The organism is Burkholderia sp. Bp9015, from assembly GCF_003853505.1.
Classification (GTDB): Bacteria; Pseudomonadota; Gammaproteobacteria; order Burkholderiales; family Burkholderiaceae; genus Burkholderia.
This window is the reverse complement of the sequence record NZ_QTPZ01000015.1, coordinates 54,539-168,138: the sequence shown is the minus strand read 5'-3', so window position 1 is coordinate 168,138 and position 113,600 is coordinate 54,539. Positions and strand designations below refer to the sequence as shown.

Below are 113,600 nucleotides of genomic sequence, written 5' to 3'. Positions count from 1 at the left end.
TCGTAGTGCGCGAGCGGGTTGTCGGGGTTCCCGAACTGATCGAGGATCACGCCCTTGCCTTCGCGCTGCATCTGCTCCGCGAGGTCGCGCGCCAGTTCCATCCCGCCCTTTACCGGCGTCAGGATGATTTCGGCACCGTAAGCGGCCATGCTCTGGCGACGCTCGACCGACAGGTCCTCCGGCATGATCAGCACCATCTTGTAACCGCGGATCGCCGCGGCCATCGCGAGCGCGATGCCCGTATTGCCGCTCGTCGCCTCGATCAGCGTATCGCCCGGCTTGATGCGGCCGCGCGCCTCGGCCTTGTTGATCATCGACAGCGCAGGGCGATCCTTCACGGAACCGGCCGGATTGTTGCCTTCCAGCTTGGCGAGCAACACGTTGTTGCGTGCGCGAATCTCGTCGTCCGGCAGGCGGACCAGTTGCACGAGCGGCGTGTTGCCGATCGTGTCTTCGATAGTTTTGTAAGCCATGGAGATACCGTGAGTGCGAGGCTGATCAATCGATTGATTGTAAACCAGCGCCGGGGCTCGCGCCGGCAACCCCCATTGCGACGGTGGAATAGGCGTGCCCGCGATTCACGATCGTGCGCGTGCAGCATGCACGCAAAAAACCCGCGGCATGCCGCGGGAAGCCGTCGCAACGACGGCGACTGAAGGAGCCCTTCGCCTCGCGAGCGTTACTTCTGCGCAGTGCGGGCGGGCGCCGCGGCAGGTTTCACTGCCGTGGGCTTGCCCGCGGCGGGTGCCTGCGCACCCGAGCCTGCTGCGCCGATCGTCAACCCCTCCTGCTGAAGGCGCTCGACCGTATGGCCGCCCATGCCTTTCACGCGCGATGCAAGATCGTCTGCATTCCTGAACGGGCCGCGTGCGCCGCGCTCGTCGAGAATCGCCTTTGCCCGCGCGGGACCGATGCCCTTGATACCGACGAGTGCATCCTCGTTCGCGGTGTTGACGTCGACGGCCGCCCAGGCCGACGCGATCGCGCCGAACATCGCTGCGGCGGCAAACCATTTCCTGATCATGTGCTGGATCTCCGATGAAAAACGGTCGGCGGCTGCCGACCGTGAGACCCAGTCTAGCGATGCGACGCGCGGACTTAAACCTGGCCGGACAGCCAACGCACGTAACGGTCGACACCTTCCTGCACCGTCAGGAACGGCGCGTCGTAGCCGGCAGCACGCAGCTTCGTCTGGTCGGCCTGCGTGAAGCACTGGTACTTGCCGCGCAGCGCATCCGGGAACGGTACGTATTCGATCAGCCCCTGCTCGACCTGCTGCGCGAGCGTCAGCGGCGGCAGGCCGTCGAGCGCGCGCAGCGTGTTCACGACCGTCGACGCGATGTCGTTGAACGGTTGTGCGCGGCCGGTGCCGAGGTTGAAGATGCCCGACTTCTCCGGATGATCGAAGAAGAACAGGTTCACCTTCGCGACATCCTCGATCGACACGAAGTCGCGCGTCTGCTCGCCCGGCGCATAACCGTTGTACTCGCCGAACAGCTTGACCTTGCCTTCCGCGCGGAACTGGTTGAAGTTGTGGAACGCGACCGACGCCATGCGGCCCTTGTGCGTCTCGCGCGGGCCGTACACGTTGAAGTAGCGGAACCCGGCGATCTGGCTCTTCGCGCTCGGCAGCACGCGCCGGATCACCTGGTCGAACAGGAACTTCGAATAGCCGTAGACGTTCAGCGGCGCCTCGACCTCGCGCTCCTCGACGAAGCGCGTCGAGCCGCCGTAGGTCGCCGCAGACGACGCGTACAGGAACTGCGCGCCCTGCGCGAGGCACGCATCGAGCACCGCGCGGCTGTAGCGGAAGTTGTTGTCCATCATGTAGCGGCCGTCGGTTTCCATCGTGTCCGAACAGGCGCCTTCGTGGAACACCGCGCGTACCTTGCCGAAATCGCCGCGTGCGAAGCGTTCGACGAATTCCGTCTTGTCGAGATAGTCGTCGATCTCGCAATCGACGAGATTGCGGAACTTTTCCGCGCGCGTCAGATTGTCGACCGCGATGATGCGCGACTCGCCACGCTCGTTGAGCGCCTTGACGATGTTCGCGCCGATAAAACCGGCTGCGCCGGTGACGATGATGGTCATGGTCGTCCTGCCTGAAAAATGGGAGCCGTCCGGCCGGCGCGTGCGCCGCCCGATGCGCTCAGTGAAACAGTTCGTCGTAGCCGACGGTCGCCGTGCCGAGCTTGCCGACCACGATACCCGCGGCACGGTTCGCCAGCACGACGGCGTCGACGAGCGGCACGCCTGCGCCGAGCATCGTCGCGACGGTCGCGATCACGGTATCGCCCGCCCCCGACACGTCGTACACCTCGCGCGCGAGCGCCGGCGCGTGCAGTTCGCCCGCGGCGGAAAAGAGCGTCATCCCCTCTTCCGAACGCGTGAGCAGCAACGCATCGAGATCGAGTTCCGCGCGCAGCTTCGCGACGCGCGCGCGAAGGTCGTCTTCCGAATGCCACTGACCGACGACTTCGCGCAACTCCGCGCGGTTCGGCGTGATCAGCGAGGCGCCGCGATAGCGCGCCCAGTCGCCGCCCTTCGGATCGACGAGCACCGGCTTGCCGGCCGCGCGCGCCTTCTCGATCATCGTCGTCACGTGCGTCAGCCCGCCTTTCGCGTAATCCGACATCAGCACGATGTCGTGCTGCGGCAGCAGCGCGTCGAACCGCGCGAGCCCGGCGAGCAGCACCTCGTGCGTCGGCATCGCTTCGAAATCGACGCGCAGCAGCTGCTGCTGGCGCGCAAGCACGCGCAGCTTGATGGTCGTCGGCAGCGCCGCGTCGCGCTCGAGATGGGGCGTGACGCCACTGCTGCCGAGCAGCTCGACGATCCGCTCACCGGGTTCGTCGCAGCCGACCACGCACAGCAGCCCGGCCTGGGCGCCGAGCGTCACGGCGTTGCGCGCGACGTTGGCCGCGCCGCCGAGCCGCTCTTCCTGGCGCTGCACGTGCACGACGGGCACCGGCGCTTCCGGCGAAATACGGTCGACGTTGCCGAACCAGTAGCGGTCGAGCATCACGTCGCCGACCACGAGCACACGCGAACGCGCGAGCTGCGCGCGCGGGACCGGCACCACTTCGCGAAGGGTCGTCATCGTGCGCTCATCCACGGGAGGGGGACTGCGGATCGACGTGCGGACGCCCGATCGCATGGTAGTCGAAGCCGAGTTCGGCCATCGCGTCCGGTTCGTACAGGTTGCGCCCGTCGAAGATCACCGGCGCCTTCAGTTCGGCCTTCAGGCGCGTGAAATCCGGGCTCCGGAATTCCTTCCACTCGGTGACGATCACGAGCGCATCCGCGGCGCTCACGGCCGCGTCCTGGGTATCGACGAAATGCAGACGCGCAAGCGCGTCGGAAGCCTCGCCGAGATCGAGCGCGAACACGCGGCGCGCCTCGTCGATCGCGACGGGATCGTACGCGCGCACGATCGCGCCACGCCCGAGCAGCGCGGCGATCAGCCGACGGCTCGGCGCCTCGCGCATGTCGTCCGTATTCGGCTTGAACGCGAGGCCCCAGACCGCGAATTCGCGACCGGTCAGGTCCGCGCCGAAGCGCTGCTCGATCTTGCCGATCAGCACGTCCTTCTGTGCGGAGTTGGCCGCTTCGACGGCCTCCAGGATGCGCAGCGGCTGGCCGTTCTCGCCGGCGGTGCGGATCAGCGCCTGCACGTCCTTCGGGAAGCACGAGCCGCCGTAGCCGACGCCCGCGTACAGGAAGTGATAGCCGATGCGCGGATCGGAACCGATCCCGCGGCGCACGGCTTCGATGTCAGCACCGACCTTGTCGGCGAGATTCGACATCTCGTTCATGAACGAGATGCGGGTCGCGAGCATCGCATTCGCCGCATATTTCGCGAATTCCGCCGAACGCACGTCCATGTAGATCGTGCGCTCGTGATTGCGGTTGAACGGCGCGTACAGCTTCTTCATCCTCTCGCGCGCCACCGTGCCCGTCTCGTCGTCGTCGACGCCGATGACGATCCGGTCCGGGCGCATGAAGTCCTCGACTGCCGCGCCTTCCTTCAGGAATTCCGGATTCGATACGACCGAGAAACGGTGCGCGACGCTGCCCGCAAGCCCGCGGGCGCCGAGCGCCTCGTCGACCACCGCGCGCACGCGCTGCGCGGTGCCGACCGGCACCGTCGACTTGTCGACGATCACCTTGAAACCGGTCATGTAACGACCGATGTTGCGCGCGGCCTCGAGCACGTATTGCAGGTCGGCCGAACCGTCCTCGTCGGGCGGCGTGCCGACGGCGATGAACTGGATCTCGCCGTGCGCGACGCTCGCCTCGATGTCCGTCGAGAAGCGCAGACGCCCTGCCGCGCGATTGCGCGCGATGATGTCCAGCAGGCCCGGTTCGTGAATCGGCATCCCGCCGTTGTTCAGGATCTCGATCTTGCGCGGATCGACATCCAGACAGAAGACGTCGTGGCCGATCTCGGCGAGGCAGGAGCCTGTGACAAGACCGACATAGCCGGTGCCGATGATGGTGATTTTCATAGATGTTCCGGTACGTCCCGGTAATTGACTAACTTGCCCGCCGGGCCGGACCCGGCGGGAACCGCAGTGCGTCGGCGCCGCGCCCCGGGATCAACCCGGCATCGCAGGTTCGACGCGGCGCGGCGCATAGGTTTCCCAGCCGCTGCATCCGGGGCACTGCCAGTAGAAGAGCCGTGCCCGGAAACCGCAATTCTGGCACGTATAGCGTGGCAGATTTTTGGTGCGCTGCTTGATCAGCGCGCGCATCATTTCAAGTTCCTTACGGCGCGGCTCGTCGGCGGCCGCGATCTGCGCATCGAGCAGGTGCAGCATGCCCGACAGGTTCGGCGACTTCTCCATCTGCGTGCGCGCGAGCGTATGCGCCGCGTCCTGGCCGCGCAACCCGGCGATGTGCTGATACGCAGTATCGAGCAGGTCGTTCGACGGATAGCGATCGACGTAGCCCATCAGCAGCTCGGCGCCCTCGACCGGCTTGTCGAGCGCGACATAGGCCTTCATCAGCTTGTCGGCGACGAGCGGCAGATAAGCGGGATTTTGCGCCTCGACGCGCTTCCAGTGCTCGATCGCGGCCGCGTGATCGCCCGCCGCCTGCGCGGCATCACCGGACAGGATCGTCGCGCGGACGTTCTGCGGGTTCGCGGCAAGCGCGAGCTTCAACTGGTCGGCCGCGGCAGTGGCGTTCTTGCGTTGCAGCGCGTCCTGCGCGAGTTCGCAGTGGAACTGCGCTATTTCGGTGCCGAGCGGCTTGTCGCTCATCGATTCGATGCGCTTCGCGGTGTCGATCGACTTGTTCCAGTCCTTCTCGATCTCGTAGATCGTCAGCAGCGCCCGCTGCGCGCCCAGCGCGTAGTCGCCGTCGGCGAGCCGGTGGAAGGCCTCCTCGGCACGATCGAGCAGGCCGGCCTTCAGGAAATCCTGGCCGAGTTCGTACAGCGCATGGTCGCGCTCGTTGACCGGCAGGTCCGTGCGGCTCAGCAGATTCTGGTGCACGCGGATCGCACGGTCCGTTTCGCCGCGACGGCGGAACAGGTTACCGAGCGCGAAGTGCAGCTCGACCGTCTCGGGGTCGAGTTTCGCGACCTCGATGAACGCGTCGATCGCCTTGTCCGGTTGTTCGTTCAACAGAAAGTTCAGGCCGCGGAAATACGATCGCGGCAGGTTGGCGCTCTCCGACAGGAGGTTCTTCAGGTCATAGCGTGACGCCGCCCAGCCGAGCGCGAACGCCACCGGAATCGCGAGCAACCACCAGAAATCCAGATCCATGCGAAATATCGAAGCAGAGACGAAAACCGCGCGGGAGTCGCGCGGCGTCCGTGTTAAATGACGGGCGGCATCGGCGGCTGGTCGACGATGGCCGGGGTTTCGCGCGCCGCACGCAGATCGCGCTTCAGGCGCCCGTTCTCGAGGCGCAGGCGGAACATCGCCGGCAGTGCCGACAGCAGGCCGGCCAGCAGCCCGACGACGAAGAACGCGAGGCCGATCAGGATCAGCGGCGCTTGCCATGCGTAGCCGGCAACGAAATTCAGCGTCGCGGTTTGCGTATTGGCCAGTGCGAGCACCAGCAGCAGCACGAACACCAATACCCGGATCAGCCAGACGATAAACTTCATGTAGCCCTCTCTTTGTTGAGGTTTGCCGCGGCGCGCGACTCCCCTTCGCGGCGCCGAATCGACCCGTATTGTAAAGGAAGCGTTTCCGCGTCACCGCACATCCTGCGGATGCGCATTGCCGCACGGCAGCCGGAAATGAAAAAAGCGCCCGCAAGGGGCGCTTTTTTCTTCAGCCTTCGCCGGACGGATTCCGGGCAAGCCGAACGACGTTCAACGTTCGTCGTCCGGATCATCAGCTTTCAGCGGCTCGCCGGCGCGGCCGTCGACGCGTTCACGCAATTCCTTGCCGGGCTTGAAGTGAGGCACGAACTTCTCGGGCACCTGCACCTTCTCCCCCGACTTCGGGTTGCGTCCGACGCGCGCCGGGCGACGGTTGAGGCCGAAGCTGCCGAAACCCCGAATTTCGATGCGATGCCCTTTCGCCAAGGCGTCGGACATCGCATCGAGCATCGTTTTCACCGCGAAATCCGCATCCTTGAGGACAAGTTGCGGAAATCGCAGTGCCAGCTGCGCGACCAACTCGGATTTGGTCATACTTCAGCAGACCTCGTGAGGCTTACTGGTTCTGGCCGTCGAGCTTCGCCTTCAGCAGCGCGCCGAGGTTGGTCGTACCGGTCGCAGCAGCGCTGGTGTCCGACTGCAGGCCGCGGATCGCTTCCTGTTGTTCAGCCGAATCCTTCGCCTTGATCGACAGGTTGATGCCACGCGACTTGCGATCGATGTTGATCACCATCGCGTTGACCTTGTCGCCTTCCTTCAGCACGTTGCGTGCGTCTTCGACGCGATCCTGCGAGATTTCCGATGCACGCAGGTAGCCTTCGATGTCGCCCGTCAGCGTGATGACAGCGCCCTTCGCATCGACCGACTTCACCACGCCGTCGACGATCGAACCCTTGTCGTTCATTGCAACGTAGTTGCTGAACGGGTCGCCTTCGAGCTGCTTGATGCCGAGCGAAATACGCTCCTTCTCGACGTCGATACCGAGCACGATCGCTTCGACTTCGTCGCCCTTCTTGTACTTGCGAACGGCTTCTTCGCCGGCTTCGCTCCACGACAGGTCCGACAGGTGGACCAGGCCGTCGATGCCGCCCGGCAGACCGATGAACACGCCGAAGTCGGTGATCGACTTGATTGCGCCCGTGATCTTGTCGCCCTTCTTGAAGTTGCGGCTGAAGTCATCCCACGGATTCGGCTTGCACTGCTTCATGCCGAGGCTGATACGACGACGGTCTTCGTCGATCTCGAGGACCATGACTTCGACTTCGTCGCCCAGCTGGACAACCTTCGACGGTGCAACGTTCTTGTTGGTCCAGTCCATTTCCGACACGTGGACGAGGCCTTCGATGCCCGATTCCACTTCGACGAATGCGCCGTAGTCGGTGATGTTCGTGACCTTGCCGAACAGGCGCGTGCCCGACGGGTAACGGCGCGAGATGCCTTCCCACGGATCGTCGCCCAGTTGCTTGATGCCCAGCGAGACGCGGTTCTTCTCTTGGTCGAACTTGAGGATCTTCGCGGTGACTTCCTGGCCAACCGACAGGACTTCGCTCGGGTGACGCACGCGACGCCATGCGATGTCGGTGATGTGCAGCAGGCCGTCGATGCCGCCGAGGTCGACGAACGCGCCGTAGTCGGTGATGTTCTTGACCACGCCGTTGACGATCGCGCCTTCCTTCAGCGTCTCGAGCAGCTTCGCGCGCTCTTCGCCTTGCGTTGCTTCGATAACTGCACGACGCGACAGCACGACGTTGTTACGCTTGCGATCGAGCTTGATCACGCGGAACTCGAGCGTCTTGCCTTCGTACGGGGTCGTGTCCTTGACCGGACGCGTGTCGACCAGCGAACCCGGCAGGAACGCGCGGATGCCGTTGACCATCACGGTCATGCCGCCCTTCACCTTGCCGGTGATCGTGCCGGTGACGAGTTCGTTGTTGTCGAGGGCCTTTTCCAGCGACAGCCACGATGCAAGGCGCTTCGCCTTGTCGCGCGACAGGATCGTGTCGCCGTAGCCGTTTTCGAGTGCGTCGATCGCGACGGACACGAAATCGCCCGACTGCACCTCAACCTCGCCCTGATCGTTCAGGAATTCCTCGATCGGAATGTAAGCCTCGGACTTCAGGCCTGCATTGACGACCACGAAGTTGTGGTCGACGCGCACGACTTCGGCGGAAATCACTTCGCCGGCGCGCATGTCTTGACGGGTCAGCGACTCTTCGAACAGAGCCGCAAAGGATTCGGTATTCGGGGTGGAGGTTTGCAGGTCGGACATAAAAATCTGATTGTGCATGGCTCGCTGTGCCACGCCGGCCGGAATGGCAGGCTGAAAGGGCCAGATCGAGGTCCATACGGGGTTAAGGGTTCGAAACACGCTCCGCGCTGCCCGCGCGACGCACCTACTGCCGCCCGCCTTCTCAGGCGGGCTGGCCGAGCGCCCGGTACCACTGCAGCACCTGGTCGACCGCTTCATCGACCGAAAGCGCCGACGTATCGAGCAGCTTGGCATCTGCCGCGGGCCTCAGCGGCGCGGCGGCGCGATTGCTGTCGCGCGCGTCACGTTCACGAAGATCCCGGAGCAAGTCATCTATATTAGCAGAAAAACCTTTTTGCATCAATTGCTTATGCCGTCTGGCCGCGCGCGCCTCGGCGCTGGCCGTCAGAAACACCTTCAGCACGGCGTCCGGGAAGATCACGGTGCCCATGTCGCGCCCGTCGGCGACGAGGCCCGGCGTCTTGCGGAATGCGCGCTGGCGCGCGACCAGCGCGGTACGCACCGGCCCGTGCACGGCAATCGCCGACGCGCGGTTGCCGACCGCTTCGGCGCGGATGTCGTTCGACACGTCGACGCCGTCGAGCTGCGCGCAGCCTTCGCGAAACGTGATGTGAAGATCGTCGATCAGCTTCACGAGCGCGTCGATGTCCTCCGCCGCGATGCCGTAGCGTACGCTCGCGAGCGCGGCGAGACGATACAGCGCGCCGCTGTCGAGCAGGTGGAAGCCGAGATGCGCGGCGACGAGCGCGGCGACGGTCCCCTTGCCGGAAGCGGTCGGACCGTCGATCGTGATGACGGGGGTCGGGTGAAAGGGTCGGGTGGATTTCATCGGTACGGTGGGTCAGGCCTTGGCGAGCGCGGCGAAGCGGTCGAAATAGTCGGGGAACGTCTTGCCGACGCACTTCGGATCGTTGATTCGCACGGGCACGCCGCCCAGACTGACGAGCGAGAAGCACATCGCCATCCGGTGATCGTCGTACGTGTCGATCGCGGCGTTCGGCGTGAGTTGTTGCGGCGGCGTGACGACCAGATAGTCGGGGCCTTCCTCGACGATTGCGCCGACCTTGCGCAACTCGGTCGCCATCGCGGCGATGCGGTCGGTTTCCTTCACGCGCCAGCTCGCGATGTTGCGCAGCGTGCTCGTGCCGCTCGCGAACAGCGCCGCGACCGCGATGGTCATCGCCGCGTCGGGAATCAGGTTGAAGTCCATGTCGATCGGCTCGAGCTTGCCATGGTCGTGGCCGATGCCGCGCACCTCGATCCAGTCGTCGCCCATCGATACGTTCGCGCCCATCTGCATCAGCGCATTCGCAAAGCCGACGTCGCCCTGGATGCTCGCGCGCCCTACGCCCTCGACGCGCAGCGGGCCGCCGCCGAGCGCGCCGGCCGCGAGGAAATACGAGGCCGACGACGCATCGCCCTCGACCATGATGCGCCCCGGCGAACGGTAGCGGACGCCGGCCGGCACGACGAAGCGCTGCCAGCCGTCGCGCTCGATGGTCACGCCGAAGCGCTCCATCAGCCGGATCGTGATGTCGATGTACGGCTTCGAGATCAGTTCGCCGTCGACTTCGACGACGATCCTGCCGTCCTTCGCCTTCACGAGCGGCAGCGTCATCAGCAGCGCGGTGAGAAACTGGCTCGACACGTCGCCGCGCACGCGGATCGGCGCGTCGACCGCGATCGCCGCAGGCTTGATCCGAAGCGGCGGAAAACCGTCGTTCTGCTCGTAGTCGATCTGCGCGCCGATCTGCCGCAGGCCGTCGACGAGATCGCCGATCGGCCGCTCGTGCATGCGCGGCACGCCATGCACGCGATAGTCGCCGCCATTGACCGCGAGCGCCGCCGTCAACGGTCGCACCGCGGTGCCCGCGTTGCCGAGGAACAGGTCGGCGGTCTTCGCGGTGAACGCGCCGCGCGTGCCGGTGACGACACAGGTGTCGCCCTCGCGCGCGAGCTTCACGCCGAGCTTGCCGAGTGCATCGAGCATCACGCGGGTGTCGTCGGAATCCAGCAGGTTGGTGATCGTCGTATCGCCTTCGGCAAGCGCCGCAAGCAGCAGCACACGGTTCGAGATGCTCTTCGAGCCGGGCAGGCGCACGGTGCCCGACGCACTGGAATACGGGCCGAGATCGAGATAGTCCATGGGAATCGTCCTGTTTCCTGTTATTTCTTGACCGGTTCGGCAGCGGGCTGAGCGCCGCGTTCCTGCCATGCCTTGCGGGCCGCGCGCGAGCGCGTGAACACGGCTTCGAGCGCCGCGCCGTCGCCGGCGTCGATCGCCGCACGCAGCCGGGCGAGCACGCGCGTGTAGCCGTCGAGCTCGTCGAGCAGCGCCGCGCGATTCGCGACACACACGTCGCGCCACATTTCCGGGCTCGACGCCGCGATCCGCGTGAAGTCGCGGAAGCCGCCCGCCGCATACGAGAATTTCAGTTCGGCATCCGTCTCGCCGAGGATCTGCTCGACGAGCGCGAACGACAGCACGTGCGGCAGATGGCTGATCGACGCGAACACGCGATCGTGCTGCGCCGTGCTCATCGTGCGCACGTCGGCGCCGGTCGCCCGCCACATCGCGTCGATCCGCGCGACCGCGTCGGGTGCGTTCTCCGGCAGCGGGCACAGCACGACGTTGCGGCCGACGTACAGATCCGGCAGCGCGGCCTCGACACCGCTCGACTCGCGCCCGGCGATCGGGTGGCCCGGCACGAATTGCGCGATCCGCGCACCGAGCACCTCGCGCGCCGCCGCGACGACATCGGACTTGGTGCTGCCCGCGTCGGTGACGAGCGTCGCGGCCTCGAGCCACGGCGCGATGCGCGCGAGCAACGGGCCCGTTTGCGCGACGGGCGCGGCCAGCAGCACGAGATCGGCGCCGGCAAGCGCGTCGCGCAGTTGCGCATCGTCGTCGAGCGCCGCCGCGCGATCGATCACGCCGAGCGCGAGCGCGCGCTCGACTGACGCACGGGAACGGCCGACGCCGACGACTTCGCCCGCGCCGCCCGGTGCGCGCTCGCGCAGCGCGCGCGCCAGCGATCCGCCGATCAGGCCGACGCCGAAGATGACCAGTTTGTTGAATGCAAAGCCTGACACGACAAGAGCCAAGTGACGCGCGCGGAACGATGCCCGCGCGCGGAAGTCCAGATTCCGGGCAACGGGCCCGCACCCGGCACGACCTGCACCGGATACCTCCCGAGCCCGCCTTGGGCAGCGCCGCCCGGCCTGCCCTGCCCGCTTCGCCGCGCCGCCTGCGCGGTGCAGGCGACGGGCCGCTGCGCGTCAGCGCGCGCGCGGATACGAACCGAGTACCTTCAGGAACGCGGCCTTCTGGCCGAGCTCCGCGAGCGCGGCGGCCACGGCTGGCTCGTCCCGGTGCCCTTCGATGTCGATGTAGAAGTAATACTCCCACGTGCCGACGCGCGCCGGGCGCGATTCGAAGCGGGTCATCGACACCCCGTGCCGCGCGAGCGGTTCGAGCAGCTTGAACACCGCGCCCGGCTCGTTCTTCACCGACACGATCAGCGAGGTCTGGTCGTGACCGCTCGGTCCGGCCGGCTGCTTGCCGATGATCACGAAGCGCGTGCGGTTGTGCGGATCGTCCTGGATCAGCGAGAACGCGATCTGCAGCCCGTAGTGCGCGGCCGCGCGGTCGCCCGCGATCGCCGCGACGCTCGGGTCGGCCGCCGCGAGACGCGCGGCCTCCGCGTTGCTCGACACTGCTTGCCGCTCGAGCTGCGGTGCGTTCGCGGCGAGCCACTGCTGGCATTGCGCGAGTGCCTGCGCATGCGCGCAGACGCGCTTCACGCCGTCGAGCGTGCCGCTCTGCGTGAGCAGGTTGTGATGGATCGGCAGCGCGAGTTCGCCGCTGATCAGCAACTGCGTCTGCAGCAGCAGGTCGAGCGTGCGCGACACCGCGCCTTCGGTCGAATTCTCGACCGGCGCGATGCCGAATGCGGACGCGCCCGCCTCGACCGAGCGGAACACCTCGTCGATCGACGGACACGGCAGCCCTTCGATCGACTGGCCGAAATACTCGAACATCGCCTGTTCGCTGTACGTGCCGACCGGCCCGAGGAACGCGACGTGGATCGTCTGCTCGAGCGCGCGGCTCGCGGCCATGATCTCGCGCCAGATGGCGCTGATGTGCTCGCTCGCGAGCGGCCCCGCGCTCATGTCCTGCAGGCGCGCGATCACCTGCAGTTCGCGTTCCGGCCGGAACACCGGCGCATTGAAGTGCTTCTTGACCTCGCCCACCTCGAGCGCCACCGCGGCGCGCTGGTTGAGGAGCGCGATCAGCTGCGCGTCGATCGCGTCGATGCGGTCGCGCAGCGGTTTCAGGCGGGAATTCAGTTCGTCGTCCATGCGTAGTTGCCGTGCTGTTTGAACAGCGCTGCGCTCAGGCGCCGCGCCGTTCGAAGTCCTTCATGTACTCGACGAGCGCTTGCACGCCCTCGAGCGGCACCGCGTTGTAGATCGACGCCCGCATGCCGCCGACGGACTTGTGGCCCTTCAGCTGCAGCAACCCGCGCGCCTTTGCGCCGGCAAGGAAGTCTTCATTGCGCGTTTCGTCGGCCAGGAAAAAGGGCACGTTCATCCGCGAACGCGCCGCCGGCTCGACCTTGTTCAGATAGAAGCTGCTCGCATCGATCGTGTCGTAGAGCAGCTTCGCCTTCTCGATATTGCGGGCCTCGATCGCCTCGAGGCCGCCCTGCCGCTTCAGCCACTGGAACACGAGGCCCGCGACGTAGATCGCATAGGTGGGCGGCGTGTTGTACAGCGAGTTGTTCTCGGCGACGGTTTTCCATTCGAATGCGGACGGGCAGATCGACAGCGCGCGATCGAGCAGATCCTCGCGCACGATCACGACCGTCACGCCGGCTATCCCGATGTTCTTCTGCGCGCCGCCGAACAGCACGCCGTACTTCGCGACGTCCATCGGGCGCGACAGGATGTGCGACGAGACATCGGCGACGAGCGGCACGTCGCCGAGGTCGGGAATCTCGAACGTCTCGACGCCGTCGATCGTCTCGTTCGTGCACAGATGCACGTAGGCCGGATCGTCCGACAGCTGCCACTCGGCACGGGCAGGCGCGCGCGTGAAACCGTCGGCCGTCTTGCCGGAGGCGGCCAGATGCGGCGTGCCGTATTTCTTCGCTTCGTTGAACGACTTCTGCGACCACGAGCCCGTCACGACGAAGTCGGCGGTCTTGCGCGAGCCGAGCAGGTTCATCGGCACGGTCGCGTTCGCGCCGATGCCGCCGCCCTGCAGGAACAGGATCCGGTGGCTGGCCGGCACATCGAGCAGTTCGCGCAGGTCGGTCAGCGCCGCCTCGTGGATCGACATGAATTCCTTGCCGCGATGGCTCATCTCCATCACGCTCATGCCGCTGCCGTGCCAGTCGAGCATTTCGTCGGCGGCCTGCCGCAGCACTTCCTCGGGGAGCGCCGCAGGACCGGCGGAGAAATTAAAGACGCGCATCGTGAAAACCTCGGGAGGGACGCGACCGGCTTGCGACCGGCTTGCCGCCGGCAGAAAGAACCGCGCCTGAAAAGAAATGGCCGCTTGCGCTCGCGCGCAAACGGCCATTATCGCACTGTCATCAGGCTCCCGCCAAACCCGGCCGGACGGCCGGGCGGCGTGCCCGGACAGCTTACTTGCCCGGCTTGACTGCCGCGACTTCCTTGTCAGCCTGCGCGCGCGTCGCCTGGATCGCTTGCGGCATGTACTTCTGCATCAGGCCGTTGACCACGTCGCGGCCGACCTGATCCTGAACCTGGATGAACTTGCGGCCCGTCGGGCTCTTGTAGAACGTCGTCAGATCCTTGATCTCCGACGTGCTGTAGTACTTCGCATAGGCGTCGTACTGAGCCGACATCGCATCGTTCTGGAACTGCTGCGAGCCGAACACCTTGCCCGCGCCGTCAACCAGCTTCGGCACTGCGTTCTTCTGCAGCGTCGGCACGGCAGCCTGCTTCTGCTTGTCGTTCAGCGACTTGTTTTCCGACAGCGCGTCCGACAGGATCGCCGGCACGAGCTGCTTTGCCTGCATCTCGGCGCTGTTGCCGATAGCCGACACGAGCTTCGGCGCGTCGATCGCGTCGAGCAGATCCTTGATCGCTGCCTTCTTGTCGGCGTCGATCGGCGCAGCTGCCGCGGTCGCAGCCGGTGCGGAATTCGACAGCGCTTGCGCCATCGCGAACGTCGGCACCAGTGCAGCCAGCAGAACCAGTTGCTTGAATTGCTTTTGCATCATCACTCCCTTTTGGAAATATGAATGGTTGCTCGCCGACCGCGGCGCTTTTCGCCCGCGGCGGCTCGAGTCTCATCCGTTCTTCAGGCTTCGCCGTCCGACGCCTCGTCGGCCTCGCCATCGCCCTCTTCGGCTTCCGCGATCTGCTGCAGGCCGGAGAGCTTGGTACCCTCATCGAGACTGATGAGTGTAACACCTTGCGTGGCGCGCCCCATTTCGCGAATCTCGGACACACGCGTCCGGATCAACACGCCGGCGGTCGTGATCAGCATGATCTGATCCTCGGCGTCGACGAGCGTCGCGGCGACGACCTTGCCGTTGCGCTCGGACGTCTGGATCGCGATCATCCCCTTCGTGCCGCGGCCGTGACGCGTGTACTCGGTGATCGGCGTGCGCTTGCCGTAGCCGTTTTCGGTCGCGGTGAGCACGGTCTGCTCCTCGCTGCCGGCAACCAGCAGCGCGATGACCTGCTGCCCGTCCTCGAGCTGCATGCCGCGCACGCCGCGCGCTTCCCGGCCCATCGGGCGCACGTCGTTCTCGTCGAAGCGCACGGCCTTGCCTGCGTCAGAGAACAGCATCACGTCGTGCGCGCCGTCGGTGATCGACGCGCCGATCAGGTAATCGCCCTCGTCGAGGCCGACCGCGATGATGCCCTTCTTCATCGGGCGGCTGAATGCCTCGAGCGGCGTCTTCTTCACGGTGCCGAGCGACGTCGCCATGAACACGAACTTGTCGGCCGAGAACTCCTTGACCGGCAGCACGACGTTGATCTTCTCGCCTTCCTGCAGCGGGAACATGTTGACGATCGGACGGCCGCGCGAGTTGCGCGAGCCTTGCGGCACTTCATAGACCTTGACCCAGTACACGCGGCCGCGGTTCGAGAAGCACAGGATGTAATCGTGCGTGTTCGCGATGAACAGCGTCTCGATCCAGTCGTCTTCCTTCATCTGCGTCGCCTGCTTGCCGCGACCGCCGCGCTTCTGCGCGCGATACTCGGACAGCGGCTGCGACTTCACGTAGCCCGCGTGCGACATCGTGACGACCATGTCCTGCGGCGTGATCAGGTCTTCGGTATTCAGCTCGGTCGCGTTCAGCTCGATCTTCGAGCGGCGCGCGTCGCCGAATTCGGCCTTCACCGACGTCAGCTCTTCGCCGATCATCGTCGTGATCCGCTCCGGGCGCGCGAGGATGTCCAGCAGGTCGGCGATCTGCGCCATCACTTCGCGGTACTCGCCGATGATCTTGTCCTGCTCGAGACCGGTCAGGCGCTGCAGACGCATCTGCAGGATTTCCTGCGCCTGCGTGTCGGACAGACGGTACAGCCCGTCGGTCTGCATCCCGAACGCCGGGTTCAGGCCTTCCGGACGGTACGCGGAGCGGCCGCCCGCGGATGCGTTCTCGGTCTCGGCGCGCGTCAGCATCTCGCGCACGAGCGACGAATCCCACGGCTTCGCCATCAGTTCCTGCTTCGCGATCGGCGGCGTCGGCGCGGCCTTGATGATCGCGATGAACTCGTCGATGTTCGCGAGCGCGACCGCGAGACCTTCGAGCACGTGGCCGCGTTCGCGGGCCTTGCGCAGTTCGTAGATCGTGCGGCGCGTCAGCACTTCGCGTCGATGCGACAGGAAGCACTGCAGGATTTCCTTCAGGTTCAGCAGTTTCGGCTGGCCGTCGACCAGCGCGACCATGTTCATGCCGAACGTGTCCTGCAGCTGCGTCGCCTTGTACAGGTTGTTCAGCACCACTTCGGGCACTTCGCCGCGCTTCAGCTCGATCACGACGCGCATGCCGCTCTTGTCGGACTCGTCGCGGATGTCGGAGATGCCCTCGAGCTTCTTCTCGTTGACGAGCTCGGCAATGCGCTCGAGCAGCGAGCGCTTGTTCACCTGGTACGGCAGCTCGTCGACGATGATCGCCATCCGCTGGCCGCGGTCGATCTCCTCGAAGTGCGTGGCCGCGCGCATCACGACGCGGCCGCGCCCGGTGCGGTAGCCGTCGCGCACGCCGGCGACGCCGTAGATGATGCCGGCCGTCGGGAAGTCCGGCGCCGGGATGATCTCGATCAGCTCGTCGATCGTCGCTTCCGGGTTGCCCAGCAGGTGCTGGCACGCGTCGACGACTTCGTTCAGGTTGTGCGGCGGGATGTTGGTCGCCATGCCGACCGCAATGCCCGACGAGCCGTTGATCAGCAGGTTCGGGATGCGCGACGGCAGGACCGACGGCTGCATCTCGTTGCCGTCGTAGTTCGGCTCGAAGTCGACCGTTTCCTTGTCGATGTCGGCGAGCAGCTCGTGACCGATCTTCGCCATGCGAATTTCGGTGTAACGCATCGCCGCGGCGTTGTCGCCGTCGATCGAGCCGAAGTTGCCCTGCCCGTCGATCAGCATGTAGCGCAGCGAGAAGTCCTGCGCCATCCGCACGATCGTGTCATACACCGCGGTATCGCCGTGAGGGTGATACTTACCGATCACGTCACCGACGATACGCGCCGATTTCTTGTACGCGCGGTTCCAGTCGTTGTTCAGTTCGTGCATCGCGAACAATACGCGCCGGTGCACGGGTTTCAGGCCATCGCGGACATCCGGAAGGGCACGTCCGACGATCACGCTCATCGCGTAATCGAGATACGAACGGCGCATTTCCTCCTCTAGGGAGGTGGGCAGGGTCTCTTTGGCGAATTGATCCATGTATCCGTATCGTTTCGGAGCGAAGACGGCGAACGCCTTTCGCGTGGGCGCTGCATGCGCAACGCAACGCGAGATTCTAACATGCGCCCATCAGCCGCCGATTCGCCACCCCCTCTATATGTAAACAGCAAAAATCGCGACCACGGCAGCGGCACCGCGAACCGGCCGCGATCGCGCCCCTTCAGGCGGCTCGGGGGCCGCGCGGATCCGAGTCGCGCACGCGGGTAAACATTTGCGGCCTTTCGCGCAATTTCGCGGACCCACTCTTGACAATCTCTAAAAGTTACGGCAGGCCGGTGTTGCGCATGCACCACAAAGTTGAAGCGATCTTAGGGTGGGGAGGATTTTTTTTCGTAGGAAGGGAACGATATGGCAAAATGCCAACGCACTGAAAGTTAGACGCTGCTCGAAGTCTACACAGAGCGGTGCCGCGTTTTTTGTGCCGCACCAATGTTATACTTCGAGCAATGTATGACTTGTCACCGTCAACAGGCTCGCAGTAAACCTGCGGTAATCTCAATTTCGAGAGGAGAAATATGAATAAACTTTCAAAGCTCGCGTTCATTGCAGCTACCGCAGTTATGGCTGCATCCGCTTCGGCACAGTCGGTGCCGGCGTCGCGTCAAGCCGTCAACGACAACTGGGTGAACGGCACGGGCGAATGGGTGTGGATGAACGGCACGAACGAGCTCTGCTGGCGTGACGCGTTCTGGACGCCGGCCACCGCCAACGCGAAGTGCGATGGCGCACTGGTCGCCCAGGCACCGGCTCCGGCTCCGGTCGCACCGGTCGCTCCGGCAATCACGAGCCAGAAGATCACGTATCAAGCCGACGCACTGTTCGACTTCGACAAGGCAACGCTCAAGCCGCTGGGCAAGCAAAAGCTGGACGAACTGGCTTCGAAGATCCAGGGCATGAACACGGAAGTGGTCGTCGCTACGGGCTACACGGACCGCATCGGTTCGGACAAGTACAACGACCGCCTGTCGCTGCGCCGCGCGCAAGCCGTCAAGTCGTACCTGGTCAGCAAGGGTGTCCCGGCCAACAAGATCTACACGGAAGGCAAGGGCAAGCGCAACCCGGTCACGACGGGCTGCAACCAGAAGAACCGCAAGCAACTGATCGCCTGCCTCGCACCGGACCGCCGCGTGGAAGTCGAAGTGGTCGGTACGCAAGAAGTCCAGAAGACGACCGTTCCGGCACAGTAAGCCGCGGTTTTCGACTGCTTCAAAGCCCCGCTCCGGCGGGGCTTTTTCTTTGATGCCCGTCCGGGCGCTCGCCGCTTCGCCGCTCGTCCGCTTCTTATATACTCGGGTCTGACGAACCGCAGCACCGCCCTCCTTCCGTAGCCCGTTTGCCGACATGACCAACGCCGATCCGCACGAACTCCAGAAATTCAGCGACCTCGCCCATCGGTGGTGGGATCCGAACGCCGAATTCAAGCCCCTGCACGACCTGAACCCGGTCCGGCTCGGCTGGATCGATTCGCATGCGCACCTCGCCGGCAAGCGCGCGCTCGATATCGGCTGCGGCGGCGGCATCCTGTCCGAATCGATGGCCGGACTCGGCGCGCAGGTGAAAGGCATCGACCTGTCGACCGAAGCGCTCGGCGTGGCCGACCTGCACAGCCTCGAAAGCGGCATCACGGTCGATTACGAGGCGATCGCCGCCGAAGCGATTGCCGAACGCGAGCCGGGCACCTATGACGTCGTCACGTGCATGGAAATGCTCGAGCACGTCCCGTCGCCGGCCGGCGTCGTCGCCGCGTGCGCGACGCTCGTGAAGCCGGGCGGCTGGGTGTTCTTCTCCACGCTGAACCGCAACCTGAAGTCCTACCTGTTCGCAGTGATCGGTGCGGAGTACATCGCGCAGATGCTGCCGAAGGGCACCCACGACTACGCGCGCTTCATCCGCCCGTCGGAACTGGCGAGCTTCGTGCGCGGGACCGATCTGCATATCGTGGAGATCAAGGGCATTACCTATCACCCGATCGGCAAGCGCTTCGCGCTGTCGAACGATACCGACATCAACTATCTCGTCGCGTGCCGCCGCGGCGCGTGACCTTCCGACCGGCATGACGACTTCCCTTTCGACCGGGCGGCCCGCACTCGACGAGCCGCGCCTGCTGCACTGCGATGCCGTGCTGTTCGACCTCGACGGCACGCTCGCCGACACGGCGCCCGATCTCGCCGCCGCCGTCAACAAGATGCAGCGCGTGCGCGGCCTGCCCGAAACGTCGCTCGACGTGCTGCGGCCGCTGGCATCGGCCGGCGCGCGCGGCCTGCTCGGCGGCGCATTCGGCATCGGCCCGCAATCGGCCGGCTACGAAGCGATGCGCGACGAGTTCCTGACCAATTACGCGACGGACATCTGCGTGCACACCGTGCTGTTCCCCGGCATCGGCGACGTGCTCGACGAACTCGATGCGCGCGGCGTGCGCTGGGGCATCGTCACGAACAAGGCGATGCGCCTCACCGCGCCGCTCGCCGACCTGCTCGGCCTTGCGCCGCGCGCGGCCTGCATCGTCGGGGGCGACACAACGCCGCACTCGAAACCGCATCCGGCCCCGCTGCTGCACGCGGCCGGACAGATGACGCTCGCGCCCGAGCGCATCGTCTATGTCGGCGACGATCTTCGCGACATCCAGGCCGGCAGCGCGGCAGGGATGGCAACCGTCGCGGCTGCCTATGGCTACTGCGGCGACGGCGCCGCGCCGGCCGACTGGCAGGCGCAGCATCTCGTCGGCTCGACGCAGGAACTGCGCGAACTGTTGCGCGATGTTGGGCTATAATGTTTGATCTTATCCGCGGGGGCGACCTGGTTTCGACAGGGGTTGTGAAGCGGCTAGGGCATGTCGAGGACCCGTCACCTCGTTAATCAATGGGAAAATCGTAACTGCAAACGACGATACGTTCGCACTGGCAGCCTAACGGCCGCCGTCCTCTGCCTAGTTCACTGACGGGCTAGTGTCGCAAGACCGGTAGCAATACCGCCAGAGGTCATTTACGTCAGTTAAGCCCTGTCGGCGTCGCGACGCCAGGGTCGAAAACCTAGCGAATCGCCGTAGTGCAGCGTGTTCGTCCGCGTCGCTGCGGTTAAATCAAATGACTGAACTAAACATGTAGAACTAGTCGTGGAGCGCTTCTGGACGCGGGTTCGATTCCCGCCGCCTCCACCAAATTCCGCGCTTGACGCACGAACCCCGCACGACGCGAGTCTGCGGGGTTTTTTGTTGCCAGTGCGCCCACCTCCCGCGCCCTCCGAAAAAGCGCCCGGCCCCGAGCGGGCCAGGCGGAATGCCACCGATACGCCGGCGACAGGAGGTGACGGAGGTTCGGCGCCGTCCGCGCTGCGCTCGAGCGCAGCGGACGACGCCCTGCCCGGCACCGCGACCGGACGCGATGCATCGTCGCACCGGCCGCGTGGCCCCGCCAGGCAATGCGCAGCTTAGCTGCCGCGATACAGCGACTTCATTTCTTCCGCGCTGGCCGGACGCACGCCGATCGCACGCGAGCCCGCTGCCGATGCGCCCTGCACCTGCGCGCCGTAGCCGCTGGCGTCGGCGCCTTGCGCCTGGGCCAACGCGCTGCGCTGCTGTTCTGCAACACGCGCGGTTGCGGCCTGGATCGCTTCCGGATAGTGCGGATCTTCGCCGCGGGCGGTGTTGTAACCGGCCTGCTGGAGCTGAACCAGTTCGGCGCGAACCTGTGCGCGGGTGAGTGCCGAGCCGGACTGCGCAAACGAAACGACCGGAGCAACGAGAGCGGCAGCAACGACAACGGCTTGAACGAGCGACTTCATGATGACCTACCTCCAGATTTGTCTGATTTCGCGGTGAACACCCGTTCATCGCTGACAAACCGAAGTTTATGTAGGCGGATGCTTAAGAATAAGGCAGGTTTCAGGAAGACATCCTTCCTGGATTACGGGTTAACCCTAGAATCCCGACAGGCACCCGATCCGGCATCGCACGATCGCACTGGACTACGACCGGCCATAAAGCACGAGCCCCGCAAGGCAGCATGCCCTGCGGGGCTCGAAAAGAATCGCGCGGCATCGGCGCGGCACGGCGGCACGGCCGCACAGACGCGTCGACGACGACCCGGCGCGTCTGCCTTGGTTTATTGAGTGTCCAGCGGGCACTTCAGGTTGCAGCCGTTCGGATCCCCCATATCGCCCTTGCGGCGCAATGCCGACTTCTTGCCGCTCTGGTATTTCTGCGACGGCGCAGACGCCGCGAACGGCATCTGCGGATGCTCGTTCAGGCGGAACTGTTCGCTCAGGATGCCGCCAGGCACGCCCGGGGAATTCTGCGCAAGCGCAAACGGCGAAACAGCGACGAGAAGCCCTGCGGTCAACGCTGCCGCGGCGAAGGGAACGGAAAGTTTCATGGCGGGATGACGCCTGAACGGCGTGCTTGTTGGAACGTTGATCAAGCGGCAAGCGTAGCGCAAATCCCTCGCTGCTGCAGCGCGGCTCGCGTGCATTCCCGTTACCGTGCGTTGCCGTCCGGCGTACCGGCCGCGACCGTACCGGCGAAGCCCTCCGCGACACCGGCCAGCGTCCCGCACGCCGCCGGATCGTAGCCGTCGAGATGCGCGACGCGCTCGACGAAACGTGCATCGCGCAGCAAGGCGAGCACGCCGGCGAGCGGCCGCGAGTCGAGCTGCGCGCGTTCGCACGCGAAGTAGTAGTCCTCGTCGACGACCGGGATGAAATCGAGCCCGAAATGACGGGCGGCCGGCTCGACGCCGAAGCCGAGATCGGCCATCCCGCTCGCGACGAACGCGGCGATCGCCGAGTGCGTGAGCTCGGCCGACGCGTAGCCGTCGATACGCTCGGGATCGATGCCGATCGCGCGCAACGCGAGATCGAGCAGCATGCGCGTGCCCGACCCCGGCTGCCGATTGACGAAGCGGATGTCGTGGCGGGCGAGATCGGCCAGCCCGCCGACCTGCTTCGGGTTGCCGCGCGGCACGAACAGCCCCTGCTGGCGACGCGTCAGATGAATCAGCACGTGACGCGTGTCGTCGAGCCACGGCCGGTAGATCTGCGCGCACCGTTCGCGGAACGCGCCGCGCGGCAGATGGAAGCCGGCCAGCTCGCATTCGCCGCGCGCGAGCGCCTGCACGGCCTCGACGCTCTCGCGATACTTGATGTCGACGGCGGCCTGCGCATCGACGAGTGCGGAAACGAGCGCCGCAACCGCATAGCCGTGCGACGCATGGATGCGCACGGCGCCGTCGCGCTGTGCGAGCCGCCGGTTCAGGTTGCTCGCCACCTCGGCCGCCAGCGCGCGCAGGTTCCCGTCGAGACGGCTGCGCGCGAGCCGCTGCGCGTCGACGACCGCCTGCCCCAGCTCCGACAATGTCGATCCCTTGCCGCGCGCGGTCTCGATCAACTCGCCGCCGACGCATGCCTCCAGCGCCCGCAGCATGCCCCACGCGTGCCGATACGACAGCCCTTTCGCCTGCGCGGCCTGTGCAATGCTGCCCGTATCGGCCACGAGCTCCAGCAACGGGGCGACATCCGACAGGCTCGCCGTGCGGCCCTCCGTGTCGCGTACGGTCAGATACGCGTCGCATTCGATTCGAATCAATTATGTACTCCGATTTCCTATTGCGACTGCGAAATCTTCCGCTTATCGTTGCTCAAAATCAATCAGGACGAAGTCCCGGTGTGCACTATATGAATCAATGGCACATATGAGACTTTGGAGGAGCACAACGATGTCCCCGAATTCCCCCGCGCCCGACGCGCTCGTCGAGCGTCATGCGCGCGCCGGCCGCTCGCTCGTCGCGATCCTGCATGCGATCCAGGACGAGGCCGGCTACGTACCGGCAGGCTGCGTCGCGCCGCTCGCGAAGGTGCTGAATCTGTCGCGTGCCGAAGTGCACGGCGTGCTCACCTACTATCACCACTTCCGCACCGCGCCGCCCGCGCGCGTGACGATCCAGATGTGCCGCGCCGAGGCGTGCCGCAGCATGGGCTGCGAAGCGCTGGCCGCACACGCGGAAGCGCGCACGGGTTGCCGGTTCGACGCCGCGCACGGCGATGGCGCCGACGCGCACGCGCCGGGCGACGTCGCGCTCGAGTCGGTCTACTGCCTCGGGCTGTGCGCACAATCGCCGTCGATGACGGTCAACGGCGTACTGCACGCAAAGGTCACGCCGGAGAAGTTCGACGCCCTGCTCGCCGACGCGGCCGCCCACACCCCGGAGGCCGCATGACGACCCGCATCTACGTTCCGCGCGATTCGTCCGCACTGGCGCTCGGCGCCGACGCCCTCGCCGCCGCGATCGTCGCGGAAGCCGAGCGGCGCGGCGTCGCGATCGAACTGATCCGCAACGGTTCGCGCGGGCTGCTGTGGCTCGAGCCGCTCGTCGAGGTCGGCACGGCCGCCGGGCGCGTCGGCTACGCGAACCTGTCGGCGGCCGACGTGCCCGCCCTGTTCGATGCAAACTGGCTCGACGGCGGCACGCACCCGAGCGGCGTCGGCCTCGTCGACGCGCTGCCCTATCTCGCGCGCCAGCAGCGCCTCACGTTCGCGCGCATCGGCCTGACCGATCCGCTGTCGCTCGACGACTACCTGAAGCATGACGGCCTCGCCGGCCTGAAGAACGCGCTCGCACTCGACGGCGACGCCGCGTGCGAGCTGCTGATCGAATCGGGGCTGCGCGGCCGCGGCGGCGCGGCCTTCCCGGCCGGCATCAAGTGGCGCACGGTCCGGCAGGCGCGCGCCGCGCAGAAGTACATCGTCTGCAACGCGGACGAAGGCGATTCGGGCACGTTCTCCGATCGCCTGCTCATGGAATGCGATCCGTACTGCCTGATCGAAGGGATGATCATCGCGGGCATCGCGACGGGCGCGACGCTCGGCTACATCTACGTGCGCAGCGAATACCCGCATGCGATCGCGGCACTCGAAACGGCGATCGAGCGCGCTCGCGAAGCCGGCTGGCTCGGCGAACGCGTGCTCGGCTCCGCGCATGCGTTCGACCTGCACGTCGCGAAGGGCGCCGGTTCGTACGTGTGCGGTGAGGAAACGGCGCTGCTCGAATCGCTCGAAGGCAAGCGCGGCGTCGTGCGCGCGAAGCCGCCGCTGCCGGCGCTCGCCGGCCTGTTCGGCCAGCCGACCGTGATCAACAACGTGATCACGCTCGCGACCGCGCCGGTGATCTTCGCGCGCGGCGCCGCGTTCTATCGCGACTACGGGATGGGCCGCTCGCGCGGCACGCTGCCGTTCCAGCTCGCGGGCAACATCCGCCACGGCGGCCTCGTCGAGCTCGCGTTCGGCGTCACGCTGCGCGAGCTGCTGTTCGACTACGGCGGCGGCACGGCCAGCGGCCGGCCCGCGCGCGCCGCCCAGGTCGGGGGCCCGCTCGGCACCTACCTGCCCGAACACCAGTGGGACGTGCCGCTCGACTACGAGGCGTACGCGGCGATCGGCGCGGTGGTCGGCCACGGCGGCATCGTGCTGCACGACGACACGTCGAATCTCGCGGAGCTCGCCGAATACGCGATGAAGTTCTGCGCGATCGAATCGTGCGGCAAGTGCACGCCGTGCCGAATCGGCTCGACGCGCGGCGTCGAGACGATCGCGCGGATTCGCGAAGGCGATACGTCGGAGCGTCAGGTCACGCTGCTGCGCGACCTGTGCGACACGATGCTCGCCGGCTCGCTGTGCGCGATGGGCGGGATGACGCCGTATCCGGTGCTGTCCGCGCTCGACCATTTCCCCGAAGATTTCGGGCTCGCCGCCGGCAAGCAAGCCGCGTCGGGTCCGGTCAAGGCTGCGGCCTGACCCAGAAGGAGCCCTGCATGTCCCTCGACACGAACAACGTCCGCCAAGGCGGCTGCGGCTCGGGCCAATGCGCGTGCAAGAGCGCCGCTGAAGCGCGCGCGCGCGATCCGTTCGACGAAACCGACTACGGCACGCCGCAACGGCATGCCGATACCGACGTCACGCTCGAAATCGACGGCCAGCCGGTCACGGTGCCGGCCGGCACGTCGGTGATGCGCGCCGCGATCGAAGCCGGCGTCAACGTGCCCAAGCTCTGCGCGACCGATTCGCTCGAACCGTTCGGCTCGTGCCGTCTGTGCCTGGTCGAAATCGAAGGCCGGCGCGGCTATCCGGCATCGTGCACGACGCCCGCCGAAGCCGGGATGAAGGTGCGTACGCAGTCAGACCGGCTGCAGTCGCTGCGCCGCAACGTGATGGAGCTGTACATCTCCGACCATCCGCTCGACTGCCTCACCTGCCCCGCCAACGGCGACTGCGAACTGCAGGACATGGCGGGCGTGGTGGGCTTGCGCGAAGTGCGTTACGGCTTCGACGGCGCGAATCACCTGCGCGACCAGAAGGACGAATCGAATCCGTACTTCACGTACGATCCGTCGAAGTGCATCGTCTGCAACCGCTGCGTGCGCGCATGCGAGGAAACGCAGGGCACGTTCGCGCTGACGATCGCCGCGCGCGGTTTCGAATCGCGCGTCGCCGCCAGCGAAGGCGAATCGTTCATGGCATCGGAATGCGTATCGTGCGGCGCGTGCGTCGCCGCGTGCCCGACGGCCACCTTGCAGGAAAAATCCGTCGTCCAGCTCGGACAGGCCGAGCATTCGGTCGTCACGACCTGCGCGTACTGTGGCGTCGGCTGCTCGTTCAAGGCCGAGATGAAGGGCACGCAGGTCGTGCGCATGACGCCGCACAAGAACGGCCTCGCGAACGAAGGCCACGCGTGCGTGAAGGGCCGCTTCGCGTGGGGCTACGCGACGCACAAGGACCGCATCACGAAGCCGATGATCCGCGAGAAGATCACCGACCCGTGGCGCGAAGTCAGCTGGGAAGAGGCGCTCACCTACGCGGCGACGCAGTTCCGCAAGCTGCAGCAGAAGTACGGCCGCGATTCGATCGGCGGCATCACGTCGTCGCGCTGCACGAACGAGGAAACCTACCTCGTGCAGAAGCTCGTGCGCGCCGCGTTCGGCAACAACAACGTCGACACCTGCGCACGCGTGTGCCACTCGCCGACCGGCTATGGCCTGAAGACGACGCTCGGCGAATCGGCCGGCACGCAGACCTTCGCGTCGGTCGGCCAGGCCGACGTGATCGTCGTGATGGGCGCGAACCCGACCGACGGGCACCCGGTGTTCGGCTCGCGCATGAAGCGGCGCATCCGCGAGGGCGCGAAGCTGATCGTGATCGACCCGCGCCGCATCGACGTGGTCGACGGCCCGCACGTGAAGGCCACGCACCACCTGCAGCTGCGCCCGGGCACCAACGTCGCGATCGTCAACGCACTCGCGCACGTGATCGTCACCGAAGGGCTCGTCGCCGACGCATTCGTCGCCGAACGCTGCGACATGCGTGCGTTCGAGCAATGGCGCGACTTCGTGTCGCGTGCCGAGAACTCGCCCGAAGCGACCGCCGACGTAACGGGCGTGCCGGCCGCGCTGGTGCGCGACGCCGCGCGCCTCTATGCGACGGGCGGCAACGCCGCGATCTACTACGGCCTCGGCGTGACCGAACACGCGCAAGGCTCGACGACGGTGATGGGCATCGCGAACCTCGCGATGGCGACCGGCAACATCGGCCGCGAAGGCGTCGGCGTCAATCCGCTGCGCGGCCAGAACAACGTGCAGGGTTCGTGCGACATGGGCTCGTTCCCGCATGAACTGCCCGGCTACCGGCACATCAGCGACGAAGTCGTACGCACGCAGTTCGAACAGGCATGGTCGGCCACGCTGCAGCCGGAACCGGGGCTGCGCATCCCGAACATGTTCGACGCGGCGCTCGACGGCAGCTTCAAGGGCCTCTATTGCCAGGGCGAGGACATCGTCCAGTCGGACCCGAACACGCAGCACGTCGCGGCCGCGCTGTCGTCGATGGAATGCATCGTCGTGCAGGACATCTTCCTGAACGAAACCGCGAAATACGCGCACGTGCTGCTGCCGGGCTCGACGTTCCTCGAGAAGGACGGCACGTTCACGAACGCGGAGCGCCGCATCTCGCGCGTGCGCAAGGTGATGCCGCCGCTCGCGGGCTACGCGGACTGGGAAGTGACGCTGCTGCTGTCGCGGGCGCTCGGCTACGACATGCACTACACGCATCCGTCGGAAATCATGGACGAGATCGCGCGGCTCACGCCGACCTTCTCGGGTGTGTCGTACGAGAAGCTCGATGCGCTCGGCAGCATCCAGTGGCCGTGCAACGAACAGGCGCCGGACGGCACGCCGACGATGCACATCGACGCATTCGTGCGCGGCAAGGGCCGGTTCGTGATCACGCAGTTCATTCCGACGCCGGAAAAGGTCACGCAGCGCTATCCGCTGATCCTGACCACGGGCCGCATCCTGTCGCAATACAACGTCGGCGCGCAGACGCGCCGGACCGAGAACGTGCAGTGGCACGAAGAGGACCGTCTCGAGATCCATCCGCACGACGCGGAGGACCGCGGAATCCGGACCGGCGACTGGGTCGGCATCGAATCGCGGGCGGGCCAGACCGTGTTGCGCGCGCTCGTGTCCGACCGCATGCAGCCGGGTGTCGTGTACACGACGTTCCACTTCCCCGAATCGGGCGCGAACGTGATCACGACGGACAGCTCCGACTGGGCGACGAACTGCCCGGAATACAAGGTGACGGCCGTGCAGGTGATGCCGGTCGCGCAGCCGTCGGACTGGCAGCGCGCGTATGCGCGCTTCAACTCGGAGCAGCTCGACCTGCTCGAGCGCCGCGCCGCCACGCCGGCCGTCGTGACGACGGGCAAGTGAGGAAGCGATGGACAACGGACACCTGGTCGACATGGCCAACCAGATCGGCGCGTTCTTCGAATCGATGCCCGATCGCGAAGAAGCGCTGAGCGGGATCGCCGAGCATATCCGGCGCTTCTGGGAACCGCGGATGCGTCGTGCATTGCTCGCCGCGCTAGACGATCCGTCGAGCGAGGCCGGACAACGCGCGGCGCCGATCGTGCGCGACGCGATCGCCGCGCACCGCGCATCGCTCGTGCCGGCCGCGGCCTCCGCCTGAGCACCCCGCTACGCGGGCACCGACATGCCCGCGAACCAGCTTTCGCAGTGGCGCAGCAGCGCGTTCGCGTCGGTGGCGGTACGGCCGCGCACCGCGATGTAGCCATCGGGCCGCAGCAGGTAGAACGACGGCCTCGAGCGGCCGTATACCTGCGCAAGCCCGTCCGTGCCGTCGCTTTCGGCATCGGCGACGCGCCATGTTCGCACGGCGCCCGGCATGATCCGCTCCAGCCCCTGCACAAGCGCCTGCGCATCCGCGGGCATCGGCGGCACGTCGCCCGTCTCGCCGGCGTCGGCACCTGCCGGTTCCTCGAGCAGCAGCAGCGTAAAGCTCGCGGGGTCGTGCAGGTCGTATAGCCGCGCGGTTCCGGGCGCCCGCCCGAGCGGCCCGTCGACCACGTGCACGAGCGCGTCGGGCGCGCGCTCGCCTGCGCGCGGCCCGCCGTCGAGCACGCGTTCGAGCGTGAGCGGGCTTTTCCGGTATTGCACGCCGAGCTCGCTGACGGTGCGGCGTACCGCGTCGCGCACCGGCCCGAACGACGCCAGCAGCGGCACGACATGATCGCGCAGCAGCTTCATCGCGCCGTGGTCGGCTTCGACGATCTGCGTGACGAGGCCGGTCTGCCGCAATACGTCACGCTCGATCGGGTGGCGCTCGGCGTGATACGTGTCGAGCAGGCGCTCCGGCGTGCCCGCGCCGAGCACGCGCGCGAGCTTCCAGCCAAGATTGAACGCTTCCTGGATGCCCGTGTTCATGCCCTGCGCGCCCGCCGGGCTGTGAACGTGCGCGGCGTCGCCCGCGAAGAATACCCGCCCGTGACGCAGTCGCTCGACCATCCGGCTATGCAGGCGGAAATACGTCGACCACGCGAGATCGCTCGGCGCAATCGACGCACCGACGCGCGCGCGCACGATCGCCTCGCATTCGTCGAGCGACGGGGTCGAGGGCGTGAGTCCGTCGGGCGATGCGTCGCTGCCGGGCGGCCGGTCGGCAACGAGCCGGTAGCGGCCGCCGCCCATCGGAAACAGCCCCGCGATGCCGTCGGGCGTCGTGAACAGATGGATCTCCTCGTCCGGCCAGTCGGGTATCGCCGCGAAATCGGCGAGCAGGAAAGTCTGCTCGAACGCATGCCCGGCGAAGCCCAGGCCAAGCAGGTGGCGCACCGTGCTGTGCGCGCCGTCGGCGGCGATCAGGTACGAGGGCGCGAACGCCTGTTCACGACCGTCCGCATCGCGGATCGTCACGTCGAGCGACGGTCCGCCCGCATCGCATGCGGTGAGCGTGACGCCGCGTTCGACGGTCACGCCGAACCCGGCCAGATGCTCGGCGAGCAGCCGCTCGGTGATGCTCTGGTCGAGAAACAGCAGATACGGATAGCGCGTTTGCAGCGGATCGAAATCGAGCCGCGCGATCACGCGGCCGTCCGCGTGCAGCGCGGCCGCATGGGCGCGATGACCCAGCGCGAGAAACGGTTCGACCGCGCGATGCTGCTCCAGCAGTTCGAGCGTGCGTGCCTGGATACCGATCGCGCGCGAGTACGGCGCGGGCACGGCGAGCCGGTCGATGATGCGCACCGGCACGCGGGCACGCGCGAGACTCATCGCCGCGGCAAGGCCGGTGGGGCCTGCGCCGACGATCAGCACGGGCGGGATATCGAGCAGTGTGTCAGCCATGAGAACCTCGATGACACGCGATTGTGCAAGTCTACGCCGCTCCGCGTGACGGGGCCATATGCCGACCGGCCGATCTGGGGTGCCCGCGCGCAGTGTGGGAAAATACGCGCTTTCCGTCAGTTTTCGCGTCATGGAATCCGCATTCGACCGAGCGTATGCCGCGCACCGCGCGGGCCGCCTCGCCGAGGCCGAGCACGGCTATCGCGCCGCACTCGCCACTCATCCCGCCAACGCCGACGCGCTGCATCTGTTCGGCGTGCTGCGGCATCAGCAGGGCCAGCATGCCGAGGCGGCCGATCTCGTCGGGCGTGCGGTCGAGTTGCGCCCGAACGACGCCGCGCTGCAGCTCAATCTCGGCAACGCGCTGAAGGCGCTCGGCCGGCTCGACGAAGCGATCGACCGCTTTCGCAACGCGCTGACGCTCGCGCCCGAATTTCCGCTCGCGCACTACAACCTCGGCAACGCCTATGCGGCACTGCAGCGCCACGAAGATGCCGTCGACGCATTTGCCCGCGCACTTCGGCTCACACCGGACGACGCATCGATCCACAACAACCTCGGCAACGCACTGAATGCGCTCGGCCGTCACGACGATGCGCTCGCCGCGTTCCATCGCGCGCTCGAGCTGCGGCCCGGGCATGCCGGCGCGCACAACAATCTCGCGATGGCGCTGAACGCGATGGGCCGGGCCGACGACGCGATCGCCCATTTCCAGGCTGCGATCGCCGCGCAGCCGCGCTTTGTCGCCGCGCATTTCAATCTCGGCAACACGCTCGAGGCGCTCGGCCGTCATGGCGAAGCCGCCGCCGCATTCGAAGCCGCGCTCGCGCTGCACCCGCCGTTTCCGCTCGCCCTCTTCGGGCTCGCGAACGCGCTGTGCGCGCAGGCACGCCAGCGCGAAGCGCTGCCCTACTACGAACGCGCGGTCGGTCTCGATCCGTCGTTCAGTCTCGCGTGGTTGAACCTCGGCAACGCGCATCACGCACTCGGCGCGCACGAGATGGCGCTGCGCGCGTTCGACCAGGCGCTGCGCGTCGCCCCCGACCTGAAACTCGCGCAGCTGCACCGCGCCGTCACGCTGCTGACGCTGGGCGACTTCGCCCGCGGCCTGCCCGCGTACGAAACGCGCCACGACACGCCGGGCGCGACGCCGCTCGGCACGCTGCCGCGCTGGCAAGGCGAGCCGATTGCCGCGCGCACGCTGCTGATCCGCGCGGAACAGGGCTTCGGCGACACGCTGCAGTTCGTCCGCTTCGTGCCGCTCGCCCGCGCGCGCTGCGCGCGCGTCGTGCTCGAAGTGCAGCCGGAACTCGTCGCGCTGCTCGCACCGGCCGCGGCACGCTGGCGCGTGACGCTCGTCGCGCAGGGCGCCGCGAAGCCGCCGGCGGCGGACGTCGCATGCACGCTGATGAGCCTGCCGTTCCTGCTCGGCCTGCAGCCGGCCGACATCGTCGCGGGCACACGCTACCTCGACGTGCCGGACAGCACGCAGCGGCGCTTTCGCGGCTCGCTGGGCGGCCAGTCGAAGCGCAAGTTCGGCCTTGCGTGGACGGGACGCCGGCAGGCACAGGAAAACCGCTCGATGCCGTTCGACGCGCTCGCGCCGCTGCTCGCGCTGCCGGACATCGACTGGATCGTGCTGCAGCCGGCACTCGACGACGACGAACGGGCACGCGTCGACGCGCATCCCCGCATGCATCGCCTCGACGGGCGGCTGAACGACTTCGCCGACACGGCAGCGCTGATCGAACGGCTCGACGGCGTCGTCACGATCGATACGGCGGTCGCGCACCTCGCGGGCGCGCTCGGCAAGCCGCTGTGGATCATGCTGCCGTTCGCATCCGACTGGCGCTGGTTCACCGGCGACGACTGTCCGTGGTATCCGCGAGCGAGGCTCGCCCGCCAGTCCGCACCGGGACAATGGCTCGACGTGGCGGCGGCGGTCGCCGCCGCGCTGCGCGACGCCTGAATACCCGAGCGCAGACAAAAAAAGGGAGCGCGGCGCGCTCCCTTTTTTCAGTCGATGTGATGCGATACAGCGGCGTCAGGCCGACTTGTACTGGTTGCGCGCTTCGCGCGTGCGATACAACACGAGCGTCGCGATCAATCCGCAGAATGCGGCGACGCTCAGCCACAGCCCCGGTGCCGCCTTGTTGCCGGTCTGGTGGATCAGCAACGTCGAGATCGCCGGCGTGAACCCGCCGATCGTCGTCGCGAGGCTGTACGCGAGCGAGAAGCCGGCCGTGCGCACATCGGCCGGCATCACTTCGGTCAGCGCGACGACCATCGCGCCGTTGTACGAGCCGTACAGGAACGACAGCCACAGCTCGACCGCGAGCAGCCGCAGGAACGACGGATCCGCCACGAGCCACAGCACGGCCGGATAGGCCGACAGCAGCGTGAGCACCGTGAACGCGATCAGCACCGGGCGGCGGCCGATGCGATCCGACAACGCGCCGGACAGCGGCAGCCAGACGAGATTGGACAGGCCGACGCAGACGGTCACGACGAGTGCGTCGAGCGACGACAGGTGCAGCACTTCCTTGCCGAACGTCGGCGTGTATGCGGTGATCATGTAGAACGACACCGTCGTCATGATCACCATCCCCATGCCGGCGATCACGACGCCCCAGTTTTCGAGCATCGAACGCATGATCTCGCCCATCGTCGGACGGTGACGCTTCGCGAGGAATTCGTCGGTTTCCTTCAGCGAACGACGGATCAGGAACAGGAACGGAACGATCAGGCAGCCGATCAGGAACGGAATGCGCCAGCCCCACGCGGTCATGTCCTCGGCCGGCAACGCGCGGTTCAGCAGCACGCCGACGAACGCGGCGAACACGACCGCCACCTGCTGGCTGCCCGATTGCCACGACGTATAGAACCCCTTGTGCCCCTTCGTCGCGATCTCCGACAGGTAGACGGACACGCCGCCGAGCTCGACGCCCGCGGAAAAGCCCTGCAGCAGCCGGCCGAGCAGCACGAGCACCGGCGCGAGCACGCCGATCGTCGCGTAACCCGGTATCGAGGCCACCGTGAGCGTGCCGAGCGCCATCAGCCCGAGGGTCAGGATCAGCCCCTTGCGGCGGCCGTGATGGTCGATGTACGCGCCGAGCACGATCGCGCCGACCGGGCGCATCAGAAAGCCCGCGCCGAACACCGACAGCGACAGCATCAGCGACGCGAACGCGTTGCCGCTCGGAAAATACGTTTTCGCGATGGCCGACGCGTAATACCCGTAGACCATGAAGTCGTACATTTCCAGGAAGTTGCCGCTGACGACCCTGAACACGGTACGGAATTTCGATTCCTGCGCGACGGCGTGTGTGGCAGTGGACATGGAGTTCTCTCGGCTCGGAAGGCGCGACCTGCGCGCCGTGGGGATCCGACGATGCGCATGCCGGCATGGTTGGCGAATGATGCCACGCGAAGCCGACAATTGCCTTGTACCCGACCGGCGTTGCGGACGCCGCGTCCGGCTCGTACGAATCTCGGCGAAAGGCGCATCAAAATCGGATTGATCCGATCGACCGATGGCGATCGCCTGACCACAATGTCACGATTCGCGACGCACTCCGCGCCGCGGCCGGCCACGCGGCCCGCGTCGCACCGCACACCGCCCTCATGATTCCATCGCCCCTCGTTTCCGTCGAAGGCTCAATCGCCCGCCCTCGCGTCGCGCCGCTCGACGGCGTGCCGCCGTTCGGCCGCGAATGGCGGTTCGGCGCCGCGTCCGGCAGCCGCTCCGGCATCCGCTGCGTGGCAACGTTGACGACTTCGTGCATCGACGTCGACGCGCCGCATCGTGCCTGCCGCTGGCAACCGCTGGCCGCCGTACAGCCGTCGTCAGCGGGCGTACCGGCCGTTGCGGCCGGCGCCACCGGTCGGCATCGGCACATCGCACGTGCCGTTGATCGAGCACATGACCGGCGGGCACGGCATGCCGCCTGCTGGAGCATCGGCGCACTCGCGATCATCGGCGGGCTGATCGTCGCCCACGAACCGTTTCCGGATGTCGCGCGTTCGCCGGTCATGCAAATCGCCGGCGCCGTGCCGGAGCACGCGACGGAATTCACGGGTCGAGTGCGGAGCGCCGGGGCCGAGCCCGCCACGGCCATCACGCCGGCACGGCACCACGCGGCGCGGGCCGTTGCCAGTACACCTATCACATCGTCGCAGCCCGCACGCGACGCTGCGCTCGCGCCGTCGCCGCGACTCGCCGACGCCGACGGCGCGCCGGACGTACGACGCGCCGCCACCGCGGCGGCACCGTCGCCGAATCGACCGAACGGCACGCACGCGACAGCCGCGCAAGTCCACCCGCCTTCCGCGCCGCGACTCGCCGGCCGCCCGTCGATCACGCACGTCGCATCGCGCATGCCAACGCCCGGTCGCGCCGGTTCACTGCCGGTCCCGGACACCCGGCACGACCAGCACGCTTCGCTCGACGATCCACTCACGCTGATCGCGATGGCGAACGCGCTGCGCGCCGATCGCCCGGCATGGGCGGCCGACGCACCCGCCGCAGACTTCGACTGGACGACGCACCTGTCCCACCGCCGCCTGACCGACACACCCACCACGCTCACCCGCTGACGCGCGGGCAATAAAAAACCCGGCGAAGCACGCTGCGCCGGGTTTTCGTTCGTCGACCGGTCCGTCGGGCCGGCCGCTCATCACTTGTGCGCGGGCAACCCCGTTTCGGCCTGCCGCTCGAGTTGCCGTACCTGCTCCTGCAGTTCGCGCAACTGCAGTTGCGCCGCCCGCTTCTCGACCTGCAGCGCCTGCGCCTGTTCGTGCGCCGACTTCTGCCGCTGCGCGACCTCGGCCTGCTGGCTGCGCGCGACGCTCAGATCGGCCTGCAGTTGCTGCGCACGATTCGCCTGCAGCGCGATCACGCGTTCGAGGAACGTCTTCTGCGCCTGCAGTTCGGTGCGGCGGATTTCGACGTCCGCGAGTTGCGTCGTCTGCTGGACGAAGTTCGCGTACACCATTTCCGCTCGGCTCTTCTCCTGCGACTTGACCACGCGCCACAGATGCTTGTCCTGGAACAGCGCGACGTAATACGTCATCTCGCGCGGATCGAACATCAGGCTCGCGCCGTAGCTGCCGTTGTACGTGGTGCGCATCTCGACGATTCGCCCGTCGTGCAGCATCTGCGTGAGCTCGGCGACGTTGCCTTGCGCGGTCGCATCCGTCGCGGAGGCGGCGGACGCGTCGGAAGGGGAAGCCGCCTGCGCGGCATCGCCGCGCAGGCTCGTCACCGCGGGGCGCGAGCCCGCGACCGGCGCGGTCGCGTCGACGGACCACGCTGCGCCCGCGTGCACGCAGGCGGCCAGCGCAACGATCCACGTTGCGCATCGTGCAGGGGAAAAATCTCGGAAGGCCAACGTCAGACTCCGGCGAACGAATCGGGAGTCGCGATTATCGTTCAAAACGAAACGGCCGCATCTCGAATTTAACGGGATGCGGCCGGCCTTCCTGCCCGGCACTGCAAACGCCGCCTACAGGCGCGTTTCGCGTGCCGCGCGCAGGAATGCATCGAGCAGCGGCGTGCAGTCGAGCAGTTCGGCGCCGCCCGCACGATGAAACTCCGGGTGCCATTGCACGCCGACGACGAACGGCGCGCGCCGGTAGCGAATGCCTTCGATGATCCCGTCGCCGGCCGACACGGCCTCGATGTTCAGATCGCGGCCGAGATCGCGGATCGCCTGATGGTGGATCGAGTTCACGATCGCTTCGCTGCGCCCGGGAAACATGCTCGCCAGCGTCGACGAGTCCGGGAAGCGGATCGCGTGGCGATGCTGGTCGTAATGCTCGCTCACGTGCGCGTTCGCGGTCGGTACGTCGGTCGCGATGTCCTGGTACAGCGACCCGCCGAACGCGACGTTGATCAGCTGGCAACCGCGGCACACGCCGAGCACCGGCTTGCCGGACTCGACGAACTCGTGAAACAGCTCGAGCTCGTACATGTCGCGCACGCGGTCGCCCGGCCATTCGGGGCGCGCGTCCGACGCCGCGTACGTTTGCGGCGACACGTCGGCGCCGCCTTGCAGCAGCAGGCCGTCGAGATGCTTCGCGTAGTCGCGCAGGCGGATGTTGCTCGGGTGCAGCATGCCCTGGTGACCGACGGTCGGGATCATGAACACGAGCACGTCGCGCGACATCACCCAGTGCGCGATCGATTCCTCGAGATACTGCAGCGTCTTGCCGCGCAGCCCCTTCGCTCCGGGCTCCGGATGGAAGATCCGCGCCGACACGCCGATGCGCAGCGTGCGCTGAGTGATCCGCTGGCCGGCGCGATCGAATAGCCGGCGTGCGCGCGCCGCGACGATCCGGCCGAATACCGACCACGGCGTGTCGCTTTGCTTCAGGTAAGCCGGCGGCACGTTCTGCGCATTCGCGGGCGGCGGGCGCGGCGTGTCGAAATCGGGCTGCGCGCCGAAACCGGGCGGCGCTGCACCGGGTTTCGGCGGCGCTGCACTGCCTTCGGCGGCGGCACCCGCCGTGCCTGCGGCGCCCGGCTCGGCCGCCGCCGTGACCGGTGCTGCGCCATTCGCCGCGACGACCTGCGCAGCGGCAGCCTGCGTGGCAGGCGCCTCCGGCGTGGGCGCCGGACCGGAACGAGGGGAATCGGTGGAAGCGGAAGAAGTGCCGGGCAGACCGGCCGGGGGAGGCGTGTTTTCGCTCATGACGATGGTCTGGTACGTCGCTCGCGCGTATTGGATTGACGAGGATTCATTATGCTTCAGTGCACGATCGCGCGGTAAACCTGCAACATCCTGTCGAAATTGTTGCAAGTCGTCGCATCCCCCGCCGGGCGTGCCGCCGGCCTCCATCCGGCGGTATCGACGGTCGTCCGGGCAAACTGGACATCAGTGATATATCACAATAATATTCACGGATCGTCCACGTTGCCCGATCGCCCGCGCCATGACCGCGCCCCGTCCGACCACCGCGCCCCCGCCTGCATGAACGCCCTGACCGACGCCCTCCACGACCGGCCCGCCGCATCGGCGGTCAGCCTCGCCGACCGCGCGTACGCGCTGATCCAGCGCGACATCATCACGATGCGCCTGAAGCCGGGCGCCGCGCTCAACGAAGCCGACCTCGTGGCCCGCACCGGCATCGGCCGCACGCCCGTCCATCAGGCCGTCCACCGGCTGGTGCTCGAAGGGCTGCTGGCCGTGATGCCGCGCAAGGGGTTGATGGTGCAACCGCTGTCGCTCGACGACATCGTCGCGGTGACCGACGTGCGCCGCATCAACGAAGCGCATTGCGTCGAACTCGCCGCCCGCCATGCAACACCCGACGATCTCGCCCGCATGTCCGCGCTGCTCGACGACGGCCAGGCCTGCGTCGACTCGCACGACGTCGAGGGCATGATGGAGCTCGACCGCGCGCTTCATCAGACGATCGCCGCGGCGGCACGCAACACGGTGCTCGCGGAAATCCTGCGCGCGCTGCACGAACGCTCGCTGCGCTTCTGGTTCGTCACGCTGTCCGAGCCGCATCACCTGTCTGACGTCCAGCACGAACACCGCGAACTGTTCGAGCGGCTGTCCGCGCGCGACGCCGCCGGCGCACGCACGGCCGTCGAGCGCCACATCGATTCGTTTCGCGCCACCCTTGTCCAACACCTTCGCCCCCTGAGCCGCCCATGACCACCTTCACGCCCTTCCCTCCGCTCGCCCAGCTCGCCGCCGATCTCGCCGCCGGCCGGACCACGAGCCGCGCGCTCGTCGACGTCGCGCTCGACCGGATCGCCGATCCGGCCGGCCAGGGTGCCGCCGTCTTCACCGAAGTCGACGCCGACAACGCGCGCGCGGCCGCCGACGCGCACGACCGCCTGCGTGCCGCGGGCACCGTGCTGTCGCCGCTCGCGGGCATCCCCGTATCGGTGAAGGATCTGTTCGACGTCGCGGGCCAGGTGACGCGCGCCGGTTCGCGCGTGCTCGACGGGGCGCCGCCCGCCAGGGCCGACGCGGTCGCCGTCGCGCGGCTCAAGCGCGCGGGCGCGGTGCTGGTCGGCCGCACCAACATGAGCGAGTTCGCGTTCTCGGGGCTCGGGCTGAATCCGCACTTCGGCAATCCTCGCTCGCCGTACCACCGCGACGTGCCGGGCGATGCACGGATTTCCGGCGGCTCGTCGTCGGGCGCGGCCGCGTCCGTCGCCGACGGGATGGCCGCCGTCGCGCTCGGCACCGACACCGGCGGCTCGATCCGCATCCCGGCCGCCCTGTGCGGGCTGACCGGCTTCAAGCCGACCGCGAGCCGGATCCCGACGCAAGGCGGCGTGCCGCTGTCGACCACGCTCGACTCGTTCGGCCCGATCGGCCTGACGGTTGCCTGCTGCGCACTCGTCGACCGGATGCTCGCGGGCCTCGAACCGCACGTGCCGGCCGCGCGGCCGCTCGAAGGCGTGCGGCTCGGCGTGCTGACCAATTATGTGACCGACGGCGTCGACGCCGACGTCGCCGCCGCGCTCGACGCATCGCTGAAGCACCTCGAAGCCGCGGGCGCGATCGTCTCTGAAGTGCGCTTTTCCGCGCTCGACCGGCTGCCGGACATCAACCGCTTCGGCTTCTCGCCGATCGAGGCGTACGCGTGGCATCGCCCCCTGCTCGCGCAGCACCGCGACCAATACGACCCGCGCGTGCTGTCGCGCATCCTGAAGGGCGAGCCGGCGAGCGCGGCCGACTATCTCGACCTGCTCGCCGCCCGCCACGCGATGCTGGAAGAAGCGGCACACACCGTCTGGTCGCGCTTCGACGCGCTCGTCGCGCCGACGGTGCCGGTCGTGCCGCCGCGCATCGCCGAACTCGAAGCGGACGACGCCGCGTTCACGCGCACCAATGCGCTGATCCTGCGCAATCCGAGCGCCTTCAACTTCCTCGACGCATGCGCGCTGTCGCTGCCGTGCCATCCGCGCGACGCGGCGCCGGTCGGCCTGATGCTCGCGGCCGCGCCGCATCGCGACGACGCGCTGCTCGCGATCGGCCAGGCGGCCGAGGCCGTGCTGAACACGATCCGGTGACCGCCCGCGCGGCATGACGGCGGGCTATGGACCGGACGAAGCGGCGGCGGCCGGGTGCCGCACGCGCGCTGTCAGTTTCGTGCCAGATCGTTCGCGCTAAAATCGCGCGATTGTTTATCGGACCGACCAACGACAGGAATCCCGCCGACATGAACGACTCCACGCTCGCACTCCGCCGTGAACGCCGCCTGCTGATGCTGCTCGGCTGGGTGTGCATCGCCCTGCTGGCCGGCGCGCTGTATCTGCAGTACGTGAAGAACGAAGATCCGTGCCCGCTGTGCATCATCCAGCGCTACTTCTTCGCGGCGATCGGGATCTTCGCGTTCCTGGCCGCGGGGATGCGCAACTGGCGCGGCATCTGGGTGCTCGAGCTGCTGATCGCGATCGCCGCGGCCGGCGGCGTCGGCACCGCCGCGCGGCACCTGTCGATCCAGATGAATCCGGGTTTCAGCTGCGGCTTCGACACGCTGCAGCCGATCGTCGACAGCCTGCCGCCCGCCCAGTGGTTCCCCGGCATGTTCAAGGTTGCCGGCCTGTGCGAGACGGTCTACCCGCCGATCTTCGGGATCCTACTGCCCGGCTGGGCGCTGATCGGCTTCGCCGTGATCCTGATTGCCGTCGCCTCGAGCCTCTGGCGCCATCGCCGCAAGCTGGCGGGCTGACCGGCCGCGCCGCGCGATCCGGCCGACCGGTCGAGGCCGCGTGGCCGCTTCGTCCGGCTAGGCCCACGACACCGGCGCGACCCCGATGCGGCCGCACCTGCCGGCCGCGCGTAAACACCTATCCCCGCCGCCGTCCCGATTCCCGGGCGAACGCGCGTCGCGCGACATCCGCGCGCACGCCCCGCCACGCATGCGTTTCGGCCCGACGCCCGCGCGTCGGCGCCCCGATCCCGCGCGGCGGGCCTATGATCGACATGATCGCCGTCTGATAGCCCGGATCACCGCCCGGCAATGTTCCCGCCGCCTTGCGGTGCTATCTTCACGACTGGATGGCGATCTACGTGCGCGAGGCCAGGCGGTCTCACCTCCTGCGTAACGCGCGCCCGATCCGCAATGTCGACTGGATTCATCATGACAACGCAAACCATCCGCATCCGTCACCCTCATGGCGTCCGCACGTTGCGCGGCGTCGTTCGCGCGCGCCTTCGGCGCACGGCCACCGCACTGAACCCGTCGTGCGGCCGGCCCGCCTCGCTCCCGTCCGTCCTCGTTGCCGCCGCGCCCGCCAGCCCGCGCCGCGCGTCGTGCCGAATCGTCCGGAACGGAGCGTGCTGATGGAAGCCTGGCTCGGCGATCTGCAGCAACTGCTCGCACACGGCGAAGCGGCCGTGCTCGTGACGGTCGCGCATACCGACGGCTCCGCGCCGCGCGAGGCCGGCACCAAGATGCTCGTCACGCGCGACACGGCCCGCCATACGATCGGCGGCGGTCATCTGGAATGGAAGGCGATCGAGATAGCGCGGCACCTGCTGAAGGACGGCGCGCACGTGCCCCACGCGCGCCGGCTCGAACGGCTCGCGCTCGGCCCGAGCCTCGGCCAGTGCTGCGGCGGCGCGGTCGTGCTCGCGTTCGAGCGGCTCGACGTCGGCGATCTCGGCTGGATCATGTCGCTCGCGAAGCGCGTCGCGGCGGGCGCCGCGACCGTGCGTAGCGTATCATTCGGCCCCTCGCCGGGCGCGCCGCTGCTGAGCGAGCCCGAATCGCCGGCCGCGCGTGCCGATTGCCTGCTGTGGGAAACCGGCGGTGTAGCGTTGATGACCGAAACGATCGCGCCGTATGCGTTCCCCGTCGTACTGTTCGGCGCCGGGCACATCGGCACCGCGCTCGTGAAGGTGCTGGCAACGCTGCCGTGCCACGTGCGCTGGATCGACGGCCCCGATGCGGTGTTCCCGCCGGCCGAGGCACTCGCCGGGATCGGCAATCTCGCGATCGACGCGCTTGCCAGCCCGGCCGATGCCGTCGACACGGCGCCGCCGCACGCGTACTTCGTCGTGATGACGCACGACCACGCACTCGATTTCATGCTTGCGGAGCGCATCCTGCGGCGCGGCGACTATGCATACTTCGGGATGACCGGCTCGCATACCAAGCGCGCGCAGTTCGATCATCGGCTGGCGGCGATCGGCATCGACCCGGCCCAGGTCGCGCGGATGCGCTGCCCGATCGGCGTCGAAGGCATCATCGACAAGGCACCCGAAGTGATCGCGATCTCGGTGGCCGCGCAGTTGCTGCAGGCCGTCGAGGCGAACGCACCCGTGCAGGCTTCCCCCACCTTCTGACCGACCAAGAACAACGCCATGACCCCGACATTCAAGGACAAGATCGCCCGCGCTCCGAAAGCGGAGCTGCACATCCATATCGAAGGCTCGCTCGAGCCCGAACTGATTTTTGCGCTCGCGCAGCGCAACGGCGTGAAGCTCGCGTACGAATCGATCGACGCGCTGCGTGCCGCATACGCGTTCACCGACCTGCAGTCGTTCCTCGACATCTATTACGCCGGCGCGAGCGTGCTGCTGACCGAGCAGGATTTCTACGACATGACGGCCGCATATTGCGAACGCGCGCTCGCCGACAACGTCGTCCACACCGAGCTGTTCTTCGACCCGCAGACGCACACCGAACGCGGCGTGCCGATCGAGACGGTGGTGGCCGGCATCGACCGCGCGCTCGCCGATGCCGAGCAGCGCGGGCTGTCGAGCAAGCTGATCCTGTGTTTCCTGCGCCACCTGCCGGAAGAAGATGCGCTCGCGACGTTCGACGCCGCGCTGCCGCTGTTCGAACGCTATCGCCATCGGCTGATCGGCGTCGGGCTCGACTCGTCCGAACTCGGCCATCCGCCGACGAAGTTCGCGCGCGTGTTCGAGAAGGCGCGCGCGCTCGGGCTGAAGCTCGTCGCGCATGCGGGCGAGGAAGGCCCGCCCGCGTATATCTACGAAGCGCTCGACGTGCTGAAGGTCGACCGGATCGACCACGGCGTGCGCAGCATCGAGGATGCGGCGCTCGTCGAACGCCTCGCGCGCACGCGCACGGCGCTGACCGTATGCCCGCTGTCGAACCTGAAGCTGTGCGTGTTCGACGACATGGCGAAGCACACGCTGAAGGCGCTGCTCGATCGCGGCGTCGCGGTGACGATCAACTCCGACGATCCGGCCTATTTCGGCGGCTACGTCAACGACAACTACTTCGCGACGGTCGACGGACTGCAGTTGACGGACGCCGAAGTGCACGCGGTGATTCGCAACGGCTTCGAGGCGTCGTTCGTCGACGCCGCGCAGCGCGATGCGCTGATTGCGCGTCTCGATTCGTACTGGCAGGCCGCGTGACGGCCGGCATCGAGGTCTGCTAGACAGATGAAACACCGCAACGACATCCGCTTCGCGACGACCGGCCCGGCGTTGTGCCGCACCGGCCGCCTGCGTGCGCCGGGCACGCAGGCCGGCATCGCGTCCGTCGTACGCGTGGCGACGGCGGTGTGCGTCGTCGCGCGCCGCAGCCTGTCGCTGCGCGTCGTACAACGACTGTTGCGGCTCGCGATGCCGCTCGCCGGCGAGCCGGTCGCCGTGATCGCGATCGCCATCGCGATTGCGGCGCTGTCCGCCGGTACGTCGGCCATCGCGGCCACGGCCGCCGCGCTTGCGTGCGCGAGCGCAGCGCGCGGCGCCGCCTGCGCGGCTCGCCGCATCGCGCAAGCCCGGGCCGCCCCCGCCGCGTCGTCGCCCGCGCGGCACCGACCGTTTTCTTCTGTTCGCCTTACCTTGATGCAGGACCCTTCGTCATGACGCAAACCGCTTTCCGTTCCCAGCTGCTGACCTTCAACGGCGACCCGGCGCAATCGAGCCAGGCCGCGAACCACGAGACCGACGGCCTCCTGATCGTCGATGACGGCAAGGTCGTCGCGGCCGGCCCGCATGCACGGCTGGCCGCGACGCTCGCACGCGACGCGGTCGTCCACGACCTGCGCGACAAGCTGATCGTGCCCGGCTTCATCGATACGCACATCCACTATCCGCAGACGGACATGATCGCGTCGCCGGCCCCCGGCCTGCTGCCGTGGCTCGACAAGTACACGTTCCCGACCGAGCGCCAGTTCGGCGATCCGGAACATGCGCGCGAAGTCGCCGACTTCTTCGTCGACGAATTGCTCGCGTGCGGCACGACGAGCGCGCTCGTCTACTGCACCGTGCACAAGCAGTCGGCCGACGCGCTGTTCGCGGCGAGCGACGCGCGCGACCTGCGGATGATCGCGGGCAAGGTGCTGATGGACCGCAACTGCCCCGAGTTCCTGCGCGACACCGCGCAATCGGGCTATGACGACAGCGCCGAGCTGATCGGCCGCTGGCACGGCAAGGGCCGTCAGATGTACGCGCTCACGCCGCGCTTCGCACCGACCTCCACCGAGGCGCAGCTCGAGGCGTGCAGCGAACTCGCGCGCCGCCATCCGGACGTGTTCGTGCAGAGCCACGTCGCGGAAAACGTCGACGAAGTGAAATGGGCGGCCGAGCTGTTCCCGGGCCACCGCAGCTATCTCGACATCTACGATCGTTACGGGCTGCTGCGCCCGCGCGCGGTGTACGGCCACTGCATCCATCTCGACGACGAGGACCGTCGCCGGATGGCCGAGACGCGCACCGTCGTCGCGCACTGCCCGACGTCGAACTTCTTCCTCGGCAGCGGGCTGTTCGACTTCGACAAGGCCGGCGAATACGACGTGCCCGTCACGCTCGCCACCGACGTCGGCGGCGGCACGTCGTTCTCGATGCTGCAGACGATGAACGAGGCGCACAAGGTTGCGCGGCTGTCGGGCCACCACCTGAGCGCGACGCGGATGTTCTGGCTCGCGACGGCCGGCGCCGCGCAGGCACTCGATCTCGCCGACACGGTCGGCACGCTCGCGCCGCGCACCGAAGCCGACTTCGTCGTGCTCGACCCGCAGGCCACGCCGCTGCTCGCACGCCGCACGAAGCGCGCGGAGTCGCTCGAGGAACTGCTGTTCGCATTCGCGCTGCTCGGCGACGACCGCGCCGTGTACCGCACGTACGCGGCCGGCCGGCTCGTGCACGAGCGCGGTGCCGCACGCCGCGCCGCCGCGTAACCGGCGCACCTGAGCCCCACCCTGCTCCGGCATGCGCTGCGGCGCATGCCGGAGCCGTCGAATTCACCGCGTGCGGCACGCGCCGTGCTAGAATTCGCCGCTCATTGGGGAGTAGCCGCTCCGCTCGATGTCCCGCGCCCCCGGCGCGCATCGTGACGGAGGCGTCCGTCAACAGACTTGGCCGTTCGGCCATGGCGGACGCAGCCACCAAGGCCTGGCGAGACCGATGGTTCACTGCGCGCCGCATCAGGGCCCGGCGCGCGGCGGATCGTCGCTCGCACGCACAACATCGGCCCGTGGAACCCCATACGTGTCCCAAGCCTTCCTGATCTCCACCGGCGCCGTCGCCCTCGCTGAAATCGGCGACAAGACCCAACTGCTGTCCCTCGTGCTGGCCGCGCGCTATCGCAAGCCCGTGCCGATCATACTCGGCGTGCTGGTTGCGACGGTCGTGAACCACGGCTTCGCCGGTGCGCTCGGCGAATGGCTCGGCATTCTCGTCACGCCGTCGATCATGCGCTGGGCGCTCGCGTTCTCGTTCATCGCGATGGGCTTGTGGATCCTCGTGCCGGACAAGCTCGATGCGGACGAAGCCAATGCGAACCGCTCGCGGCTCGGCGTGTTCGGCGCGACGCTCGTCGCGTTCTTCCTCGCGGAAATGGGCGACAAGACGCAGATCGCGACCGTCGCGCTCGCCGCGCGCTTCCAGGATTACATCGGCGTGGTGGCCGGCACGACCTTCGGGATGATGCTGGCGAACGTGCCCGCGATCCTGCTGGGCGACCGTTTCGCGCACCGCCTGCCGACCAAGCTGGTGCACGGCATCGCGGCCGTGCTGTTCGTCGTGCTGGGGGCGCTGGCACTGCTGGGCGTCGGCGTCTGACGCACGCAGGCAAGTGGCGCGGCCGGGCGACCGCGCCGGTGTCGATACCGCGTCACTTCGCGACCGCCGCACCCGATGCCGGCGCCGCCGGCACCGCGCGCTCGTTGGCGGCCGGCGCGGCCGGCCCGCCGCGCTTGTCGACCGGCAGCCGCACCGTGCGGATCGCCCCGTTCGACAACGGGAAATCGGCGAGCGCGCTGCGCGCGAGAAACGGCATCGCATACAGCAGCGCGCCGTTGTCGCCCGTGGTGCGCGCGGTCACGTTATAGACCTCCTTGCCGGTCGCGCGCTCGGTGATCCGGATCCCGAGCGTGTAGTCGAACACCTGGTAGGTCTGCGCGACGTAGCCGGCCGGCATCGGCCCCCAGGGCCCCCACGGGCCCCACGGCCCGCCCCGCCAGTACGGCCCCGGCCCCATGAACCACGGGTCGTAGTAGACCGGCTGCGGCACCGTCACCAGATCGCTGCCGACCCCGTAGGCCAGCCCGACCAGATAGCGTGCCTGCGCGGCCGGCACCTGGCGGAACGCATACGCGGACAGTTCGTTCGCGACGATCGGCTCGTAGGTCGACTGCTCGATGCTGTGCTTCTGCGCGTCGGTGCGCGTGAAGGCGTAAGTGCGCGTCGCGTCGCTGCCGCTCCAGTCGGAGAAGGCCGTGACCTGGGTCGTCACGTAGCTGGTGCAGCCCGTCAGCAGCGCCACGCACAGGGCCGCCGCCCAGCCCGCACCGCGTTGAATCCATTCGTGTTTCATGTCGATCCTCGTCGATCCGTCACCCGTTCGTCGCACCGCGCGAACCGCACGGGATGCCGATAATACGCGGACTGCCGGAACCGGTAAAAAGTTCGCACGGCACGCGGCCGCAAGCCTTTGTACAATGGCCCGGTTCAGCCGGCCCGCGCTGCGGGCCCGATCCCCACTCCACCGATCTCGACGACCATGTCCGACAACGCCTCCTCCACCGTGATCCGCCGCGCCGACTACACGCCGCCGGCCTTCCTCATCGATTCCGTCGCACTCGAATTCGATCTCGCGCCGGCCCGCACGATCGTCAGGAACACGATGCGCGTGCGCCGCAATCCGGACGCGGCGCCCACCCCGCATCTGGAGCTGATGGGCGAAGCGCTCGAATTCCTCGGCGCACGGCTCGACGGCGCGCCGTATGGTCCGGTGCGCGCGCACGACCACGGGCTGACCGTCGAAAACGTGCCCGATGCGTTCGAGCTTACGCTCGACAGCGCGTGCGCGCCCGATCAGAACACGACGCTGTCCGGCCTGTACGTATCGAGCGGCAACTTCTTCACGCAGTGCGAGGCCGAAGGCTTTCGCCGCATCACCTACTTCCTCGACCGCCCCGACGTGATGGCGTCGTACACCGTCACGCTGCGCGCCGACAAGACCGCGTACCCGGTGCTGCTGTCGAACGGCAATCTCGTCGACTCGGGCGAACTGGCCGACGGCCGCCACTTCGCGAAATGGGAGGACCCGTTCCGCAAGCCGAGCTACCTGTTCGCGCTGGTCGCGGGCAAGCTCGTCGCGATCGAGGAGAAGATCACGTCCGGCTCCGGCAAGGAAAAGCTGCTGCAGGTGTGGGTCGAACCGACCGATCTCGACAAGACCCGTCACGCGATGGATTCGCTGATCCATTCGATCCGCTGGGATGAAAAGCGCTTCGGCCTCGAGCTCGATCTCGACCGCTTCATGATCGTCGCGGTCGGCGACTTCAACATGGGCGCGATGGAGAACAAGGGGCTCAACATCTTCAACACGAAGTACGTGCTGGCGAACCCCGAGACCGCGACCGACACCGACTTCGCGAACATCGAATCGGTGGTCGGCCACGAGTACTTCCACAACTGGACCGGCAATCGCGTGACCTGCCGCGACTGGTTCCAGCTGAGCCTGAAGGAAGGGCTGACCGTGTTCCGCGACCAGGAGTTCTCGGCCGACATGGCCGCGGGCGACGACGTCGAGTCGGCGGCCCGCGCGGTCAAGCGCATCGAGGACGTGCGCGTGCTGCGCCAGCTGCAGTTCGCCGAGGATGCGGGCCCGATGGCGCATCCGGTGCGTCCGGAAAGCTACGTCGAGATCAACAACTTCTACACGATGACCGTCTACGAGAAAGGCTCGGAAGTCGTGCGGATGTACCAGACGCTGTTCGGCCGCGACGGCTTCCGCAAGGGGATGGACCTGTACTTCCAGCGCCACGACGGTCAAGCGGTGACGTGCGACGACTTCCGTCACGCGATGGCCGACGCGAACGGGCGCGACCTCGCGCAATTCGAACGCTGGTACAGCCAGGCCGGCACGCCGCGCGTGTCGGTGCGCACCGCGTACGACGCGGCTGCGCGCCGCTACACGGTCACGCTCGCGCAGGGCTACGGCGACGCGTCGCCGGCCGCGCGCGAGACGCAGCAGGGGCCTCTGCTGATTCCGTTCGCGATCGGCCTGATCGGCCGCGACGGCCGCGACCTGCCGTTGCGCCTCGACGGCGAAGCCGCCGCATCGGGCACGACGCGCGTGCTCGACTTCACCGACACCGAGCAGACCTTCACGTTCGTCGACGTGCCGCAGGAACCGCTGCCGTCGCTGCTGCGCAATTTCTCCGCGCCGGTGATCGTCGAATACGACTACGGCGACGACGACCTCGCGTTCCTGCTCGCGCACGACAGCGACCCGTTCAACCGCTGGGAAGCCGGCCAGCGCCTCGCGACACGCGCGCTGCTGACGCTCGCCGCGCGCGCCGCCGCGAACGAACCGCTCACGCTCGGCGCGAATTTCGTCGCCGCGTTCCGCCGCGTGCTGACCGATGAAAACCTGTCGCCCGCGTTCCGCGAGCTCGCACTGACGCTGCCGTCGGAAACCTATCTGGCCGACCAGATGGCGGAAGCCGATCCGGCCGCCGTGCATCGCGCCCGCCAATTCGTGCGCCGCCAGCTCGCGACCGCGCTGCGCGCCGAGTGGCTCGCCGCGTACGAGCAGCACCAGACGCCGGGCGCGTACGAGCCGACGCCTGAAGCCTCCGGCCGCCGCGCGCTGAAGAACCTCGCGCTCGCGTATCTCGCCGAACTCGAGGATCCGGCCGACGCCGTGCGCATCGCGACCGCGCAGTACGACGCGGCGAACAACATGACCGATCGCGCCGCCGCGCTCGGCGCACTGCTGTCCGCCGCGGCGGCCGGTGCGAACGACGCGGCCGCGCGCGCGCTCGACGACTTCTACCGCCGCTTCGAAAAGGAAGCGCTCGTGATCGACAAGTGGTTCGCGATGCAGGCCGCGCAGCGCGGCACGCCGGCCCAGCCGACGCTCGCGAAGGTCCGCACGCTGATGGCCCACCCCGCGTTCAACCTGAAGAACCCGAACCGCGCGCGCGCGCTGATCTTCAGCTTCTGCGCGGCGAACCCGGCGCAATTCCACGCGGCGGACGGCTCGGGCTACGCGTTCTGGGCCGAACAGGTGCTCGCGCTCGACGCGATCAACCCGCAGGTCGCCGCGCGCCTCGCCCGCTCGCTCGAACTGTGGCGCCGCTTTACGCCGGCGCTGCGCGACCGGATGCGCGAAGCGCTCGAGCAGGTCGCGGCCGGTGCCAAATCGCGCGACGTGCGCGAGATCGTCGAGAAGGCGCTCGCGTAACGTCACGCACGCGACTCGCCGCGCGCGCCAGCGCGACGAAGCCGGTGCCGCCCCGTTGCGGCGCCGGCTTTTTTGTCGTCTGAAGGTTGGCGGAACGGGAGCCGGACCATGCGTTCGGCCCCCCGGTTTTACCGCCGCTGCCGGGCCGATCCGCCGCTCCGGGCACGCCGGAACCCGGCCGGACCGGCCGACCGACCATGTAACCGGACGAAAAAAGGCGGCGGCTCGGGAGGCGCGCCGGGTAAAATTGCGGCAATTCAAGGATTCTTTGGCCTCTCGGAGTCTGTCATGTCCATTGCCCGCCGCACCACGCTGTCCAAGTTCCTGATCGAGCAGCAGCGTGAGACCAACAACCTCCCCGCCGACCTCCGCCTGCTGATCGAAGTCGTCGCCCGCGCGTGCAAGGCGATCAGCTACAACGTGTCGAAGGGCGCGCTCGGCGAGGCGCTCGGCACCGCCGGCAGCGAGAACGTCCAGGGCGAAGTGCAGAAGAAGCTCGACATCCTGTCGAACGAGATCCTGCTCGACGCGAACGAATGGGGCGGCAACCTCGCCGCGATGGCATCGGAGGAAATGGAAACGTTCTTCCCGATCCCCGCGAACTACCCGCGCGGCGAATACCTGCTCGTGTTCGATCCGCTCGACGGCTCGTCGAACATCGACGTGAACGTGTCGATCGGCACGATCTTCTCGGTACTGCGCTGCCCGGACGGCAAACAGGCCACCGAGGAATCGTTCCTGCAGCCGGGCACGGAGCAGGTCGCGGCCGGCTACGCGGTGTACGGCCCGCAAACCGTGTTCGTACTGACGACCGGCAACGGCGTGAACTGCTTCACGCTCGACCGCGAAGTCGGCTCGTGGGTGCTCACGCAAAGCAACATGCAGATCCCGGCCGATACGCGCGAATACGCGATCAACGCATCGAACGCACGCCACTGGTACGAACCGGTCCAGCGCTACGTCAACGAACTGAACGCCGGCAAGGAAGGCCCGCGTGGCGACAACTTCAACATGCGCTGGATCGCGTCGATGGTGGCCGACGTGCACCGGATCCTGAACCGCGGCGGCATCTTCATGTACCCGGCCGACAAGCGCACGCCCGATCGTCCGGGCAAGCTGCGCCTGATGTACGAAGCGAACCCGATGTCGTTCATCGTCGAACAGGCGGGCGGCGCCGCGACGACGGGCACGCAGCGCATCATGGAAGTGCAGCCGACCGGCCTGCACCAGCGCGTGCCGGTATTCCTCGGTTCGAAGAACGAAGTCGAGCGCGTGACCGGCTATCACAACGAAGGCAAATAAATTTGCACTGCAGCACTAGACGGAGGTGCGAGACGTCAGTACAATCGCGCCTTCGCGATGTGGCCCTGACAGGCTGCATCGCAGTGAAGTGAAAGCGGGAAGTCCGCCGGATCGAGGGTTTCGCGAAGCAGCAGCAGCAAGCTGAAAAAAATTTCGCAAAACCTATTGCCAAGATCTCGGATTTGACCATATAATTTCATTTCTCTGCTGCCGGTGTAGCTCAGTTGGTAGAGCAGCGCATTCGTAATGCGAAGGTCGTAGGTTCGACTCCTATCTCCGGCACCAAGATATAAAGGCCTGACAAGCATCGCTTGTCAGGCCTTTTCTCTTTTCCGGCCGCAATTCCAGCCACGATCTCCGATGCGCGAAGTCGTGCGCCACCCTCACCGTCATTTCCGCTTGCGGGCATCCCCCGACTCCCGCACCGCACGCCGCCGATTACAATCGCCGGACCACCCGCCCCTCCCCAGCATCATGCGCACCTGGCGTCTCGAGCGACCGAACCTCAGCGGACAACTGGACGTGTCCCGTGCAACCGGTCTCGTCGCCGCGATCGGCGGCAGCGAGCCGAACGCGTTCGCCGCAGAAATCCTGAAGCTGTTCGACGATGCGCTGGCCGTCACGCAGTGCACGATCTTCGCGTACGAGTTCGGCAACCGGCCGCGCACCGTCTCGGTCGCCGACCATCGCGGCGGCCGCTACCTGCGCGACGTTGCCGACACCTATGCGCGCCATTTCTATGCGCTCGACGGCAACCAGCGAATCGTCTCGGCCGCCGGTCGCCGCACGCAGCGCCGCGACGTGCTGCTGCATCAGCAGGCCGGCGACGAGATCGGCCACGACGCGTATCGCACGGCCTGCTACCGTGGCCCCGACGTCTCCGATCGCCTCGCGTTGCTGATGCAGCCGAACGACTCGACCTGGCTGTCGATCAATCTGTATCGCGCGCACCGCAGCGGCACGTTCCAGCCGCGCGAGATCACGGCCATCGAAACGCTCGCACCGCTGATCGCGCAGGCCGCGCAGCATCACTATGCGCTCGCGGGCTCGGCGCAGATCGGCATCCCGCTACAGATGCTCGCGCGGCTGCGCGGCGCATGCCCGACACTGTCCAAGCGCGAGCTCGACGTGCTGCGCGGCGTGCTCGAAGGCCAGACCGCACAGGAGATCGGCGAGACGATCGGCGTGAAGGCTTCGAGTGTCGTCACCTATCAGAAGCGCGCGTACCGGCGCCTCGGCATCTCGAGCCAGCGCCAGCTGTTCGCGCTGTGCCTGCAACCCTGAACTTCGATTGCCGATCCTGAACGCGTCGGGGTAAATCCCGGCCCGCCGCCAGCCGTTCGCCGTACCCGGAATGGGGACAGCGGTGTCCGGCGCGGCTTCCATACTGCATCCAACCTGCCGCACGCATCGCGTCGCCGAGCGTGCGCGTTCGATCAGCGCAACCTGGAAGCCAACGATGGGCATCGAATTCAAACCCTACCCGTTCGTCGCCGTGCGTCATCCCCCGCACCTGCCGACCTGCAGCGCGGGCGTCGATACGCAGCGGCACCGCGTCGCGATCGTCGGCGGCGGCCCGGTGGGCCTCGCTGTCGCACTCGGCCTCGCCAATCACGGCATCCGCAGCGTGCTGCTCGAAGCCGATGATTCGGTCTGTCACGGCAGCCGCGCGATCTGCATCTCGCGACGCAGCCTCGAGATCATCGAGCGGCTCGGCGCGCTCGACAGCTTCATGCGCGTCGGACTGCCGTGGAGCAGCGGACGCAGCTTCCATCGTCACGACGAAGTGCTGCATTTCACGATGCCGCAGGACGAGAACCAGAAGCTGCCGCCGATGCTGAACCTCGCGCAGTATCACATCGAGCAGTTCCTGCTCGATGCCGCGCTGCGCCGCCCCGAGCTCATCGAGATCCGCTGGCAAACGAAAGTCGCGGGCGTCACGCAGCACCCGGCCGGCGCGCGCCTCGACGTCGATACGCCGCTCGGCCGCTATGCACTCGATGCCGACTGGGTCGTCGCAAGCGACGGCGGGCGCAGCACGATACGCGATGCGCTCGGGCTGTCGCTGCAGGGCACAAGCTATGAAGGCCGCTACGTGATCGTCGACATCGCGCTCGACAGCGACCGGCCGACCGAGCGGCTCGCGTACTTCGACCCGGCGTCGAACCCCGGCTCGACGGTACTCGTCCACAAGCAGCCGGACAACGTATGGCGGATCGACTATCAGCTGCGCGACGATGAGGATCCCGAAGCGGCCGTGAAACCCGAGAACGTGATCCCGCGCGTGCAGAGCCTGCTCGACATGATGGGCGAGCGCGGCGACTGGTCGCCGATCTGGATCACGATCTACAAGGCGAACGCGCTGACGCTCGAACGCTATCGGCACGGCCGCGTGCTGTTCTGCGGCGACGCCGCGCATCTCGTGCCGATCTTCGGCGTGCGTGGCGCGAACTCGGGCATCGACGACGCCGACAACGTCGCGTGGAAACTCGCGTACGCGATTCGCGGCCTCGCGTCGGACGCGCTGCTCGACAGCTATTCGGACGAGCGCGTGTTCGCGACGCACGAGAACCTGCGCTACGGCACCAAGAGCACCGAGTTCATGGCGCCGCCGTCGTTCGCGTTCGACCTGATGCGCAAGGCCGTGCTGACGCTCGCGGTCCGGCATCCGGCGTTGCGTTCGCTGATCAATCCGCGCCAGACGTCGGCCATCGCCTACACGGCGTCACCGCTCAATGCGGACGAGCGCGATGCGTTTTCGGCCGGGCCGTCGCCCGGCATGGTACTCGCGGAATGTCCGCTGATGCTGCACGCGTCGGGCGACATCGGCACCGACGAAGGCATGCGACGCGGCCACCTGACGGATCTCGTCGGTCCGCGTTTCACCGCGTTCCGCTTCATGCGTGACGGTGCGCCCGATCCGTCGTTCGCCGATCTCGAACGAAACCTGCACGACGCCGGCATACCGTTCGCGCTGGTCACGCTTGCACGGCACGCGGCACCGCAACAGCCAGGATGCGGCGGCTACGATGCCGACGGCCGGCTGTTCGACCTGTACGGCGCGCGCGACGGCACCGTCTATCTCGTACGTCCGGACGGACACGTGCTCGGCCGCTGGCACGATGCACGCGCCGCCGACGTGACCGCCGCACTCGAACGCGCGCTGCACCCGCGCACGTCGGCCAACATTCAGGAGCACGCATGATCACCGATACCGAACGCGACATCCTCTACACCGACCTGTGCCGCACGATGACCGGCATCGGCGAAACCGATGCGGCGCTCTTTCTCGCCCGCTTCGCGTTGCTGGCGATAGAGGCGATCGGCGATACGGCAACCGTCACCCGCCTGATTGCCGACGCCGGCGACGGCCTGCCCGGCACGGGCACACCGGCGCCGACGCACGGACGATGACGCAGGACGCATGACGCACAATCGTGCGGCCCCTCCTTACAGATTCATTTCGAATGACAGACGAATCCTCTGGAAAAACCCGTTAAGGGTGCATAACATTACTTAACGATTCCGACCCGTCTATCGCGTTACATTGCGTGGGCGGCGCGGCGGGTCGCATGCCGCTTCATGCAGCTTGCGGTGAAACAGCCGACGTCCGGTCATTTCGACTCAACACAAGGAGAGGATCACCATGACTCATGGCTTGATTATGTGGCTCATCATCGGCGCGATCGCCGGCTGGCTGGCGGGCGTGCTCGTCAAGGGCGGCGGGTTCGGCCTGATCGTCGACATCATCGTCGGTATCGTCGGCGCGGTGATCGGCGGCTGGCTGGCCGGGCTGCTCGGCATCACCCTCGGCAGCGGCTTCATCGGCTCGGTGATCGTCGCGGTCATCGGCGCCGTGATCCTGCTGTTCGTGATCCGGCTGTTCAGGCGCGCGGCCTGACGATCTTCTCGCGCGCCTTCGGGCGCGCTTTCGTTTGTCGCATCGAAGCGGCGCGCGGGGCATCCCCGCCGCCGTCCGTTTCAGCGGCGCTTGCCGCGCTGCAACCAGCCGTCGAGCACGTCGGTCGTCAGCAAGCCGCTGCGCGCATCGCGTGCGCCGTCGCGGCCAACCCACACGGTACGCGGCATCTCTCCCCGCCATCCCGCATCGAGCGCCGCCCGCAGACGCTCGGGCATCGGCTCGGCGTTCGCATACTGCGCGACCTGCGGCGGCAGGTTCATTTGCGCGAGCGCCTGTGCGATTGCCGCACCGTTGTCGTCGTACGCGTCCATCGAGACCATCGCGAGCTGCACGTCCGGATGGCGGCGCTGCCACGCGACCAGATGCGCGGCGTTCTCGCGGCAGTAGCCACAATCGAGCGACCAGATCTCGACCGCGAGCGGCCGTTCGTGCGCCGTCGCGTACACCTTCGCGACCTCGGCCGCGCGCAGCGGCTGCAGTCCGCCAGCCCATCCCGGCAGGCTTGCGAACACGGCGCCGATCAACACGATCAGCCGTTTCATTGCGCCCCCTCCACGGCAATCAGCCGGTAGCCGTCGTTACGCGTACGCCACGACAGGTAGATGCGGCCCGCATCGTCGAGCAGTTGCGGGTTGTCGCTCGCGCCCGACGTCGACGCGATCACGCGCGGCGCCGACCAGTGCTCGCCGCGATCGTCCGAGCGGCGCAGCTTGATCTGCATCGTGTCGCCGTCGAACGCCTTCCATGCGAGCCAGACGACCTCGCCGCGCACGACGAGTGCCGCATGCGATGCCTGCTCGGCCGGCACCGCCGGACTCGCGCCGAACGCCCACGGCGTGCCGCTCGGCCGGCCATCGGCGCCGATGCGCGAATAGAACACGTCGGCGCGGCCGTCGACGACGCCGAACCACGCAAGATGGCGCGTGCCGTCCGGCGTGATCGCGAGCGCCGGCCCGTGCTCGGGGCAAGCCTCGACATGCCAGTTCGAGAACGTCGCACGCACCGGCACGACGGACTCCGATGCCGAAACGGGCAACACCGCGAGCGCATGGTCGCGGATCTGCCCCGGGAACACGTTGCGCCACACGGCTTCGATGTGCCCGGCCGGATCGATCGCCATCGCGATGCGGCAGCATTCGCACGTGTGATCCGTCACCTTGCGCTCGGGCTCGAACGACGCACCGCCGTCGCGCGACACCGCGTAGTAGACGGCCGCCCCTTCGTACGCCTGCCCCGCCGCCTTCGCCGCGACGAGATCGCGCTTGTCGATCCACGCGATCGCGATGTTGCCGGCCGGATCGACCGCCATCATGTCGAAGCGGTGCGTGATCGCCTGCCGGTCGCGATGCACGGTGACCGGCACGCTCCAGGTCGCGCCGCCGTCGAGCGAACGCACGAAGCGCACCATGCCGGTGTACGGCGCATCCAGCGGCATCGACCACGATACGTACACCGCGCGACCGTCCGGGCTCGTCGCGATCTTCGGGCGATTCTCCGCGCTCGTGTAGATCGGCTCGGGCATCGCGTTGACGGTCACGGGCGCGGACAGCGTGCGGCCCGCATCGTCCGAGTGCGCGACGACGACGTGCGCGCCTTCGACCCATGCGACCCACAGCCGGTGCCGCGCGTCGAACGCGGCGCCGGTCGCGAGCGGCTGCTTCTGTTGCGCCGGTGCGGCCTGCATGCTCATGTGCGCCGCATGCGGATCGGCGGCTTTCGGCGCGTCGTGCGCGCCGGCAGGCGACAGCGCCGCGAGCCACAGCGCGCAGCCTGCCGCGAGCGATTTCACAGCGACCATTTCAGTTCTCCAAAGAAAGTGCGGCCCGGATACGGATGGAACACGTAGTAGCGGCGGTCCGTCAGGTTGTCGATGCCGACCGACGCAGTCCAGTGACGATCGAACCGGTAACGCGCCTTCAGGTCGACGACCGTGAAGATGCTCGTGCCGCCGTACACGTCCGGATTCACGTCGCTGTTGTCGAGCGTGTTGAACTGGCGGCCCGAGTAGCGGACGCCGACGCTCGCGAGCCAGTGCTCGTCGAAGCGGTACGACGCGAGCAGGTTCGCGCGCATGCGCGGGATGCGCGGAAAGCGCGAGCCGACGTACGCGGGATTCGCGGTGTCGGCCAGGGTCTGCGCGTTGCTCGCCGACACGTTCGCGTCGATGTCGAGCCCGCGCAGCCCGACGTTCTGGCCGCTGAACGCGAGCTCGACGCCGCGCACGCGCACGCGATCGACGTTCGAGATGTTGGTGACGGTCGACGCGCCCGACACCGTCGTCTGGCTGTAGATCGAATCGCGCAGGTCGCTCTGGAACACGCTCGCGCGCACGACGCCGACGCCCACGTCGCGCTCGGCCGTGAAGTCCCAGTCGATCGCCTTTTCCGGCCGCAGGTTCGGGTTGTTGTTGACGATCGCGTTGTTCGAGATCGTGCCCTGGAACAGCTCGCCGACCGTCGGGAAGCGGGTGCCGGTCGCGAACGACAGCCGGAAACGCCAGACGTCCGTCGCGTCCCATTGCAGCGCGACTTTCGGCGACAGCGCATTCGCGCCGCGGTCCGCGTAGCCGAGCGTGCCGTTCGCGTTGCCGAGCGCGCCGCCGTACGCACCCCAGCGCTCGTAGCGCAGGCCGAGGGTCGCGAGCCAGCCGGGCGCGAAACGCCACGCGTCCTGCGCGAACAGCGCCTGCGTGCGCGTGTCGCCCCGGTAGACGCTCGCGAGCGACGTGGTCGGCCCGGCCAGCCAGTCGGCCGTGTTGTACGTGACGTTGCGCAGGAAGTAGTTGTCGTAGTGATAGCCGAACGTGAGCGTGTGCCCCTTCACTTCCGGCGCCTCGGCCTTCAGGTCGAGCGTGCGCCAGCCCGTGCCGTCGCCCTGGAACAGCGTGCCCGCCCCGCCCTGCACGGTCGATGCCGCGCGCAGCACGTCGCGCGACACGTCGTAGGCGGAAACCACGCCCGACAGCCGCCAGCCCGAATCGAGCCGGCCGTTCAGCCCGAGCGCGTACAGCCAGTTCTCCTGGTCGCCGCGCTGCGGCGCGAACGCGCTCGGCGCGACGGTCACGTTCCGGCCGCCGAGCGACACGTTGCCGCCGTACACGGGATTGCCGGCCGCGTCGCGCAGGAAGGTTTCGCCGTGCTGCCGGAAATGGTTCTCCCAGTGCCCGAGCGTCAGCGTCGCGTCGACGCGGTCCGTGAACGCATAGCCCATCCGGACCGTCTCGTTGAGCTGCTCGGTCCGCTCGATGTTCTGCGCACCGACGATCGTGCGCGGCTTGCCGTTGGGGCCGATGTCGGTGGCCGCGCCCGTCACGGGCACCGCGGCCCCCAGCCGCGGGTTGTAGGCGGCGTTGGGGCTCGCATATTGCATCGGCTGGCCGTCGTTCTCCAGCCGGTCGAGCGACAGCGAGAACCAGAACTTGCCGACGCGGTTCGCGATCCGAGCGGTCTGGTGATTGCCACCGAAGCTGTCCGCGAACCCGTAGCCGTCGTGATAGCGCTGCGTGAAGAACTGCGTCGACAGGGACGCCTCGAGCTTGTCGGGACGCCGCGTCGTCAGCAGCACGGTCGACCCGATCGCATTGCCGGGATACAGCGCGGAAAAGGGGCCATACAGCACGTCGACGCGCGCGATATCGTCGGGCGCGATCAGCGACCAGCGCGGCGGATACGCATAGCTCGAGCCGAGCAGGTTCGACAGCAGCAGGCCGTCGGCGTACACGAGCCCGCGCGCACTCTGCAGTTCGTTGAAGTCGCGGCCGGCGAACACGCTGTTGCGGTCGCCGATGTAGCGCCTGCGAACCATCAGGTTGGGCGCGTACTTCAGCGCGTCCTCGGTGGTGACGTTGGTATGCGCGTCGATCTGCTCGCGCGTGATCGACTCGACGACGGCCGGCGTATCCGGATCGACGGGTTGCCGGCTTGCGGTGACGCTGACGGCGGTCAGCGTGTCGCCCGCAGAGGCGAGCGCGGCGACCGGTGCGGCACGGCCGGCCGGGTTGCCGGCGCCGGCGGGCACCGGCGCGGCGGATGCGCCATCGATCGAAGCCGCCTGCGCGGCCGGCCAGGCAAAAGCGGCCGCGCAGGCAAGCGCGAGCCGGCCGCGCGAGGGCCGCGCGGCGAAGGTGAACGACATGGATGAATTCCTGAAAACGTGACCGGACGCCGCCGCACGCAAGCCAACGCGCCGCGCGCAGACGGCACGGCGCGCGGACCGGGCCGCGGGCGGCACGCGCGCCACCGCGGCGCGCGAACGATATCAATCAGATCGGGACGTTTTCAGGCGGACCGCGCGGCTGCGCGAGACGGATGCCCGTGCGGGGAACATCGGGAACGGCCGGGGCGGCCGCCCGGTACGCGAACGCGCGCACGAAACCCGGCAACGCGGGCAGGCTCGTGCCGAGCGCGACGTTCGCCGCGAAGCCGGGACAGTACACGCAGTGCGGCACGCCGGCATGATCGAACGACGCCGCGCCGCGGTCGTCGCCGGACTGCGCGAGGACGACCTCACGAGCGCCTGCCGCACTGCACAACTCGAGCGTGAGCCCGCCGGAACCGCTCGATGCGAGACGCGCGTAGCCGACGACGGGCGACAGTACGTTCAGTACCAGCGCCAGCCATACGAGGCCGATCCATCGCGTCGTTCGTTTCATCGCGGTCCAGGAAAAAGTGCGCGCAAGTATAGCAAGCGGCCCGATTGTTGCCGATTGTGCAGGGTGTGATAGTCGGCATTGCTCGGCGCGCAGCAGCGCATGTGCCGTTAATACAACAGAGACAAAATCTAACGATTCGCCACTGGCATAAATCCAAGCGCGAGGTTGATAATCATTGAACCCGCTGGAGAAACGAACATGGACGAAAGACCAACCCGCATGCCCCCGCCCGAGCAAGTGATGAGCCCGGATCCGGAACCCGTCGGCGTGGAATTCCTCGCCGAATTGCCCGAGCACGTCCGGGCATTCTTCGACGAGCAGCACAAGCTGTACTCGCCGAAGTGAACCTACGTTCCGTCCTGTAACCGCCACGTGTCGATCGATATCGTGCGGTTCATCGCTGCGTTTTCGGCGCAGATCGCTTCGCACCCCGGCTGCAACGGCCTGACGGTGCCGGATCAGCGCGTCCGCTGATTCTTCTGTCGCGTCGTTCCGCCGCGCGACTGTCTTCGTCTATCCTTCTGGTTTTCCACCTCCGGCCTGTCCGGCTCTCCCTTCTCCCGATCGTTCCGATGAAACAAGCCATTCGTGCCAGCGTCGCTGTCGCCGCGCTCGGCGTCGCCCTTTTTTCGTCACCGCATATCGCGCGCGCGGACGGCGACGACACGGCGCTCACCAATCTCGTCGCGCTCGCATCGCAGCGGCTCGCGCTTGCCGAACCCGTCGCACGATGGAAGTGGGCAAACCACCAGGCGATCGAGGATCGGCCGCGCGAAGCGGCACTGCTCGCATCGGTGGAGAAGCGCGCCGCACAGTCCGGCGTGGATCCGGCGTTCGCGCGCACGTTTTTCGAGGATCAGATCGCGGCCAGCAAGGACGTGCAGAACGCGCTCTTTGCAAAGTGGCGCGCGACGCAGCCGCCGGAAGGCACGCCGCCCGACCTCGCAACCAGCACGCGGCCGGCGCTCGACCAGCTCACGCAAAAGATGCTGACGGGCCTCGCGCAAGTCGCACCGCTGCGCGACGCACCCGACTGCCAGGCGCGGCTCGCACGCAGCATCGCGAACTGGAAGACGCTCACCCGCTACGACTCCACCCAGACGCAGGCGCTCGGCACCGCGCTGTCGCACGTTTGCGCCGCAGGCGGCGCCAGCGCGATCGGCTGACGGCGGCGTCGCGCGCCGCGGCCTGCGCTGCTCAGTCGGCAGGCGTCAGTGCCGCGAGCGGAATGAGTTGCAGGCCGCGTGCGAGATGCGTCTGCAGAAGACGATGGGTATGGGGTTCGAACGCGCCGTCCGCGCCGTCGGCCACGAGCCGCACGGCCGCGTCGAGCGATTCGGCCGTACCGAGGTAGCGCCAGCCGTCGATCACGTGAAACAGGCGGCGCTCGCCGCTCGCTTCGAAAGCGACCGCACCGTCGAACGGCCAGGGCGCATTGCCCGCACGGGCGTGATCGGCTGCGGGACGCCGGTTGTATGACGGACGCAGGCGGGCGATCCACTGCGCTTCGGCGAGCATCGCGCCCAGTTCGTTGCCGGTCTCCCGCCACTCGACCCGCCGTACCTGCTGCGCAATCCGCATTTCCTTCGACGAGCGCCGCTCGCCGGTCAGCAGCGCGCGCAAGCGCTGCCGCACGCGCACGCTGCGGCCGACATACAGCGCTTGGTCGTCCTCCCCGAACAGCGCGTACACACCGCATCCGGCCGGCGCGGTATCGAGCCACGCTTCGGTCATGCCGCCCGCGAGACGGAAGTGGCGCGTCGTACGCGCAATCTGGTCGCGCAGACGCTCGAGCGGCACGATCTCGTGCAATTGCCGCCAGAACTGCCAAAGCAGATCGGCATCCGCGAGTGCCCGGTGGCGGGCGGACGGAACGAGGCCGTGCCGCTCGATCAGCGCATCGAGTCCGTGCCGCGCCTCGCGCGGAAACAGCGCGCGCGACAGGCGCACCGTGCACAGCACGTCCGGATTGAACGCGATGCCGGCGCGCTCGAATTCGGCGCGCAGGAAGCCACGGTCGAAGCTCGCGTTGTGCGCGACGAACAGCTTGCCGTCGAGCCGCTCGAACAGCGCGGGCGCGAGCGACGCAAACGACGGCGCGTCGCGCACCATCTCGTCGGAAATGCCCGTCAGCTGCTGGATGAACGGCGGAATCGAATGTCCCGGATTGACCAGCGTCGTCCATGTCGATACGCCGAGCGGACCGAGTTCGACCACGCCGATTTCAGTGATGCGGTGCTCGGCAGACGAGCCGCCGGTGGTTTCGAGGTCGACGAAGACGAGCGGCTGGTCGCAGGCGGGATCGGACAGACGGGAATCGGACATGAAAAGACGGGGGAAACGATGCTTTCGTGAGTATGCACCGGCAGATGCGTTCGCGACCAGTCCGAACCCGAATCGATTCGCCGGCCGCCGATTTTCGTGCCCCGGAAAGCAAAAAGCCCCCGCGATGCGGGGGCCGGACGTGATCGGCGAAGCGTGGCGCGTCAGACCGCCTGGATATTCGCTGCCTGCTTGCCTTTCGGCCCGACTTTCACGTCAAAGGAAACGCGCTGGTTTTCCTTCAGCGTTTTGAAGCCGTCCATCCGGATTTCGGAAAAGTGCGCAAACAAATCTTCGCCGCCATTGTCGGACGTAATAAAGCCGAAACCTTTAGCATCGTTAAACCATTTTACGATACCGGTATCCATACCTTCGTTCCCCACTCGTTTAGATCAAAAAAGCTACTGTTATAGCCGCTTCCCGAAATCCCGCAACGGCGCGCCGACACTCCCCCCCAGCGCTCCGCCCGGGGACGGAGTGCTGACTTTATAAATTGGACAATCCGGGTGCGTCAAGGGAATTTTTAGGGCTTGCTTTATCAAAAAAACGCTAATGCCGCTGGAATCGATACACGATCGCCTTTTATTAATTGATCCGCATCAACAACCTGTCAATATTACCGGGATCGGATCACTAATAATCGAAATCGTGAAAAACATACCGGGGACGAATCGCTTCGGTAAATCCTCGGGTTTTTTCCGGGTTGCGGAAAACGGGGGACGTTGCGATGCTGGTGCAAAGGAAATGGAAGGAGAAGGCCATGTGGCTGGACGGATTCAAGCGCTTCGCGAGCCGGCTTGCACGCGTACGCCGCAAGTCCCGCGCGCTGGCCGAGACCCGTGAAGCGCCGTGCGACACCGAGTTCGACCCGACCTGGCACGGCGATCATTGGCAGAACCTGCTGGCGTCACCGCTGGACGCCCGTCACTACGTAATGGAAGACTGGACGTACACGCCGCCGCAGGCCGAAGCCGACGACACGCAGCCGACCGGCAAGCGCAAGCGCAAGCGGCGCTCGTACGCGCAGTAGGGATCGGAACGACAGGGCAAAAAAAAAGCGCGACTGGGAAGTCGCGCCGACAAAGGTTTGGAGATCTTTTCCGTCAACGAAAAAGTCTGCTTCGGAAAGCAGAGATCGCAGTATAGCGAGAGAACATCCTTTCATTATCCATGCCCCGCACAAACCTCTATTGCCGATGTGTCAATAATCACGCTAGGCGTGCTCTCGCCCGTCATTGACCGCCTGTCGCGATCGCGCAACGCCCGCGACACCCGATACGCAGTCCTGATTGCTTTTTTCGCGTGCTGCATTGCCGCAAAGTCTTGATGGCCGGGCCTCTCGGCGCATATGCTGATTCTTGCCGGATTCAAAATACAGTATTGCGGGAAGCAATTTTCTTCTACGCCCGGACCGATCCGTACACTGCAAATGGATATCCGACGAGGGTGCCGCCCCCAATGCGCACGGCGTCGCCAGCCTGCGACGCCGCCGATGCCCGCAGCAGGTTCGATCGACATCATCCTGTTTGGAGACAGATCATGAAAAAGACCCTGATCGTCGCGGCATTGGCGGGCGCGTACGCCACCGGCGCCCATGCGCAAAGCGCCGTCACGCTGTACGGCCTGATCGACGCCGGCATCACCTACACGAACAACCAGGGTGGTCACAGCGCGTGGCAGGAGACGAGCGGCTCGATCAACGGCAGCCGCTGGGGCCTGCGCGGCACCGAGGATCTCGGCGGCGGCCTGAAGGCGATCTTCACGCTGGAAAACGGCTTCGGCATCAATAACGGTTCACTCAAGCAGAACGGCCGCGAATTCGGCCGCCAGGCGTTCGTCGGGCTCGCGCACGAGAGCTACGGCTCGCTCACGCTCGGCCGCCAGTACGACAGCGTCGTCGATTTCCTCGGCCCGCTGTCGCTGACCGGCACCCAGTACGGCGGCACGCAGTTCGCGCACCCGTTCGACAACGACAACCTGAACAACTCGTTCCGGATCAACAACGCGGTCAAGTACCAGAGCGCGAACTACGGCGGCCTGAAATTCGGTGCGCTGTACGGCTTCTCGAATTCCAGCAATTTCTCGAACAACCGCGCGTACAGCGTCGGCGCGTCGTACAGCTACATGGGCTTCAACGTCGCGGCCGCGTACATGCAGCTGAACAACAACGTCAACGCGCTGGCGCTCGCGGCCAGCGACCCGGGCGCGGTAGCCGGCGACTGGACGTTCGGGGCCAGCCGTCAGCGCACCTGGGGCGCGGGCCTCAACTACGCGTTCGGGCCCGCGACGGCCGGCTTCGTGTTCACGCAGACACGCCTGACCGATTCGGCCAGGATCAGCGCCGGGCAGTCCGGCGTGTCGGGCGGCATCCCGCTCATCGGCGGCACGCGGTTCAACAATTACGAAGTGAACGGCCGCTACGCGCTGACGCCGGCGTTCTCGCTCGCTGGCTCGTACACGTACACCGACAGCCGCCTCGACGGCCAGACGCCGAGCTGGCACCAGTTCAACCTGCAGGCCGACTATGCGCTGTCGAAGCGCACCGACCTGTACCTGCAGGGCGAATACCAGCGGGTCAATGCGGACGGCCTGGCGATCGGCGCGAACATCAACGGGCTCGGCACCGCGTCGTCCACCAACAAGCAGATCGCCGTCACGGCCGGCATGCGCCATCGCTTCTGAGCGATGCGCGTGAGCCCGGCCGTTCGGCCAGGACCGTCATGACGAAGCGCCCCACCCGGGGCGCTCGTTCGTTTCAGCGCTGCACCGCACGCATGCGCCGCGCCATGCTCACGCGCTGCCCGACGCCGGATAGCGAACGTCGAGCACGTCGATCGGCTGGGGACCGGCCGGCGTCATCAGCGTGACGGTATCGCCGATCTTCGCCTTGATGAGCGCCCGCGCGACCGGCGAGATCCAGCTGACGCAACCGCGATCGAGATCGACCTCGTCGATCCCGACGATGGTAACGGTATGATCCTCGCCGTCCGGCGTCGCGTAATCGACGGTCGCGCCGAAAAACACCTGGTCGACGTTCTCCTGGCGGCTCGCGTCGACGACTTCGGCGAGATCGAGCCGCTTCGTCAGGAAGCGGATCCGGCGGTCGATCTCGCGCAACCGCCGCTTGCCGTAGATGTAGTCGCCGTTCTCCGACCGGTCGCCGTTCGACGCGGCCCACGACACCAGCCGCACGACCTCGGGACGCTCGACGTCGATCAGGTTCAGGAGCTCGTCCCTGAGCCGCTTGTGGCCGGCCGGGGTGATGTAATTCTTCGTGCCCGCCGGAATCGCGGGCTGACCCGGGTCGAGATCGTCGTCGTCGCCGTCCGACTCTTTGACAAACGCCTTGTTCATGATGCAGATTCAACGCATGGATGACTGATGCTTCAAGGGTACACGAAGGCGGCCTTCCCAAGATCGGGTGACATTTTTTGCGAATAAGGCTTCCCTTTTTATACAACCCTGCTATACTTCCGCTTCTGCGTGCGGCTGTAGCTCAGTTGGATAGAGTACTTGGCTACGAACCAAGGGGTCGTGGGTTCGAATCCTGCCAGCCGCGCCACCTTTTTCGAGGGCCTTCCCAACCGAAGGCCCTTTCAGTTCGATGTTGTAGCGTTTTGTTGTTGCGTGCGGCTGTAGCTCAGTTGGATAGAGTACTTGGCTACGAACCAAGGGGTCGTGGGTTCGAATCCTGCCAGCCGCGCCACCTTTTTCGAGGGCCTTCCCAACCGAAGGCCCTTTCAGTTCGATGTTGTAGCGTTTTGTTTTTGCGTGCGGCTGTAGCTCAGTTGGATAGAGTACTTGGCTACGAACCAAGGGGTCGTGGGTTCGAATCCTGCCAGCCGCGCCACCTCAGAAGGGCCTTCCTCCGGGAAGGCCCTTTTTTCTTTTCCGCCTCCCCGCTTCTCTTTGGCCCGCGCCCCGCTCGACTCGAGCCGGATCGCCACTGCACAACACCGCCCGGCCCGCAGCACGAACGAAAACGGCGGCCCGTGGCCGCCGTCGCATCCTGCCTGCCGCGAACCCGCGCGCGGCGTCAGTAATCCTGCCGCTCGCGCTCGATGCGCATGCCGCCGTCATGACGCGCGTGCACGCTGTCGTCGGTCGAGCGCTCGCGCATGATCCGCATCACGTCCGGATTGGTCCGCACGCGCCGCATCACGTTCGCCAGATGCACGCGGTCGCTCACCTGGATCACGAAGCGCAGCACCGTCGATTCGTGCGTCAGATCCTCGTCCATCGCGATGTGAACGATGTTCGCGTCCGCCGACGTGATATCCGCCGCGACGCGCGCGAAGATGCCCTTCGCGTTCTTCACGAGCGCCTTCACCGCGACGTCGAACAGACGACCCGGCTGCGGCGCCCATTCGACGTCGATCCAGCGGCCCGGATCGCGGCGATGGATGCGCTGCGCGACGCGGCAATCCGTCGTATGAATCGCCATCCCGAGACCGATGCCGATATAGCCCATGATCGCGTCGCCCGGAATCGGCCGGCAGCACGCCGACAGTTGCACGGACATCCCTTCGGTGCCGGTAATCACGACCGGCGGCGCATTATGCGCGGGGTGCCGCTCGGACTTCGGCAGATCGTCGTCCGCATCGCGGCCGCTCATCAGCACCTCGATGCGCTTGGCCATCACCGCGGCGACGCGGCGGCCGAGGCCGATGTCCGCGAAGATTTCCTGGCGGCTCTTGTTGCCCGTCCACTGGACGAGCTTCTCCCACACTTCCGGCCCCACATCGGCCAGCGCGAGCCCGTAACCCTTCAGACTCTGGTCGACGAGCCGCTCGCCGAGCTGCACCGACTCGTTCAGGCGCATCGTCTTCAGGTAGTGACGAATCGCCGAACGCGCCTTGCCGGTGCGCACGAAGCCGAGCCATGCGGGGTTCGGCTTCGAATACGGCGCGGTGATCACCTCGACGATGTCGCCGCTCTTCAGCTCGGTACGCAGCGGCAGCAACTCGTTGTTGATCTTCACGGCCACGCACTGGTTGCCGAGATCGCTGTGGATCGAATACGCGAAATCGAGCGCCGTCGCGCCGCGCGGCAGCGCCATGATCTTCGACTTCGGCGTGAACACGTAGACCGCATCCGGGAACAGGTCGATCTTCACGTGTTCGAGGAACTCGCTCGAATCGCCGGCTTCGCTCTGGATGTCGAGCAGCGACTTCAGCCACTGGTGCGCGCGCTTCTGCACGTCGTTCAGGTCCGCGCCGCCGTTCTTGTACAGCCAGTGCGCGGCCACGCCGGCCTCGGCGATCTCGTGCATCTTGCGCGTGCGCACCTGGAACTCGATCGGCGCGCCGAACGGGCCGACGAGCGTCGTGTGCAGCGACTGATAGCCGTTGATCTTCGGGATCGCGATGTAGTCCTTGAACTTGCCGGGCACGGGCTTGTACAGCGCGTGCAGCGCGCCGATGCACGTGTAGCAGTCGAGCGGGCTGTCGACGACGACGCGAAAACCGTACACGTCGAGCACCTGCGAGAACGACAGCTGCTTGTCGCGCATCTTGCGATAAATGCTGTAGATCGTCTTTTCGCGGCCGGTGATCTCGGCGTCGAGCTTCGCGTCGCCCATCGCGCGCTGGGCGGCCTCGAGGATCTTGCTGATCACTTCGCGGCGGTTGCCGCGCGCGGCCTTCACGGCCTTCTCGAGCGTCGCGTAGCGATGCGGGTTGAAGTTCGCGAAGCTCATGTCCTGCAGCTCGCGATACGTGTTGTTCAACCCGAGGCGGTGCGCGATCGGCGCATAGATGTCGAGCGTCTCGCGGGCGACGCGGCGGCGCTTTTCCATCGGCACCGCACCGAGCGTGCGCATGTTGTGCAGACGATCGGCGAGCTTGACGAGGATGACGCGCACGTCGCGCGCCATCGCGAGTAGCATCTTGCGGAAGTTTTCCGCCTGCGCTTCCTCGCGGCTGCGGAACTCCATCTTGTCGAGCTTCGACAGGCCGTCGACCAGTTCGGCGACCTTCGGGCCGAACCGTTCGGCCAGCTCGCTCTTGGTCACGCCCTGGTCTTCCATCACGTCGTGCAGCAGCGCCGCCATGACGGCTTGCGCGTCGAGCTTCCAGCCGGCGCAGATTTCCGCGACGGCGACGGGATGGGTGATGTAGGGTTCGCCGCTCTGGCGATATTGACCGAGGTGGGCTTCGTCGCTGAAGTGGAACGCCGCCTTGACCTCTTTGATTTCTTCCGGAGGGAGATACTCGGCAAGCACGCCCGTCAGTTTCGCGATCGAAACGACGCCGTGCTTGCGCGGCTGCTCCGGCGTGGCGGTCGGCCCGAACAGGTGCCGAAAGGACTGTTCGAGGACCGCGTCGATGTACTGGCGCGCAGGCGACTGGGCCGTGGCTTCGGTGGTCGAATCCGCGGAGGCGGACGATGGGGTGGTGCTCATATTCGCCTCCAGGTCGAGTCGTTGCGCGCGTGGACTACATGGCTGGAACGGGCCGGATGCGCGTTACACCGGCACCTTCTTCAGCATCTCGACGCCGACCTGGCCGGAGGCGATCTCGCGCAGCGCGACGACGGTCGGCTTGTCGCGGCTCTCGATCTTCGGCGTATGGCCTTGCGCGAGCTGCCGCGCGCGGTAGGTGGCGGCGAGCGCCAGTTCGAAGCGGTTGGGGATTTGCTTCAGGCAGTCTTCGACGGTAATGCGAGCCATGTTGGAAATTCCTTCTGAATATAGTCGTTATTCTACCTTATGTCCCTCTACCCTCGCGTCATTCCGCGTGGGGCAGATGGATGCCGAGCTCGATGAACAGCTCCGCGTGTCGCGCGTACTGCGAAGCAAAGCGCAGGCGCGTGGCCGCGACGATGCATTCGAGTTCGGCGAGTGCACGATCGAAATTCTCGTTGATCACGACGTATTCCGCTTCCGACGCGTGCGCGATCTCGCTGCCGGCAGCCAGCAGGCGCCGCGTGATCACGTTCGGTTCGTCCTGGCCGCGCTTCTTCAGACGTTCCTCGAGCGCGTCGAGCGACGGCGGCAGGATGAAGATGCCGACCGCGTTGCGGAACTGCTTCTTCACCTGCAGTGCGCCCTGCCAGTCGATCTCGAGCAGCACGTCGTGGCCGTTCATCATCTGCTCTTCGATCCAGACGCGCGACGTGCCGTAATAGTTGCCGTGCACTTCCGCGCTCTCGAGGAATTCGTGCGCGGCGTGACGCGCGCGGAAATCCTCGACGGTCGTGAAGTGGTAGTGCTGGCCGTCCTGCTCGCCCGGGCGCGGCTTGCGCGTCGTGTACGAGATCGACAGGCAGATGTCGCTGTCCTTCGACAGCAACGCGTTCACGAGCGTCGACTTGCCGGCACCCGACGGCGCGACGACCATGAACAGGTTGCCGGGATAGACGCCGCCGTGCAGCGCATGCGACGCGTGGCCGTCGCGGTTGAGGTCGGTCATGTTGCTTTACTCCAGGTTTTGCACTTGCTCACGCATCTGCTCGATCAACAGCTTGAGCGCCATCGATGCGTCGGCGAGTTCCTTCGCCGCCGCCTTCGAGCCGAGCGTGTTTGCTTCGCGATTCAGTTCCTGCATCATGAAGTCGAGACGCTTGCCGACGCGGCCGCCCTTCTCGATCACGTGACGCGTTTCGTTCAGGTGCGCGGTGAGTCGCGACAGCTCTTCCGCGATGTCGATCCGGATGCCGTACATCGTCACTTCCTGACGAATGCGTTCCGCGGCTTCCTCGCGCGTGACGATCGGCGCGCTGCCTTCGGGCGCCGCAATGCCGAGCGCTTCCTGCAGCCGCTCGACGATCTTCTGCTGATGCTTCGCGATCAGCTCAGGCACGAGCGGCGTGATGCGCGCGACGATCGCTTCCATTTCGGTGACGTTCGACAGCAGCATCGTCGCCAGCTGCGCGCCTTCGCGCGAACGCACGACGACGAGCTCGCCGATCGCTTCCTTGCCGCACGCGAGCACCGCGTCGCGGATCGCGTCCGACGACACGCCGCTCTCGGCGAGCACCCCCGGCCAGCGCAGGATCTCGCCCGCGCGCAGGCGGCCGACACCCGGGAACGAATCGAGCACCGAACGCTCGAGCTCGGCGAGCTGGCCGAGCGCCGTCTGGTTCAGCGCGCCCGCACCGATGCTCTGCTCGCCGCGCTGCAGGTTGATGCGCACGTCGACCTTGCCGCGCGACAGCTTGTTCATCAGCATTTCGCGCAGCGCGGGTTCGCACGCGCGCACGTCGTCCGGCATGCGGAAATTCAGGTCGAGGAAGCGCGAGTTCACGGTGCGCAGTTCGACCGACACGCTGGTGCCGCCGTTGCCGGTGGCCGTCGCGAGTTCGCGCGTCGCGCTCGCATAGCCCGTCATGCTGTAGATCATGGTTCGTCTCGCCGTCTGGGTGCCCTTCACGGGCGGGAATATGTCGAGGCGCCCGGCGCATTGCAAGGCGCGGGGCGGGAAGCGCGCATTATCCCATTTTTGCGTCCCACCCCGCCGGGCATGCCTGCCGTTCGGCGCTAAAATCGGGGTTTCCTCTTCCGTCCACGATTCCCCCATGACGTCTTCCCTGTCCCGCCCGAGCGGCCGCCGCGCCGACGAACTGCGCAAGGTCGCCCTCACGCGCCACTACACGAAACACGCCGAAGGCTCGGTACTCGTCGAATTCGGCGATACCAAGGTGATCTGCACCGCGAGCGTCGCCGAGCGCGTGCCCGAATTCCTGCGCGATCGCGGCCAGGGCTGGCTGACGGCCGAATACGGGATGCTGCCGCGCGCGACGCACACGCGCAGCGACCGTGAAGCGGCGCGCGGCAAGCAGACGGGCCGCACGCAGGAAATTCAGCGCCTGATCGGCCGTGCGCTGCGCGCGGTGTTCGATCTGGAGGCGCTCGGCCCGCGCACGATCCACATCGACTGCGACGTGATCCAGGCCGACGGCGGCACGCGCACGGCCAGCATCACCGGCGCCTTCGTCGCCGCGCACGACGCCGTGTCGAAGCTGATCGCGGCCGGCAAGCTCGCGCGCTCGCCGATCACCGACCACGTCGCCGCGATCTCGGTCGGCGTGTACGAAGGCGCGCCCGTGCTCGATCTCGACTACGCCGAAGATTCGCAGTGCGATACCGACATGAACGTCGTGATGACGGGCGCCGGCGGCTTCGTCGAAGTCCAGGGCACCGCCGAAGGCGTGCCGTTCTCGCGCGCCGAGATGAACGCGCTGCTCGACCTCGCGCAAAACGGGATCGGCCAGCTCGTGCAGCTGCAGAAGGACGTGCTGGGCGCCGGCCATGTCTGATGATCGCACCCTCGCGCCGCTGTCGCGCATCGTGCTCGCGTCGAACAACGCCGGCAAGCTGCGCGAATTCACCGCGCTGTTCTCGACGGTCGGCATCGAGATCGTGCCGCAGGGCGAGCTGGCCGTGCCCGAGGCGGAAGAACCGTTCGGCACGTTCATCGAGAATGCGCTGACGAAAGCGCGGCACGCGTCGCGGCTCACCGGCCTGCCGGCGATCGCCGACGATTCGGGGCTGTGCGTGCGCGCGCTGCGCGGCGCACCGGGCGTCTATTCGGCGCGCTACGCGCAGCGCGCGGGCGGCGCCAAGGGCGACGCGGCCAACAATGCGTACCTCGTCGAGCAGCTGCGCGGCGTCGCAGACCGACGCGCATACTATTGCTGCGTGCTCGCGCTGGTGCGCCACGCGGACGATCCCGAACCGCTGTTCGCCGAAGGCCGCTGGGTGGGCGAGATCGTCGACACGCCGCGCGGCGAGCACGGATTCGGCTACGACCCGTATTTCCACCTGCCGTCGCTCGGCGCGACGGCGGCCGAACTCGAGCCGGCCGTGAAGAACACGCACAGCCATCGCGCGCTCGCGCTGAAGGCGCTGCTCGCGCGGCTCGCGGAGGAACCGGCATGATCGTCTTCGTCACACATTTGCAACCGGAGGCCGCATGAGCCAGGCGGCGGAAACCGGCGCGCGCGTCGTCGCGACCTTCACGTCGCCCGGGCAGGTACGGCTCACGTCGCTGCCGCCGCTCGCGCTGTACGTGCATTTTCCGTGGTGCGTGCGCAAGTGCCCTTACTGCGATTTCAACTCGCACGAGTGGAAAGGCGAGCGGTTTCCGGAAACCGAGTACCTCGATGCGCTGCGCGCCGATCTCGAACAGGCGCTGCCGCTCGTCTGGGGCCGGCAGGTGCATACGGTGTTCATCGGCGGCGGCACGCCGAGCCTGCTGTCCGCGGCCGGCCTCGACCGGCTGCTGTCCGACCTGCGCGCGCTGCTGCCGCTCGATGCCGACGCCGAGATCACGCTCGAGGCGAACCCGGGCACGTTCGAGGCCGCGAAGTTCGCGCAATTCCGCGCGAGCGGCGTGAACCGCCTGTCGGTCGGCATCCAGAGCTTCAACGAAGGCCATCTGAAAGCGCTCGGCCGTATTCACGACACCGCGCAGGCGCGCGCGGCCGTCGAGATCGCCGCGAAGACGTTCGACAACTTCAACCTCGACCTGATGTTCGCGCTGCCGAACCAGACGCTCGACGAATGCCGGGCCGACATCGAGACCGCGCTGTCGTACGCGCCGCCGCATCTGTCGCTGTATCACCTGACGCTCGAGCCGAACACGCTGTTCGCGAAGTTTCCGCCCGCGGTGCCCGACGACGACGCGTCGGCCGACATGCAGGAATGGATCCACGCGCGCACGGCCGAGGCCGGCTACGACCGCTACGAAGTGTCGGCGTACGCGAAGCCGAATCATCAGTGCAAGCACAACCTGAACTACTGGCGCTTCGGCGACTATCTCGGAATCGGCGCGGGCGCGCACACGAAGCTGTCGTTCCCCAACCGGATCCTGCGGCAGGCGCGCTACAAGCATCCGGCCACCTTCATCGAACAGGCGATGGCCGGCACGCCGGTGCAGGAAGAGCGCGAAGTCGGTGCGCGCGACCTGCCGTTCGAGTTCATGCTGAACACGCTGCGGCTCGTCGAGGGCTTCCCGGTGCACGGCTTCGTCGAACGCACGGGTTTGCCGATCAGCACGATCGAGCCGGCACTGAAGGAAGCGGAACGGCGCGGGCTGATCACGCGCGATTTCGCGCAGATCGCGCCGACGCCGCTCGGCCAGCGTTTCCTCAACGACTTGCAGGAATTGTTCCTGCGTGACGATTGAAGCGGAACGAGGCGGCATTTCGGTTACAATGCCGCCTCGTGTGGAAGCGTGGCCGAGCGGTTTAAGGCACCGGTCTTGAAAACCGGCGACGGGAAACTGTCCGTGAGTTCGAATCTCACCGCTTCCGCCAGGAAGTTCGCCCAACCCCGTCCATTCATCGAATGACGGGGTTTTTGTTTGTCCGCGGCGCGCCGCGCACGCTGCCCGCCTCTGCCTGCCGACGCATCTCGCCCGATGCCGTTACAATCCGGCGCTCCGATTCGCGAAACGGGAAATCCACGTCATGAAGCCCTTCATCGCCTCGTCGCTCGTCGCCCTGCTGGCCGCCGTCGGCACGCACGCAGCGGCCGCCGATTCCGCCTCCGGCACCGACGCGCAAACACCGTCGTGCGCGATCGCGTACGTGAAGGGCGTCGGCGGCTCGCCGCGCGGCCTGCGCGAATATCTCGCGAGCCCGACGCCGTACAACTACCTGAAGGAAAACGAGCTCCAGTGCAAGGTATCGGATGACGGACGCGCGACGAACTGCACCGGCGTGACCTACATCCGCAACGAGCAGGTCAGCGTGTACGACGATTCCGACCCGGCGACGCTGACGGTCGTCGCACCGGTGGAACTCGAGCACGGCCAGAAGTATCCGGTGATCCTCGTGGTGCAGCGCAAGGACGCGCGCTGCACGCGGTAACACGCACCGCCTGCGGCACGCTCGACGTTGCCGCAGGCGACGCGCGCAGCCCTCACGGGCCGGGCCGCCATCGCCTAGAATTCGATCAGCACGGCGACACGACCGCCGCCGCAATTCGATGCCGCCCGCACCATCCGTGCGTGCGGCACACGGAGACCGCCATGACCGAACTGTCGACAGCGCCCGATCACGTCGATTACGAAGGCTTCGAGATCCATGTGGTGCCGGGCCTCGTCCCCGGCAGCGATGCGCGCTACACCTACACAGGCTATGTCTGCCATCCGGGCGTGAACCCCGCGCTGCCGGATCATGCCGTGCCGTTCCATGCGGACGGCGAAGAAAGCTTCGCGAGCGTCGAGGAAGCGGTGCATGAAGCCGTGCACATCGGCAAGACCATCATCGACGGCACGCATCCGGACCTGTCCGTTCTATCGCTCGTGACACACGGCTACTGAGCCGGTCGAGCACGCCGCTGCCGTAGCGTCCGGCACGCGCCGCGCGTGCGCAATCGTCGTGCCCGCAGGGTCACGTGTCATGTCACATCGCGTCGCGATGCGCGCCGGAAGCCCCGCCGAATCGCCATCATCCGCGAATCGGCACATCGCGCTTCGCGTGCTATGCGTTTGTCCCGATAACGCGCCGCGCGCAGACGCCTATCATTTTTTTATCGTCACCCTCCGGCACTCCCCCATGCCTTCTCTTCCCTGCCCGGGCGTCGACCGGCTGCGCATTGCCGCGCTGGTCGCCGCCGTCATGCTTGCCGCCTGCACGATCACGCCGCCCCCGTCGCTGCGCTCGATCCTGACGATTCCGTCGGTCATCCGCAGCGCGAATCGCGACCAGTACCGCGTGGAAGTCGCGCAGTGCGTCGCCGAGCACAATCCGTCCGCCGTGTCGCACGGGATGCCGCAGGCGATGCTGCGCTCGCTCGTCGTCGTCGCGTTCACCGTCGATCGCAGTGGCCAGCTCGTCAACGCATCCGTCTATCGCAGCAACGGCGACAGTGAAGCGGAAGCGCTCGCGCTCGCGTCGCTGCGCCGCTCGGCGCCACTGCCGCCACCGCCGTCGAAACTGCTGGACGGCAATGGCCGGCTCGAGATGATGGAAGGCTGGCTGTTCAACGACGACGGCCACTTCCAGTTGCAAAGCACCGCATCCGCGCAGGCGCAATCGATCGACTGAGCCCGCGCCCGCCCGCGTTTGCCGCCATGTCGCGGCGCTGGCTATAATTTTCCGCAGTCGCGCGGCCACCCTCCCGCGCGCGTTCGCGCGCCGCACCCGGCATGCGAGCCGACCACGCCGGCACCGGGCGGCGGCGACCTATCCGTCTCCATCGTCGACCGGCGGGTGACGTCCGCGCCACGCCGCGCGTCCACGCCGCCGCCTCATCCGCTCGGCCGCTCCCGGCAAGCGCCCGCCTGCCCGAGCGCTCACCCGGCCGACCGCCCAACGACAAAACGGAGACATCCATGTCCGCATCTCCCCCGGCCGTTGCACACGCAACCGGTTCGGCCGGCGCCGTCAGCCACCGGCGCATCGTGTTCGCGAGCTTCATCGGCACCGCGATCGAGTTCTACGACTTCTACGTGTACGCGACCGCCGCGGCACTCGTCATCGGCCCCGTGTTCTTTCCGCACGGCTCCGCGACCGCCCAGGCGCTGTCCGCATTCGTCACGTTCGGCATCGCGTTCATCGCGCGGCCGATCGGCTCGTTCCTGTTCGGCCACTTCGGCGACCGCATCGGCCGCAAATCGACGCTCGTCGCGTCGCTGCTCGTGATGGGCGTGTCCACCACCGCGATCGGCTTCGTGCCCGGCTACGACACGATCGGTGCGCTCGCACCGGTGCTGCTGTGCGTGCTGCGCTTCGGCCAGGGGATCGGCCTCGGCGGCGAATGGGGCGGTGCGGCGCTGCTCGCGACCGAGCACGCGCCGCAAGGCAAGCGCGGCTGGTTCGGGATGTTCCCGCAGCTGGGCCCGTCGGTGGGCTTCCTGATGTCGAACGGGTTGTTCTTCGCGCTCGCGCTGTCGCTGTCCGACGAACAATTCCGCAGCTGGGGCTGGCGCATCCCGTTCCTCGTCAGCGCGGTGCTCGTCGCGCTCGGCCTGTACGTGCGGCTGAAAATCACCGAGACGCCGGCGTTCCAGGCCGCACTCGACCGCAACGAGCGCGTGCGCGTGCCGGTCGCGACGCTCGTCTCGCAACACTGGCAGCCGACGCTGCTCGGCGCGCTCGCGATGGTGGTCTGCTACACGCTGTTCTATATCTCGACGGTGTTCTCGCTGTCGTACGGCGTGTCGACGCTGCATATTCCGCGCCAGAGCTTCCTCGGCCTGCTGTGCTTCGCGGTCGTGTTCATGGGGCTTGCGACGCCGCTGTCGGCGTGGGCCTCGGACCGCTTCGGCCGCAAGCCGGTGCTGGTCGTCGGCGCGATCGCCGCGCTGTCGTCCGGCTTCGCGATGGAGCCGCTGCTCGGCAGCGGCTCGATGCCGCTCGTCGCGCTGTTCCTGACCATCGAGCTGTTCCTGATGGGCGTGACGTTCGCGCCGATGGGCGCGCTGCTGCCCGAATTGTTCCCGACCAACGTCCGCTATACGGGCGCGGGGGTCGCGTACAACCTCGGCGGGATCCTCGGCGCGTCGATCGCGCCGTACATCGCGCAGCTGCTCGCCGCGCGCGGCGGCCTGTCGTGGGTCGGCGGCTACGTGTCGGTTGCGGCGGCAATCAGCCTGGTCGGCGTGCTGCTGATGCGCGAAACCCGCGACGCATCGCTCGTCTGAGCCCTCGGGGCGCCCCGGGTTGGGCGGCGGGGGCCGCCGCTTACGTTCGATCCGGGGGCGCCGTCACGCACCCCGGGCTCCCTCCGCTGAAGGAGCCGCCGCAATGGACCTCCGCCTCGACAACGCCGACCTCGTCCTGATCCTGGCGCTCGCGCCGGGTGGCGCCCTGCTGCTCGCGGCGCGCTTCCGGCCGAAAACCTGGCGCGGCGTCCTGTTCGAGGCGCTTCTCGCCAACCTGGCCGCCGTCGCCGCGGTGATGACGGTCGCAGCGCTGCTCGCCAGAACGCGCGGCCCGCTTCCCCCGGGCCGGTTCATGCCGATAGCGGGCTCGCGCTGGCCCTAGGCCGTCAGCCGGTCACGCAGCGCGCCATAGGCCGGCCCGACCGCATCGATCGCATCGAGTGCCTGCGCAACCGACGGCGGCGCGCCCGGTTCGCCGATCGACAGCGCGTTCGGCGCGCCGCCGATGCCGCAATGGTGACGCGACGTCGCGACGAAAATCATCACGGTCGGCCGCTGCAGCGCGTGCGCCATATGCACGAACCCGGTATCGACTCCCACCACGAGCGCGGCCCGACCGATGGCCGCACCCAGTTCGCGCACCGACATCGCCGGCAGCACGATCGCGCCCGACGCACGCGCGGCAATGTCCTGCGCAGCGTCGTGTTCGGCTGCCGATCCCCACGGCACGAGCACGCGCACGCCGCGCGCCATCATCTGCGTAGCCAGCGCGGCCCAGTGGTCGGCGGGCCATTGCTTGTCCGGATTGGACGTGGCGTGAAACAGCAGCATGAACGGCGCGCCGTCGGTCACGGCGGGCGGCAGGTTCGCATCCTGCGGCGGGACGATCCCGTAAGCGGCGCTGCCCTCGGGGACATAGCCCAGCGCCTCGCCGGCGCTCACGCGCATCCCGTGCCACGCGTCGCAGTCCGGCCGCGGGCCGAAGCGATGCGAGTAGGCGAAGCGGGCACCCGCCTCGCCGAGATCCTGCGTCTGATAGCCGACGCGGCGCGCGGCACGCGCGAGTGCCGAGATGATCGCGCTCTTGTAGACGCCGTGCAGGTCGATGACCGCATCGTAGCGGTGCGCGCGCAGCGCGCCGATCGACGCCGAGATCGCCTTCAGGTCGCCGCCGTTCCGGAGCTTCTTGAACCGCCGCAACGGCGCGCAAAGCACCTTGCTCACACCCGGATGCCAGCGCACGACCTCGGCGCATGATTCGTCGACGGCCCAGTCGACCGTTACGCCCGGAAAGGCACGGTGGAGGTCCGCGACGACAGGCAGCGTCTGGACGACGTCGCCGAGCGACGTCACTTTCACGATGAGGATGCGTTTCACTTTTCTTATGATGAATGGGGTGGGCCGGCCATTTGGTGATGCTAACGACGGTTGCCGCGTTGATACATTACGCCGACATTACATTTGCAACAAAGTGCGACGCTTTTGTGAGGATTTGTCGAGCCCCGGCTGCATCAGGTTCTTTTTATAATGCGCTCTTTGCCCTCCCGGCTTCCGCCGATGCAACGCCCCGCCCTTCCTGCCCTGCTTTCCGGGTTGTTTCCCGCCCTCACCCGCCGCTCGCTGCGGATCTGGCGCCAGTACGGCGTGTTCTGGCTCGGCGCGATCGCCGTGGGCCTCGCGGCCGTGCTGTACGCGCGGCTGATCGACTGGGGCTACGACACGTTCCGCACGATGCGCGACCACGCCGCGTGGCTGCCGCTGCTGCTGACGCCGTCGATCGCCGCCGCGTCGGCATGGCTCACGCGCCGCTTCTTCCGCGGCGCCGAGGGCAGCGGGATCCCGCAGGTCATTGCGACGCTGCATGCGAGCCCGGGCGCGTTCGGCGCGCGGCTGCTGACCCTGCGCATCCTGTTCGGCAAGGTCCTGATCTCGTTCATGGGCATCCTCGGCGGCTTCACGATCGGACGCGAAGGCCCCACCGTGCAGGTCGGCGCGTCGCTGATGTTCAACCTGCGGCGCTTCTACCCGCGCTCGAACGCGCAGATCGAACGACAGCTCGTACTCGCCGGCGCGGCGGCCGGCCTGTCGGCCGCGTTCAATACGCCGCTCGCCGGGATCGTGTTCGCGATCGAGGAGCTGACCCGCAGCTTCTCCGCCCGCGCAAGCGGCGTGCTGATCACCGCGATCATCCTCGCCGGTGTCGTCGCGCTGGGCCTGAACGGCAACTACACGTACTTCGGCACGATCGACGCCGGCCAGCATTTCCCGAAGATGCTCGCCGTCGCCGTGCTCGTCACCGCGCTCGTGACCGGCGTCGCGGGCGGCCTCTTCAGCTGGCTGCTGCTCAATACCGGGCGCTGGCTGCCCGCGCGCCTGCTCGGCCTGTATCGCGAGCGCCCGATCGCGTTCGCGGCGCTGTGCGGTTTCGTGATCGCCGTCGTCGGCCTCGTGTCGGGCGGGACGACGTTCGGCAGCGGCTATGCCGAGGCGCGCGGCCTGCTCGACGGCCATGAACGGCTGTCGGTGCTCTATCCGTTCCTGAAGATGGTGTCGATGGTCGCGTCGTACCTGCCGGGCATTCCGGGCGGGATCTTCGCGCCGTCGCTGTCGATCGGCGCCGGGTTCGGCAACCTGCTGCACCTCGTGTTCGGCGACATGAGCCTGCCGATGCTGATCGCGCTCGCGATGGTCGGCTACCTCGCGGCGGTCACGCAGTCGCCGATCACGTCGTTCGTGATCGTGATGGAGATGATCAACGGTCACGCGCTCGTGATTTCGCTGATGGCGACCGCGCTGGTGTCGAGCCGGATGGCGCGCTTCTTCGCGCCGCCGCTCTACGAAACACTCGCGCAGCGCTATCTCGCGCCGCCCGCGGCCGCCGCTGAACCCGCCGCGGCGCCGGCGGTTGCGGCCGGCGTCGTCGAGCCGCAGGACGCGGCCACCGCGCCCGCCGATCCGCTCGACACGCTGCGCGAACGGGACGGTGGCGAGCCGGAGGCCCCGGCGGCCGGCAACGCCGCCACGCACACGCCCGCGACGTCGCACGACGACGGACCGTCCGCTTCCGGCACGACCGCTTCCGGCACGACTCCTTCCGGCACGAGCGGCCCGGCGCAGACGGGCCCGCGTACCCCTCAGTAGATCACCACCGGCGCGGGCCGATAGTAGACGGGCCGCGCCGGCACGACGATACAGCCGGCGAGCGTGATCGCGACGAGCGCAATGGCAAGGGCGGTTCTTTTCATCGCGCGCCTCCGTCAGGCCCAGTGGCCGCGCGTCCAGAACCAGTTCGGGCCGCGCTGATCCCAGTGGCCCGGCACCCAGTGCATGCCGATACGCTCGGTTTCCCAGCGACCGCCGATCCAGACGTAGCGGCCATGATCCCAGTGCCAGTGACCGCGCTCCCACACATAGCCGACGCGTGCGTCGGGCACGACCTCGTAGCGCACCGGCGGCGGCGCGTTCGGCGCGACGACGACGATTTCCTCGGCGGGCGCGGCCACCGGTTCGGCGACGACCATCCGGCCCGACTGCACCATCACGGGCGTACCGACGAGGATTTCGTCGGCGCGTGCGGCGAGCGGCGCGGCGACGGCTGACAGGCCCGCGGCGAACAGTACGAGCGAAACGATACGGCGTTGAACGGTAGAGACAGCCATCACAACCTCCTGATTGACAAATGACGCGAGCGTATTCGTTCAATGCGGGAGATCGACCAACGGCCGACAGACGCCGTGTTACGGCGCGACCGAAAGTGCAACAGGGCGTAAGACGCGCACGGCGGCAGGCGCCACCGTGCGGGGGGACAGACAGCGGTCAGGCTTGCGGAATCTCGATCTTCACTTCGAGGACTTCGAGATCGTCCTGGCGCTCGAGGCTCACGCGGATGTCATCGTTCGAAATATGGACGTACTTCGAGATGACCGCGACCAGCTCCTTCTGCAGCGCCGGCAGGTAATCGGCCGGCGGCCGGCCGCCGACCCGCTCGTGCGCGATGATGAGCTGCAGGCGCTCCTTCGCGACCGATGCGGACTTCTTCTTCTCGCCGAGGAGAAACGAAAGGATGGACATGGGCGGCCTCCGTTACTTGCTGCCGAAGAGGCGCTGCAGCAGGCCCGGCTTCTGATAATCGGTGAAGCGCAGCGGCTTGTCCTCGCCGAGGAAGCGCGCGACGACGTCCTTGTACGCTTCCGCAACGTCGGTGCCGTCGATGTGCACGGCCGGCAGGCCCTGGTTCGAGGCGTGCAGCACGGCTTCCGATTCCGGCACCACGCCGATCAGCTTGATGCGCAGGATCTCGCTGATGTCCTCGAGCGACAGCATTTCGCCTTCGCTCACGCGCTTCGGGCTGTAGCGCGTGATCAGCAGGTGTTCCTTGATCGGATCCTTGCCTTCGGCCGCGCGCTTCGTCTTCGACGACAGGATGCCGAGAATGCGGTCCGAGTCGCGCACCGACGACACTTCCGGGTTCGTGACGATCAGCGCTTCGTCCGCGAAGTACATCGCGTGCAGCGCGCCCGCCTCGATACCGGCCGGCGAGTCGCAGACGATGTATTCGAAGTCCATCGCGACCAGGTCGTTCAGCACCTTCTCGACACCGTCACGCGTGAGCGCATCCTTGTCGCGCGTCTGCGATGCCGGCAGGATGAACAGGTTCTCGCACTTCTTGTCCTTGATCAGCGCCTGGTTCAGGTTCGCTTCGCCCTGGATCACGTTGACGAGGTCATACACCACGCGACGCTCGCAGCCCATGATGAGATCGAGGTTGCGCAGGCCGACGTCGAAGTCGATCACGGCCGTCTTGTGGCCGCGCAGCGCGAGGCCGGACGCGAAGCTCGCGCTGGTCGTCGTCTTGCCCACGCCGCCCTTGCCCGAAGTCACCACGATGATTTTTGCCATTTACCCAATACCCTGTGTTCGTCAATGAGAGCCGATCGACCCGGAGCGTGCCGCGTGAATCACGTCAGGCGCAGCGGTTCGATCATCAGTTTTTCCTCTTCGAGCCGGATCTGCACCGATTTGCCCAGTATGTCGGCGGGCAACGGGTTCTCGGTCGTTCGATAGATACCCGCGATCGAAATCAGTTCCGGCTCGAGACACGTGCAGAAAATGCGCGCGTCGTGATTGCCGTGCACGCCCGCGAGTGCGCGGCCGCGCAACGGCGCGTAGATGTGGATGTTGCCTTCCGCGATGATCTCGGCACCGTGACTGACCGGCGCCAGCACCACGAGGTCTCCTTTCGCGTAAATCTGCTGCCCCGAACGCAGCGGCCGGTCGATCACCAGCGTCTGGCCGCCCGCCGCAACCGGCGTCGGCTCAGGTTCCGGCGCCGGTTCGGCTGCCGCGGCAGCGGCCGGCGCCGCCTCCGCTTCGTCGGCCGGCTTCGCGGCCGACACGCGGCGATCGCGCGCCTCGAGCAACGGCAGGCCGGCTTCCCCCGCCCAGCCCTGCGTCGCCAGCGCGACGACGCCCACCGGGCGCATCCGCACGTCGTTCAGCATCTGGCGGATGTCGGCGAGCGCGACGCGTTCGCCGTCCGCGAGGCGGCGGACGTCGATCGCGACGACATCATCGGCGAAAAACTCGGGAGTCGCTTCGAAGCGCTTGACCAGTTCGGTACGCAACGCATCGAGATCGGTCGTCTTCACGGTGAACAGCAACGTATCGACCGATCCGCTGCGCAGCTCGAAGAATGGCGATTTTTTAAGCGACATGGACACTCTGCAAAAAATTTTTGCGTATTTTACAGGCGTCCACGCGTGCGGCCATTATTTTTGGGGAGCCAGGGGGCGACGGTCGCGGCGAGCGCGCAACCGGCAGGCGGGCAGTCGGGCGGGCGGCCGGGCCTTCATCACGCCGTGCGGCCCGCGCATTCATGCGTCAGGGTGTGTTGAAGTGCGACACGAACAACGACTTCATCGCGCCGGGCATCCGCGCGATCGGCGCATGCTCGCCCGTGTTGCCGAAGCCCGCCCGTTCGTAGAAACGGATCGCGTTGCGGTTCGCATCGGCGATCCATGCGTAGACGTCCCGCGCCCCGCGTTCGGCCAGCCACGCGGTAGCCGTTTCGAGCAACAGCACGCCGCCGCGCAGGTGGCGGACCGCGTGCGCGACCCACAGCTCGCTGACGAATGCGCGCCGCTCGGGCGTCGTGTCGAAATACGCGCCGATCATGCCGGCCGGATGGCCTTCGGTGTACAGCAGGAAAGTCGTCGACTCGTCGGACGCGGCACGCAGCGCGGCGATGGCCGCCGCCGCGTCGGAATCGACGTTCAGCAATTCGGCCTCCGGCGCTTCACCGGGCGCGTAGGGCTCACGCAGCGATGCGGCGCGGAGTTCGCGATACACGCCGCCCTGATCGGCAGCGATACGACGAACGGTCAAGGTCGAACTCATGCAGGCACAGCCCCCTTCGGACAGCAAGTTACTAGCTTCAACCGAAAGCGGGGCATGAGTCAAATCGTAATTTTCAAATGACAGCGCGGATCGAAAGGCAGCACGCGTCGCGCACGCGCGGGTGTGCGGGTGCAGCATCGACGCGTCGACGGGCCGCGACGCGTGGCAGTCCGAACGGCGAAGTCGGACGCGTCGCCCCGCTCGCCTTGTCATGCTTGGCATTCATGTGGTCAAGGTCCGACGTTACCCCGCAGCGGCGCCGTAATGATCCGTAATATATGTATCCCAAAAAGCCGCGCCGCCACGCGATGTCGCGTCGCATTTATTGCATTGCAACATTCGTTGCGGACCCCGCCGCCGCATACTCGCGCGTGTGGTCTGCCGTATTCATCCGACGAGAATACCGGCTGCGCGAGCGGATCGGGCCCGCTCCGGCCTGTTTCAATCACCGTGGCGCAGGCCCCTCCCGGCCCGCGTCCTGCACGGGCCGCCGTTTGGAGTCGCCCGCCTAGCGGCGGGGTTTGGAAAGCGCGCGCGACGGTCGTATAACTGGCACAACCGGACCACCGATCCGGTGCCGCGCGCCGTGCCGCGGACCCACGACGATTCGAACGACGACAAGCGCGTCACTCGGCCGCCGCACCCGCACACGCGGGAGCCGGCCCCGAAAAGGAGGGAGACAATGGCAATGACCGACGCATCGGCCTCGGGCTGGTCGGATGGCAAACGTTATCTGTGGCTGCTCGGCGCGGTGACGATCACGCTGCCGATCCTCTCGGCCCAGCTCGCGCTGTCGACGGGCCTCCACGTGTTCTGGTGGTTCGGCCCGCTGTTCGCGTTCGGCGTGATCCCGGTCCTGGACACGCTGATCGGCGACGATCGCGACAATCCGCCCGAAGCCGTCGTCCCGCATCTCGAACGCGAGCGCTACTACCGCTACATCGTCTATCTCGCGACGCTGGTCGAATACATCGCGTTCTTCATGTGCGTGCGGATCGTCGGCACGCATGCGCTCGCGTGGTACGACTACGTCGGCTTCGCGCTGTCGCTCGGCGCCGCAACGGGCATCTCGATCAACACCGCGCACGAACTCGGGCACAAGACCAGCCGCTTCGAGCGCTGGCTCGCGAAAGTCACGCTCGCGCCGGTGGCGTACGGGCACTTCTTCGTCGAGCACAACCGCGGCCATCACGTGCGCGTCGCGACGGCCGAGGATCCGGCGAGCGCGCGCTACGGCGAATCGTTCTGGGCCTTCCTGCCGCGCACGGTGACGGGCAGCATCCGCTCGGCGTGGCGCCTCGAGAAGGCACGCCTCGAGCGGCTCGGGCATTCGCCGTGGACCTGGCGCAACGAGGTGCTGCACGCGTGGGCGATGACCGTCGTCGTGTGGGGCATCGCGCTCGCGATGGCCGGCAAGATCGTGATCCCGTTCCTCGTGATCCAGGCCGTGTACGGCGCGTCGCTGCTCGAAGTCGTCAACTACGTCGAGCACTACGGGCTCGGCCGCCTCAAGCTGCCGAGCGGCCGCTACGAGCGCTGCACGCCGCAGCATTCGTGGAACAGCAATCACGTCGTCACCAACCTGTTCCTGTACCAGTTGCAGCGGCACGCCGACCATCACGCGAACCCGACGCGCTCGTACCAGGCGCTGCGACACTTCGACGACTCGCCGCAACTGCCGGCCGGCTACGCGACGATGATCCTGTTCGCCTATGTGCCGCCGCTCTGGTATCGCGTGATGAATCCGCGTGTCGTCGCGCACTATGGCGGCAACATGGCGCAATCGAACATCAAGCCATCGATCCGCGCTCGCGTGCTCGCGCAGTATTCGGCCGCGGGGTGACGCAGGACGGCGCGGTCGCGGTCGCGGTCGGCAATATCGTCACGCGGCCTGCGGCAGCCTGAACACGGCGACCGCGTGCCGCAGCGCGCTCGCCTGCTCGGCCAGCGCCTGCGTCGCCGCCGACGCCTGTTCGACCAGCGCCGCATTGCGCTGCGTCGCTTCATCCATCTGCGTGACCGCGACGTTCACCTGCTGGATGCCGCCGCTTTGCTCCTGCGAAGCGGACGAGATCTCGCCGACGATCGACGTGACCCGCTGCACCGCGCCGACGATCTCGTGGATCGATTCGCCCGCGCGCGCGATCAGCACGGCGCCCTCGTCGACCCGCCGCGTCGATTGCTCGATCAGCGCCTTGATCTCCTTCGCGGCGGCCGCGCTGCGCTGCGCGAGCGTGCGCACCTCCGACGCGACGACCGCAAAGCCGCGCCCCTGCTCGCCCGCGCGCGCCGCCTCGACGGCCGCGTTCAGCGCGAGGATGTTGGTCTGGAATGCGATGCCGTCGATGACCGCGATGATCTCGCCGACCTTCGCCGCGCTGGCGGCAATCCCGCTCATCGTGCCGACCGCGTCCGTCATCACGCCACCGCCCGCGGACGCGATGTCCGATGCGTCGCGTGCGAGCTGCGCCGCATGCTGCGCGTGTTCGGCCGACTGGCGCACGATGCCCGTCAGTTCGGTCATGCTGGCCGCGGTTTCCTCGAGCGAAGCAGCCTGCGCCTCGGTGCGCGACGACAGGTCGTGATTGCCCGCCGCGATCTGCGCGCTCGCGGTCGCGACGGCTTCGGCATGCGTACGCACCTCGAGCACGACACCCGACAGGCTCGCCTGCATCGTCTTCAATGCGCGCAGCAGATCGGCGATCTCGTCGCGGCCGGCCGCGTCGACGTCGCGCGTCAGGTCGCCGCCGGCCACCGCCTGTGCACAGGCCACGGCGCGATCGAGCGGCCGCAGGATCGCGCGGCTGAACAGGAACGCACCGATCATCGCGATGCCGAGCACGATCAGCATGAGCACGACGCTCGCCGCGGTCGCGTGGCGCGCATCGCGGCTCGCTTGCGACGATACGGCAGCACTCTCGTCGGCGATCGCCTTCGCCGCGCGCTCGAGCAGCGCGGCGGGCGCCCGGTCGACGCCCGCCACGGCCGCGTCCCCGGCCGTCGGCTCGAAGCCCGCGGCCTTGAACGCGTCGAACCCTCGCCGGTAGCCGTCGCCCATCGCCGCATGCGCGCGCATGAACTGCTCGACGAGCGTCCGGCTCTCGCCGGGCGGCAGCTCGCCGACGAGCTGCGCGGCGAGCGTGTCTACCGTGCGCTCGCGCGTCTGGAATGCCTGCCAGTACTTGTCGAGCTTGTCGGGCTGCTTGCCGCGCAGCAGCGTGTCCTTCCATTCCTGCACCTGCAGCTTGAACTGCACGAGCGTGGCCGATACGAGCCGCTCGTCGGCAACGTGCGTCTGCACGTCGTTCGCGAACGTGTCGATCGAGCGATTGAGAATGCGGATGCCGTACAGCGCGCCGCAGAACATCAGCAGCAGCGCAATGGCGAATGCGAGGGGAATCTTGTAGCTCAGCTTCATGGGACCTTGGATCGTCGGAGAACGGCGACCGCGCAAAAAAGCGCGAGCCGCCGACCGCTCTGTTAACGGCGCGCGAGGTCAAGGCTGAAGCGGGCAAGCGGCGGCGGGAACCGTGCGGGTCGAGCACGAAGCCCGTGGCGATCCGTGGGCGGCGGGAACCGAGGCAACAACGCCCAAGCGGGTGCCGGCCGATCGGTACGCGCGCGCGTACCGCACATCGCATCCACGCTCGCCACCGGGCGACCAAAACGAAAAACCCCGTGATCCTTCCGGATCACGGGGCTTCGTATTTTGGCGGAGAGGGTGGGATTCGAACCCACGGTACGGGGAAACCGTACGCCTGATTTCGAGTCAGGTACATTCGACCACTCTGCCACCTCTCCTTCCTTGCTGCTTCATTTCCCGGTTGGTCGTGTCCGGGAAAGAAAAGATTATAGAACGATCTCTTCGTAACTCACAAGCGTTTTTTGCAAATTTTTTTGCGAGCCCGTCGAAGACCGATCGCGCAGCGATCTCACGACGCCTGCGCCGGCGCTTCGATTCGCTCCATGCCGCCCATGTACGGACGCAGCGCCTCGGGCACCGTGACCGAACCGTCGGCATTCTGGTAGTTCTCCAGCACTGCGACGAGCGTGCGGCCGACCGCGAGGCCGGAGCCGTTCAGCGTATGCACGAGTTCCGGCTTGCCCTGCGCGTTGCGGAAACGCGCCTGCATCCGGCGCGCCTGGAACGCTTCGGTGTTCGAGCAGCTCGAGATCTCGCGATAGGTGTTCTGCGCGGGCAGCCACACTTCGAGGTCGAACGTCTTCGCGGCCGAGAAGCCCATGTCGCCCGTGCACAGCGTGATCACGCGGTACGGCAGGCCGAGCTTCTGCAGGATCGCCTCCGCGTGGCCGACCATCTCGTCGAGTGCCGCATACGACGCGTCCGGCGCGACGACCTGCACCATCTCGACCTTGTCGAACTGGTGCTGGCGGATCATCCCGCGCGTGTCGCGGCCATACGAGCCGGCTTCGGAGCGGAAGCACGGCGAATGCGCGGTCAGCTTGATCGGCAGCGCGGAGCCTTCGACGATCGACTCGCGCACGGTGTTCGTCAGCGAAATCTCGGACGTGGAGATCAGGTACTGCGTGATCGTGTTTTCGGCGCCGCCCTTCTCGACGCGGAACATGTCGTCCGCGAACTTCGGCAGCTGGCCCGTGCCGTACAGGATCTCGGGATTCACGATGTACGGCGTGTACGTCTCGCTGTAGCCGTGCTGCAGCGTGTGCGTGTCGATCATGAACTGCGCGAGCGCGCGGTGCAGGCGTGCGATCGAGCCGCGCAGCATCGTGAAGCGTGCGCCGGCGAGCTTCGCGCCGGTTTCGAAATCGAGGCCGAGCGGCGTGCCGACGTCGACGTGATCCTTCACCTCGAAGTCGAACTGGCGCGGCGTGCCCCAGCGGCGCACTTCGACGTTGTCGGCTTCGTCCTTGCCGACCGGCACGCTTTCGTGCGCGATGTTCGGCATGCCCAGCATCAGGTCGGACAGGCGCGTCTGGATCTCGCCGAGCTTGGCCTCCGACGCCTTCATTTCGTCGCCGATCCCGCCGACTTCGGCCATGACGGCCGACGTGTCCTCGCCCTTCCCCTTCATCGCGCCGATCTGCTTCGACAGGCTGTTGCGGCGCGCCTGAAGCTCTTCGGTACGGGTCTGGATCGCACGGCGTTCCGCTTCGAGGGCGGAGAACGCGGCGACGTCGAGGGTGTAGCCGCGATCGGCGAGGCGCTTCGCGACGCCGTCGAGGTCTTTGCGCAGCAACTGGATGTCGAGCATGGGAGGACTTGGAAAATCGTTGTGTAAGACGGGAATTCTAACGCACCGCGGGGCCGCCACGGCATTGGCCGGATGGACAGTGCCGCAAACGCGCGACGGGCGTGGCAGTATCGCATTGCCGGCCTGCGCGCCCGCAGCCGGCGAAGCGCGTTGCGCGACGCCGCGGCGCAGCGCGCGACAGCCGCCCCGGCCGGGCGCAACGCGGCGGGCAACGCACCCGTCTTCGCATCACCATCACCCGAGGGAACCCGATGGCCATCGAACTGGACAAGGATGTTCGCGACCGCGCGATCGCGTCGCTGCAACGGTATTTCACAGAAAACATGGACGAGCCGATCGGCAACATCCAGGCCGGTGCGCTGCTGCATTTCTTCGTCGAGGAAATCGCGCCGGCAATCTACAACCTCGCGATCGCCGATGCGCAGGCGCGCCTGCACGCACGGGTCGCCGAGCTCGACATCGACTGCCACGAGGAGCCGTTCGAGTACTGGAAGAAGCAGCCGGGCCGCCGGCGCTGACACGCCCCCCGGCAGCGCCGGCCGTCGGGCCGCGCGCAGCCGGTCAGTCCTTCTTGCCGGCCTCGCGGTCGAGCTCGCGCAGCCACGCGAGCTTGTCGGCGATCTTCGATTCGAGCCCGCGCGGCACCGGCTTGTACCAACGCGGCTCGCGCATCCCTTCCGGAAGATACGACTCGCCGGCCGCATAGGCATTCGGCTCGTCGTGTGCGTAGCGATACGCATGGCCGTAGCCGAGTTCCTTCATCAGCTTGGTCGGCGCATTGCGCAGATGCACGGGCACCTCGCGCGACTTGTCCTGCTTCACGAACGCCATCGCCTGGTTGAACGCGTTGTAGCCCGCATTGCTCTTCGCCGCGCACGCGAGATAGATCACCGCCTGCCCGAGCGCCAGCTCGCCTTCGGGCGAGCCGAGCCGCTCGTAGGTCTCGGCCGCGTCGTTCGCCACCTGCAGTGCGCGCGGATCGGCGAGGCCGATGTCTTCCCACGCCATCCGCACGATGCGCCGCGCGAGATATTTCGGATCCGCGCCGCCGTCGATCATCCGGCAGAACCAGTACAGCGCACCGTCCGGGCTCGAACCGCGCACCGACTTGTGCAGCGCCGAGATCTGGTCGTAGAAGTTGTCGCCGCCCTTGTCGAAGCGCCGCGCGTTCAGCGTCATCGCGCTGCTGACGAACTCGGCATCGATGGTCGTGACCTTGGCCGAGGCTGCGGCCGTCTGCGCCTGCTCGAGCAGGTTCAGGAAGCGCCGCGCGTCGCCGTCCGCATAACCGATGAGCGTATCGATCGCCTTGTCGTCGAACGCGAGCCCGTCGAGCGCGATTTCCTGCGCGCGCTTGAGCAGCTGACGCATCTCGTCGTCGTTCAGCGACTGCAGCACGTACACCTGCGCCCGCGACAGCAGCGCCGAGTTGACTTCGAAGCTCGGGTTCTCGGTCGTCGCGCCGATGAAGGTCACGAGCCCCGACTCGACGAACGGCAGCAGCGCATCCTGCTGCCCCTTGTTGAAGCGGTGGATTTCGTCGACGAACAGGATCGTGTGGCGGCCGGTGCGATTCAGCGTGTCCTTCGCCTGCTCCATCGACTCGCGGATGTCCTTCACGCCGCCGAGCACCGCGGACAGCGCGATGAACTCGCAGTCGAACGCGAGCGCGGTGAGGCGCGCGAGCGTCGTCTTGCCGACGCCGGGCGGCCCCCACAGGATCATCGAATGCGGCTTGCCGGATTCGAACGCGAGCCGCAGCGGCTTGCCTTCGCCCAGCAGATGCGTCTGGCCGATCACCTCGGCGAGCGTCTTCGGCCGCAGCGCCTCGGCGAGCGGCCGGCGCGGCTCGACTTGAAACAGGTCGGACATGAACCCTCGCTCCAGATCAAACGATGGCGGCCGAACGGGCCGCCGGACCCGACATTATGACAGCCGCGCGACTGCACCGCCGCGCCTGGTGCTTGCGCCCGATCCCGACGCCCGATGCCCGCGCCCGATGCCCGCGCCCCAAAAAACAACACGGGCCTGCCGTCGCCGGCAGGCCCGTGTCGGGAAAACGGCGTGGTGCCGATCAGCCGTTGATCACGTCCGCGCCCTTCGGCACGACGAACTTGAACGTATCGCTCTTCAGCGGCGGGTTCGTCTGGATGTTCGTGAACGTGAGCAGCGTGACGTTGCCGAACACGTCGTGCAATTCCATCGCGGCGAGCGTGCCGTTGCGGAAGCCGATGCCGATCCGCTGGAATTGCGTGTCCTGCGCCTTCGGCAGCATCTCGAGCCACTCGATGCCACCCTTCTCGCCGGCATCGCGCAGCGTGTAGTTCTTGTCGAGATCGTTGCTGCCGAACAGGATCGCGGCCGGGCTCGCGCCCAGCGCGCCGTTCAGCTTGCGTTCGGTGACCTGGTTCAGGTCGCGGTCGTACACGTAGAGCTTGTCGCCGTCGGCCTGCAGCACCTGCTGGTACGGCTTCTGGTACGTCCAGATGAACTTGCCCGGACGCGAGAACACGAACGTGCCGCTCGAGTTGTCGTTCGGCTTCGGCGCGGCCTGCACGGCGCTCGCGCCCTTCGCCGGCGCCTTGACGATCTGCTGCGTGAAATCGCCTTTCGCCGAGCGCACCTGCGACACGAAGGCCTTCAGCTGCTCGGTGCCGCCCGCGAACGCGTGCGTCGCCGCGAGCATCAGCGATGCGCCGGCGAGCGCCGCGCCGAGCCAGCGCCGCGTCGAACGAAGGGACACTGCGAACGAATGTTGCTGCATATTGCGGTTTTCTCCCTGGGTGGCCGGCGCTGCGGGCGCCGCGGACTCATTCCGCGTCGCGCGCCGGCACAAGAATTTCGCGGTTGCCGCTCGACGACATCGCCGACACGAGCCCCGACTGTTCCATCTGTTCGAGCAGCCGCGCCGCGCGGTTGTAGCCGATCCGCAGATGGCGCTGCACGAGCGAAATCGACGCGCGGCGGTTCTTGATGACGATCTCGACCGCCTGGTCGTACAGCGGATCAGACTCCTCGCCGCCTTCGCCGGTTCCCGTGCCGGCCGAGCCCTCGTCGCCGTCGGCCGTGCCGCCTTCGAGCAGCCCTTCGACGTAGTTCGGCTCGCCCTGCTCCTTGAGCTTCTCGACGACGCGATGCACTTCGTCGTCGGCGACGAATGCGCCGTGCACGCGCACCGGCAGCCCGGTGCCCGGCGGCAGGTAAAGCATGTCGCCCATCCCGAGCAGGGATTCGGCGCCCATCTGGTCGAGAATCGTGCGCGAGTCGATCTTCGACGACACCTGGAACGCGATCCGCGTCGGCACGTTCGCCTTGATCAGGCCGGTAATCACGTCGACGGACGGACGCTGCGTCGCGAGGATCAGGTGGATGCCGGCCGCGCGCGCCTTCTGCGCGATCCGCGCGATCAGTTCCTCGACCTTCTTGCCGACGACCATCATCAGGTCGGCCAGCTCGTCGATCACGACGACGATGTTCGGCAGGCGGCCGAGCGGTTCAGGATCGTCCGGCGTCAGGCTGAACGGATTCGGAATCTTTTCCTCGCGCTTCGCCGCTTCGTCGATCTTGTTGTTGTAGCCCGCCAGGTTGCGCACGCCGAGCTTGCTCATCAGCTTGTAGCGGCGCTCCATCTCCGCGACCGTCCAGTTCAGCGCATGGCCGGCCTGGCGCATGTCGGTGACGACCGGGCACAGCAGGTGCGGAATGCCTTCGTAGACGCTCATTTCGAGCATCTTCGGATCGATCAGGATCAGGCGCACCTGCTCGGCAGTGGCCTTGTACAGCAGCGACAGGATCATCGCGTTGATCCCGACCGACTTGCCCGAACCGGTCGTGCCGGCGACCAGCAGGTGCGGCATCTTCGCGAGGTCCGCGCAGACCGGCTTGCCGCCGATGTCCTTGCCGAGGCTCAGCGTCAGCGCCGACGACGCGGCCGCATAGACTTCCGAGCCGATGATCTCGGACAGGTGGACCGTCTGGCGGCGCTGGTTCGGCAGCTCGAGCGCCATGTAGTTCTTGCCGGGGATCGTCTCGACCACGCGGATCGACACGAGCGACAGCGAACGCGCGAGATCCTTCGCGAGGTTGACGATCTGGCTGCCCTTCACGCCGGTGGCCGGCTCGATCTCGTAGCGCGTGACGACCGGGCCCGGATACGCAGCGACGACGCTCGCCTCGACACCGAAGTCCTTCAGCTTCTTCTCGATCAGGCGCGACGTGAATTCGAGCGTATCGGCGGAAATCGCTTCCTGCGTCTTCGGCGCGGGATCGAGCAGCGACACCGGCGGCAGCGTCGAATCGCCCGGCAGGTCGGTGAAGAGCGGCACCTGGCGCTCGCGCTCGACGCGCTCGGACTTCGCCGGCGTGACGACCGGCGGCACGATCGTCACGGGTTCGTGATCCTCGATGCGCACACGCTCCTCTTCGACCTTGCCTTCGCGGCGCACGGCCGCGGCCTCGCCGAGCTTGCGGTCGCGCTCGGCCTCGCGGCGCAGCTTAGCGACGTTGACGGCGGACAGGATCGCCCCGCCCACGCGCTCGGCGACCGACAGCCACGAGAAGCGGAAATACAGCGACAGGCCGATCGCGAGCAGGATCAGCAGCAGCAGCGTGCCGCCGGTGAAGCCGAACGCGTGCGACATCGCACCCGCCACGGCCTCGCCGATCACGCCGCCCGGTGCGCGCGGCAGCTGCACCTTCAGCGACCACATGCGCAGCGCCTCGATGCCGTCGCACGCGAGCACGACGAGCACGAACGCCAGGATCTCGGTGAGCCAGCCGATCGGCCGCTCGGGTTCGTCGGCGACCGCCTCGTGGCGCGTGATGCGCCGGTAGTTGACCGCGATGCGCCGCCCGAGCGGCACGATCAGCCAGTAGGCCGACAGGCCGAACAGCAGCAGGATGATGTCGGCCGTCCACGCGCCGACGCGGCCGGCCCAGTTCGAGATGTGGTCGACCTGCGCGGCGTGCGTCCAGCTCGGATCGCGCCGGCTGTAGCTCAACAGGGCCATCACCAGAAAAGCGCAGAGCGCGACCTGGAGAATCCAGCGGATCTCCGTGAGGAGCTTCGACATCCGGTGCGGCAACGCCTGTGCCTGGGCGGAATAAGGAGCTTTTGCCATGAATCCGTATAAAGAGGACGGGCCGCGCGCCCGCCTGTCGTTCGATCGCGCTTATTGTAAACGCTGCACCGGGGCGCCAAGTGTAAATGACGGTTACATAAGAGGGTCGGGGCGGCCGAAGCCGATACCCGCGCACGCGATCCGGCCGCCGGTCGGCCCGTGACGCCCGGCCGCGGCAATGCGCCGCCACGGGCCGCAGCCGCCCGCCCCCAACCCGACCCGCCCAACCTGCCCCGCCACTGCTGGCGATCCGCCGACGAACGCTATCGCCACGATTGAAACTCTCGTTCGGCAGCGCAGCAACGGGGCCTTTATAATGCGCGTCTGATACCCATCTACGACGGCATCCCGGTCAACCCAGACCGTCCGGCGAGCCTTACCCCGCCCGCCGCGGCCGCCCTTTACGGATTCGCACATGTCCACGCCCAAACACGCCAAAGTCCTGATTCTCGGTTCCGGCCCCGCCGGCTACACGGCTGCCGTCTACGCGGCTCGCGCCAACCTGTCCCCGGTGCTGATCACCGGCATCGCGCAGGGCGGCCAGCTGATGACCACGACCGACGTCGAAAACTGGCCGGCGGACGCGAAGGGTGTGCAAGGCCCGGAACTGATGGCGCGCTTCCTCGAGCACGCCGAGCGTTTCAACACCGAAATCGTCTTCGACCACATCCACACCGCGAAACTGCACGAAAAGCCGATCCGGCTGATCGGCGATTCGGGTGAATACACGTGCGACTCGCTGATCATCGCGACCGGCGCATCCGCACAGTATCTCGGCCTGCCGTCCGAAGAATTGTTCATGGGCAAGGGCGTGTCGGCCTGCGCGACCTGCGACGGCTTCTTCTACCGCAACCAGGAAGTCGCGGTGATCGGCGGCGGCAACACGGCGGTCGAGGAAGCGCTCTACCTGACGGGCATCGCGAAGAAGGTCACGGTGATCCACCGCCGCGACAAGTTCCGCGCCGAGCCGATCCTGATCGACCGCCTGCTGGAGAAGGAAAAGGAAGGCGTCGTCGACATCAAGTGGGATCACGTGCTCGACGAAGTGACGGGCGAGGATTCGGGCGTCACGGGCCTGCGCATCAAGAACGTGAAGACCGGCGAGAAGCAGGACCTCACCGTGCAGGGCGTGTTCGTCGCGATCGGCCACAAGCCGAATACCGACCTGTTCCAGGGCCAGCTCGAGATGAAGGACGGTTACATCCTGACGAAGAGCGGCCTGCAGGGCAACGCGACGTCGACCAGCGTGCCGGGCGTGTTCGCCGCCGGCGACGTACAGGACAACGTGTACCGCCAGGCGATCACGAGCGCCGGCACGGGCTGCATGGCCGCGCTCGACGCGCAGCGCTACCTCGAAAGCCTGCACGACAAGAAGTAAGCGTCGAGCCTTCGCGCGCCGGGCGCTACAATGGCGTCCGCTGCCGCGAAGCGGGCTTGACCGGAAAGCCGCTGCCGTCGCGCAGCGGCTTTTTTTGTGCCCGCGCGCCCGAACGCGCCTGCCCGGTTACCGAATCATGGCGAAGAACCAGCCCCATCCGAGCGATCCCGCGAAGCGGAAGATCGCCGCCCGTCCCGCAAACCCGGCGCCCGCGGCGCCGCCGCCCGCGCCCGACGCCGCCGCATTGCGCGGCCAGGGCCTGGCCGGCCTCGGCGCGTTGCGCAAGTCGCTGCAAGGCGAAGCCGATCGCCGCGACCGCGAGCGCATCGAAACCGCGAAGGCCGAACGCAAGGCGGAAGCCGACGCGAACCTGTTCCGCAACGAAATCGGCGCGATCCAGCCGCTGAACGCGCCGCCGCGCGCGAAATCCGGCCGTACGCTGCCCGACCCGGTGCCGAAGCAGACGCAGCGCGACGAGGAAGCCGTGCTGAACGCGACGCTGTCCGACGAATTCGATCCCGAGACGCTGCTCGACAGCGACGAATCGCTGTACTACCACCGCCCCGGCATCAGTCGCGACGTCGTGCGCAAGCTGAGGAGCGGCGCGTGGATCGTGCAGGCGCAGATCGACCTGCACGGGATGCGGCGCGACGAGGCGCGCGATGCGCTCGCCGAATTCATCCGCGAAGCCGGCAAGAAGGGGCTGCGCTGCCTGCGCGTGATCCATGGCAAGGGGCTCGGCTCGATCGGCAAGGAACCCGTGCTGAAAGGCAAGGTGCGCGCGTGGCTCGTGCAGAAGGAAGAAGTGATCGCGTTCTGCGAGGCGCGCAGCCACGACGGCGGCGCGGGCGCGGTGCTCGTGCTGCTGCAGCCGCTCGCGGCGCCCGCCGATCGGGGGCCGCGTGCCGCATCCTAGGCTGACGCTCGCGATCGCGGTACTGGAGGCGATCGCGACGCTGGCGTTCGCGATCTCGGGCTTCATCGAGGCGCGCAAGAACCGTCTCGACTCGGTCGGCACGTTCGTCGTCGCGCTCGCCACCGCATTCGGCGGCGGCACGCTGCGCGACATCCTGCTCGAACGCCGGCCGTTCTACTGGGTCGTGCACGACGACTACGTGATCGCGATCTTCGTGCTCGCGCTGTTCGCGCCGTTCGTGTTGCGGATGCTGTCGCGGCTGTCGGCCGAGCGACTGCTGCTGGTGGCCGACGCGATCGGGCTCGGCATCTTCAGCATCTCGGGCACCGCGATCGCGCTCGATGCCGAGATGCCGCGCTTCATCGCGGTGATGATGGGCGTGATCACGGGCGTGGTCGGCGGGATCATCCGCGACGTGCTGTGCAACGACATCCCGCTGATCCTGCGCGATTCGCGGCCGTACGCGACCTGCGCGTTCGTCGGCTGCTGGTTCTACCTGCTGCTCGCGTGGCTGCAGTTCGACTCGGTGTACAGCGTGCTGCTCGCGACCGGCTTCATCCTCGTCGCGCGGCTCGCGACCTTCAAGTTCGACGTGCGGTTGCCGCACTGATCGCCGCCGCAACACCGGACGCACCGCCAGAAACAAAAGGGGCCGCTCCTTCGAGACGGCCCCTTCTTCATTCAGCGCAACCGCGGCCTCACGCGATCCGCTCTTCCGATGCCGGATCGAACAGCACCGCCTTCGACACGTCGAACAGCAGCGACTGCGTCTGCCCCGGCTGCGGGTTCGCGGCCGGGTGCACGCGGCTCACGATCCGCTTGCCGTTGACCTGCGCGAACACGTGCGTGTCCGGCCCGGTCGGCTCGGTCACGTCGACGCGCACGTCGATCGGCTGCAGCTTCGACGCCTCGCCGTGGTGCGCATTGCGCGCGTCGGTGATGCGCTCCGGACGCAGGCCGAGGATCACCTCGCGGCCCACGTGGCCGTTCATCCGCTTCGCGTCGAACGGCAGGTTCAGCGCGCTGCGCGCGAGGCCCGTATCGATCTCGAGCGCGACCCCGCTGCCCTGCTCGACCAGGCGGCCGTTGATGAAGTTCATCGGCGGCGCGCCGATGAAGCCCGCGACGAACAGGTTCGACGGCGAATCGTAGATTTCCTGCGGCGCGCCGAACTGCTGGACCACGCCGTCCTTCATCACCGCGATCCGGTCGCCGAGCGTCATCGCCTCGATCTGGTCGTGCGTCACGTAGACGATCGTCGTGCCGAGGCGCTGGTGCAGCAGCTTGATTTCCGCGCGCATCTCGATGCGCAGCTTCGCGTCGAGGTTCGACAGCGGCTCGTCGAACAGGAACAGCGACGGATCGCGCGCCAGTGCGCGGCCCATCGCGACGCGCTGGCGCTGGCCGCCCGACAGCTGGCCCGGCTTGCGGTCGAGCAGATGCTGGATCTGCAGCATCGCCGACACGCGCTCGACGATCTGCTGCTGCTCGCTCTTCGGCACCTTGCGGATGTTCAGGCCGAACGAGATGTTCTCGCGCACCGTCATCGACGGGTACAGCGCGTACGACTGGAACACCATCGCGATGTCGCGATCCTTCGGCGACAGGTCGTTGACGACCTTGCCGTCGATGCAGATCTCGCCGCTCGTCACGGTCTCGAGACCGGCGATCATGTTGAGCAGCGTCGACTTCCCGCAGCCCGAGCCGCCGACCAGGATCAGGAACTGTCCGTCCTCGATCTCGATGTCGACACCCTTCAGGACCGGCACCCCGTTCGGGTAGGTCTTGTACACGTCACGGATGGAAAGGCTTGCCATGCTGTGAATCCTCTGTCTCGTCTCGCGCGGCGCCACGGCGCCGCGTCGGGTTCGTTTCGATGCGCCGCGCGTCGTGCGCGGCCGGTTCCTCGTATCGGATGAAGCCGCGCTTACCCCTTCACCGCGCCCGCCGTCAGCCCGCGCACGAAGTAGCGGCCGGCGACCACGTAGACGAGCAGCGTCGGCAGCGCGGCGATGATCGCGCCGGCCATGTCGACGTTGTATTCCTTCACGCCCGTCGACGTGTTGACGAGGTTGTTCAGCGCAACCGTGATCGGCATCGAGTCGACGCCGGAGAACACGATCCCGAACAGGAAGTCGTTCCAGATCTGCGTGAATTGCCAGATCAGGCACACCATGAAGATCGGCAGCGACACCGGCAGCAGGATCTTCGTGAAGATCGTGAAGAAACCCGCGCCGTCGATGCGCGCGGCCTTCACGAGCTCGGCCGGCACGCTCACGTAGAAGTTGCGGAAGAACATCGTCGTGAACGCGATGCCGTACACGACGTGCACGAACACCAGGCCCGGAATCGTGTTGGCGAGGCCGAGCATCCCCTGCAGGCGCGCCATCGGCAGCAGGATCACCTGGAACGGGATGAAGCAGCCGACCAGCATCATCGTGAACAGCGCATCCGCGCCGCGAAAGCGCCAGTGCGTGAGCACGTAGCCGTTGAACGCGCCGATCAGCGACGAGATCAGCACGGCCGGAATCACCATCTGCAGCGAGTTCAGGAAGAACGGCTTCATGCCGTCGCAGCGCACGCCGGTACACGCGCCGCTCCACGCCTTCACCCACGGATCGAAGGTCCAGTGCGTCGGCGGCGTCAACAGGTTGCCGGTACGCAGCTGGTCGAGGTCCTTGAAGGACGTCGACAGCATCACGTAGATCGGGAACAGGAAATACAGCGCGAACAGGATCAGCGCCGCATAGATCACTGCCCGGCTGATCGTCACTTTAGGCTGCATTGCGGGTGCTCCTCGATTCCATATACATCAGCGGCACCAGCACCGCGACCACGGTCGCGAGCATCATCACCGACGACGCCGCGCCGAGCCCGAGCTGGCCGCGGTTGAACGAAAACGTGTACATGAACATGGCCGGCAGCGACGACGACGTGCCGGGGCCGCCCGCCGTCAGCGCGACGACCAGGTCGAAGGTCTTGATCGTGATGTGGCAGAGGATCAGCAGCACCGAGAAGAACACCGGGCGCATGCTCGGGATCACGATCTTGCGGTAGATGGTCGGCAGCGTCGCGCCGTCGACCTGCGCGGCCTTGAAGATCTCCGCATCGACGCCGCGCAGCCCGGCGAGGAACAGCGCCATCACGAAGCCGGTCGACTGCCACACGGCGGCGATCACGATACAGAAGATCGCCTTGTCCGGATCGTCGAGCCAGCCGAACGAGAAGCTCGTCCAGCCCCAGTCGTGCATCACCTTCTCCAGGCCGAGGCCCGGGTTCAGGATCCACTGCCATGCGGTGCCCGTGACGATGAACGACAGCGCCATCGGATACAGGAAGATCGCGCGCAGCGCGCCTTCGTTGCGGATCCGCTGGTCGAGCAGGATCGCGAGGAACAGCCCGAGCGCGACGCAGATCGCGATGAACGGAATCCCGAACCAGCCGAGGTTCGCGGCGGATGTCCACCACACGTCGTTCTGGAACAGATCCGAATAACGGCCGAAGCCGTCGAATTCGTAGTTCGGCAACAGCCGCGAATTGGTCAGCGACAGATAGCCGGTAATCAGGATGAAGCCGTAGATGAACACCACGGCGATCGCGAGGCTCGGCGCGAGCACGAGCTTCGGAATCCAGCGATCGGCGAAGGCCGACATCGGCGACGTGCGCCGTGCGGCGGCAGCGCCGGATCCGTTTCCGCTAAGAGGGGCAGCCACTTGATTCGACTCCTGGAACGAGGGTGACGCAGGCCGGGCCGGCGCCGGGTACGACACGGGCCCGCGAGCGAGCCCGTTTGCTGCACATGCAGGAACGCCCGGCCGATCCTGCGCTTCCGGCCGGGCGCCTGTCGCGCTTTACTTCACCTTCGCGGCCTTCGCGAGCGCGGCGACCGCGCTCTTCGAATCCTGCTGCGAGTTCATGAACTTCGTCACGACGTCGGTGATCGCGCCGGCCGTTGCATCGCCCTGCGCCATCCCGTGCGCGAGCGACGGCACGAAGCCGCCCGACTTGATCGCGGTCTGCTCGTCGGCATACGACTTCTTCGCGCAGTCGTCGAACTTGTCCATCTTCACGCCGAGGCGCACCGGCACCGAGCCCTTCAGCAGGCTGAACTGCTCCTGGAAGTCCGGCGTCATGATCGTCTTCGCGAGTGCGACCTGGCCCGGCGTCGCGTCCTTCTGCCCCTTCTGCTGGAAGAACACGAACGAGTCGACGTTGAACGTGTACGAATTCGCCGTACCCGGCACCGCCGCGCAGATGTAGTCCTTGCCCGCCTTCTTGCCGGCGTTCTCGAACTCGCCCTTCGCCCAGTCGCCCATGAACTGCATGCCGGCCTTGCCGTTGATCACCATCGCGGTCGCGAGGTTCCAGTCGCGGCCGTTGCGGCCCGTGTCGAAGTAGCCCTGGATCTTGCGCACCGTGTCGAACACCGACAGCATCTGCGGCGACGTCAGCGTGGCCTGGTCGAGATCGACGAGCGCCTTCTTGTAGAACGCCGGACCCTGCGACAGCACGACGTCTTCCCACAGCGTCAGGTCCTGCCACGGCTGGCCGCCCATCGCGACCGGCTGGATGCCGGCAGCCTTCAGCTTGTCGGCCACCGCGAAGAATTCGGGCCAGGTGGTCGGCACCTTCGCGCCGACCTTGTCGAGCGCGGCCTTGTTGATATAGAGCCAGTTCACGCGGTGCACCGAGAACGGCGCGGCGACGGTGTGGCCCTTGTACTTGATGATCTTGTCGATTTCCGGCGGCAGGTTCTGCTTCCAGTCGCCGGCGGCGGAATCGATGTTGACGAGCACGCCCTGGTCGGCCCAGTCCTGGATCAGCGGGCCCTTGATCTGCGCGGCCGACGGTGCGTCGCCGCTGATCACCTTGGTCTTCAGCGCGGTCATCGCCGCGGCGCCGGCGCCGCCCGCGACCGCGAAGTCCTTCCACACGTAGCCCTGCTTCTGCACGTCGTCCTTCAGCACGCCGACGGCCTTCGACTCGCCGCCCGAGGTCCACCAGTGCAGCACGGTTACGTTCTCGGCCGCCTGCGCCGCCACGGCGCCAGCCATCAGACCCGCGGCGCAGAGCGCGCCCATGATCGAGCGAACTTTCATTACTTATCTCCTCCAGACTGAATCAACTCGTGAGGTTCCCTGACGGGGAACCGGCTTCTTGATAAACGACGGGGAAATCGAGCCGCGGGACGCATTGCAGCGTACGGGGCCGATGACCGGCCGGGCTCTTACAGAAAGCGTGAATCGAGATTCAACGGCGTGTCTCCTCTTTGTGTTTCTGGCCCGCCGCGATGCCGCGGCGCGAGCCCGGGGGCGACGATGCGCGGACGATGCGCACCGTCAATGTCCGATAACATTCGGCACAAGGCGCTCCCGAAGGCGAAGCTCGCGCAGTTCATCGACCGCGCTTCTTTTTTTCTTCGCCCAGGTGCTACCCCTTGCGGCGGATTGTAGTTAAACTACAATTCAGTGTCAAAAATATTTTTATCGCACTACGGATCGCTTCCCAGCACCCCAATCGGCGGAGACACATGCATACCGATTCCAGCTTTACCTTCGTACTTTTCGGCGGCACCGGCGACCTGTCGATGCGCAAGATCCTGCCCGCGCTGTTCGAAGCGCACCGCGGCAACATGCTTGCGGAAAGCGGCCGGATCGTTGCCGTCGCGCGGCACGAATCGGATCGGGCCGGCTATCTCGAGTGGGTCGACACGCATGTGAAGCCGCATGCGGCGAAGGCGGCCGGCAAGGCATTCGACGAAAGCGTGTGGAAATCCTTCCTCGAGCGCATCGAATACGTGAAGCTCGACCTCGGCCGTGCGGAGGACTACGTCGTGCTGCGCGACGCGGTCGCGCAGCTGTCCGGCATCCGCGTGTTCTATCTCGCCACAGGGCCGTCGCTGTTCGTGCCGATCTGCAAGGCGCTCGCGTCGGTCGGCCTGAACGAGGGCGCGCGCATCGTGCTCGAGAAGCCGCTCGGCTACGACCTGAAATCGTCGAACGCGATCAACGACGCGGTCGGCGAGATCTTCGCGGAAGACCAGATCTACCGGATCGACCACTATCTCGGGAAGGAGCCGGTACAGAACCTGCTCGCGCTGCGCTTCGGCAATGCGCTGTTCGAGCCGCTGTGGCGCCGCGAATGGGTCGAGAGCATCCAGATCACGATCGCCGAGGAGCTCGGCGTCGAGGCGCGCGGCGATTTCTACGACAATACGGGCGCACTGCGCGACATGGTGCAGAACCACCTGCTGCAGCTGCTGTCGATCGTCGCGATGGAGCCGCCGCACTCGATGGATTCCGACGCGGTGCGCGACGAAAAGCTGCGCGTGCTGCGTGCGCTGAAGCCCATCGATCCGCGCGACATCGGCAAGGTCGCGGTGCGCGGCCAGTATCATGCGGGCGTGATCAAGGGCGCACAGGTGCCGGCCTATGCCACCGAGCCCGGCGTGAAACCCGACAGCCCGACCGAAACCTTCGTCGCGCTGAAGGTCGAGATCGAGAACTGGCGCTGGGCCGGCGTGCCGTTCTTCCTGCGCACCGGCAAGCGTCTGGCCGACCGCGTCGCGGAGATCGTCGTGAACTTCCGGCCGGTGCCGCACTCGGCGCTGGGCCCGACCGCGCTGCGCCCCGGTTCGAACCGCCTCGTGATCCGGCTGCAGCCGAACGAGACGATTCGCCTGTACTGCCTCGCGAAGCAGCCCGGCGAAGGGATGAACCTCGCGAGCGTGCACCTCGACCTCGCGTTCGACCAGTTCTTCAAGGAAGGGCAGATGGAGGCGTACCAGCGCCTGCTGCTCGACGTGATCAACGGCCGCCTCGCGCTGTTCGTGCGTCGCGACGAGCAGGAAGCCGCGTGGCGCTGGGTCGAGCCGATCCTGAACGAATGGGCACGCTCGCTGAAACCGCCGAAGCCGTACGCGGCAGGCACGTGGGGGCCGGCCGCGGCGAGCGCGATGCTCGCGCAGCACGGCACCTGCTGGCTCGAAGAAGAAAACTGATGCAAACCGTTGCCGTGCGCGCCAGCGCGCGGCAACGTGCCCCACGATTCGCACGAATTGAACAGACAAAGCAGTCCGGAGGAGATGTGATCGAGATCCACGCTTTCGACACCCAGGAAGCGCAAAGCGAAGCGCTCGCGCGCGCCGTCGGCGATGCGCTGCGCGCCGCGCTCGCCGGCCCCGCGCGCCCGACGCTCGCGGTGTCCGGCGGCACGAGCCCGCGCCCGTTCCTGCACACGCTGTCGCACGCAGCGCTCGACTGGGCCGGCGTCGACGTCACGCTGGTCGACGACCGCTGGGTGCCGGAGAACGACGCGGCCAGCAACGCGCAGCTCGTGCGCGACACGCTGCTGCAGCACGCGGCGGCCCCTGCCCGCTTCCTGCCGCTCGTCGACACGCGCGCATCGCTCGATGCGCACGTCGCCGCGCTCAACGCCAACGCCGACTACCGCGTGCCGAACGTCGCGGTGCTCGGCATGGGCGAGGACGGCCACACGGCATCGATCTTCGCGGACGCGCCCGAATGGGACTACGCGATCACGACGCCCGAGCGCTTCGTCGCCGTGCATCCCGGCGCCGCGCCGCATGCGCGCGTGAGCTTTTCGCTCGATGCGCTGAAGCGCGTCGAGCGGCTGTTCCTGTTGATCGCGGGCCCCGCCAAGCGCGACGTGCTCGACGCCGCGGCCGCGACGCTGCAGAAGAACGCGATTTCCCAACTGGCCAACGACAAGGGGACCCAGCTCGATGTCTACTGGTGCGCAAAGTAAGGCTGTCGTCGCGGGCCAGCATGCCGACGGCCCGCGCCTGCTCGCGGACGTCGGCGGCACCAACGCGCGATTCGCGCTGGAAACCGGCCCCGGCGAGATCACGCAGATCCGCGTCTATCCCGGCGCCGACTACCCGACGCTCACCGACGCGATCCGCAAGTATCTGAAGGACGTGAAGATCAGCCGCGTGAACCACGCGGCGATCGCGATCGCGAACCCGGTCGACGGCGACCAGGTGACGATGACCAATCACGACTGGAGCTTCTCGATCGAGGCGACGCGCCGCGCGCTCGGCTTCGACACGCTGCTCGTCGTCAACGACTTCACCGCGCTCGCGATGGCGCTGCCGGGCCTGACCGATGCGCAGCGCGTGCAGATCGGCGGCGGCGCGCGCCGCCAGAACAGCGTGATCGGGCTGCTCGGGCCCGGCACCGGGCTCGGCGTGTCCGGCCTGATTCCGGCGGACGACCGCTGGATCGCGCTCGGCAGCGAAGGCGGTCACGCGTCGTTCGCGCCGCAGGACGAGCGCGAGGATCTCGTGCTGCAGTACGCGCGCAAGAAGTTTCCGCACGTGTCGTTCGAGCGCGTGTGCGCGGGGCCCGGCATCGAGATCATCTATCGTGCGCTCGCCGCGCGCGACAAGAAGCGCGTCGCCGCGACCGTCGACACGGCCGAGATCGTCGAGCGTGCGCATGCGGGCGACGCACTCGCGCTCGAGACGGTCGAATGCTTCTGCGGGATCCTCGGCGCGTTCGCGGGCAGCGTCGCGCTGACGCTCGGCGCGCTCGGCGGCGTGTACATCGGCGGCGGCGTCGCGCTGAAGCTCGGCGAACTGTTCACGCGCTCGTCGTTCCGCGCACGCTTCGAGGCGAAGGGCCGCTTCACGCAGTATCTCCAGAACATCCCGACCTACCTGATCACCGCCGAATATCCGGCGTTCCTCGGGGTATCGGCGATCCTCGCGGAGCAGCTGTCGAACCGTTCGGGCGGCGCGTCGTCGGCCGTGTTCGAGCGGATCCGCCAGATGCGCGACGCGCTGACGCCGGCCGAGCGCCGCGTCGCCGATCTCGCGCTGAACCATCCGCGCTCGATCATCAACGACCCGATCGTCGACATCGCGCGCAAGGCGGACGTGAGCCAGCCGACGGTGATCCGCTTCTGCCGCTCGCTCGGCTGCCAGGGGCTGTCGGACTTCAAGCTGAAGCTCGCGACCGGCCTCACCGGCACGATTCCGATGAGCCACAGCCAGGTCCATCTCGGCGACACGGCCACCGACTTCGGCGCGAAGGTGCTCGACAACACGGTGTCCGCGATCCTGCAGCTGCGCGAACACCTGAACTTCGAGCACGTCGAGAACGCGATCGAGATCCTGAACGGTGCGCGCCGCATCGAGTTCTATGGGCTCGGCAACTCGAACATCGTCGCGCAGGACGCGCACTACAAGTTCTTCCGCTTCGGAATCCCGACGATCGCGTACGGCGACCTGTACATGCAGGCCGCATCGGCCGCGCTGCTCGGCAAGGGCGACGTGATCGTCGCGGTGTCGAAGTCGGGACGCGCGCCGGAGCTGCTGCGTGTGCTGGAGGTCGCGATGCAGGCCGGCGCGAAGGTGATCGCGATCACGTCGAGCAACACGCCGCTCGCGAAGCGCGCGACCGTCGCGCTCGAGACCGATCACATCGAGATGCGCGAATCTCAGCTGTCGATGATCTCGCGAATCCTGCATCTGCTGATGATCGACATCCTCGCGGTCGGCGTCGCGATCCGTCGCGCGTCGACCAACGGCGAGCTGCCGGAGGCCGTCGCGCAGGCGCGCGCACGGGCGAGCGACGACGAAACGGCCGACGTGCTCGACTGGCTGAGCCACGGCGCGTCACCGGCGGCGAAGGACGTCGCGCGGGATTGACGCTTCGGCGAAACGCCGTCGATACACGACACCCCGAATGCTGGATTCAAGCCCGGCGTTCGGGGTGTTTCACATGTGCGGCACCGCCCCGCACCACAGCGGCCCGGCAGGCATCGACGATGCCGTCTGCCGAGGGCTGCGCGTGACTCATACGTTCGTACACGCCCCTATTTTCGAACAAGTCCAATTGTCAGCAGTTGCCCAGGCTCGGTAACTTCCTTCGCTCCCCGTGATGCGGCCATCCCGGTTCGACGCGAGAAATGACGCGTTTCTCGCAGAACCCCGATTGGCATCGACAGCATCACGTTCATCCAGTTTGCGGAGAGGGATATGCCTAGACCACGCTTTTCAGCCGCATGGGCAGCAGCAATGCGCATTTATGCGCCGATAAATTCCACGGAGAAAGTTGCGCGAACGATTGGGGGCAACGTGGCCACCAATATCCAGCGATCGGGCAAAGCAGAAGTGATCAAATCCCCCGCCTTCGCTGGGAGGCAGCACCCGAGACGATAGGCAGGGGATCGTTCTCTTCGAGGTTTCAGCCTCGTCGATAGCCTGAGAGAGGAATACTATAATGAACAATACCTATGCCTTTGGTACACATCGAGATCTCACGCCGATGGAGCTGTTTTTCCTTGTCTTTGTCGATGAGACATGCAAGGAGCTTGGTGTTGACGATGTAGCAGCGGTGGTTGCCATTGTGGCCGGTCAAAATTGGATGCCAACACGAGCAAAGCCTTTTGGTACCACGCCGGGTACTTCTGTTGCGTCGATATTGAGTCGCAAGTATCTGGACTACGATTTGAAGAAGAAGATCCTCCCAACGCTGACCAACGCCAGCGTTAAGCGCTTGAGGTTCATTCTGGTGAGAAACATCGGGGTTTTCGTTGGGCGCGCGGTTCCTGTCGTTGGCTGGGTCATTGCTGCCAACGATGTCACGATGATCAGCATTCGTTCCGTGTCGCGCTATAACGCGCTTGTTAAGCCTGAGGACAAGGTGTTCTGATGAGCCAATTTACATGGAACGAGTTTCAGGATTTTGTGAGAAGGGAGGCCGGTGTTAGTCCCCAAAAAATTCTCACAAAAGGTCATGCCATCGAGGGTGATTTGGATATCACTGGCGACGATGCGATCGAGTTTATGGAGAGCTTCTTCGATAAGTTTCCGGTGCAAGTTGGAGATTTTGAGTTCAATCGCTACTTCTCAGGAGAGGGCTTCAGCTTGATTGAAGTGGCGCGGATGGCTTTCTCCAGAAAACGCCGAGAAAAATATGACAAAGTGCCACTGACTCTAGGCATGCTCTATCAGGCTATTTTGGATGGAGAGTGGAACAATCAGCGCTTGGAAAGTCTGCCGCGCTGATCGTACCTCGCCAAATAGACCGGTTTATTTTTTAGGCGATGTGTTGGATCTGTGCACGCGTCTGGAGCCTGCCATGAGACAAAATCCGCTGTTCCAGCGTGTGATATTTTTGGCACTGACGTTGGCGGCACAATCGGGCCATGCAACAGATACGACATCGTCGCCACAAGCCAGCGCCCGAACCTACGCCCAGAATTACAAGGACATGGTGCTCGCCGAGTGTGTCGCGACCGCGTATCGGAATGAACCGTCCGCTGCGATGGACGCGGGATGCAGCGCGAGTGCGCTGATGGACTGGACGTACTTCGATCTTGAACGGAATCCCGACGCGGGCAAATCGCTAGTCAATCGTTTTCTTGCACGCGACTATCGCAATCCGATCGTCGAGTCCGAAATCAAAGGCGTCGGGTTCGATTTTTTGAAATGCCTGGACCTGTACCACAGCAAGGAACTCGACGCTCAGGTCAAACGGTTCGTCATCAACCCGAAGCGCAGCTATCGACTCGATAATCGCTCGTCAGACCGCTCCAGGTGAGGCCGATCCTCCCGCACCGCTCAAGCCCCCGCTTTCACCGGCCGGCCATGCCAGCGCAGCACGAGGTAACGCCCGACGAAACACAGCACGCCGCAGACGCCGATCGTCACACCCATCGCGAACGGCGTGCCGTCCGCCAGTGCGCCGATCGCGATGCTCGCGAGCGCGCCGAGCGCGAGCTGCATCGCGCCGAACACGGCCGCCGACGCACCCGCGTTGTGCGGATAGCGGTGCATCAGGTCGGTCGTGCAGTTCGCGGACAGGATCCCGACCACGCCGACGACGAAGAACAGGCACACGACGATCGACCACAGCCCGCCCAGTCCCGTCAGCGCGACGAATGCGACCGCGAGCGACGCGACGCAGCTCACGAGCGACGCGGTCGCGATGAGGCGCAGCGAGCCGACGCGGCCGACGAGCCGCGTGTTCGCGAAGTTGCCGATCATGATCCCGACGACGTTCAGGCCGAACAGCAGCCCGTAATGCTGCGGCGACACGTGGAAATACTCGATGTACACGAACGGCGTCGCGGTGATGTAGGAGAACATCGACGCGAACGCCATCCCGCCGCACAGCATGTGCCCCCACGCGACCGGATCGGACAGGATGCGCCCGTACGACGCGAACGACGCGAGCACGGCCGTGCTCTTGCGCCGCTCCTTCGGCCAGGTTTCGGGCACGCGCAGGTACGCGGTCGCCGCGCACAGCGCGCCGAACGCGGCCAGCACGACGAACACGCCGCGCCAGCCGGCGAAGCGCAGGATCTGGCCGCCGATCAGCGGCGCGAGCAGCGGCCCGACCGCGGTGACGATCGCGACCATCGACAGCACCTTCGCCGCATCGGTCGGCTCGTGCGCGTCGCGCGCGATCGCACGGGCGAGCACCGACGCGGCGCCCGCGCCGAGCGCCTGCAGGAAGCGCACGAGGATCAGCATGTCGATCGAGCCCGACACGAAGCAGCCGACACTCGCGAGCGTGAACAGCGCGATGCCGCCGAGCAGCACGGGCCGGCGGCCCCACGTATCGGACAGCGGACCGTACAGCAGCATGCCGATCGAGAAGCCGGCCATGAAGCTCGTCAGCGTGCGCTGCGCGGCGCCGGGGCTCACGGAGAAGCCGTCGGCGATCGACGGCAGGCTCGGCAGGTACATGTCGGTGGCGATCGGCCCGCAGGCGGCGAGAGCACCGAGCAACAGGATCAGCCGGGCATCGGGCCGGCGCCGGACGACGTGGGACATGGGTATCCGCAATGGAGGCCCGCGCGCATCGGGGCACGCGTGGCGGTGAAGACGGGAGGCTACGCCGCAAGCGGCGCGTTCAAGCACATGATTGTACGCGCAACTTTTTCGCGTGCCGCGCGCGGTCTGCCGCGCCAGGCTGGAACACGCGCGCATGACCGGCGTCGCGGCAGACCGCGCGCGGATTCGATTAAGCTTGCTGCTCCCCGCCTCTCTTGTCTGATCAATCCGACGCACGACCGACCCGATGACCGCCTTCCTGCTGATCTGGAGCCCCAAGAAATGGCCGTGGCCCGAGCTGCCCGACGTCGCCGCGCGCGTGAAGGCCGGCGATGCCGTGCACGACGTGTGGGGCTGCGGCTTCGCGCGCGGCATCCTGCCGGGCGACCGTGTGTTCCTGCACCGCGTCGCGCAGGAGCCGAAGGGCGTGTTCGGCTCGGGCTACGTGACGCGCGCGCCCTACGAGGTGCCCGACCCGGCGACGAAGCGCGGCTACCGGCTGTGCATCGATTTCGTCTACGACTGGCTGGTCGACGCCCACCAGGACGTCGTGATCCCGCGCGACGCGCTGCGCGCGCATCCGTACTCGGTGCAGACCTGGGACGCTCAATCCTCCGGCACGTCGATCAAGCCGATGGTCGAAGGCCCGCTCGAGAAGCGCTGGGCCGAGCTGACCGGCAAGCGCCGGTCGCCACGATAAGCGGGCCGGATCGGCCGCGCGCCGTTCGCGCCGGCCAATCCCCCACGCGCGCAAAGGCCGCAGACCCGGCCGCGGGCCCGCCGGGCGCGTCTCCGGTACAATCAGACGATCGTTCCGCTCAGGCGCCGCGGCCCGTGCACAGGCCCCCGCGCCCTTCTCTCGCAGGTTTCGCACATGTCCAACAATCAGATCCTCTTCGAACGCGCCCAGAAGACCATCCCGGGCGGCGTCAACTCGCCGGTGCGCGCCTTCCGTTCGGTCGGCGGCACGCCGCGCTTCGTGTCGCGCGCGCAAGGCCCGTACTTCTGGGATGCCGACGGCAAGCAGTACATCGACTACATCGGCTCGTGGGGCCCGATGATCGTCGGCCACGTCCATCCGGAAGTGCTGTCGGCCGTGCAGAACGTGCTCGCCGACGGCTTCTCGTTCGGCGCGCCGACCGAAGCGGAAATCGAGATCGCCGAGGAAATCTGCAAGCTGGTGCCGTCGATCGAGCAGGTGCGGATGGTGTCGAGCGGCACCGAGGCCACGATGAGCGCGCTGCGTCTCGCGCGCGGCTTCACGGGCCGCAGCCGCATCGTCAAGTTCGAGGGCTGCTACCACGGCCACGCGGACAGCCTGCTGGTCAAGGCCGGCTCGGGCCTGCTGACGTTCGGCAACCCGACGTCGGCCGGCGTGCCGGCCGACATCGCGAAGCACACGACCGTCCTCGAATACAACAACGTCGCCGCGCTGGAAGAAGCGTTCGGCGCGTTCGGCCACGAGATCGCCGCGGTGATCGTCGAGCCCGTCGCGGGCAACATGAACCTCGTGCGCGGCACGCCCGAGTTCCTGAACGCGCTGCGCGCGCTGTGCACGAAGCACGGCGCCGTGCTGATCTTCGACGAGGTGATGTGCGGCTTCCGCGTCGCGCTCGGCGGCGCGCAGGCGTACTACGGGATCGCGGCCGACCTCACCTGCCTCGGCAAGGTGATCGGCGGCGGGATGCCGGCTGCCGCGTTCGGCGGCCGCCGCGACATCATGGCCCACCTCGCGCCGCTCGGCGGCGTGTACCAGGCCGGCACGCTGTCGGGCAACCCGATCGCGGTCGCCGCGGGCCTGAAGACGCTGCAGCTGATCCAGGCGCCCGGCTTCTACGACGCGCTCACCGCGCAGACGAAGCGCCTCGCCGACGGCCTCGCGGCCGAAGCGCGCGCGGCCGGCGTGCCGTTCGCGGCCGACTCGATCGGCGCGATGTTCGGCCTGTACTTCGCCGAGCGCGTGCCGACCAGCTTCGCGGAAGTCACGAAGAGCGACACCGAGCGCTTCAACCGCTTCTTCCACCTGATGCTGGACGAAGGCGTGTACTTCGCGCCGTCCGCGTACGAGGCCGGCTTCGTGTCGAGCACGCACGACGACGCGGTGATCGACGCGACGCTCGCGGCCGCGCGCCGCGCGTTCGCGGCGCTGGCCGCCTGACCCGGGTCCGCACGCATGTTCTCGGATACCGATTTCGCCCACATGCAGCGCGCGCTGACGCTCGCGGCGCGCGGCATGTATACGACCGCGCCGAACCCGCGCGTCGGCTGCGTGATCGTCAAGGACGGCGACGTGATCGGCGAAGGCTTTACGCAGCCGGCCGGCCAGGACCACGCGGAAGTGCAGGCGCTGAAGGACGCGCGCGCGCGCGGCCACGACGTCGCCGGCGCCACCGTGTACGTGACGCTCGAGCCGTGCAGCCACTTCGGCCGCACGCCGCCGTGCGCGAACGCGCTGATCGACGCGCGCGTCGCGAAGGTCGTCGCGGCGATGGAAGACCCGAATCCTCAGGTGTCCGGGCGCGGCCTCGGAATGCTGCGCGACGCGGGCATCGACGTGCGCTGCGGGCTGCTCGCGCATGAAGCGGGCGAACTGAACATCGGCTTCGTGTCGCGTATGACGCGCGGCCGCCCGTGGGTGCGGATGAAGACGGCCGCGTCGCTCGATGCACGCACCGCGCTGCCGTCCGGCGAAAGCCAGTGGATCACCGGCGAGGCCGCGCGCCTCGACGGCCACGCCTGGCGCGCGCGCGCGTGCGCGATCCTCACCGGGATCGGCACCGTACGCGAGGACAACCCGCTCCTGACCGTGCGCGGCATCGACACGCCGCGCCAGCCGCAGCGCGTGCTGGTCGACAGCCGCCTCGACCTGCCGCTCGATGCGCGCCTGCTCGAAGGCGCGCCGCTGCTGATCTTCTGCGGCCGGCTCGATGCCGCCGGCGAAGTGCGCGCGAACGTGCTGAAGTCGCGCGGCGCGGAAATCGTGCCGCTCGCGAATGCGCACGGCAAGGTCGACCTGCCCGCGATGCTGGCGGCGCTCGGCGCGCGCGGCGTCAACGAGCTGCACGTCGAGGCCGGCCACAAGCTGAACGGCTCGCTGCTGCGCGAGCAGTGCGTCGACGAGCTGCTGGTCTATCTCGCGCCGAGCCTGCTCGGCAGCGACGCGGCCGGCATGTTCGACCTCGCCGCACCGGCGAGCCTCGACGCCCGCACGCGGCTCGCGTTCCACAGCGTCGAGCGGATCGGCGACGATCTGCGGATCCTGGCGCGTGTCGCGCCGCCCCCTGCCACGCATTGAACGGAGCCGTCACGATGTTTACCGGAATTGTCGCGGCCGTCGGCCGCATCGAATCGATCACCCCGCTCGGCGCGTCGCCCGACGCGGGTGTGCGGCTGACCGTACAGGCCGGCGGGCTCGACCTCGCCGATGTCGCGCTCGGCGACAGCATCGCGATCCAGGGTGCGTGCATGACGGTGATCGCCAAGACCGGCACCGGATTCGACGTCGACGTGTCGCGCGAAAGCCTGAACCGCACGGTCGGGCTCGCGCAACCCGGCGAAGTGAACCTCGAGAAGGCGCTGCGCGCGCACGACCGCCTCGGCGGGCACATCGTGTCGGGCCACGTCGACGGCCTCGGTACCGTGACGCGCTTCGCGCCGGTCGGCGAGTCGCACGAGCTGCGCATCGTCGCACCGCGCGAGCTCGGCCGCTATCTGGCGTACAAGGGCTCGATCACGGTCAACGGCGTGAGCCTGACCGTCAACACGGTCGACGATCGCGCCGACGGCTGCGAATTCTCGATCAACCTGATCCCGCATACGGTCGAGGTCACGACGCTGCGTCACGTGACGGCCGGCGACAAGGTCAATCTCGAAATCGACATGATCGCGCGGTATGTCGAGCGGATGATGTCGGCATCGCAGGGCGTGCATCAGGACTGATCCGGCGGTTCCGCCCCCTGGGCAGGGATTGGCGGCTGGCGGCTCGGCGCGGCACCTGGCCTGATGGCCAACGACGCGCACGCGCCATCCCGTCGCGCTAAGATGCAACGGCAGCGTTTTCGGCGCCGCGACGCACGGTGCGCCGCGTACCGGCTGCCCCTTTTCCTCCAGGAGTCGTCCCCATGTCCATCTCGATGTACCAGGCTTCGCTGCCCGTCCTGATCCGCGGCCTGACCAACCTGCAGCACATCCTCGGCAAGGCGCAGGCGCATGCGGCCGAGAAGCAAATCGACCCGTCGGTGTTCATCGGCGCACGCCTCTATCCGGACATGCTGCCGCTCGTCCGCCAGGTGTACATCGCGACCGACACGGCCAAGGGTTGCGCCGCCCGGCTCGCCGGCGTCGACATCCCGAGCTTCCCCGACGTCGAGCAGACGTTCGACGAACTGCATGCGCGCATCCAGAAGACGATCGACTACCTGAAAGGCTTCGACGCCGCGCAGATCGACGGCAGCGAAGAACGCCAGGTCGTGCTCAAGATGCGTGTCGGTCCGATCGAGTTCACCGGGCAGTCGTACCTGCTGAACTTCGTGCTGCCCAACTTCTTCTTCCACGTGACGACGGCGTACGACATCCTGCGTCACAGCGGCGTCGAACTCGGCAAGCTCGACTACCTCGGCGGCCGCAACGACCACGCGTGACGCACGGCGGGGCCCCGGCCAGCCTGCGGCTGCCTGACATCGGGCGGGCCGCGGCGGCCCGGGCAGGCCCGCCTCGCAGGCCGGTCGCGCCGCGTTTCGGCGCGCTCGCCGGCCGCGCGCAGCCGGTGCCAGCCGAAACGCGGCCCGGCTGGCGTAAAATACGCACTTTCCTCTTTCTCGCCCCCTTATGACGCTCGCCTCCACGCTCGACATCATCGCGGAGTTGAAAGCCGGCCGGATGGTGATCCTGGTCGACGAAGAAGACCGCGAAAACGAAGGCGACCTCGTGATCGCCGCCGAATTCGTCACGCCGGAAGCGATCAACTTCATGGCCAAGTACGGCCGCGGCCTGATTTGTCTGACGTTGACGCAGGAACGCTGCAAGCAGTTGCACCTGCCGCTGATGACCTACCGCAACGGCACCCAGTACGGCACCGCGTTCACGGTCAGCATCGAAGCGGCCGAAGGCGTGACGACCGGCATCTCGGCCGCCGACCGCGCGCATACGATCGCCACGGCGGTCGCGCACGACGTCCGTCCCGAGCACATCGTGCAGCCGGGCCACGTGTTCCCGATCATGGCGCAGCCGGGCGGCGTGCTGGTGCGCGCCGGCCACACCGAGGCCGGCTGCGACTTCACCGCGCTCGCCGGGCTCACGCCGGCCGCGGTGATCTGCGAGGTCATCAAGGACGACGGCACGATGGCGCGCCTGCCCGACCTGCTCGAGTTCGCGAAGGAACACGGCCTGAAGATCGGCACGATCGCCGACCTGATCCAGTACCGCAGCCGCACCGAATCGATCATCGAGCGGATCGCCGAGCGCACGATGCAGACCGCGCACGGCACGTTCCGCGCGGTGCTGTACCGCGACCAGCCGAGCGGCTCGCCGCACATCGCGCTGGTGCGCGGCACGCCGTCGCCCGACGTCGATACGCCCGTGCGCGTGCACGAGCCGCTGTCGGTCCTCGACCTGCTCGAGACGGGCGTCTCGACACACTCGTGGACGCTCGACGCGGCGATGCGCGACATCGCGGAACGCGACCTCGGCGTGATCGTGCTGCTCAACTGCGGCGACACGAAGGAACATCTGATCGACGTCTTCAAGGCGTTCGACGAGGAAGAAAAGGCCGCTGCGCTGAAGCGCCGGCCGGTCGATTTCAAGACGTTCGGCATCGGCGCGCAGATCCTGCGCGATGTCGGCGTCGCCAGGATGCAGGTGCTGTCGAATCCGCGCAAGCTGGGCAGCATGTCCGGCTACGGCCTCGAAGTCACGGGCTTCATTCCGATGCCCGGCGGCGAAGCCAAGTCCTGCCCGGCGTCCCACGCGTAACCCGCCACGACGCTTTCGCCCTATAACCGTTCATCCACACCACGGACCAGATCATGGAAATCGGACAATACCAACCGAATCTCGAAGGCGACGGCCTGCGTATCGGCATCGTGCAATCCCGCTTCAACGAACCCGTCTGCAACGGCCTCGCCGATGCGTGCGTCGAAGAACTCGAGCGCCTCGGCGTCTCCGGTGAAGACGTGCTGCTCGTGTCGGTGCCCGGCGCGCTGGAAATCCCGCTCGCGCTGCAGAAGCTCGCGGAAAGCGGCCAGTTCGACGCACTGATCGCGCTCGGCGCGGTGATCCGCGGCGAGACGTACCATTTCGAACTCGTGTCGAACGAAAGCG

General features: G+C 67.1%; 105 protein-coding genes, 6 tRNA genes, 1 other RNA gene and 1 riboswitch (2 of these 113 running past the window's edge). Of the genes, 60 read left to right on the top strand and 52 right to left on the bottom strand.

The window, feature by feature from the left end; all coding sequences use genetic code 11:
- From cysM to gyrA, 16 genes are all read right to left on the bottom strand, one after another.
- Positions 1-473: the 5' portion of a cysteine synthase CysM gene (gene cysM, locus DIE12_RS18320; protein ID WP_124487831.1), read on the bottom strand. The gene continues 430 nt to the left of window position 1, outside the view; 473 of the gene's 903 nt are visible here — the first part of the coding sequence; the start codon lies at positions 471-473; its stop codon lies off the left edge, out of view.
- 206 nt (positions 474-679) lie between these two features.
- Positions 680-1,024 (bottom strand): helix-hairpin-helix domain-containing protein, encoded by a 345-nt coding sequence (locus tag DIE12_RS18315; RefSeq protein ID WP_124487830.1) that lies wholly within the window; start codon positions 1,022-1,024, stop codon positions 680-682.
- A 74-nt stretch (positions 1,025-1,098) separates the two neighbouring features.
- The gene (rfaD, locus tag DIE12_RS18310) at positions 1,099-2,091 is read right to left on the bottom strand and encodes an ADP-glyceromanno-heptose 6-epimerase (protein WP_044844832.1); all 993 of its coding nucleotides are present in this window, start codon (positions 2,089-2,091) and stop codon (positions 1,099-1,101) included.
- A 58-nt stretch (positions 2,092-2,149) separates the two neighbouring features.
- Positions 2,150-3,100, bottom strand: coding sequence for a D-glycero-beta-D-manno-heptose-7-phosphate kinase (rfaE1, locus tag DIE12_RS18305; protein ID WP_124487829.1), 951 nt, complete (start codon positions 3,098-3,100; stop codon positions 2,150-2,152).
- A 7-nt stretch (positions 3,101-3,107) separates the two neighbouring features.
- Positions 3,108-4,508, bottom strand: coding sequence for a UDP-glucose/GDP-mannose dehydrogenase family protein (locus DIE12_RS18300; protein WP_124487828.1), 1,401 nt, complete (start codon positions 4,506-4,508; stop codon positions 3,108-3,110).
- Positions 4,509-4,598: 90 nt separating this feature from the next.
- Positions 4,599-5,771 carry a lipopolysaccharide assembly protein LapB gene (lapB, locus tag DIE12_RS18295; RefSeq protein WP_124487827.1) on the bottom strand — a complete coding sequence of 391 codons (1,173 nt, stop codon included), beginning with the start codon at positions 5,769-5,771 and terminating at the stop codon, positions 4,599-4,601.
- A 53-nt stretch (positions 5,772-5,824) separates the two neighbouring features.
- Positions 5,825-6,118: a lipopolysaccharide assembly protein LapA domain-containing protein gene (locus DIE12_RS18290; protein WP_044844835.1), complete on the bottom strand. Its 294-nt coding sequence runs from the start codon at positions 6,116-6,118 to the stop codon at positions 5,825-5,827.
- 210 nt (positions 6,119-6,328) lie between these two features.
- Positions 6,329-6,652, bottom strand: a complete 324-nt coding sequence (locus DIE12_RS18285) for an integration host factor subunit beta (RefSeq protein WP_034187427.1) — start codon at positions 6,650-6,652, stop codon at positions 6,329-6,331.
- 22 nt (positions 6,653-6,674) lie between these two features.
- Positions 6,675-8,387, bottom strand: a complete 1,713-nt coding sequence (gene rpsA, locus DIE12_RS18280; RefSeq protein WP_044844859.1) for a 30S ribosomal protein S1 — start codon at positions 8,385-8,387, stop codon at positions 6,675-6,677.
- 142 nt (positions 8,388-8,529) lie between these two features.
- A complete protein-coding gene (gene cmk / locus DIE12_RS18275; RefSeq protein WP_124487826.1) occupies positions 8,530-9,216 on the bottom strand; it encodes a (d)CMP kinase in 687 nt (228 codons plus the stop codon).
- A gap of 12 nt (positions 9,217-9,228) precedes the next feature.
- Positions 9,229-10,533 (bottom strand): 3-phosphoshikimate 1-carboxyvinyltransferase, encoded by a 1,305-nt coding sequence (gene aroA / locus DIE12_RS18270; RefSeq protein ID WP_124487825.1) that lies wholly within the window; start codon positions 10,531-10,533, stop codon positions 9,229-9,231.
- A gap of 20 nt (positions 10,534-10,553) precedes the next feature.
- Entirely contained in the window at positions 10,554-11,480 is a 927-nt protein-coding gene (locus DIE12_RS18265; protein WP_124487824.1) for a prephenate dehydrogenase/arogenate dehydrogenase family protein, read from the bottom strand.
- A gap of 186 nt (positions 11,481-11,666) precedes the next feature.
- Positions 11,667-12,749: a prephenate dehydratase gene (pheA, locus tag DIE12_RS18260; protein ID WP_044844839.1), complete on the bottom strand. Its 1,083-nt coding sequence runs from the start codon at positions 12,747-12,749 to the stop codon at positions 11,667-11,669.
- 34 nt (positions 12,750-12,783) lie between these two features.
- Entirely contained in the window at positions 12,784-13,866 is a 1,083-nt protein-coding gene (gene serC / locus DIE12_RS18255; RefSeq protein ID WP_124487823.1) for a 3-phosphoserine/phosphohydroxythreonine transaminase, read from the bottom strand.
- Positions 13,867-14,038: 172 nt separating this feature from the next.
- Positions 14,039-14,638: a DUF2059 domain-containing protein gene (locus DIE12_RS18250; RefSeq protein WP_044844860.1), complete on the bottom strand. Its 600-nt coding sequence runs from the start codon at positions 14,636-14,638 to the stop codon at positions 14,039-14,041.
- 83 nt (positions 14,639-14,721) lie between these two features.
- Positions 14,722-17,325: a DNA gyrase subunit A gene (gene gyrA, locus DIE12_RS18245; RefSeq protein WP_044844841.1), complete on the bottom strand. Its 2,604-nt coding sequence runs from the start codon at positions 17,323-17,325 to the stop codon at positions 14,722-14,724.
- A gap of 536 nt (positions 17,326-17,861) precedes the next feature.
- Here gyrA and ompA point away from each other — a divergent pair.
- The 4 genes from ompA (at position 17,862) to ssrA (ending at position 20,503) form a co-directional block, all read left to right on the top strand.
- Positions 17,862-18,533, top strand: a complete 672-nt coding sequence (gene ompA / locus DIE12_RS18240; RefSeq protein ID WP_044844842.1) for an outer membrane protein OmpA — start codon at positions 17,862-17,864, stop codon at positions 18,531-18,533.
- A 154-nt stretch (positions 18,534-18,687) separates the two neighbouring features.
- The gene (gene ubiG / locus DIE12_RS18235) at positions 18,688-19,386 is read left to right on the top strand and encodes a bifunctional 2-polyprenyl-6-hydroxyphenol methylase/3-demethylubiquinol 3-O-methyltransferase UbiG (protein ID WP_044844843.1); all 699 of its coding nucleotides are present in this window, start codon (positions 18,688-18,690) and stop codon (positions 19,384-19,386) included.
- Positions 19,387-19,399: 13 nt separating this feature from the next.
- Positions 19,400-20,116, top strand: coding sequence for a phosphoglycolate phosphatase (gph, locus tag DIE12_RS18230; protein ID WP_124487822.1), 717 nt, complete (start codon positions 19,400-19,402; stop codon positions 20,114-20,116).
- A gap of 17 nt (positions 20,117-20,133) precedes the next feature.
- Positions 20,134-20,503, top strand: a transfer-messenger RNA (tmRNA) gene (gene ssrA, locus DIE12_RS18225).
- Positions 20,504-20,772: 269 nt separating this feature from the next.
- On the opposite strand, the gene DIE12_RS18220 is transcribed toward ssrA, so the two are convergent.
- The 3 genes from DIE12_RS18220 to DIE12_RS18210 form a co-directional block, all read right to left on the bottom strand.
- Positions 20,773-21,126, bottom strand: coding sequence for a DUF4148 domain-containing protein (locus DIE12_RS18220; RefSeq protein ID WP_059599002.1), 354 nt, complete (start codon positions 21,124-21,126; stop codon positions 20,773-20,775).
- 320 nt (positions 21,127-21,446) lie between these two features.
- Positions 21,447-21,716 (bottom strand): hypothetical protein, encoded by a 270-nt coding sequence (locus DIE12_RS18215; protein ID WP_044844846.1) that lies wholly within the window; start codon positions 21,714-21,716, stop codon positions 21,447-21,449.
- 101 nt (positions 21,717-21,817) lie between these two features.
- The gene (locus DIE12_RS18210) at positions 21,818-22,924 is read right to left on the bottom strand and encodes a substrate-binding domain-containing protein (RefSeq protein ID WP_124487821.1); all 1,107 of its coding nucleotides are present in this window, start codon (positions 22,922-22,924) and stop codon (positions 21,818-21,820) included.
- A 130-nt stretch (positions 22,925-23,054) separates the two neighbouring features.
- On the opposite strand from DIE12_RS18210, the gene DIE12_RS18205 reads away from it, so the two are divergent.
- From DIE12_RS18205 to DIE12_RS18190, 4 genes are read left to right on the top strand one after another with little or no spacing between them, the layout of a single operon-like run.
- The gene (locus tag DIE12_RS18205; RefSeq protein WP_124487836.1) at positions 23,055-23,555 is read left to right on the top strand and encodes an NAD(P)H-dependent oxidoreductase subunit E; all 501 of its coding nucleotides are present in this window, start codon (positions 23,055-23,057) and stop codon (positions 23,553-23,555) included.
- On the top strand, positions 23,552-25,129 hold the full coding sequence (locus DIE12_RS18200) for an NADH-quinone oxidoreductase subunit NuoF (RefSeq protein ID WP_124487820.1): 1,578 nt from the start codon (positions 23,552-23,554) through the stop codon (positions 25,127-25,129). Before DIE12_RS18205 ends, DIE12_RS18200 begins: the two co-directional genes overlap by 4 nt.
- Positions 25,130-25,146: 17 nt before the next feature.
- Entirely contained in the window at positions 25,147-28,098 is a 2,952-nt protein-coding gene (gene fdhF, locus DIE12_RS18195; protein WP_124487819.1) for a formate dehydrogenase subunit alpha, read from the top strand.
- A gap of 7 nt (positions 28,099-28,105) precedes the next feature.
- Positions 28,106-28,357, top strand: a complete 252-nt coding sequence (locus DIE12_RS18190; RefSeq protein WP_124487818.1) for a formate dehydrogenase subunit delta — start codon at positions 28,106-28,108, stop codon at positions 28,355-28,357.
- Positions 28,358-28,365: 8 nt separating this feature from the next.
- On the opposite strand, the gene DIE12_RS18185 is transcribed toward DIE12_RS18190, so the two are convergent.
- A complete protein-coding gene (locus tag DIE12_RS18185) occupies positions 28,366-30,030 on the bottom strand; it encodes an FAD-dependent monooxygenase (protein ID WP_044844852.1) in 1,665 nt (554 codons plus the stop codon).
- A 130-nt stretch (positions 30,031-30,160) separates the two neighbouring features.
- Between DIE12_RS18185 and DIE12_RS18180 the strand changes: the two genes are divergently transcribed.
- Complete coding sequence (locus DIE12_RS18180; RefSeq protein WP_409333443.1) at positions 30,161-31,999, top strand: tetratricopeptide repeat protein; 1,839 nt, start codon at positions 30,161-30,163, stop codon at positions 31,997-31,999.
- A gap of 75 nt (positions 32,000-32,074) precedes the next feature.
- Here DIE12_RS18180 and DIE12_RS18175 read toward each other — a convergent pair whose 3' ends face one another.
- Positions 32,075-33,370 (bottom strand): MFS transporter, encoded by a 1,296-nt coding sequence (locus DIE12_RS18175; RefSeq protein WP_124487816.1) that lies wholly within the window; start codon positions 33,368-33,370, stop codon positions 32,075-32,077.
- A gap of 104 nt (positions 33,371-33,474) precedes the next feature.
- Between DIE12_RS18175 and DIE12_RS18170 the strand changes: the two genes are divergently transcribed.
- Positions 33,475-34,626 (top strand): hypothetical protein, encoded by a 1,152-nt coding sequence (locus tag DIE12_RS18170; protein ID WP_311766324.1) that lies wholly within the window; start codon positions 33,475-33,477, stop codon positions 34,624-34,626.
- A gap of 80 nt (positions 34,627-34,706) precedes the next feature.
- Here DIE12_RS18170 and DIE12_RS18165 read toward each other — a convergent pair whose 3' ends face one another.
- On the bottom strand, positions 34,707-35,420 hold the full coding sequence (locus DIE12_RS18165) for a DUF2968 domain-containing protein (RefSeq protein ID WP_124487815.1): 714 nt from the start codon (positions 35,418-35,420) through the stop codon (positions 34,707-34,709).
- A gap of 114 nt (positions 35,421-35,534) precedes the next feature.
- Positions 35,535-36,722 (bottom strand): gamma-glutamyl-gamma-aminobutyrate hydrolase family protein, encoded by a 1,188-nt coding sequence (locus tag DIE12_RS18160; RefSeq protein WP_124487814.1) that lies wholly within the window; start codon positions 36,720-36,722, stop codon positions 35,535-35,537.
- A 279-nt stretch (positions 36,723-37,001) separates the two neighbouring features.
- Between DIE12_RS18160 and DIE12_RS18155 the strand changes: the two genes are divergently transcribed.
- The 8 genes from DIE12_RS18155 to DIE12_RS18115 all read left to right on the top strand — a co-directional run bounded on the left by DIE12_RS18155 (position 37,002) and on the right by DIE12_RS18115 (position 45,044).
- A complete protein-coding gene (locus DIE12_RS18155; protein WP_124487813.1) occupies positions 37,002-37,694 on the top strand; it encodes a GntR family transcriptional regulator in 693 nt (230 codons plus the stop codon).
- Complete coding sequence (locus DIE12_RS18150; protein WP_124487812.1) at positions 37,691-39,067, top strand: amidase; 1,377 nt, start codon at positions 37,691-37,693, stop codon at positions 39,065-39,067. Before DIE12_RS18155 ends, DIE12_RS18150 begins: the two co-directional genes overlap by 4 nt.
- 149 nt (positions 39,068-39,216) lie before the next feature.
- A complete protein-coding gene (locus DIE12_RS18145; RefSeq protein ID WP_124487811.1) occupies positions 39,217-39,729 on the top strand; it encodes a disulfide bond formation protein B in 513 nt (170 codons plus the stop codon).
- Positions 39,730-40,343: 614 nt separating this feature from the next.
- Positions 40,344-41,348 (top strand): xanthine dehydrogenase accessory protein XdhC, encoded by a 1,005-nt coding sequence (gene xdhC / locus DIE12_RS18140; protein ID WP_124487810.1) that lies wholly within the window; start codon positions 40,344-40,346, stop codon positions 41,346-41,348.
- Between the two features lie 18 nt (positions 41,349-41,366).
- Entirely contained in the window at positions 41,367-42,392 is a 1,026-nt protein-coding gene (locus DIE12_RS18135) for an adenosine deaminase (protein WP_044849230.1), read from the top strand.
- 27 nt (positions 42,393-42,419) lie between these two features.
- Positions 42,420-42,848, top strand: coding sequence for a hypothetical protein (locus DIE12_RS18130; RefSeq protein ID WP_124487809.1), 429 nt, complete (start codon positions 42,420-42,422; stop codon positions 42,846-42,848).
- Positions 42,845-44,161, top strand: coding sequence for a guanine deaminase (gene guaD, locus DIE12_RS18125; RefSeq protein ID WP_044848552.1), 1,317 nt, complete (start codon positions 42,845-42,847; stop codon positions 44,159-44,161). The genes DIE12_RS18130 and guaD overlap by 4 nt, the downstream gene beginning before the upstream one ends.
- A 94-nt stretch (positions 44,162-44,255) precedes the next feature.
- Positions 44,256-44,393: riboswitch (yybP-ykoY riboswitch) on the top strand.
- A 78-nt stretch (positions 44,394-44,471) separates the two neighbouring features.
- Positions 44,472-45,044 (top strand): TMEM165/GDT1 family protein, encoded by a 573-nt coding sequence (locus tag DIE12_RS18115; RefSeq protein WP_044848551.1) that lies wholly within the window; start codon positions 44,472-44,474, stop codon positions 45,042-45,044.
- A gap of 52 nt (positions 45,045-45,096) precedes the next feature.
- Here the strand turns inward: DIE12_RS18115 and DIE12_RS18110 are convergent, their stop codons facing one another.
- Positions 45,097-45,798: a DUF4136 domain-containing protein gene (locus DIE12_RS18110; RefSeq protein ID WP_124487808.1), complete on the bottom strand. Its 702-nt coding sequence runs from the start codon at positions 45,796-45,798 to the stop codon at positions 45,097-45,099.
- A gap of 186 nt (positions 45,799-45,984) precedes the next feature.
- On the opposite strand from DIE12_RS18110, the gene pepN reads away from it, so the two are divergent.
- From pepN to DIE12_RS18075, 7 genes are all read left to right on the top strand, one after another.
- Positions 45,985-48,678: an aminopeptidase N gene (gene pepN, locus DIE12_RS18105; protein ID WP_124487807.1), complete on the top strand. Its 2,694-nt coding sequence runs from the start codon at positions 45,985-45,987 to the stop codon at positions 48,676-48,678.
- Positions 48,679-48,966: 288 nt separating this feature from the next.
- Complete coding sequence (locus DIE12_RS18100) at positions 48,967-49,980, top strand: class 1 fructose-bisphosphatase (protein ID WP_124487806.1); 1,014 nt, start codon at positions 48,967-48,969, stop codon at positions 49,978-49,980.
- Positions 49,981-50,189: 209 nt separating this feature from the next.
- Positions 50,190-50,265 (top strand) — tRNA-Thr (locus DIE12_RS18095).
- 189 nt (positions 50,266-50,454) lie between these two features.
- Entirely contained in the window at positions 50,455-51,264 is an 810-nt protein-coding gene (locus tag DIE12_RS18090; RefSeq protein ID WP_124487805.1) for a LuxR C-terminal-related transcriptional regulator, read from the top strand.
- 175 nt (positions 51,265-51,439) lie between these two features.
- Entirely contained in the window at positions 51,440-53,185 is a 1,746-nt protein-coding gene (locus DIE12_RS18085; protein ID WP_124521682.1) for an FAD-dependent oxidoreductase, read from the top strand.
- On the top strand, positions 53,182-53,394 hold the full coding sequence (locus tag DIE12_RS18080; RefSeq protein WP_124521680.1) for a hypothetical protein: 213 nt from the start codon (positions 53,182-53,184) through the stop codon (positions 53,392-53,394). The genes DIE12_RS18085 and DIE12_RS18080 overlap by 4 nt, the downstream gene beginning before the upstream one ends.
- 232 nt (positions 53,395-53,626) lie before the next feature.
- A complete protein-coding gene (locus DIE12_RS18075; protein WP_044848544.1) occupies positions 53,627-53,881 on the top strand; it encodes a GlsB/YeaQ/YmgE family stress response membrane protein in 255 nt (84 codons plus the stop codon).
- Between the two features lie 80 nt (positions 53,882-53,961).
- Here the strand turns inward: DIE12_RS18075 and DIE12_RS18070 are convergent, their stop codons facing one another.
- The 4 genes from DIE12_RS18070 to DIE12_RS18055 form a co-directional block, all read right to left on the bottom strand.
- On the bottom strand, positions 53,962-54,444 hold the full coding sequence (locus DIE12_RS18070) for a TlpA family protein disulfide reductase (protein WP_124521678.1): 483 nt from the start codon (positions 54,442-54,444) through the stop codon (positions 53,962-53,964).
- Positions 54,441-55,700 carry a sialidase family protein gene (locus DIE12_RS18065; RefSeq protein ID WP_124521676.1) on the bottom strand — a complete coding sequence of 420 codons (1,260 nt, stop codon included), beginning with the start codon at positions 55,698-55,700 and terminating at the stop codon, positions 54,441-54,443. The genes DIE12_RS18070 and DIE12_RS18065 overlap by 4 nt, the downstream gene beginning before the upstream one ends.
- The gene (locus tag DIE12_RS18060; protein ID WP_124521674.1) at positions 55,688-58,036 is read right to left on the bottom strand and encodes a TonB-dependent receptor; all 2,349 of its coding nucleotides are present in this window, start codon (positions 58,034-58,036) and stop codon (positions 55,688-55,690) included. Before DIE12_RS18060 ends, DIE12_RS18065 begins: the two co-directional genes overlap by 13 nt.
- Before the next feature lie 127 nt (positions 58,037-58,163).
- Positions 58,164-58,553, bottom strand: coding sequence for a DUF2946 domain-containing protein (locus tag DIE12_RS18055; RefSeq protein ID WP_044848540.1), 390 nt, complete (start codon positions 58,551-58,553; stop codon positions 58,164-58,166).
- Between the two features lie 198 nt (positions 58,554-58,751).
- Here DIE12_RS18055 and DIE12_RS38100 point away from each other — a divergent pair, with 198 nt between their 5' ends.
- Together DIE12_RS38100 and DIE12_RS18050 are read left to right on the top strand one after the other, a co-directional pair.
- Entirely contained in the window at positions 58,752-58,898 is a 147-nt protein-coding gene (locus DIE12_RS38100) for a hypothetical protein (RefSeq protein WP_009690993.1), read from the top strand.
- A 227-nt stretch (positions 58,899-59,125) separates the two neighbouring features.
- Positions 59,126-59,719 (top strand): chorismate mutase, encoded by a 594-nt coding sequence (locus DIE12_RS18050; protein WP_124521672.1) that lies wholly within the window; start codon positions 59,126-59,128, stop codon positions 59,717-59,719.
- A 31-nt stretch (positions 59,720-59,750) separates the two neighbouring features.
- Here DIE12_RS18050 and DIE12_RS18045 read toward each other — a convergent pair whose 3' ends face one another.
- Positions 59,751-60,878 carry an exonuclease domain-containing protein gene (locus tag DIE12_RS18045; RefSeq protein WP_124521670.1) on the bottom strand — a complete coding sequence of 376 codons (1,128 nt, stop codon included), beginning with the start codon at positions 60,876-60,878 and terminating at the stop codon, positions 59,751-59,753.
- A 161-nt stretch (positions 60,879-61,039) separates the two neighbouring features.
- Complete coding sequence (locus DIE12_RS18040; protein ID WP_006476615.1) at positions 61,040-61,243, bottom strand: cold-shock protein; 204 nt, start codon at positions 61,241-61,243, stop codon at positions 61,040-61,042.
- A gap of 392 nt (positions 61,244-61,635) precedes the next feature.
- Between DIE12_RS18040 and DIE12_RS18035 the strand changes: the two genes are divergently transcribed.
- Both DIE12_RS18035 and DIE12_RS18030 read left to right on the top strand, forming a co-directional pair.
- Positions 61,636-61,905 (top strand): hypothetical protein, encoded by a 270-nt coding sequence (locus DIE12_RS18035; RefSeq protein ID WP_044848537.1) that lies wholly within the window; start codon positions 61,636-61,638, stop codon positions 61,903-61,905.
- A 509-nt stretch (positions 61,906-62,414) separates the two neighbouring features.
- A complete protein-coding gene (locus DIE12_RS18030) occupies positions 62,415-63,557 on the top strand; it encodes a porin (RefSeq protein WP_044848536.1) in 1,143 nt (380 codons plus the stop codon).
- Between the two features lie 108 nt (positions 63,558-63,665).
- Here the strand turns inward: DIE12_RS18030 and greB are convergent, their stop codons facing one another.
- A complete protein-coding gene (gene greB, locus DIE12_RS18025; protein ID WP_124496799.1) occupies positions 63,666-64,229 on the bottom strand; it encodes a transcription elongation factor GreB in 564 nt (187 codons plus the stop codon).
- 131 nt (positions 64,230-64,360) lie between these two features.
- On the opposite strand from greB, the gene DIE12_RS18020 reads away from it, so the two are divergent.
- The 3 genes from DIE12_RS18020 (at position 64,361) to DIE12_RS18010 (ending at position 64,725) form a co-directional block, all read left to right on the top strand.
- Positions 64,361-64,437 (top strand) — tRNA-Arg (locus DIE12_RS18020).
- 67 nt (positions 64,438-64,504) lie between these two features.
- A tRNA-Arg gene (locus DIE12_RS18015) sits at positions 64,505-64,581 on the top strand.
- Positions 64,582-64,648: 67 nt separating this feature from the next.
- Positions 64,649-64,725, top strand: a tRNA-Arg gene (locus DIE12_RS18010).
- A 186-nt stretch (positions 64,726-64,911) separates the two neighbouring features.
- Here DIE12_RS18010 and DIE12_RS18005 read toward each other — a convergent pair.
- The 4 genes from DIE12_RS18005 to DIE12_RS17990 form a co-directional block, all read right to left on the bottom strand.
- Positions 64,912-67,278: a bifunctional (p)ppGpp synthetase/guanosine-3',5'-bis(diphosphate) 3'-pyrophosphohydrolase gene (locus DIE12_RS18005; protein ID WP_124521668.1), complete on the bottom strand. Its 2,367-nt coding sequence runs from the start codon at positions 67,276-67,278 to the stop codon at positions 64,912-64,914.
- Between the two features lie 63 nt (positions 67,279-67,341).
- Positions 67,342-67,545, bottom strand: coding sequence for a DNA-directed RNA polymerase subunit omega (gene rpoZ, locus DIE12_RS18000; protein WP_044848533.1), 204 nt, complete (start codon positions 67,543-67,545; stop codon positions 67,342-67,344).
- A gap of 58 nt (positions 67,546-67,603) precedes the next feature.
- The gene (gmk, locus tag DIE12_RS17995; RefSeq protein WP_124487795.1) at positions 67,604-68,287 is read right to left on the bottom strand and encodes a guanylate kinase; all 684 of its coding nucleotides are present in this window, start codon (positions 68,285-68,287) and stop codon (positions 67,604-67,606) included.
- Positions 68,288-68,293: 6 nt separating this feature from the next.
- Positions 68,294-69,217 carry a YicC/YloC family endoribonuclease gene (locus DIE12_RS17990; protein WP_124521666.1) on the bottom strand — a complete coding sequence of 308 codons (924 nt, stop codon included), beginning with the start codon at positions 69,215-69,217 and terminating at the stop codon, positions 68,294-68,296.
- Between the two features lie 175 nt (positions 69,218-69,392).
- On the opposite strand from DIE12_RS17990, the gene rph reads away from it, so the two are divergent.
- The 9 genes from rph to DIE12_RS17940 all read left to right on the top strand — a co-directional run bounded on the left by rph (position 69,393) and on the right by DIE12_RS17940 (position 75,812).
- Positions 69,393-70,133, top strand: coding sequence for a ribonuclease PH (rph, locus tag DIE12_RS17985; protein ID WP_124487793.1), 741 nt, complete (start codon positions 69,393-69,395; stop codon positions 70,131-70,133).
- Complete coding sequence (gene rdgB / locus DIE12_RS17980; RefSeq protein ID WP_124521664.1) at positions 70,126-70,755, top strand: RdgB/HAM1 family non-canonical purine NTP pyrophosphatase; 630 nt, start codon at positions 70,126-70,128, stop codon at positions 70,753-70,755. The genes rph and rdgB overlap by 8 nt, the downstream gene beginning before the upstream one ends.
- A 34-nt stretch (positions 70,756-70,789) precedes the next feature.
- Entirely contained in the window at positions 70,790-72,004 is a 1,215-nt protein-coding gene (gene hemW, locus DIE12_RS17975) for a radical SAM family heme chaperone HemW (protein WP_124521662.1), read from the top strand.
- 42 nt (positions 72,005-72,046) lie between these two features.
- Positions 72,047-72,134 (top strand) — tRNA-Ser (locus tag DIE12_RS17970).
- A gap of 153 nt (positions 72,135-72,287) precedes the next feature.
- Positions 72,288-72,689 carry a hypothetical protein gene (locus DIE12_RS17965; protein WP_044848554.1) on the top strand — a complete coding sequence of 134 codons (402 nt, stop codon included), beginning with the start codon at positions 72,288-72,290 and terminating at the stop codon, positions 72,687-72,689.
- A 161-nt stretch (positions 72,690-72,850) separates the two neighbouring features.
- Positions 72,851-73,144: a hypothetical protein gene (locus DIE12_RS17960; RefSeq protein WP_044848553.1), complete on the top strand. Its 294-nt coding sequence runs from the start codon at positions 72,851-72,853 to the stop codon at positions 73,142-73,144.
- Between the two features lie 235 nt (positions 73,145-73,379).
- A complete protein-coding gene (locus tag DIE12_RS17955; protein WP_044848527.1) occupies positions 73,380-73,871 on the top strand; it encodes an energy transducer TonB in 492 nt (163 codons plus the stop codon).
- 287 nt (positions 73,872-74,158) lie between these two features.
- Positions 74,159-75,469 (top strand): MFS transporter, encoded by a 1,311-nt coding sequence (locus DIE12_RS17945; RefSeq protein WP_124521660.1) that lies wholly within the window; start codon positions 74,159-74,161, stop codon positions 75,467-75,469.
- A gap of 103 nt (positions 75,470-75,572) precedes the next feature.
- The gene (locus tag DIE12_RS17940) at positions 75,573-75,812 is read left to right on the top strand and encodes a hypothetical protein (protein WP_124521658.1); all 240 of its coding nucleotides are present in this window, start codon (positions 75,573-75,575) and stop codon (positions 75,810-75,812) included.
- Here DIE12_RS17940 and waaC read toward each other — a convergent pair.
- Positions 75,809-76,807: a lipopolysaccharide heptosyltransferase I gene (gene waaC, locus DIE12_RS17935; protein WP_124487788.1), complete on the bottom strand. Its 999-nt coding sequence runs from the start codon at positions 76,805-76,807 to the stop codon at positions 75,809-75,811. The genes DIE12_RS17940 and waaC overlap by 4 nt on opposite strands.
- Before the next feature lie 180 nt (positions 76,808-76,987).
- Here waaC and DIE12_RS17930 point away from each other — a divergent pair, with 180 nt between their 5' ends.
- Positions 76,988-78,571, top strand: coding sequence for a chloride channel protein (locus tag DIE12_RS17930; RefSeq protein ID WP_260426261.1), 1,584 nt, complete (start codon positions 76,988-76,990; stop codon positions 78,569-78,571).
- 116 nt (positions 78,572-78,687) lie between these two features.
- On the opposite strand, the gene DIE12_RS17925 is transcribed toward DIE12_RS17930, so the two are convergent.
- The 5 genes from DIE12_RS17925 to DIE12_RS17905 all read right to left on the bottom strand — a co-directional run bounded on the left by DIE12_RS17925 (position 78,688) and on the right by DIE12_RS17905 (position 81,964).
- Entirely contained in the window at positions 78,688-79,089 is a 402-nt protein-coding gene (locus DIE12_RS17925) for a YXWGXW repeat-containing protein (RefSeq protein ID WP_124487787.1), read from the bottom strand.
- A gap of 157 nt (positions 79,090-79,246) precedes the next feature.
- Positions 79,247-79,501, bottom strand: coding sequence for a cell division topological specificity factor MinE (gene minE, locus DIE12_RS17920; protein ID WP_006486661.1), 255 nt, complete (start codon positions 79,499-79,501; stop codon positions 79,247-79,249).
- A gap of 12 nt (positions 79,502-79,513) precedes the next feature.
- Complete coding sequence (gene minD / locus DIE12_RS17915) at positions 79,514-80,329, bottom strand: septum site-determining protein MinD (protein ID WP_044849298.1); 816 nt, start codon at positions 80,327-80,329, stop codon at positions 79,514-79,516.
- A 59-nt stretch (positions 80,330-80,388) separates the two neighbouring features.
- Positions 80,389-81,144 carry a septum site-determining protein MinC gene (gene minC / locus DIE12_RS17910; RefSeq protein WP_124521656.1) on the bottom strand — a complete coding sequence of 252 codons (756 nt, stop codon included), beginning with the start codon at positions 81,142-81,144 and terminating at the stop codon, positions 80,389-80,391.
- Positions 81,145-81,310: 166 nt separating this feature from the next.
- Positions 81,311-81,964 (bottom strand): GNAT family N-acetyltransferase, encoded by a 654-nt coding sequence (locus tag DIE12_RS17905; RefSeq protein ID WP_260426262.1) that lies wholly within the window; start codon positions 81,962-81,964, stop codon positions 81,311-81,313.
- Positions 81,965-82,508: 544 nt separating this feature from the next.
- On the opposite strand from DIE12_RS17905, the gene DIE12_RS17900 reads away from it, so the two are divergent.
- Positions 82,509-83,669 (top strand): alkane 1-monooxygenase, encoded by a 1,161-nt coding sequence (locus DIE12_RS17900; RefSeq protein WP_124521654.1) that lies wholly within the window; start codon positions 82,509-82,511, stop codon positions 83,667-83,669.
- A 39-nt stretch (positions 83,670-83,708) separates the two neighbouring features.
- Here DIE12_RS17900 and DIE12_RS17895 read toward each other — a convergent pair whose 3' ends face one another.
- From DIE12_RS17895 to serS, 3 genes are all read right to left on the bottom strand, one after another.
- Positions 83,709-85,244 carry a methyl-accepting chemotaxis protein gene (locus tag DIE12_RS17895; protein WP_124521652.1) on the bottom strand — a complete coding sequence of 512 codons (1,536 nt, stop codon included), beginning with the start codon at positions 85,242-85,244 and terminating at the stop codon, positions 83,709-83,711.
- Positions 85,245-85,536: 292 nt separating this feature from the next.
- Positions 85,537-85,627 (bottom strand) — tRNA-Ser (locus DIE12_RS17890).
- Positions 85,628-85,758: 131 nt separating this feature from the next.
- On the bottom strand, positions 85,759-87,060 hold the full coding sequence (gene serS, locus DIE12_RS17885) for a serine--tRNA ligase (protein WP_044849213.1): 1,302 nt from the start codon (positions 87,058-87,060) through the stop codon (positions 85,759-85,761).
- Positions 87,061-87,311: 251 nt separating this feature from the next.
- Between serS and DIE12_RS17880 the strand changes: the two genes are divergently transcribed.
- A complete protein-coding gene (locus DIE12_RS17880) occupies positions 87,312-87,578 on the top strand; it encodes a DUF2164 domain-containing protein (protein ID WP_124521649.1) in 267 nt (88 codons plus the stop codon).
- A 43-nt stretch (positions 87,579-87,621) separates the two neighbouring features.
- Here DIE12_RS17880 and DIE12_RS17875 read toward each other — a convergent pair whose 3' ends face one another.
- From DIE12_RS17875 to DIE12_RS17865, 3 genes are all read right to left on the bottom strand, one after another.
- The gene (locus tag DIE12_RS17875) at positions 87,622-88,932 is read right to left on the bottom strand and encodes a replication-associated recombination protein A (protein WP_044849211.1); all 1,311 of its coding nucleotides are present in this window, start codon (positions 88,930-88,932) and stop codon (positions 87,622-87,624) included.
- A gap of 202 nt (positions 88,933-89,134) precedes the next feature.
- Positions 89,135-89,824: an outer membrane lipoprotein chaperone LolA gene (gene lolA / locus DIE12_RS17870; RefSeq protein WP_044846204.1), complete on the bottom strand. Its 690-nt coding sequence runs from the start codon at positions 89,822-89,824 to the stop codon at positions 89,135-89,137.
- Positions 89,825-89,870: 46 nt separating this feature from the next.
- Positions 89,871-92,180 carry a DNA translocase FtsK gene (locus DIE12_RS17865; RefSeq protein ID WP_124521647.1) on the bottom strand — a complete coding sequence of 770 codons (2,310 nt, stop codon included), beginning with the start codon at positions 92,178-92,180 and terminating at the stop codon, positions 89,871-89,873.
- Positions 92,181-92,595: 415 nt separating this feature from the next.
- Between DIE12_RS17865 and trxB the strand changes: the two genes are divergently transcribed.
- From trxB to DIE12_RS17850, 3 genes are all read left to right on the top strand, one after another.
- Complete coding sequence (trxB, locus tag DIE12_RS17860; RefSeq protein ID WP_044846206.1) at positions 92,596-93,558, top strand: thioredoxin-disulfide reductase; 963 nt, start codon at positions 92,596-92,598, stop codon at positions 93,556-93,558.
- A gap of 136 nt (positions 93,559-93,694) precedes the next feature.
- Positions 93,695-94,474 (top strand): Smr/MutS family protein, encoded by a 780-nt coding sequence (locus tag DIE12_RS17855; RefSeq protein ID WP_124521646.1) that lies wholly within the window; start codon positions 93,695-93,697, stop codon positions 94,472-94,474.
- Entirely contained in the window at positions 94,461-95,084 is a 624-nt protein-coding gene (locus tag DIE12_RS17850; protein ID WP_044846208.1) for a trimeric intracellular cation channel family protein, read from the top strand. The genes DIE12_RS17855 and DIE12_RS17850 overlap by 14 nt, the downstream gene beginning before the upstream one ends.
- Before the next feature lie 88 nt (positions 95,085-95,172).
- Here the strand turns inward: DIE12_RS17850 and DIE12_RS17845 are convergent, their stop codons facing one another.
- The 4 genes from DIE12_RS17845 to DIE12_RS17830 all read right to left on the bottom strand — a co-directional run bounded on the left by DIE12_RS17845 (position 95,173) and on the right by DIE12_RS17830 (position 99,573).
- A complete protein-coding gene (locus DIE12_RS17845; RefSeq protein WP_124521644.1) occupies positions 95,173-96,291 on the bottom strand; it encodes an ABC transporter ATP-binding protein in 1,119 nt (372 codons plus the stop codon).
- Between the two features lie 110 nt (positions 96,292-96,401).
- The gene (locus DIE12_RS17840; protein ID WP_044846210.1) at positions 96,402-97,259 is read right to left on the bottom strand and encodes a carbohydrate ABC transporter permease; all 858 of its coding nucleotides are present in this window, start codon (positions 97,257-97,259) and stop codon (positions 96,402-96,404) included.
- Positions 97,249-98,187 (bottom strand): carbohydrate ABC transporter permease, encoded by a 939-nt coding sequence (locus tag DIE12_RS17835; RefSeq protein WP_124487779.1) that lies wholly within the window; start codon positions 98,185-98,187, stop codon positions 97,249-97,251. The genes DIE12_RS17840 and DIE12_RS17835 overlap by 11 nt, the downstream gene beginning before the upstream one ends.
- 138 nt (positions 98,188-98,325) lie before the next feature.
- On the bottom strand, positions 98,326-99,573 hold the full coding sequence (locus tag DIE12_RS17830; protein WP_124521642.1) for an ABC transporter substrate-binding protein: 1,248 nt from the start codon (positions 99,571-99,573) through the stop codon (positions 98,326-98,328).
- Positions 99,574-100,004: 431 nt separating this feature from the next.
- On the opposite strand from DIE12_RS17830, the gene zwf reads away from it, so the two are divergent.
- The 6 genes from zwf to DIE12_RS17800 all read left to right on the top strand — a co-directional run bounded on the left by zwf (position 100,005) and on the right by DIE12_RS17800 (position 106,044).
- Positions 100,005-101,474: a glucose-6-phosphate dehydrogenase gene (zwf, locus tag DIE12_RS17825; RefSeq protein ID WP_124487777.1), complete on the top strand. Its 1,470-nt coding sequence runs from the start codon at positions 100,005-100,007 to the stop codon at positions 101,472-101,474.
- Positions 101,475-101,560: 86 nt separating this feature from the next.
- On the top strand, positions 101,561-102,241 hold the full coding sequence (gene pgl / locus DIE12_RS17820) for a 6-phosphogluconolactonase (RefSeq protein ID WP_124521640.1): 681 nt from the start codon (positions 101,561-101,563) through the stop codon (positions 102,239-102,241).
- The gene (locus tag DIE12_RS17815) at positions 102,219-104,147 is read left to right on the top strand and encodes a bifunctional transcriptional regulator/glucokinase (protein WP_124487775.1); all 1,929 of its coding nucleotides are present in this window, start codon (positions 102,219-102,221) and stop codon (positions 104,145-104,147) included. The genes pgl and DIE12_RS17815 overlap by 23 nt, the downstream gene beginning before the upstream one ends.
- 574 nt (positions 104,148-104,721) lie before the next feature.
- A complete protein-coding gene (locus tag DIE12_RS17810; RefSeq protein WP_124487774.1) occupies positions 104,722-105,153 on the top strand; it encodes an STM2901 family protein in 432 nt (143 codons plus the stop codon).
- On the top strand, positions 105,153-105,509 hold the full coding sequence (locus tag DIE12_RS17805) for a DUF1493 family protein (RefSeq protein WP_124521639.1): 357 nt from the start codon (positions 105,153-105,155) through the stop codon (positions 105,507-105,509). Before DIE12_RS17810 ends, DIE12_RS17805 begins: the two co-directional genes overlap by 1 nt.
- Before the next feature lie 73 nt (positions 105,510-105,582).
- Entirely contained in the window at positions 105,583-106,044 is a 462-nt protein-coding gene (locus tag DIE12_RS17800) for a type VI secretion system amidase immunity protein Tai4 (protein WP_124487772.1), read from the top strand.
- Between the two features lie 20 nt (positions 106,045-106,064).
- On the opposite strand, the gene DIE12_RS17795 is transcribed toward DIE12_RS17800, so the two are convergent.
- A complete protein-coding gene (locus tag DIE12_RS17795; protein ID WP_124487771.1) occupies positions 106,065-107,282 on the bottom strand; it encodes a Bcr/CflA family multidrug efflux MFS transporter in 1,218 nt (405 codons plus the stop codon).
- Positions 107,283-107,529: 247 nt separating this feature from the next.
- Between DIE12_RS17795 and DIE12_RS17790 the strand changes: the two genes are divergently transcribed.
- The 7 genes from DIE12_RS17790 to ribH all read left to right on the top strand — a co-directional run.
- Positions 107,530-107,982: a hypothetical protein gene (locus DIE12_RS17790; protein WP_124487770.1), complete on the top strand. Its 453-nt coding sequence runs from the start codon at positions 107,530-107,532 to the stop codon at positions 107,980-107,982.
- A gap of 174 nt (positions 107,983-108,156) precedes the next feature.
- Entirely contained in the window at positions 108,157-109,440 is a 1,284-nt protein-coding gene (gene hemL / locus DIE12_RS17785) for a glutamate-1-semialdehyde 2,1-aminomutase (RefSeq protein ID WP_124487769.1), read from the top strand.
- A gap of 15 nt (positions 109,441-109,455) precedes the next feature.
- Positions 109,456-110,577, top strand: a complete 1,122-nt coding sequence (gene ribD / locus DIE12_RS17780; RefSeq protein ID WP_124487768.1) for a bifunctional diaminohydroxyphosphoribosylaminopyrimidine deaminase/5-amino-6-(5-phosphoribosylamino)uracil reductase RibD — start codon at positions 109,456-109,458, stop codon at positions 110,575-110,577.
- A 14-nt stretch (positions 110,578-110,591) separates the two neighbouring features.
- A complete protein-coding gene (locus tag DIE12_RS17775; protein WP_124521637.1) occupies positions 110,592-111,221 on the top strand; it encodes a riboflavin synthase in 630 nt (209 codons plus the stop codon).
- Positions 111,222-111,403: 182 nt separating this feature from the next.
- The gene (locus DIE12_RS17770) at positions 111,404-111,922 is read left to right on the top strand and encodes a DUF1993 family protein (RefSeq protein WP_124487766.1); all 519 of its coding nucleotides are present in this window, start codon (positions 111,404-111,406) and stop codon (positions 111,920-111,922) included.
- 187 nt (positions 111,923-112,109) lie between these two features.
- Positions 112,110-113,252: a bifunctional 3,4-dihydroxy-2-butanone-4-phosphate synthase/GTP cyclohydrolase II gene (gene ribBA / locus DIE12_RS17765; RefSeq protein ID WP_044846224.1), complete on the top strand. Its 1,143-nt coding sequence runs from the start codon at positions 112,110-112,112 to the stop codon at positions 113,250-113,252.
- 53 nt (positions 113,253-113,305) lie between these two features.
- A protein-coding gene (ribH, locus tag DIE12_RS17760) for a 6,7-dimethyl-8-ribityllumazine synthase (RefSeq protein WP_124521635.1) crosses the window boundary here: on the top strand, positions 113,306-113,600 show its 5' portion. It continues 224 nt past the right edge of the window; 295 of the gene's 519 nt are visible here — the first part of the coding sequence; the start codon lies at positions 113,306-113,308; its stop codon lies beyond the right edge, outside the window.

Coding starts and splice junctions, on each gene's coding strand:
- DIE12_RS18150 (WP_124487812.1), top strand. CDS start 37,691: ATGACCACCTTCACGCCCTTCCCTCCGCTCGCCCAGCTCGCCGCCGAT.
- DIE12_RS18215 (WP_044844846.1), bottom strand. CDS start 21,716: ATGAAACTTTCCGTTCCCTTCGCCGCGGCAGCGTTGACCGCAGGGCTT.
- trxB (WP_044846206.1), top strand. CDS start 92,596: ATGTCCACGCCCAAACACGCCAAAGTCCTGATTCTCGGTTCCGGCCCC.
- hemL (WP_124487769.1), top strand. CDS start 108,157: ATGTCCAACAATCAGATCCTCTTCGAACGCGCCCAGAAGACCATCCCG.
- rdgB (WP_124521664.1), top strand. CDS start 70,126: ATGTCTGATGATCGCACCCTCGCGCCGCTGTCGCGCATCGTGCTCGCG.
- DIE12_RS18035 (WP_044848537.1), top strand. CDS start 61,636: ATGTGGCTGGACGGATTCAAGCGCTTCGCGAGCCGGCTTGCACGCGTA.
- DIE12_RS17775 (WP_124521637.1), top strand. CDS start 110,592: ATGTTTACCGGAATTGTCGCGGCCGTCGGCCGCATCGAATCGATCACC.
- DIE12_RS18315 (WP_124487830.1), bottom strand. CDS start 1,024: ATGATCAGGAAATGGTTTGCCGCCGCAGCGATGTTCGGCGCGATCGCG.
- DIE12_RS18130 (WP_124487809.1), top strand. CDS start 42,420: ATGAAACACCGCAACGACATCCGCTTCGCGACGACCGGCCCGGCGTTG.
- DIE12_RS38100 (WP_009690993.1), top strand. CDS start 58,752: ATGGACGAAAGACCAACCCGCATGCCCCCGCCCGAGCAAGTGATGAGC.
- DIE12_RS18185 (WP_044844852.1), bottom strand. CDS start 30,030: ATGGCTGACACACTGCTCGATATCCCGCCCGTGCTGATCGTCGGCGCA.
- DIE12_RS17895 (WP_124521652.1), bottom strand. CDS start 85,244: ATGAAGCTGAGCTACAAGATTCCCCTCGCATTCGCCATTGCGCTGCTG.
- DIE12_RS18085 (WP_124521682.1), top strand. CDS start 51,440: ATGGGCATCGAATTCAAACCCTACCCGTTCGTCGCCGTGCGTCATCCC.
- DIE12_RS17795 (WP_124487771.1), bottom strand. CDS start 107,282: ATGTCCCACGTCGTCCGGCGCCGGCCCGATGCCCGGCTGATCCTGTTG.
- DIE12_RS17925 (WP_124487787.1), bottom strand. CDS start 79,089: ATGGCTGTCTCTACCGTTCAACGCCGTATCGTTTCGCTCGTACTGTTC.
- DIE12_RS17945 (WP_124521660.1), top strand. CDS start 74,159: ATGTCCGCATCTCCCCCGGCCGTTGCACACGCAACCGGTTCGGCCGGC.
- rpsA (WP_044844859.1), bottom strand. CDS start 8,387: ATGTCCGACCTGCAAACCTCCACCCCGAATACCGAATCCTTTGCGGCT.
- rpoZ (WP_044848533.1), bottom strand. CDS start 67,545: ATGGCTCGCATTACCGTCGAAGACTGCCTGAAGCAAATCCCCAACCGC.
- DIE12_RS17875 (WP_044849211.1), bottom strand. CDS start 88,932: ATGTCCGACCTGTTTCAAGTCGAGCCGCGCCGGCCGCTCGCCGAGGCG.
- DIE12_RS17830 (WP_124521642.1), bottom strand. CDS start 99,573: ATGAAAGTTCGCTCGATCATGGGCGCGCTCTGCGCCGCGGGTCTGATG.
- serS (WP_044849213.1), bottom strand. CDS start 87,060: ATGCTCGACATCCAGTTGCTGCGCAAAGACCTCGACGGCGTCGCGAAG.
- DIE12_RS17880 (WP_124521649.1), top strand. CDS start 87,312: ATGGCCATCGAACTGGACAAGGATGTTCGCGACCGCGCGATCGCGTCG.
- DIE12_RS17900 (WP_124521654.1), top strand. CDS start 82,509: ATGGCAATGACCGACGCATCGGCCTCGGGCTGGTCGGATGGCAAACGT.
- DIE12_RS18205 (WP_124487836.1), top strand. CDS start 23,055: ATGTCCCCGAATTCCCCCGCGCCCGACGCGCTCGTCGAGCGTCATGCG.
- DIE12_RS18005 (WP_124521668.1), bottom strand. CDS start 67,278: ATGAGCACCACCCCATCGTCCGCCTCCGCGGATTCGACCACCGAAGCC.
- ubiG (WP_044844843.1), top strand. CDS start 18,688: ATGACCAACGCCGATCCGCACGAACTCCAGAAATTCAGCGACCTCGCC.
- DIE12_RS18040 (WP_006476615.1), bottom strand. CDS start 61,243: ATGGATACCGGTATCGTAAAATGGTTTAACGATGCTAAAGGTTTCGGC.
- DIE12_RS18145 (WP_124487811.1), top strand. CDS start 39,217: ATGAACGACTCCACGCTCGCACTCCGCCGTGAACGCCGCCTGCTGATG.
- minC (WP_124521656.1), bottom strand. CDS start 81,144: ATGTCGCTTAAAAAATCGCCATTCTTCGAGCTGCGCAGCGGATCGGTC.
- rfaE1 (WP_124487829.1), bottom strand. CDS start 3,100: ATGACGACCCTTCGCGAAGTGGTGCCGGTCCCGCGCGCGCAGCTCGCG.
- DIE12_RS18075 (WP_044848544.1), top strand. CDS start 53,627: ATGACTCATGGCTTGATTATGTGGCTCATCATCGGCGCGATCGCCGGC.
- DIE12_RS18250 (WP_044844860.1), bottom strand. CDS start 14,638: ATGCAAAAGCAATTCAAGCAACTGGTTCTGCTGGCTGCACTGGTGCCG.
- DIE12_RS18180 (WP_409333443.1), top strand. CDS start 30,161: ATGGAATCCGCATTCGACCGAGCGTATGCCGCGCACCGCGCGGGCCGC.
- DIE12_RS17930 (WP_260426261.1), top strand. CDS start 76,988: ATGCAACGCCCCGCCCTTCCTGCCCTGCTTTCCGGGTTGTTTCCCGCC.
- DIE12_RS18070 (WP_124521678.1), bottom strand. CDS start 54,444: ATGAAACGGCTGATCGTGTTGATCGGCGCCGTGTTCGCAAGCCTGCCG.
- zwf (WP_124487777.1), top strand. CDS start 100,005: ATGCATACCGATTCCAGCTTTACCTTCGTACTTTTCGGCGGCACCGGC.
- DIE12_RS18065 (WP_124521676.1), bottom strand. CDS start 55,700: ATGGTCGCTGTGAAATCGCTCGCGGCAGGCTGCGCGCTGTGGCTCGCG.
- DIE12_RS18155 (WP_124487813.1), top strand. CDS start 37,002: ATGAACGCCCTGACCGACGCCCTCCACGACCGGCCCGCCGCATCGGCG.
- DIE12_RS18175 (WP_124487816.1), bottom strand. CDS start 33,370: ATGTCCACTGCCACACACGCCGTCGCGCAGGAATCGAAATTCCGTACC.
- DIE12_RS18050 (WP_124521672.1), top strand. CDS start 59,126: ATGAAACAAGCCATTCGTGCCAGCGTCGCTGTCGCCGCGCTCGGCGTC.
- DIE12_RS18135 (WP_044849230.1), top strand. CDS start 41,367: ATGACCCCGACATTCAAGGACAAGATCGCCCGCGCTCCGAAAGCGGAG.
- pepN (WP_124487807.1), top strand. CDS start 45,985: ATGTCCGACAACGCCTCCTCCACCGTGATCCGCCGCGCCGACTACACG.
- xdhC (WP_124487810.1), top strand. CDS start 40,344: ATGGAAGCCTGGCTCGGCGATCTGCAGCAACTGCTCGCACACGGCGAA.
- hemW (WP_124521662.1), top strand. CDS start 70,790: ATGAGCCAGGCGGCGGAAACCGGCGCGCGCGTCGTCGCGACCTTCACG.
- DIE12_RS18080 (WP_124521680.1), top strand. CDS start 53,182: ATGATCACCGATACCGAACGCGACATCCTCTACACCGACCTGTGCCGC.
- DIE12_RS18285 (WP_034187427.1), bottom strand. CDS start 6,652: ATGACCAAATCCGAGTTGGTCGCGCAGCTGGCACTGCGATTTCCGCAA.
- pheA (WP_044844839.1), bottom strand. CDS start 12,749: ATGGACGACGAACTGAATTCCCGCCTGAAACCGCTGCGCGACCGCATC.
- DIE12_RS18190 (WP_124487818.1), top strand. CDS start 28,106: ATGGACAACGGACACCTGGTCGACATGGCCAACCAGATCGGCGCGTTC.
- DIE12_RS17770 (WP_124487766.1), top strand. CDS start 111,404: ATGTCCATCTCGATGTACCAGGCTTCGCTGCCCGTCCTGATCCGCGGC.
- serC (WP_124487823.1), bottom strand. CDS start 13,866: ATGCGCGTCTTTAATTTCTCCGCCGGTCCTGCGGCGCTCCCCGAGGAA.
- minD (WP_044849298.1), bottom strand. CDS start 80,329: ATGGCAAAAATCATCGTGGTGACTTCGGGCAAGGGCGGCGTGGGCAAG.
- DIE12_RS18160 (WP_124487814.1), bottom strand. CDS start 36,722: ATGAGCGAAAACACGCCTCCCCCGGCCGGTCTGCCCGGCACTTCTTCC.
- gph (WP_124487822.1), top strand. CDS start 19,400: ATGACGACTTCCCTTTCGACCGGGCGGCCCGCACTCGACGAGCCGCGC.
- DIE12_RS17790 (WP_124487770.1), top strand. CDS start 107,530: ATGACCGCCTTCCTGCTGATCTGGAGCCCCAAGAAATGGCCGTGGCCC.
- DIE12_RS18090 (WP_124487805.1), top strand. CDS start 50,455: ATGCGCACCTGGCGTCTCGAGCGACCGAACCTCAGCGGACAACTGGAC.
- DIE12_RS18060 (WP_124521674.1), bottom strand. CDS start 58,036: ATGTCGTTCACCTTCGCCGCGCGGCCCTCGCGCGGCCGGCTCGCGCTT.
- rph (WP_124487793.1), top strand. CDS start 69,393: ATGACGTCTTCCCTGTCCCGCCCGAGCGGCCGCCGCGCCGACGAACTG.
- DIE12_RS18100 (WP_124487806.1), top strand. CDS start 48,967: ATGTCCATTGCCCGCCGCACCACGCTGTCCAAGTTCCTGATCGAGCAG.
- DIE12_RS17840 (WP_044846210.1), bottom strand. CDS start 97,259: ATGCAGCCTAAAGTGACGATCAGCCGGGCAGTGATCTATGCGGCGCTG.
- minE (WP_006486661.1), bottom strand. CDS start 79,501: ATGTCCATCCTTTCGTTTCTCCTCGGCGAGAAGAAGAAGTCCGCATCG.
- DIE12_RS17810 (WP_124487774.1), top strand. CDS start 104,722: ATGAACAATACCTATGCCTTTGGTACACATCGAGATCTCACGCCGATG.
- aroA (WP_124487825.1), bottom strand. CDS start 10,533: ATGGACTATCTCGATCTCGGCCCGTATTCCAGTGCGTCGGGCACCGTG.
- gmk (WP_124487795.1), bottom strand. CDS start 68,287: ATGACCGACCTCAACCGCGACGGCCACGCGTCGCATGCGCTGCACGGC.
- DIE12_RS18055 (WP_044848540.1), bottom strand. CDS start 58,553: ATGAAACGAACGACGCGATGGATCGGCCTCGTATGGCTGGCGCTGGTA.
- DIE12_RS17955 (WP_044848527.1), top strand. CDS start 73,380: ATGCCTTCTCTTCCCTGCCCGGGCGTCGACCGGCTGCGCATTGCCGCG.
- DIE12_RS17940 (WP_124521658.1), top strand. CDS start 75,573: ATGGACCTCCGCCTCGACAACGCCGACCTCGTCCTGATCCTGGCGCTC.
- DIE12_RS17865 (WP_124521647.1), bottom strand. CDS start 92,180: ATGGCAAAAGCTCCTTATTCCGCCCAGGCACAGGCGTTGCCGCACCGG.
- DIE12_RS17815 (WP_124487775.1), top strand. CDS start 102,219: ATGTCTACTGGTGCGCAAAGTAAGGCTGTCGTCGCGGGCCAGCATGCC.
- DIE12_RS18030 (WP_044848536.1), top strand. CDS start 62,415: ATGAAAAAGACCCTGATCGTCGCGGCATTGGCGGGCGCGTACGCCACC.
- guaD (WP_044848552.1), top strand. CDS start 42,845: ATGACGCAAACCGCTTTCCGTTCCCAGCTGCTGACCTTCAACGGCGAC.
- DIE12_RS17905 (WP_260426262.1), bottom strand. CDS start 81,964: ATGCTGCACCCGCACACCCGCGCGTGCGCGACGCGTGCTGCCTTTCGA.
- DIE12_RS18110 (WP_124487808.1), bottom strand. CDS start 45,798: ATGAAACACGAATGGATTCAACGCGGTGCGGGCTGGGCGGCGGCCCTG.
- ompA (WP_044844842.1), top strand. CDS start 17,862: ATGAATAAACTTTCAAAGCTCGCGTTCATTGCAGCTACCGCAGTTATG.
- DIE12_RS17855 (WP_124521646.1), top strand. CDS start 93,695: ATGGCGAAGAACCAGCCCCATCCGAGCGATCCCGCGAAGCGGAAGATC.
- DIE12_RS18200 (WP_124487820.1), top strand. CDS start 23,552: ATGACGACCCGCATCTACGTTCCGCGCGATTCGTCCGCACTGGCGCTC.
- DIE12_RS17960 (WP_044848553.1), top strand. CDS start 72,851: ATGACCGAACTGTCGACAGCGCCCGATCACGTCGATTACGAAGGCTTC.
- lolA (WP_044846204.1), bottom strand. CDS start 89,824: ATGCAGCAACATTCGTTCGCAGTGTCCCTTCGTTCGACGCGGCGCTGG.
- DIE12_RS18300 (WP_124487828.1), bottom strand. CDS start 4,508: ATGAAAATCACCATCATCGGCACCGGCTATGTCGGTCTTGTCACAGGC.
- DIE12_RS17800 (WP_124487772.1), top strand. CDS start 105,583: ATGAGACAAAATCCGCTGTTCCAGCGTGTGATATTTTTGGCACTGACG.
- gyrA (WP_044844841.1), bottom strand. CDS start 17,325: ATGGATCAATTCGCCAAAGAGACCCTGCCCACCTCCCTAGAGGAGGAA.
- lapB (WP_124487827.1), bottom strand. CDS start 5,771: ATGGATCTGGATTTCTGGTGGTTGCTCGCGATTCCGGTGGCGTTCGCG.
- fdhF (WP_124487819.1), top strand. CDS start 25,147: ATGTCCCTCGACACGAACAACGTCCGCCAAGGCGGCTGCGGCTCGGGC.
- DIE12_RS17965 (WP_044848554.1), top strand. CDS start 72,288: ATGAAGCCCTTCATCGCCTCGTCGCTCGTCGCCCTGCTGGCCGCCGTC.
- DIE12_RS17990 (WP_124521666.1), bottom strand. CDS start 69,217: ATGATCTACAGCATGACGGGCTATGCGAGCGCGACGCGCGAACTCGCG.
- DIE12_RS17805 (WP_124521639.1), top strand. CDS start 105,153: ATGAGCCAATTTACATGGAACGAGTTTCAGGATTTTGTGAGAAGGGAG.
- greB (WP_124496799.1), bottom strand. CDS start 64,229: ATGAACAAGGCGTTTGTCAAAGAGTCGGACGGCGACGACGACGATCTC.
- ribBA (WP_044846224.1), top strand. CDS start 112,110: ATGACGCTCGCCTCCACGCTCGACATCATCGCGGAGTTGAAAGCCGGC.
- DIE12_RS18045 (WP_124521670.1), bottom strand. CDS start 60,878: ATGTCCGATTCCCGTCTGTCCGATCCCGCCTGCGACCAGCCGCTCGTC.
- DIE12_RS18290 (WP_044844835.1), bottom strand. CDS start 6,118: ATGAAGTTTATCGTCTGGCTGATCCGGGTATTGGTGTTCGTGCTGCTG.
- cmk (WP_124487826.1), bottom strand. CDS start 9,216: ATGAAATCCACCCGACCCTTTCACCCGACCCCCGTCATCACGATCGAC.
- DIE12_RS17845 (WP_124521644.1), bottom strand. CDS start 96,291: ATGGCAAGCCTTTCCATCCGTGACGTGTACAAGACCTACCCGAACGGG.
- DIE12_RS18220 (WP_059599002.1), bottom strand. CDS start 21,126: ATGAAGTCGCTCGTTCAAGCCGTTGTCGTTGCTGCCGCTCTCGTTGCT.
- ribD (WP_124487768.1), top strand. CDS start 109,456: ATGTTCTCGGATACCGATTTCGCCCACATGCAGCGCGCGCTGACGCTC.
- rfaD (WP_044844832.1), bottom strand. CDS start 2,091: ATGACCATCATCGTCACCGGCGCAGCCGGTTTTATCGGCGCGAACATC.